The organism is Methylobacterium sp. NMS14P (assembly GCF_028583545.1).
Lineage (GTDB): Bacteria > Pseudomonadota > Alphaproteobacteria > Rhizobiales > Beijerinckiaceae > Methylobacterium.
This window is the reverse complement of record NZ_CP087106.1, coordinates 3,152,738-3,266,413: the sequence shown is the minus strand read 5'-3', so window position 1 is coordinate 3,266,413 and position 113,676 is coordinate 3,152,738. Positions and strand designations below refer to the sequence as shown.

The 113,676-nt window shown below is 71.3% G+C and carries 101 protein-coding genes and 1 tRNA gene (2 of these 102 only partly in view); 55 read left to right on the top strand and 47 right to left on the bottom strand.

Annotated elements, in window-relative coordinates; genetic code table 11:
- The 5 genes from LOK46_RS15710 to LOK46_RS15690 all read right to left on the bottom strand — a co-directional run.
- Positions 1–2: a 2-nt sliver of a GntR family transcriptional regulator gene (locus LOK46_RS15710; protein WP_273558588.1), read on the bottom strand. It extends 679 nt beyond the left edge of the window; just 2 of its 681 coding nucleotides fall inside the window; only part of the start codon is in view: it crosses the left edge, with 2 bases visible at positions 1–2; its stop codon lies beyond the left edge, outside the window.
- Positions 3–23: 21 nt separating this feature from the next.
- Positions 24–3,011, bottom strand: a complete 2,988-nt coding sequence (locus LOK46_RS15705; protein ID WP_273558587.1) for an FAD-binding and (Fe-S)-binding domain-containing protein — start codon at positions 3,009–3,011, stop codon at positions 24–26.
- A gap of 233 nt (positions 3,012–3,244) precedes the next feature.
- On the bottom strand, positions 3,245–5,050 hold the full coding sequence (locus LOK46_RS15700) for an IlvD/Edd family dehydratase (RefSeq protein ID WP_273558585.1): 1,806 nt from the start codon (positions 5,048–5,050) through the stop codon (positions 3,245–3,247).
- A 156-nt stretch (positions 5,051–5,206) separates the two neighbouring features.
- The gene (locus tag LOK46_RS15695; protein ID WP_273558583.1) at positions 5,207–5,974 is read right to left on the bottom strand and encodes an SDR family oxidoreductase; all 768 of its coding nucleotides are present in this window, start codon (positions 5,972–5,974) and stop codon (positions 5,207–5,209) included.
- A gap of 2 nt (positions 5,975–5,976) precedes the next feature.
- A complete protein-coding gene (locus LOK46_RS15690; protein WP_273558581.1) occupies positions 5,977–6,690 on the bottom strand; it encodes a GntR family transcriptional regulator in 714 nt (237 codons plus the stop codon).
- Positions 6,691–6,809: 119 nt separating this feature from the next.
- Here LOK46_RS15690 and LOK46_RS15685 point away from each other — a divergent pair, with 119 nt between their 5' ends.
- From LOK46_RS15685 to LOK46_RS15665, 5 genes are all read left to right on the top strand, one after another.
- Positions 6,810–8,069 (top strand): ABC transporter substrate-binding protein, encoded by a 1,260-nt coding sequence (locus LOK46_RS15685; protein ID WP_273558580.1) that lies wholly within the window; start codon positions 6,810–6,812, stop codon positions 8,067–8,069.
- 7 nt (positions 8,070–8,076) lie between these two features.
- Positions 8,077–8,952, top strand: coding sequence for a branched-chain amino acid ABC transporter permease (locus LOK46_RS15680; RefSeq protein WP_238195021.1), 876 nt, complete (start codon positions 8,077–8,079; stop codon positions 8,950–8,952).
- 14 nt (positions 8,953–8,966) lie between these two features.
- Positions 8,967–11,525 (top strand): branched-chain amino acid ABC transporter ATP-binding protein/permease, encoded by a 2,559-nt coding sequence (locus LOK46_RS15675; protein ID WP_273558578.1) that lies wholly within the window; start codon positions 8,967–8,969, stop codon positions 11,523–11,525.
- Between the two features lie 94 nt (positions 11,526–11,619).
- The gene (locus LOK46_RS15670) at positions 11,620–12,543 is read left to right on the top strand and encodes a 3-hydroxyacyl-CoA dehydrogenase (protein ID WP_273558577.1); all 924 of its coding nucleotides are present in this window, start codon (positions 11,620–11,622) and stop codon (positions 12,541–12,543) included.
- 2 nt (positions 12,544–12,545) lie between these two features.
- A complete protein-coding gene (locus tag LOK46_RS15665; RefSeq protein ID WP_273558576.1) occupies positions 12,546–13,475 on the top strand; it encodes a 3-keto-5-aminohexanoate cleavage protein in 930 nt (309 codons plus the stop codon).
- A 121-nt stretch (positions 13,476–13,596) separates the two neighbouring features.
- Here LOK46_RS15665 and LOK46_RS15660 read toward each other — a convergent pair whose 3' ends face one another.
- From LOK46_RS15660 to LOK46_RS15650, 3 genes are read right to left on the bottom strand one after another with little or no spacing between them, the layout of a single operon-like run.
- Positions 13,597–13,878, bottom strand: coding sequence for a DUF167 family protein (locus LOK46_RS15660; protein ID WP_273558575.1), 282 nt, complete (start codon positions 13,876–13,878; stop codon positions 13,597–13,599).
- A gap of 10 nt (positions 13,879–13,888) precedes the next feature.
- Entirely contained in the window at positions 13,889–15,298 is a 1,410-nt protein-coding gene (locus LOK46_RS15655) for an FAD-binding oxidoreductase (RefSeq protein ID WP_273558574.1), read from the bottom strand.
- A 16-nt stretch (positions 15,299–15,314) separates the two neighbouring features.
- Positions 15,315–16,508, bottom strand: coding sequence for a fumarylacetoacetate hydrolase family protein (locus tag LOK46_RS15650; protein WP_273558573.1), 1,194 nt, complete (start codon positions 16,506–16,508; stop codon positions 15,315–15,317).
- 278 nt (positions 16,509–16,786) lie between these two features.
- Here LOK46_RS15650 and LOK46_RS15645 point away from each other — a divergent pair, with 278 nt between their 5' ends.
- From LOK46_RS15645 to LOK46_RS15620, 6 genes are all read left to right on the top strand, one after another.
- Positions 16,787–17,848 carry an ABC transporter ATP-binding protein gene (locus LOK46_RS15645; protein ID WP_273558572.1) on the top strand — a complete coding sequence of 354 codons (1,062 nt, stop codon included), beginning with the start codon at positions 16,787–16,789 and terminating at the stop codon, positions 17,846–17,848.
- Between the two features lie 72 nt (positions 17,849–17,920).
- A complete protein-coding gene (locus LOK46_RS15640) occupies positions 17,921–19,231 on the top strand; it encodes an ABC transporter substrate-binding protein (protein WP_273558571.1) in 1,311 nt (436 codons plus the stop codon).
- Between the two features lie 23 nt (positions 19,232–19,254).
- On the top strand, positions 19,255–20,211 hold the full coding sequence (locus LOK46_RS15635) for a carbohydrate ABC transporter permease (protein ID WP_273558569.1): 957 nt from the start codon (positions 19,255–19,257) through the stop codon (positions 20,209–20,211).
- Entirely contained in the window at positions 20,208–21,146 is a 939-nt protein-coding gene (locus LOK46_RS15630) for a carbohydrate ABC transporter permease (RefSeq protein ID WP_441010550.1), read from the top strand. Before LOK46_RS15635 ends, LOK46_RS15630 begins: the two co-directional genes overlap by 4 nt.
- A gap of 133 nt (positions 21,147–21,279) precedes the next feature.
- Positions 21,280–22,908 carry a dihydroxyacetone kinase subunit DhaK gene (locus LOK46_RS15625; protein ID WP_273558567.1) on the top strand — a complete coding sequence of 543 codons (1,629 nt, stop codon included), beginning with the start codon at positions 21,280–21,282 and terminating at the stop codon, positions 22,906–22,908.
- Positions 22,909–22,977: 69 nt separating this feature from the next.
- On the top strand, positions 22,978–23,934 hold the full coding sequence (locus tag LOK46_RS15620) for a D-2-hydroxyacid dehydrogenase family protein (protein WP_273558565.1): 957 nt from the start codon (positions 22,978–22,980) through the stop codon (positions 23,932–23,934).
- A 25-nt stretch (positions 23,935–23,959) separates the two neighbouring features.
- Here LOK46_RS15620 and LOK46_RS15615 read toward each other — a convergent pair whose 3' ends face one another.
- Genes LOK46_RS15615 through LOK46_RS15600 form a run of 4 tightly spaced genes read right to left on the bottom strand, consistent with a single transcriptional unit; the run spans position 23,960 to position 28,006 of the window.
- Complete coding sequence (locus LOK46_RS15615; RefSeq protein ID WP_273558563.1) at positions 23,960–25,063, bottom strand: ABC transporter permease; 1,104 nt, start codon at positions 25,061–25,063, stop codon at positions 23,960–23,962.
- A complete protein-coding gene (locus LOK46_RS15610) occupies positions 25,060–25,983 on the bottom strand; it encodes an ABC transporter permease (protein ID WP_273558561.1) in 924 nt (307 codons plus the stop codon). Before LOK46_RS15610 ends, LOK46_RS15615 begins: the two co-directional genes overlap by 4 nt.
- On the bottom strand, positions 25,980–27,566 hold the full coding sequence (locus tag LOK46_RS15605; RefSeq protein WP_273558559.1) for a peptide ABC transporter substrate-binding protein: 1,587 nt from the start codon (positions 27,564–27,566) through the stop codon (positions 25,980–25,982). Before LOK46_RS15605 ends, LOK46_RS15610 begins: the two co-directional genes overlap by 4 nt.
- Before the next feature lie 2 nt (positions 27,567–27,568).
- Entirely contained in the window at positions 27,569–28,006 is a 438-nt protein-coding gene (locus LOK46_RS15600) for a GlcG/HbpS family heme-binding protein (RefSeq protein WP_273558557.1), read from the bottom strand.
- A gap of 175 nt (positions 28,007–28,181) precedes the next feature.
- Here LOK46_RS15600 and LOK46_RS15595 point away from each other — a divergent pair, with 175 nt between their 5' ends.
- Positions 28,182–28,916: a RibD family protein gene (locus LOK46_RS15595; protein WP_273558555.1), complete on the top strand. Its 735-nt coding sequence runs from the start codon at positions 28,182–28,184 to the stop codon at positions 28,914–28,916.
- Here the strand turns inward: LOK46_RS15595 and LOK46_RS15590 are convergent.
- Positions 28,885–29,913, bottom strand: coding sequence for an alpha/beta fold hydrolase (locus tag LOK46_RS15590; RefSeq protein ID WP_273558553.1), 1,029 nt, complete (start codon positions 29,911–29,913; stop codon positions 28,885–28,887). The two genes, LOK46_RS15595 and LOK46_RS15590, sit on opposite strands and share 32 nt — an antisense overlap.
- Positions 29,914–29,993: 80 nt before the next feature.
- Positions 29,994–31,058, bottom strand: coding sequence for a WcbI family polysaccharide biosynthesis putative acetyltransferase (locus LOK46_RS15585; RefSeq protein WP_273558551.1), 1,065 nt, complete (start codon positions 31,056–31,058; stop codon positions 29,994–29,996).
- 718 nt (positions 31,059–31,776) lie between these two features.
- Between LOK46_RS15585 and LOK46_RS15580 the strand changes: the two genes are divergently transcribed.
- Positions 31,777–32,442: a hypothetical protein gene (locus LOK46_RS15580; RefSeq protein ID WP_273558549.1), complete on the top strand. Its 666-nt coding sequence runs from the start codon at positions 31,777–31,779 to the stop codon at positions 32,440–32,442.
- Positions 32,443–32,509: 67 nt separating this feature from the next.
- Here the strand turns inward: LOK46_RS15580 and LOK46_RS15575 are convergent, their stop codons facing one another.
- Positions 32,510–33,364, bottom strand: a complete 855-nt coding sequence (locus LOK46_RS15575; protein WP_273558547.1) for a LysR substrate-binding domain-containing protein — start codon at positions 33,362–33,364, stop codon at positions 32,510–32,512.
- Between the two features lie 92 nt (positions 33,365–33,456).
- Here LOK46_RS15575 and LOK46_RS15570 point away from each other — a divergent pair, with 92 nt between their 5' ends.
- Entirely contained in the window at positions 33,457–34,761 is a 1,305-nt protein-coding gene (locus tag LOK46_RS15570) for an aspartate aminotransferase family protein (protein WP_273558545.1), read from the top strand.
- A 75-nt stretch (positions 34,762–34,836) separates the two neighbouring features.
- Here the strand turns inward: LOK46_RS15570 and LOK46_RS15565 are convergent, their stop codons facing one another.
- The gene (locus LOK46_RS15565; protein WP_273558543.1) at positions 34,837–36,702 is read right to left on the bottom strand and encodes an ABC-F family ATP-binding cassette domain-containing protein; all 1,866 of its coding nucleotides are present in this window, start codon (positions 36,700–36,702) and stop codon (positions 34,837–34,839) included.
- 262 nt (positions 36,703–36,964) lie between these two features.
- Here LOK46_RS15565 and LOK46_RS15560 point away from each other — a divergent pair, with 262 nt between their 5' ends.
- A complete protein-coding gene (locus tag LOK46_RS15560; RefSeq protein ID WP_273558541.1) occupies positions 36,965–38,029 on the top strand; it encodes an HD-GYP domain-containing protein in 1,065 nt (354 codons plus the stop codon).
- A gap of 21 nt (positions 38,030–38,050) precedes the next feature.
- On the opposite strand, the gene LOK46_RS15555 is transcribed toward LOK46_RS15560, so the two are convergent.
- The gene (locus tag LOK46_RS15555; RefSeq protein WP_273558539.1) at positions 38,051–38,953 is read right to left on the bottom strand and encodes a UDP-3-O-acyl N-acetylglycosamine deacetylase; all 903 of its coding nucleotides are present in this window, start codon (positions 38,951–38,953) and stop codon (positions 38,051–38,053) included.
- A 245-nt stretch (positions 38,954–39,198) separates the two neighbouring features.
- Between LOK46_RS15555 and LOK46_RS15550 the strand changes: the two genes are divergently transcribed.
- The 4 genes from LOK46_RS15550 to LOK46_RS15535 are packed head-to-tail and all read left to right on the top strand — an operon-like array spanning position 39,199 to position 42,686.
- Positions 39,199–39,885 (top strand): Crp/Fnr family transcriptional regulator, encoded by a 687-nt coding sequence (locus tag LOK46_RS15550; RefSeq protein WP_012319827.1) that lies wholly within the window; start codon positions 39,199–39,201, stop codon positions 39,883–39,885.
- Between the two features lie 4 nt (positions 39,886–39,889).
- Positions 39,890–40,948 (top strand): ABC transporter ATP-binding protein, encoded by a 1,059-nt coding sequence (locus tag LOK46_RS15545; RefSeq protein WP_273558535.1) that lies wholly within the window; start codon positions 39,890–39,892, stop codon positions 40,946–40,948.
- Positions 40,945–41,916 carry an ABC transporter permease gene (locus tag LOK46_RS15540; protein WP_273558533.1) on the top strand — a complete coding sequence of 324 codons (972 nt, stop codon included), beginning with the start codon at positions 40,945–40,947 and terminating at the stop codon, positions 41,914–41,916. The genes LOK46_RS15545 and LOK46_RS15540 overlap by 4 nt, the downstream gene beginning before the upstream one ends.
- Complete coding sequence (locus LOK46_RS15535) at positions 41,913–42,686, top strand: ABC transporter permease (protein WP_273558531.1); 774 nt, start codon at positions 41,913–41,915, stop codon at positions 42,684–42,686. The genes LOK46_RS15540 and LOK46_RS15535 overlap by 4 nt, the downstream gene beginning before the upstream one ends.
- A gap of 6 nt (positions 42,687–42,692) precedes the next feature.
- Here LOK46_RS15535 and LOK46_RS15530 read toward each other — a convergent pair whose 3' ends face one another.
- Complete coding sequence (locus LOK46_RS15530) at positions 42,693–44,153, bottom strand: sodium:solute symporter family protein (RefSeq protein WP_273558529.1); 1,461 nt, start codon at positions 44,151–44,153, stop codon at positions 42,693–42,695.
- Positions 44,150–44,353 carry a DUF3311 domain-containing protein gene (locus tag LOK46_RS15525; RefSeq protein ID WP_273558527.1) on the bottom strand — a complete coding sequence of 68 codons (204 nt, stop codon included), beginning with the start codon at positions 44,351–44,353 and terminating at the stop codon, positions 44,150–44,152. The genes LOK46_RS15530 and LOK46_RS15525 overlap by 4 nt, the downstream gene beginning before the upstream one ends.
- Before the next feature lie 197 nt (positions 44,354–44,550).
- On the opposite strand from LOK46_RS15525, the gene LOK46_RS15520 reads away from it, so the two are divergent.
- Positions 44,551–44,781 (top strand): hypothetical protein, encoded by a 231-nt coding sequence (locus LOK46_RS15520; RefSeq protein ID WP_273558525.1) that lies wholly within the window; start codon positions 44,551–44,553, stop codon positions 44,779–44,781.
- Between the two features lie 39 nt (positions 44,782–44,820).
- Here the strand turns inward: LOK46_RS15520 and ureG are convergent, their stop codons facing one another.
- From ureG to LOK46_RS15490, 6 genes are all read right to left on the bottom strand, one after another.
- Complete coding sequence (ureG, locus tag LOK46_RS15515) at positions 44,821–45,438, bottom strand: urease accessory protein UreG (protein ID WP_273558523.1); 618 nt, start codon at positions 45,436–45,438, stop codon at positions 44,821–44,823.
- A 9-nt stretch (positions 45,439–45,447) separates the two neighbouring features.
- Entirely contained in the window at positions 45,448–46,158 is a 711-nt protein-coding gene (locus tag LOK46_RS15510; protein ID WP_273558521.1) for an urease accessory protein UreF, read from the bottom strand.
- Positions 46,124–46,624, bottom strand: coding sequence for an urease accessory protein UreE (locus LOK46_RS15505; RefSeq protein ID WP_273558518.1), 501 nt, complete (start codon positions 46,622–46,624; stop codon positions 46,124–46,126). The genes LOK46_RS15510 and LOK46_RS15505 overlap by 35 nt, the downstream gene beginning before the upstream one ends.
- A gap of 12 nt (positions 46,625–46,636) precedes the next feature.
- Complete coding sequence (gene ureC, locus LOK46_RS15500; protein ID WP_273558516.1) at positions 46,637–48,364, bottom strand: urease subunit alpha; 1,728 nt, start codon at positions 48,362–48,364, stop codon at positions 46,637–46,639.
- Between the two features lie 2 nt (positions 48,365–48,366).
- Positions 48,367–48,987, bottom strand: a complete 621-nt coding sequence (locus LOK46_RS15495) for an urease subunit gamma (protein ID WP_273558514.1) — start codon at positions 48,985–48,987, stop codon at positions 48,367–48,369.
- 138 nt (positions 48,988–49,125) lie between these two features.
- Positions 49,126–50,139 carry a LysR family transcriptional regulator gene (locus LOK46_RS15490; RefSeq protein ID WP_273558512.1) on the bottom strand — a complete coding sequence of 338 codons (1,014 nt, stop codon included), beginning with the start codon at positions 50,137–50,139 and terminating at the stop codon, positions 49,126–49,128.
- A gap of 97 nt (positions 50,140–50,236) precedes the next feature.
- On the opposite strand from LOK46_RS15490, the gene LOK46_RS32860 reads away from it, so the two are divergent.
- Genes LOK46_RS32860 through LOK46_RS15475 form a run of 3 tightly spaced genes read left to right on the top strand, consistent with a single transcriptional unit; the run spans position 50,237 to position 52,309 of the window.
- Positions 50,237–51,490: a GNAT family N-acetyltransferase gene (locus LOK46_RS32860; RefSeq protein ID WP_337251944.1), complete on the top strand. Its 1,254-nt coding sequence runs from the start codon at positions 50,237–50,239 to the stop codon at positions 51,488–51,490.
- Positions 51,487–52,101, top strand: a complete 615-nt coding sequence (locus LOK46_RS15480) for a cysteine hydrolase family protein (protein WP_273558510.1) — start codon at positions 51,487–51,489, stop codon at positions 52,099–52,101. The genes LOK46_RS32860 and LOK46_RS15480 overlap by 4 nt, the downstream gene beginning before the upstream one ends.
- A gap of 52 nt (positions 52,102–52,153) precedes the next feature.
- A complete protein-coding gene (locus LOK46_RS15475; protein WP_273558508.1) occupies positions 52,154–52,309 on the top strand; it encodes a hypothetical protein in 156 nt (51 codons plus the stop codon).
- On the opposite strand, the gene LOK46_RS15470 is transcribed toward LOK46_RS15475, so the two are convergent.
- Positions 52,310–52,489 carry a hypothetical protein gene (locus LOK46_RS15470; RefSeq protein ID WP_273558506.1) on the bottom strand — a complete coding sequence of 60 codons (180 nt, stop codon included), beginning with the start codon at positions 52,487–52,489 and terminating at the stop codon, positions 52,310–52,312. It abuts the gene before it with no gap.
- 451 nt (positions 52,490–52,940) lie between these two features.
- A complete protein-coding gene (locus LOK46_RS15465) occupies positions 52,941–53,168 on the bottom strand; it encodes an HOOK family protein (RefSeq protein WP_273558504.1) in 228 nt (75 codons plus the stop codon).
- Positions 53,169–53,423: 255 nt separating this feature from the next.
- On the opposite strand from LOK46_RS15465, the gene LOK46_RS15460 reads away from it, so the two are divergent.
- From LOK46_RS15460 to LOK46_RS15435, 6 genes are all read left to right on the top strand, one after another.
- On the top strand, positions 53,424–54,680 hold the full coding sequence (locus LOK46_RS15460) for an efflux RND transporter periplasmic adaptor subunit (protein WP_273558502.1): 1,257 nt from the start codon (positions 53,424–53,426) through the stop codon (positions 54,678–54,680).
- A 49-nt stretch (positions 54,681–54,729) separates the two neighbouring features.
- The gene (locus LOK46_RS15455; RefSeq protein WP_273558500.1) at positions 54,730–57,894 is read left to right on the top strand and encodes an efflux RND transporter permease subunit; all 3,165 of its coding nucleotides are present in this window, start codon (positions 54,730–54,732) and stop codon (positions 57,892–57,894) included.
- 236 nt (positions 57,895–58,130) lie between these two features.
- A complete protein-coding gene (locus tag LOK46_RS15450; protein WP_273558498.1) occupies positions 58,131–59,276 on the top strand; it encodes a CaiB/BaiF CoA transferase family protein in 1,146 nt (381 codons plus the stop codon).
- Positions 59,277–59,310: 34 nt separating this feature from the next.
- Positions 59,311–60,060 carry an SDR family oxidoreductase gene (locus LOK46_RS15445; RefSeq protein WP_273558496.1) on the top strand — a complete coding sequence of 250 codons (750 nt, stop codon included), beginning with the start codon at positions 59,311–59,313 and terminating at the stop codon, positions 60,058–60,060.
- A gap of 10 nt (positions 60,061–60,070) precedes the next feature.
- On the top strand, positions 60,071–61,219 hold the full coding sequence (locus LOK46_RS15440) for an acyl-CoA dehydrogenase family protein (protein ID WP_273558494.1): 1,149 nt from the start codon (positions 60,071–60,073) through the stop codon (positions 61,217–61,219).
- Position 61,220: 1 nt separating this feature from the next.
- The gene (locus LOK46_RS15435) at positions 61,221–62,054 is read left to right on the top strand and encodes an FAS1-like dehydratase domain-containing protein (protein ID WP_273558492.1); all 834 of its coding nucleotides are present in this window, start codon (positions 61,221–61,223) and stop codon (positions 62,052–62,054) included.
- Between the two features lie 140 nt (positions 62,055–62,194).
- Here LOK46_RS15435 and LOK46_RS15430 read toward each other — a convergent pair whose 3' ends face one another.
- Positions 62,195–62,620: an organic hydroperoxide resistance protein gene (locus LOK46_RS15430; protein WP_273558490.1), complete on the bottom strand. Its 426-nt coding sequence runs from the start codon at positions 62,618–62,620 to the stop codon at positions 62,195–62,197.
- An 86-nt stretch (positions 62,621–62,706) separates the two neighbouring features.
- On the bottom strand, positions 62,707–64,428 hold the full coding sequence (gene ade / locus LOK46_RS15425) for an adenine deaminase (protein WP_273558488.1): 1,722 nt from the start codon (positions 64,426–64,428) through the stop codon (positions 62,707–62,709).
- 127 nt (positions 64,429–64,555) lie between these two features.
- Here ade and ilvD point away from each other — a divergent pair, with 127 nt between their 5' ends.
- Positions 64,556–66,385: a dihydroxy-acid dehydratase gene (gene ilvD / locus LOK46_RS15420; RefSeq protein WP_273558486.1), complete on the top strand. Its 1,830-nt coding sequence runs from the start codon at positions 64,556–64,558 to the stop codon at positions 66,383–66,385.
- Here the strand turns inward: ilvD and LOK46_RS15415 are convergent, their stop codons facing one another.
- The 3 genes from LOK46_RS15415 to fcl all read right to left on the bottom strand — a co-directional run bounded on the left by LOK46_RS15415 (position 66,386) and on the right by fcl (position 69,142).
- Complete coding sequence (locus tag LOK46_RS15415) at positions 66,386–67,069, bottom strand: GDSL-type esterase/lipase family protein (RefSeq protein WP_273558484.1); 684 nt, start codon at positions 67,067–67,069, stop codon at positions 66,386–66,388. It abuts the gene before it with no gap.
- Between the two features lie 3 nt (positions 67,070–67,072).
- On the bottom strand, positions 67,073–68,095 hold the full coding sequence (locus LOK46_RS15410; RefSeq protein WP_273558482.1) for an SGNH/GDSL hydrolase family protein: 1,023 nt from the start codon (positions 68,093–68,095) through the stop codon (positions 67,073–67,075).
- Positions 68,096–68,170: 75 nt separating this feature from the next.
- Positions 68,171–69,142 carry a GDP-L-fucose synthase gene (gene fcl, locus LOK46_RS15405; protein WP_273564601.1) on the bottom strand — a complete coding sequence of 324 codons (972 nt, stop codon included), beginning with the start codon at positions 69,140–69,142 and terminating at the stop codon, positions 68,171–68,173.
- A 320-nt stretch (positions 69,143–69,462) separates the two neighbouring features.
- Here fcl and LOK46_RS15400 point away from each other — a divergent pair, with 320 nt between their 5' ends.
- From LOK46_RS15400 to LOK46_RS15385, 4 genes are all read left to right on the top strand, one after another.
- Positions 69,463–70,926 carry a hypothetical protein gene (locus tag LOK46_RS15400; RefSeq protein ID WP_273558480.1) on the top strand — a complete coding sequence of 488 codons (1,464 nt, stop codon included), beginning with the start codon at positions 69,463–69,465 and terminating at the stop codon, positions 70,924–70,926.
- Between the two features lie 75 nt (positions 70,927–71,001).
- Positions 71,002–72,525 (top strand): phytoene desaturase, encoded by a 1,524-nt coding sequence (locus LOK46_RS15395; RefSeq protein WP_273558478.1) that lies wholly within the window; start codon positions 71,002–71,004, stop codon positions 72,523–72,525.
- The gene (locus tag LOK46_RS15390) at positions 72,506–73,576 is read left to right on the top strand and encodes a phytoene/squalene synthase family protein (RefSeq protein ID WP_273558476.1); all 1,071 of its coding nucleotides are present in this window, start codon (positions 72,506–72,508) and stop codon (positions 73,574–73,576) included. The genes LOK46_RS15395 and LOK46_RS15390 overlap by 20 nt, the downstream gene beginning before the upstream one ends.
- 22 nt (positions 73,577–73,598) lie before the next feature.
- Entirely contained in the window at positions 73,599–73,727 is a 129-nt protein-coding gene (locus LOK46_RS15385) for a hypothetical protein (RefSeq protein ID WP_273558474.1), read from the top strand.
- A 280-nt stretch (positions 73,728–74,007) separates the two neighbouring features.
- Here LOK46_RS15385 and LOK46_RS15380 read toward each other — a convergent pair whose 3' ends face one another.
- Positions 74,008–74,880, bottom strand: a complete 873-nt coding sequence (locus LOK46_RS15380) for a PhzF family phenazine biosynthesis protein (protein WP_273558472.1) — start codon at positions 74,878–74,880, stop codon at positions 74,008–74,010.
- 10 nt (positions 74,881–74,890) lie between these two features.
- Entirely contained in the window at positions 74,891–75,814 is a 924-nt protein-coding gene (gene hemC, locus LOK46_RS15375) for a hydroxymethylbilane synthase (RefSeq protein ID WP_273558470.1), read from the bottom strand.
- A gap of 185 nt (positions 75,815–75,999) precedes the next feature.
- On the opposite strand from hemC, the gene LOK46_RS15370 reads away from it, so the two are divergent.
- From LOK46_RS15370 to LOK46_RS15360, 3 genes are all read left to right on the top strand, one after another.
- Entirely contained in the window at positions 76,000–76,920 is a 921-nt protein-coding gene (locus tag LOK46_RS15370; protein ID WP_273558468.1) for a metallophosphoesterase, read from the top strand.
- Between the two features lie 189 nt (positions 76,921–77,109).
- Complete coding sequence (locus LOK46_RS15365; RefSeq protein ID WP_273564600.1) at positions 77,110–77,655, top strand: tellurite resistance TerB family protein; 546 nt, start codon at positions 77,110–77,112, stop codon at positions 77,653–77,655.
- A gap of 86 nt (positions 77,656–77,741) precedes the next feature.
- On the top strand, positions 77,742–78,203 hold the full coding sequence (locus LOK46_RS15360; RefSeq protein ID WP_273558466.1) for an ABC transporter ATPase: 462 nt from the start codon (positions 77,742–77,744) through the stop codon (positions 78,201–78,203).
- Positions 78,204–78,241: 38 nt separating this feature from the next.
- Here the strand turns inward: LOK46_RS15360 and LOK46_RS15355 are convergent, their stop codons facing one another.
- Both LOK46_RS15355 and LOK46_RS15350 read right to left on the bottom strand, forming a co-directional pair.
- Positions 78,242–79,774 (bottom strand): acyl-CoA carboxylase subunit beta, encoded by a 1,533-nt coding sequence (locus tag LOK46_RS15355; protein WP_273558464.1) that lies wholly within the window; start codon positions 79,772–79,774, stop codon positions 78,242–78,244.
- Between the two features lie 171 nt (positions 79,775–79,945).
- A tRNA-Val gene (locus LOK46_RS15350) sits at positions 79,946–80,020 on the bottom strand.
- 258 nt (positions 80,021–80,278) lie between these two features.
- On the opposite strand from LOK46_RS15350, the gene LOK46_RS15345 reads away from it, so the two are divergent.
- Together LOK46_RS15345 and LOK46_RS15340 are read left to right on the top strand one after the other, a co-directional pair.
- Positions 80,279–80,620 (top strand): SelT/SelW/SelH family protein, encoded by a 342-nt coding sequence (locus LOK46_RS15345; RefSeq protein ID WP_273558462.1) that lies wholly within the window; start codon positions 80,279–80,281, stop codon positions 80,618–80,620.
- A gap of 55 nt (positions 80,621–80,675) precedes the next feature.
- The gene (locus tag LOK46_RS15340; RefSeq protein ID WP_273558460.1) at positions 80,676–82,892 is read left to right on the top strand and encodes a sensor histidine kinase; all 2,217 of its coding nucleotides are present in this window, start codon (positions 80,676–80,678) and stop codon (positions 82,890–82,892) included.
- A gap of 24 nt (positions 82,893–82,916) precedes the next feature.
- Here the strand turns inward: LOK46_RS15340 and LOK46_RS15335 are convergent, their stop codons facing one another.
- The 8 genes from LOK46_RS15335 to LOK46_RS15300 are packed head-to-tail and all read right to left on the bottom strand — an operon-like array spanning position 82,917 to position 94,225.
- Complete coding sequence (locus LOK46_RS15335) at positions 82,917–84,065, bottom strand: ABC transporter permease (RefSeq protein WP_273558458.1); 1,149 nt, start codon at positions 84,063–84,065, stop codon at positions 82,917–82,919.
- Between the two features lie 11 nt (positions 84,066–84,076).
- On the bottom strand, positions 84,077–85,093 hold the full coding sequence (locus LOK46_RS15330; protein WP_273558456.1) for an ABC transporter permease: 1,017 nt from the start codon (positions 85,091–85,093) through the stop codon (positions 84,077–84,079).
- Complete coding sequence (locus LOK46_RS15325; protein WP_273558454.1) at positions 85,090–87,057, bottom strand: ABC transporter substrate-binding protein; 1,968 nt, start codon at positions 87,055–87,057, stop codon at positions 85,090–85,092. The genes LOK46_RS15330 and LOK46_RS15325 overlap by 4 nt, the downstream gene beginning before the upstream one ends.
- Positions 87,054–87,920, bottom strand: a complete 867-nt coding sequence (locus LOK46_RS15320; RefSeq protein WP_273558452.1) for a hypothetical protein — start codon at positions 87,918–87,920, stop codon at positions 87,054–87,056. The genes LOK46_RS15325 and LOK46_RS15320 overlap by 4 nt, the downstream gene beginning before the upstream one ends.
- Complete coding sequence (locus LOK46_RS15315) at positions 87,920–89,761, bottom strand: ABC transporter ATP-binding protein (protein WP_273558450.1); 1,842 nt, start codon at positions 89,759–89,761, stop codon at positions 87,920–87,922. Before LOK46_RS15315 ends, LOK46_RS15320 begins: the two co-directional genes overlap by 1 nt.
- Positions 89,758–91,710, bottom strand: a complete 1,953-nt coding sequence (locus LOK46_RS15310) for a glycosyltransferase (RefSeq protein WP_273558448.1) — start codon at positions 91,708–91,710, stop codon at positions 89,758–89,760. Before LOK46_RS15310 ends, LOK46_RS15315 begins: the two co-directional genes overlap by 4 nt.
- Positions 91,698–92,978 (bottom strand): glycosyltransferase family 4 protein, encoded by a 1,281-nt coding sequence (locus LOK46_RS15305; protein WP_273558446.1) that lies wholly within the window; start codon positions 92,976–92,978, stop codon positions 91,698–91,700. The genes LOK46_RS15310 and LOK46_RS15305 overlap by 13 nt, the downstream gene beginning before the upstream one ends.
- Positions 92,975–94,225, bottom strand: a complete 1,251-nt coding sequence (locus LOK46_RS15300; protein ID WP_273558444.1) for a glycosyltransferase family protein — start codon at positions 94,223–94,225, stop codon at positions 92,975–92,977. The genes LOK46_RS15305 and LOK46_RS15300 overlap by 4 nt, the downstream gene beginning before the upstream one ends.
- A 148-nt stretch (positions 94,226–94,373) precedes the next feature.
- Between LOK46_RS15300 and LOK46_RS15295 the strand changes: the two genes are divergently transcribed.
- Positions 94,374–95,708: a glycosyltransferase family 87 protein gene (locus LOK46_RS15295; RefSeq protein WP_273558442.1), complete on the top strand. Its 1,335-nt coding sequence runs from the start codon at positions 94,374–94,376 to the stop codon at positions 95,706–95,708.
- On the opposite strand, the gene LOK46_RS15290 is transcribed toward LOK46_RS15295, so the two are convergent.
- Together LOK46_RS15290 and crtD are read right to left on the bottom strand one after the other, a co-directional pair.
- Positions 95,668–96,528: a carotenoid 1,2-hydratase gene (locus LOK46_RS15290; protein WP_273558440.1), complete on the bottom strand. Its 861-nt coding sequence runs from the start codon at positions 96,526–96,528 to the stop codon at positions 95,668–95,670. The genes LOK46_RS15295 and LOK46_RS15290 overlap by 41 nt on opposite strands.
- Entirely contained in the window at positions 96,525–98,084 is a 1,560-nt protein-coding gene (gene crtD, locus LOK46_RS15285; RefSeq protein WP_443192818.1) for a 1-hydroxycarotenoid 3,4-desaturase CrtD, read from the bottom strand. Before crtD ends, LOK46_RS15290 begins: the two co-directional genes overlap by 4 nt.
- 82 nt (positions 98,085–98,166) lie before the next feature.
- Between crtD and LOK46_RS15280 the strand changes: the two genes are divergently transcribed.
- From LOK46_RS15280 to LOK46_RS15210, 15 genes are all read left to right on the top strand, one after another.
- On the top strand, positions 98,167–99,036 hold the full coding sequence (locus tag LOK46_RS15280) for a polyprenyl synthetase family protein (protein WP_273558438.1): 870 nt from the start codon (positions 98,167–98,169) through the stop codon (positions 99,034–99,036).
- Positions 99,037–99,065: 29 nt separating this feature from the next.
- On the top strand, positions 99,066–100,193 hold the full coding sequence (locus LOK46_RS15275) for a methyltransferase (RefSeq protein ID WP_273558436.1): 1,128 nt from the start codon (positions 99,066–99,068) through the stop codon (positions 100,191–100,193).
- A gap of 94 nt (positions 100,194–100,287) precedes the next feature.
- Entirely contained in the window at positions 100,288–101,226 is a 939-nt protein-coding gene (gene bchC / locus LOK46_RS15270; protein ID WP_273558434.1) for a chlorophyll synthesis pathway protein BchC, read from the top strand.
- Positions 101,223–102,227 carry a chlorophyllide a reductase iron protein subunit X gene (locus LOK46_RS15265; protein ID WP_273558432.1) on the top strand — a complete coding sequence of 335 codons (1,005 nt, stop codon included), beginning with the start codon at positions 101,223–101,225 and terminating at the stop codon, positions 102,225–102,227. The genes bchC and LOK46_RS15265 overlap by 4 nt, the downstream gene beginning before the upstream one ends.
- Positions 102,228–102,232: 5 nt before the next feature.
- Positions 102,233–103,762 (top strand): chlorophyllide a reductase subunit Y, encoded by a 1,530-nt coding sequence (gene bchY, locus LOK46_RS15260; RefSeq protein ID WP_273558430.1) that lies wholly within the window; start codon positions 102,233–102,235, stop codon positions 103,760–103,762.
- Complete coding sequence (bchZ, locus tag LOK46_RS15255; RefSeq protein WP_273558428.1) at positions 103,762–105,228, top strand: chlorophyllide a reductase subunit Z; 1,467 nt, start codon at positions 103,762–103,764, stop codon at positions 105,226–105,228. Before bchY ends, bchZ begins: the two co-directional genes overlap by 1 nt.
- A gap of 35 nt (positions 105,229–105,263) precedes the next feature.
- Positions 105,264–105,485, top strand: coding sequence for a hypothetical protein (locus tag LOK46_RS15250; protein WP_273558426.1), 222 nt, complete (start codon positions 105,264–105,266; stop codon positions 105,483–105,485).
- A gap of 127 nt (positions 105,486–105,612) precedes the next feature.
- On the top strand, positions 105,613–105,849 hold the full coding sequence (gene pufB / locus LOK46_RS15245) for a light-harvesting antenna LH1, beta subunit (RefSeq protein WP_012319767.1): 237 nt from the start codon (positions 105,613–105,615) through the stop codon (positions 105,847–105,849).
- A gap of 10 nt (positions 105,850–105,859) precedes the next feature.
- Entirely contained in the window at positions 105,860–106,051 is a 192-nt protein-coding gene (gene pufA / locus LOK46_RS15240) for a light-harvesting antenna LH1, alpha subunit (RefSeq protein ID WP_012319766.1), read from the top strand.
- 80 nt (positions 106,052–106,131) lie between these two features.
- Positions 106,132–106,956 (top strand): photosynthetic reaction center subunit L, encoded by an 825-nt coding sequence (gene pufL, locus LOK46_RS15235; protein ID WP_273558420.1) that lies wholly within the window; start codon positions 106,132–106,134, stop codon positions 106,954–106,956.
- A 78-nt stretch (positions 106,957–107,034) separates the two neighbouring features.
- Entirely contained in the window at positions 107,035–108,015 is a 981-nt protein-coding gene (gene pufM, locus LOK46_RS15230; protein WP_273558418.1) for a photosynthetic reaction center subunit M, read from the top strand.
- Positions 108,016–108,025: 10 nt separating this feature from the next.
- Positions 108,026–109,129 (top strand): photosynthetic reaction center cytochrome PufC, encoded by a 1,104-nt coding sequence (gene pufC / locus LOK46_RS15225; RefSeq protein WP_273558416.1) that lies wholly within the window; start codon positions 108,026–108,028, stop codon positions 109,127–109,129.
- A gap of 111 nt (positions 109,130–109,240) precedes the next feature.
- Positions 109,241–109,384 (top strand): DUF3096 domain-containing protein, encoded by a 144-nt coding sequence (locus tag LOK46_RS15220; protein ID WP_012319762.1) that lies wholly within the window; start codon positions 109,241–109,243, stop codon positions 109,382–109,384.
- 165 nt (positions 109,385–109,549) lie between these two features.
- A complete protein-coding gene (gene ppdK / locus LOK46_RS15215) occupies positions 109,550–112,240 on the top strand; it encodes a pyruvate, phosphate dikinase (RefSeq protein ID WP_273558411.1) in 2,691 nt (896 codons plus the stop codon).
- A gap of 194 nt (positions 112,241–112,434) precedes the next feature.
- Entirely contained in the window at positions 112,435–112,686 is a 252-nt protein-coding gene (locus tag LOK46_RS15210) for a hypothetical protein (protein ID WP_273558409.1), read from the top strand.
- Between the two features lie 81 nt (positions 112,687–112,767).
- Here LOK46_RS15210 and LOK46_RS15205 read toward each other — a convergent pair whose 3' ends face one another.
- On the bottom strand, positions 112,768–113,676 hold the 3' portion of the coding sequence (locus LOK46_RS15205; protein WP_273558407.1) for a DUF882 domain-containing protein. The gene runs 591 nt beyond the window's last position; only the last 909 of its 1,500 coding nucleotides appear in the window; the start codon falls outside the window, past its right edge — the gene reads right to left on this strand; the stop codon is at positions 112,768–112,770.

Sequence of the window (113,676 nt, the reverse complement as noted above, 5' to 3'; positions counted from 1 at the left end):
ATGGTCCCCCGACACACGCCAGGTCAGTGCGACCTGTGGTCTATGTGTAGGTGCCCGGCAATGGAGTGTCGAGGTACGAGGGCCCGATCCAGCACGCGAGCCACATGTTCCGCCCGGAGGCCCAGCCCGTCGTGGATCTGGTGGCGGCAACTTGTGCCGTCGGCCACCACGAGATCGTCGGGTCCGGCGGCGCGAAGCGCCGGGAACAGCGACAGCTCCGCCATGGCGAAGGACGTCTCGATGGTGTCCGGCCGGTAGCCGAAGGCGCCCGCCATCCCGCAGCAACTCGACTCGATGACCCGCAGGTCGAGCCCCGGTACCGACCGGAGCACCGTCTCGACCGAGCCCATGACGCCGAAGGATTTCTGGTGGCAGTGGCCGTGCAGGTGCGCGACCCGGCCGCCCTGGTCGGCGAAGGGCAGCGCGATCCGGCCGGCCGTCAGGTCGGAGGCCAGCAACTCCTCGAACAGGAACGACTGCTTGGCCAGCAGCGCGGACTCTTCGCCGGGCAGGAGGGCCGCGAACTCATCCCGGAAGGTGAGCAGGCAGGACGGCTCCAGGCCGACCACCCGGGCGCCCGCGCGCAGGAACGGCAGCAGCGCGTCGAGGGTGCGGCGCGCCTCCTGACGCGCACGGTCGGTCTGGCCGGCGGAGAGCCAGGTCCGGCCGCAGCAGAGCGGGCGCCGGCCGCGGGACGGGTAGACCCGGTGCAGCCGGTACCCGGCGGCCTGCAGGACGCGCTCGGCCGCCTCCAGATTCTCCCGCTCGAACGCCCGGTTGAAGGTATCGCCGAAGAGAATCACGTCGCGGAAGTCGCCCGCCACGTCCTGCGCGTGGGCGGGCTCGCCCTGCTCGCTCCAGGGCCGGCGCCAGCGCGGCAGCGAGCGCTTGGCCGAGAGCCCGGCGAGGCGCTCCGAGAGGGCTGCGAGCGCGGGATACCGATCCCGCAGGTTGAGGAGCGGCGCCAGTCTCGCCGCGGTCCCGGCATAGAGCGGCATCGTCGCGATGAGGCGCTCCCGCAGGGGCAGCCCGTGGCGGGCGTGATAGTGATGCAGGAACTCGATCTTCATCTTGGCCATGTCGACGCCGGTCGGGCACTCGCGGCGGCAGGCCTTGCAGGAGACGCAGAGATCGAGGGTGCGCTTCATCTCCGGGCTGGTGAAGGCGTCCTTGCCGAGCTGGCCGGAGATGGCGAGCCGCAGGGAATTCGCCCGACCCCGGGTCAGGTGCTGCTCCTCCTTGGTCGCCCGGTAGGAGGGGCACATGGCGCCGCCGACGAGCTTCCGGCAGGTGCCGTTGTTGTTGCACATCTCGACGGCGGAGCCGAAGCCGCCCCAGTCCGACCAGTCGAGGGCAGTCTTCATCGGGGCCGTGACCGCGTAGTCCGGCTTAAACCGGAACAGGCTGCGATCGTCGAATTTCGGGGCCCGCACGATCTTGCCGGGGTTGAGGCGGTCGTCCGGATCGAACGCGTCCTTCACGGTCTCGAAGGCGCGGGTGAGGGTCGCTCCGAAGAGCGGCTCCACGAATTCCGAGCGGGAGATGCCGTCCCCGTGCTCGCCGGAATACGAGCCCTTGTAGCGGCGCACCAGCTCGGAGGTCTCCTCCGCGATCGCCCGCATCCGGCGGACATCGCCGGCCTCCTTCATGTCGAGGATCGGGCGGACATGCAGGCAGCCGACGGAGGCGTGGGCGTACCACGTGCCGCGTGTGCCGTTCCTGGTGAAGACCTCGGTGACCGCGTCCGTGTAGTCGGCGAGGTGCTCCAGCGGGACGGCGCAGTCCTCGATGAAGGAGACCGGCTTGGCGTCGCCCTTCATCGACATCATGATGTTGAGGCAGGCCTCGCGAACCTCCCAGACCGACTTCTGGCGGGCGGGCTCGACCACCTCCACGACGGCGTCCGGGAAACCGTGATCGGCCATGCAGGCGTCGAGGCGCTTCAGGTCGCGCCTGAGCGACGCGAGGTCGTCGCCGGCGAACTCGGTGAGCAGCAGGCAGTTCGGCTTGCCCTTCGTGATGTCGGCGAGCGTCGTGCGGAAGAGCGGGATGTCGGCGCCGAGCACGAGGACGTTGTTGTCGACGAGTTCGACCGCCACCGGATCCAGGCCGACGATGTGCCGCGTCGTCTCCATGGCGGCCCGGAAGGACGGGAAGTGGCACACGCCCATCACCCGGTGCGCCGGCAGCCGCGAGAGCTTCAGCGTCACCGCGGTGGTCGCGGCCAGCGTGCCCTCGGACCCGACGAGCAGGTGCGCGAGGTTCGGCTGCGCCTCGATCAGCGCGTCGAGGTTGTAGCCGCCGACGCGACGCTGAACCTTCGGGTAGCGCGCCTCGATCTCGGCGCGGTGGTTCTCGGCGAGGCCGCGCATCCGGGCGGCCAGCGCCGCGGCCCGATCAGACCCGTGCACGCCCGAATGCGCGTTCCCGGTCAGGCCGAAGCCGAAGGCCTCGCCGTCGTGGAGCAGCGCCTCGATCGACAGGACGTTGTCGCTCATCTTGCCGTAGCGCAGGGAGCGGGCCCCGCAGGAATTGTTGCCCGCCATGCCGCCGATGGTGCAGCGGGTCGCCGTCGAGGGCTCGACCGGGAAGAACCAGCCGTCGGCCTTCACCCGGGTGTTCAGGCGCTCCAGAACCATGCCGGGCTCGACCGTGATCGTGCCGGCCTCCGCGTCGTAGGCCAAGACGCCGTTGAAGTACCGGGAGCAGTCGACCACGAGGCCCGACCCGATCGGCTGGCCGTTCTGCGAAGTGCCGCCACCGCGCAGGATCACCGGCGCGCCGTGCTCGGCGGCGATGCGCAGGGTCGCGGCGATGTCGGAGGCGGAGCGCGGCAGCACCACGCCGGCCGGCATGATCTGGTAGATCGACGCGTCCGTGCTGTAGCGTCCGCGCGTGAACGCGTCGAAACGCGCCTCGCCCTGGAGCTGCTCCGCCAGCCTGCGCGGCAATCCGGCGTCCAGGCGCGCCGCGGCACGCGGCGCCGGGGCATCCGCCCTCGCTTCCGTCACGATCGATCCCTCCCGGGGTGGGACGCGCCCACCCGCCGGGAAATGTATTCAAAATTCACGGCGGAGCAAACTGGCCGCGGCGTCACGCCGGGGACGGGATGTCGGCGCCGCGTGCATCGGCATGCCTCGAAGACCGCCCCGATCCTTGCCCCGCGCGGCGCGTTTCAACCCTGCGGCGACGCGGCGCATACTGGCGCCGCGTCCGCCCATCCACTCGGGACCCGGTAATGGCCTCAGTGGTTGTCCCGCGGCACTCCGGAGGTCTGCGCGACCTTCTGGAACTTCACCGCGCCCTTCAGCACCATACCCTGGTCGAGTTGCTCGACCTGATCGCGGTAGATCTCCTGCCAGGGCGTCTGCGTCGCCGGGTAGGGATAACCGCCGCGCGCCGCCAGATCCGCGCGCCGGCGGGCGAGTTCCTCGGCCGGGAGCAGGATGTCGGCGCTCCGGCGGTTGAGGTCGACGCGGATGCGGTCACCGGACTGCAGCAGGGCCAGTCCGCCGCCCGCCGCCGCCTCGGGTGAGGCGTTCAAGATCGCGGGCGTGCCGGAGGTGCCGGATTGCCGGCCGTCTCCGATGCAGGGCAGGGAGGTCACGCCGCGCCGGATCAGGGCGCCGGGCGGCTGCATGTTCACCACCTCGGCGGCGCCAGGATAGCCGATCGGACCGGCCCCACGCATGATCAGGATGGTGTTCTCGTCGATGTCGAGCGTCGGGTCGTCGATCCGCACGTGGTAGTCCTCCGGCCCGTCGAACACGATCACGCGGCCCTCGAACGCCATCGGGTCGTTCGGATTGCGCAGGTAGCGCGCGGCGAACTCCTCGGAGATCACGCAGGTCTTCATGATCGCCGAGTCGAACAGGCTTCCCTTGAGGTTCAGGAAGCCCGCGCGCTCCATCAGCGGCTCGCCGTAGGCGCGGATCACGTCGCGGTTCCAGCTGTGCCGCCCGCGGTAGTTCTCGCCCACGGTGCGGCCGTTGCAGGTCAGCGCGCCCTCGTGGACCTTCCCGGCCTCGATGAGCTCGGCGAAGACCGCCGGGAGGCCCCCCGCGCGAAAATACTCCTCGCCGAGCCAGCGGCCGGCGGGCTGCATGTCCACCAACAGAGGGATCTCGAACCCGACCCGCTCCCAGTCATCGCAGCTCAGCGGCACGCCGATATGCTTGGCGATGGCGTTGATGTGGATCGGCGCGTTGGTCGACCCGCCGATGGCGGCATTGGCCACGATGGCGTTCTCGAAGGCCTCGCGGGTGAGGATGTCGGAAGGCTTCAGGTCTTCCCAGACCATCTCGACGATCCGCTGCCCGGTGGCGTAGGCGGCCTGGCCGCGCTCGCGGTAGGGCGCCGGGATCGCGGCCGAGCCGGGGAGGGCGAATCCCAGCGCCTCGGCGAGGGCGTTCATCGTCGAGGCCGTGCCCATCGTGTTGCAATGGCCCGTCGACGGCGCCGACGACCCGACGATGTCCATGAATTGCTGGAAATCGATGTCGCCCGCCGCGTGCCGCTCGCGCGCCTTCCAGACGATCGTGCCCGAGCCGGTCAGCTCCTTGTGGAAGTAACCGTTGAGCATCGGCCCGACGTTCAGCGAGATCGCCGGGATGTTGACCGTGGCCGCCGCCATCAGGCAGGCCGGCATGGTCTTGTCGCAACCGGTCAGCAGCACGACGCCGTCGAGCGGGTAGCCGTACAGCACCTCCACCAGGGACAGGTAGGCGAGGTTCCGGTCGAGCGACGCGGTCGGCCGCTTCCCCGTCTCCTGGATCGGGTGGCACGGGAACTCGAAGGCGACGCCGCCGGCCGCCGTGATCCCCTCCCGCACCCGCTTGGCGAGCTCGACGTGGTGGCGGTTACAGGGCGACAGGTCGGACCCTGTCTGGGCGATGCCGATCAGGGGCTTGCCCGAGCGCAGCTCCTCCGGCGTCAGCCCGTAATTGAGGTAGCGCTCCAGGTAGAGGGCGGTCATGCCCGGGTTGTGCGGGTTGTCGAACCAGGCCTTCGAGCGCAGGTCGGCGGGCGTGATCCGGCGTTTGTCGCTCATGGTCGCTTCCTCGCATCCTGTGGCCGGCGCTGGCGGTCCGGCTCCTGTCTTCCGCTGCCGCCGCGGGCACCGCGACCTCGGTCGCGGCGCCATGGGCTCGATCTTGCAATACTCCGGCGGGTAATCAGCCGCAGCATCTCCGGCTCTGGATTGATTTCAGGACAGCATCCGCGTGTCACCGTCGATGGAAATGGCCTGACCCGAGATCGTCCGGCCGCGCGGCGAGCAGAGCAGCAGGATCTGGTCGGCGAGCTGCCGCGCCGTGACGTATTCCTTCACCGACACGAACGAGAACGCCCGCGCCTCCATGTCGGCGAAGCTCGTGCCCTGCTGCTGGGCCTTCGATTCGAGAACCCGGCGCTGGCGATCCCCGGCGACCAGACCCGGCAGGATCGCGTTCACCCGGATCCCCGCGCCGCCGAGCTCGATCGCCAGCGACTTGGTGAAGCCGATCACGCCCCACTTGGCGGCGGCGTAGGGACTGCGCAGGGCGAAGCCGAACTTGCCGGCGGCCGAGGAGAGGTTGACGATCGAGGCATTGGCGCTCTGGCGCAGGTGCGGCACCGCCAGCCGCGCGCAGTTGAACTGGCTGGTCAGGCAGACCGTCAGGCAGCGGTCCCACTCCTCGGGGGCGATCTCCTCGACACGGCCGGTCGGGCCGGCGATCCCGGCATTGTTGACCAGAACGTCGAGGCCGCCGAGGAACTCGACCGCCTGGTCCATCATCGCGGCGACCGCGGCGCGGTCGGCGACGTCGGTGCGGCTGCGCCCGACTGTGTCCGGCAGCGCGGCCAGGGCCTCCGTGTCGATATCGCAGGCGAAGACGCGCGCGCCTTCGTCCAAGAAGGCGTCGACGATCTCACGACCGATTCCGGCACCGCCCGCCGTCACCAGGACGCGCAAGCCGGCAATCCCCAGATCCATGATCAGTCCTCTCTCTGAACGTCCCGCAATCCGCCGCGGGTCAAGATGAACTCCGCGGCTTCCCGGATGTCGGCCGCGATCGCGGTCGCGGCCGCCGCACCGTCCCGATTCTCGACGGCCGCCACGGCCTCGGCGTGGCGCCGGAGCGCGAAGCCTTGGAGCAGGCGCTCCGGATGGGCGCGCAGATCCAGGTTGATCACCGGACCCGCCTTCAGCCAGAGCCGGGCGATGATCTCCTGAAGCGGCCCGAGCCCGCAGGCGCCGTAGATCGCGAAATGCAGGTCGCGGTTGAGCTGAACGGCGCGCGCCCTGTCGGGCTCCACCGCCTCGGCCTCCGCCCGGAAGGCCGCCTCGGCGCGCCGGATCACAGCGAGCTCGCCGGCCGTCCGCCGCTCGGCGGCCCGAGCCACCGCGATGCCCTCGACCGCGATGCGGGTCTCGACCAGGGCCCGGAAGGCGGCCGCGCCCATGACCGGCACGCGGATCACCCGATTCGGCGCCACTTCCAGCACGCCGTCCGCCGCGAGGCGGCTCACCGCCTCGCGCACCGGCATCACCGAGACGCCGAGGGCCGCCGCGCTCTGGCGCAGGGACAGCCGGTCGCCCGGCGCCAGCCGCCCCGAGGCGAGGAGGTCCGACAGGGCCTCGTAGACGGTGTCGGACAGCGTCCGACGCTCGAGTTGGGGCAGTTCGGCCAGGGCCAGGGTGGAATTCATGTGCCGACACTAGACGGATCCGGCACTATCGCGCTAGTGATCTGTGATCACAGTTCGGGTGAGGGCCGCCAGAGCCCGCCGCAAAAACCCGGCTGGAGGACACGCACGGGAGCGGAACGATGACGGACCGGTACGGGGATTCCCTTTCTCGCCGCAGCCTTCTGCGCGCCGGCGGCGCGGCGCTCCTCGCGCCGGCCCTCGCGAGCCCGGCGCTGTCTCAGGGCCAATCCGACGTCATCCGCATCGGCCACCTGACGCCGCGCACCGGCTTCCTGGGACCGCTCGGTGAGTTCGCCGTGCAGGCGGCCCAGCTCGCGGTGGAGGAGATCAACGCCGCCGGCGGCATCGCGGGCCGGAAGGTCGAACTGCTCTCGGAGGACAGCGTCAATCCGCAGACCGCCTCGGCCAAGGCCGAGCGCATGGTCCAGCGTGACCGCGTCGCCTGCCTCGTCGGCGAGATCAACTCCGCTTCGGCGCTGGCGATCAGCCAGGTGGCCCAGCGCGAGAAGATCCTGTTCATCAACACCGGCGCCAACTCGGACGCGCTGCGCGGCTCCGACTGCAAGCGCTTCATGTTCCACGTGGAATCGCAGAACACCATGATGGTGCGCGCCTGCGGCCGCGCGCTCCTCGACCGGGGGCTGATCAAGGGCCGGAAGGTCTACGCGCTCACCGCTGACTACGCCTTCGGCCACGACCTCCTGAAGCAGGCGAAGAAGTACTTCGCGGCCCACGACGCCACCCTCGTCGGCGAGGATCTGATCCCCACCGAACTCACCGACTTCTCGCCGTTCCTGCTGAAGCTCCGTCAGGCCAAACCGGACCTCGTGATCTGCAACCTCGCGGGCGCGCAGATCACCAACTTCCTCAAGCAGTTCAGCGAGTTCGGCCTGCCGTTCCCGGTCGCGGGCTTCGGCTTCGACACCGCGCTCGCCTGGGGCGCCGGGCCCGGAAACTTCCTCGGCACGTGGCCGGTGATCTGGCATCACCAGATCGACTCGCCCTCGGCCAAGAAATTCGTGGCCGCCTTCAAGGCCAAGTACAAGAAGCCGCCGGAGAACCAGGGCTGGGGCGACTACACGGCGATGAAGATCGTCGCCCAGTCGATGAACGAGCTGAAATCGACCGAGTCGATCAAGGTCGTGGAGCATCTCGAATCGGGCGCGAAGTTCGACATCGCCAAGGTCCGCGAGGGCTATTTCCGCCCCTGGGACCACGAGCTGATGCAGGAGATGTTCGCGATCACGGCCCTGCCGGCCGATCAGGTCAAGAACCCCTACGACATCTTCACCTCCACCGGTCCGCTGCCGGGACCGGGCGAGAGCCTGGAAGTGCTCGCCACGACCCGCGACGAGAACGCCTGCACCTTCCCGGCGTGAGGCGTCCATGCAGCTCGTCTTCATCCTGGAGCAGGTGCTCAACGGCCTGCTGATCGGCGTGCAGTACCTGCTGATCGCGCTCGGCCTGTCGCTGATCTTCAGCCTCGGCGGGATCGTGAACCTCGCCCACGGCGCGTTCTACGCCATCGGCGCCTACCTGACCGTGCTGCTGACGCCGACGATCGGCTTCGGCGGCGCCCTGGTCGCGTCGCCGTTGGTCGTCGGCGTGCTCGGCCTGCTGATCGAGCGCTTCCTGCTGCGGCGCTTCTACCGCGGCGACCCGACGCTCGGCCTGCTCCTCACCTTCGGGCTCGCCATGGTGGCCGAGCAGGCCCTGCGGATGGCGTTCGGGGCGGCACCGGTGCCGTTCGGGATCCCGCTGTGGCTGCGCGGGCAGGTCTTCATCGGCGACCTGATCTACTCGCGCTACCGGCTCTCGATCCTCGTCGTGGCGCTCGCCTGCGTCGCCGGCCTGTGGCTGCTCCTGACCCGCACCAGCTTCGGGCGCGTGGTCCGGGCGGGCGTGCAGAACCCCGACATGGTCGCGGCGCTGGGCATCTCGCTCCGTCCGTACATGACCGCGGTCGTGACCATCGCGGTCGGGCTCGCGGCGCTCGCCGGGACCATGATGGCCCCGGTCACCGGCGTCCATCCCGCCATGGGCGCCGAGATCCTGACCTTCGCCTTCGTGGTGGTGGTGATCGGCGGCCTCGGCTCGTTCTGGGGGGTGGTGCTCGCCGCCCTGATCGTCGGCGTGGTCCGGGGCCTCACCGCCTACGCCTACCCGCCGGCCACCGAGGCCGCCGTCTACGGCCTCATGGTGCTGGTCCTGCTGCTGCGCCCGCGCGGCCTGTTCGGCGAGCACATCGCCCGGTTCGAGTGAGCGGAGAGCGTCCCATGTCCGGAACCGCCGAGCCGCTGCCGCTCGCCCTGCCGCAGCGCGGCCTGATCCTGCGCGAGAGCCGCCAGCTCTGGGCGGCACTCGCCGCCTTGATCGTCCTGCCCTTCGCCCTCGACGCGATCGGCCTGACCCTGATCACCGCCACCGACGTGGTGATCTTCGCCCTCGCGGTGCTGGGCCTCAACATCCTGGTCGGCTGGACCGGGCTGACCTCGTTCGGGCACGGGGCCTGGTTCGGGATCGGCGCCTACGCGGTGGCGATCCTCCAGACCCGGCTGTTCCCCGGCGACATGGCGCTGCCGCTGCTGGGGGCGCTGGCGATCACCGGGCTGGCCGCCCTCGTGGCCGGCGGCCTGATCCTGCGGCGGCGCGGGGTCTACTTCTCGCTCCTGACGCTCGCCTTCACGGCGATGCTCTACGCCATCGCGTTCCGCTGGACGGACCTCACCGGCGGCGAGAACGGCATCGGCAACCTGCACCGCTGGGCGGCGCTGCAGGAGCCCGGCGCCTACTACGCTGCCGTCTCTGGCATCGCCTTCGTGGTGCTGTTCGGGCTCTGGCGCTTCCGCCGCTCGCCGATGGGGTCCGTCCTGGTGGCGATCCGCGAGAACGAGCAGCGCGCCGGCTTTCTCGGCTACGCCACCAACCGCTACAAGCTCGCGGCCTTCGTGATCTCGGCAACGATCACCGGCCTCGCCGGGGCGCTCTCGGCCTACAGCCACCGCTTCACCTCGGCCGACCCGATCTCCATCGCCTTCTCGGGCGAGCTGCTCGCCATGGTGGTGATCGGCGGGATGCGCTCGTTCCTCGGGCCGGCGCTCGGCGCCCTGTTCTACATCCTGTTCCGCGAGTTCCTGTCGATCTACACGGCCGACTGGCTGCTGTATTTCGGCCTGCTGTTCGTCGCCTTCATCGTGTTCTCGCCGGACGGGCTCGTCGGCATCGCGGCGCGGCTCCTGAAGCCGTTCCGGCGCGTGCCTGCCGAGGGCGCGGCCATGTCGGCCCGCCGCGCCGGCGCCTCGGGCCGCGTCCCGGCCCGGTTCATCGCGGAGGGCCGCACCGACGGGCCGGTGCTGGTCGCCGACGACATCAAGAAGCACTTCGGCCCCGTCGCGGCGGTGCGCGGCGTGTCGTTCGCGGTGGCCGACCGGACGCTCCACGCCCTGATCGGCCCGAACGGCGCCGGCAAGACCACGGCCTTCAACCTGCTCTCCGGCATGTTCAGGCCGAGCGCGGGCAGCATCCGCCTCGACGGCCACGAGATCGCCGGGCTGGAGCCGCACGCGATCACCCGGGCCGGTCTCGGCCGCTCGTTCCAGATCACCAACCTGTTCCCCGGCCTTTCGGTAGAGGAGAACGTCCGCCTCGCCGTCCAGGCGCGGCACAAGGCGCATTTCAGCCCCTGGCGGGACGCGCTGGCGATCCGCGAGATCGCCGACGACACGGCCGAGCTGCTGCGCTGGACCGGCCTGTCCGGCATCGAGCGGGCGGAGGCCGGCAGCCTGTCCTACGGCGGCCAGCGCCTGCTCGACATGGGTCTGGCACTGGCCACGCGGCCCCGAGTCCTGCTCCTCGACGAGCCGCTCGCCGGGCTCGCGGCGGCCGAGCGCGAGCGGGTCGGCGACCTGATCAAGGCGCTCTCGGCCGACATCCCGGTGCTGCTGGTCGAGCACGACATCGACCGCGTGTTCCGCCTCGCCGACCGCGTCACCGTGATGGCCGACGGCGCCGTGCTGGTCGACGGCTCGGTGGCGGATGCGCGCGACGACGCGCGCGTGCAGGCCGTCTATCTCGGCTCGGGCACGGCCGCGATCGCCGCGAAGCCGCGCGCCAGCGCGGCCGAGGCCGAGACGCTGCTGGCCATGGAGGGCGTCGACACCTTCTATGGCAAGTCGCACATCCTCAACGGCGTGAACCTCGCGGTGCGCCGGGGCGAGGTCGTGGCCCTGCTCGGCCGAAACGGCGCCGGCAAGTCGACGCTGCTCAAGACGCTGATCGGCACCGCGCCGCCGGCCGCCGGCCGCATCGTGCTCGGCGGCAAGGACATCGCCGGCCTGTCGCCGGACCGGATCGCCCGGCTCGGCATCGGCTACGTGCCGCAGGGCCGGGCGCTGTTCGCCGGGATGAGCGTCGCCGAGAATCTCGGCCTCGGTCGGCTTCGGCGGCTCACCGGCGCCGGGATCCACTGGGACGAGGACAGGGTGCTGGAGTTCTTCCCCCGGCTGAAGGAGCGCTGGACCGTGGACGCCGCGCGCCTGTCCGGGGGCGAGCAGCAGATGGTGGCTGTGGCCCGCGCGCTCTCGGGGGACACGCGGCTCCTCCTCCTCGACGAGCCCTTCGAGGGCCTGTCGCCGGCCGTGACCGAGGAGCTGTTCGAGGCCTTCGACCGCCTGCGCCGCGAGATCGCGATCATCCTGGTGGACCATCACCTCGACCTCGCCCTCGCGCTCTCAGACCGCACCGTCGCGCTTGAGCGCGGCAGCGTGCAGTGGACCGGTGAATCGCGCCTGCTGCGCGAGGATCAGGAGTTGCGGCGGAAGGTGCTGTGGCTGTGACCGGGTATCCCCGTCGCACCCGGCGCGTTCGACCGGCCCACCTCAGGAAGAGGACGAAAATCGGATCGTCCGGTCAGCACATGAGGATCCAGCCATGACCGAGTCCGTCGCGATCGTCGGCGCCGGCCTGATCGGCCGGGCCTGGGCGATGATCTTCGCCCGCGCCGGGTGGGGCGTGCGCCTGTTCGATGCCGCCGCAGGCGTCGCCGAGGCCGCGGTGCCGCTCTGCGCCGAGGGCCTGCGGACCCTCGCGGCCAACGGCCTCTGCCCCGACCCGGAAGGTGCCGCGCGCCGCATCCGCGCCGCCGGGAACCTCGCCGACGCCCTCGACGGGGTCGCGTTCGTGCAGGAGAACGGCCCGGAGCGACTCGACGTGAAGCAGAGCCTGTTCGCCGAGCTCGACGCTCTGGCGCCGCCGGACGCGGTGATCGCCTCCTCGTCGTCGGCGATCCGCTGCTCGCTGTTCACCGAGGGCCTGCCCGGCCGTTCGCGCTGCCTGATCGGCCATCCGGTCAACCCGCCGCACCTGATCCCGCTGGTCGAGATTTCCGGTGCGCCGTGGACGGACGCCGCGGTGCTGGACCGCGCCCGGATCACGTACGAAGCGATCGGCCAGGTGCCGATCACCGTGCTGAAGGAGATCGAGGGCTTCATCCTCAATCGACTCCAGGGCGCTCTCCTGGCGGAAGCGTTCCGCCTCGCCTCGGAGGGCTACGTGACCCCGCAGGATCTCGATAAGACCGTCTCGGACGGGTTGGGCCTGCGCTGGAGCTTCATGGGACCGTTCGAGACCATCGAGCTGAACGCACCCGGCGGTATCGCCGATTACTGCGCGCGCTATACCGGCTTCTACAAGAACCTCGCCGCCGATCCGGCACCGCCGAGCGTTTACGAGGCGCCGGCCACCGAGGCGATCCTGGCGAACTGGCAGGCGCCCGCCGACCTCCCCGCCCGCATGAACCGCCGCGACGCGCGGCTCGCGGCCCTCCGGGCCCACAAGGCTTCACAGAAGGACTGAGCATGGCCTCACAGCGGAAAGTCATCATTACCTGCGCGGTGACGGGCGCGATCCATACGCCCAGCATGTCGCCGCACCTGCCGGTGACGCCCGAGGAGATCGCCGACGCCGCCATCGGCGCCGCCGAGGCGGGCGCGGCCATCGTGCACCTGCACGCCCGCAACCCGGAGAACGGCCAGCCCGACCAGACGCCCGAGGCTTTCGCCAAGTTCCTGCCGGTGATCAAGCAGCGCTCGAACTGCGTGGTGAACATCACCACCGGCGGCGCGCCGACCATGTCGATCGAGGAGCGCGTCCGTCCGGCCGCGACCTTCCAGCCTGAAGTCGCCTCGCTGAATCTCGGCTCGATGAATTTCGGCCTGTTCGGCATGCTCGACCGCTTCAAGGACCTGAAGCATCAGTGGGAGCGGGACTATCTCGGCAACAAGGACATCATCTTTCGCAACACGTTCGGTCAGATCGAGCATATCCTGACGACCTGCGGACCGAACGGGACGAAGTTCGAGTTCGAGTGCTACGACACCGCGCATCTCTACAATCTCAAATACTTCTTCGACCGCGGCCTCGTGCAGGCGCCGCTGTTCATCCAGACGGTGTTCGGTCTCCAGGGCGGCATCGGCGCGCATCCGGACGACGTGATGCACATGAAGCGCACCGCGGACCGGCTGTTCGGTGATCAGTACCGCTGGTCGGTGCTGGGGGCGGGCCGCAACCAGATGAACATCGCCGCCATGGCGGCCGCGATGGGCGGCAACGTCCGGGTCGGTCTGGAGGACAGCCTCTGGGACGGGCCGGGCAAGCTCGCCGAGACCAACGCCGCGCAGGTCCGCCGCGTCCGCTCGATCATCGAGGGACTGGGCCTTGCCGTCGCTTCACCCGATGAGGCGCGCGAGATCCTGGCGCTGAAGGGCGGCGACAAGGTCGCGTTCTGAGGGCGTCCGCGTGACCGTTCCGTCTCTGCGAGCGGAGCGAAGCAATCCAGGGCAGCGGGACGATGGTGAGCGTGGCGCGGCTGGATTGCTTCGCTGCGCTCGCGAAGACGTCGGGAATTGATCAGGGCGGTCCGAACACCCGGTCCAGATCCGCCTGCGCGACGCCGTCGATCTCCAGGATCTTCAGACGGCTCTGGTCGCCGGTGACGATGCGGACCGATCCGCGGCTGACCTTCAGCGCCTTGGCGATCACGACCACGAGCGCCGCGTTCGCGGCCCCGTCCACCGGCGGGGCCGTGACCCGGGCCTTCAGGTAGGATTGGCCCTTCGCGTCGCGGGCCCAACCCTCCGCGGCGTCGCGGCCGCCGCGCGGCGTGAGGCGCACCGCCAGCCGGATCGCCACCGCAGGAATCTCAGAAGATCTTGCCGGGGTTCAGGCGGTTATCCGGGTCGAGCGCCCGCTTGACCAGCCGCATGACCGCGATCTCCTCGGGAGAGCGCGACAGCTTCAGCTTGGCCCGCTTCTCGAGGCCGATCCCGTGTTCCGCCGAGACGGATCCGTTCAGCGCCGCCAGGGGCTCGTAGATCGCCGCATCGATGGCCGCGTTGCCAGCGGCGTCGAGGCGGGTCGTGTTCCAGTGCAGGTTGTTGTCGCCGATATGCCCGTAGACCACGGCCCGGCAGCCCGGGATCGCGGCCAGCCGGTCGAGCGCCCCGCGGACGTAGCCGTCCATCTTAGCCAGGGGCACACTGACATCGAAGGCGCGCTCGATCCCGTCGGCGTTGAGGTGCTCCACGCGGTCGCGGATGCGCCACATGCCCCGGCGCTGCTCCTCCGAGGAGGCGATCGCCGCGTCGAGGATCGTGCCCTCGCCCATCAGGCCTTCGAGCAGGCCGAGGAAGCGGTCGGACTCCTCGGAGACGCACTCGACCTCGATGATCGCGTAGAACGGGTAATCGTGGCCAAGCGGCGGCGTCGCGCGCCCCGGCGCCGTCATCAGCCGGTAGAAGTCGGGCCACAGCCCCTCGAAGGAGGAGACGCGCCCCTGAAAGGCGCTCTGGGCCGCCCGCAGTACCCGAGCCCCGTCGTCCACGCCCGGACAGGCGATCAGCGCGGTCGCGTAGCCCGCCGGTTCCGGGCGCAGCCGCAGCACCGCCCGCGTGACGATGCCCATCGTGCCCTCGGTGCCGACGAAGAGCTGCTTCAGGTCGAGGCCAGTGTTGTTCTTGATCAGCGGGCGCATGGACGACACCACCGTGCCGTCGGCGAGCACCGCTTCCAGGCCCAGCACCATCTCGCGCATCATGCCGTAGCGCAGCACCCGCAGGCCGCCGGCATTGGTGGAGATCGCGCCGCCGATCGTCGCCGAGCCGCGGGCGCCGAGGTCGAGGGGGAAGAACAGGCCGCTCGACGCGGCGGCATCCTGCACGCTCTCGATGGTGGCGCCGGTGCCGACCACCACCGTCATGCCCAATGGGTCAACCGGCTCGATCCCGGTCATGCGCTCGGTCGAGAGCGTGATCTCGTCGGGGGCGCAGAGCGTGCCGTCGACGAGTCCGGTGGCGCCGCCCCGCGGCACCACGGAAACGCCCGCCGCGTGGCAGACCGCCAGGACCGCGCTGGTCTCGGCGGTGTCGCGCGGACGGACCAGCGCGAGGGCCGCGCAGGGCTCGGCCGGCCGCGTCCAGTTGGCCGAGCGTCCGCGCAGCTCGTCGCCGGTGACGAGGCCGGACGATCCGACGATCGCGGCGAGGCGGTCGAGGAGGCGGGCGTCGGTCATCGGCATCATCTCGGCGGGCTCGGGCTTGGTCTGGGGCGGCACGGCGGCCGACGCTCTGTCACAGAAGCCCGCGGGCGGCGAGATTGCGCATCAGCGCGCGGGCGCCGAACGTCCAGGGCTCGCAGGCGTCGCAGGGGCGCATGCGGTTGACCAGGCTGCCGAGTTCCGGGCTCGCCACCGCGACCCGGTCGCCCTCGGCGTGGGTGAAGCCGAGGCCCGGCCCGTGCCGGTCCTGGATCGGCGCGAACATCGTGCCGAGGAGGAGGAGGGCGCCGTCCGGGTAATTGTGCGTCCGCCCCATCAGCGCCTCGGCCAGCTCCTCCGGGTCGCGACTGATCTCGGACAGCGGCGAGGTTCCCTCCAGCCGGAACCCGTCCGTGCCGACGACCTCCAGGGTGACGGTGGTGCGGCGCACGTCGTCGAGCCCGAACGAGTCGTCGAACAGCCGCAGGAACGGCCCGAGGGCGCAGGAGGCGTTGTTGTCCTTGGCCTTCCCGAGGAGCAGCGCCGACCGGCCCTCGAAGTCGCGCAGGTTCACGTCGTTGGCGAGCGTCGCGCCGACGATCCGTTGATCGGAGGTGACCGCCAGCGCCACCTCGGGCTCCGGGTTGTTCCAGTGCGAGTCCGGGTGCAGGCCCGCATCCGCGCCGCAGCCCACGGCCGAGAGCGGCTGCGCCTTGGTGAAGATCTCGGCGTCCGGGCCGATTCCGACCTCCAGGTACTGGCTCCAGGCGCCCTGCGCGACCAGCACCTCCTTGAGGGCCATGGCCTCGGGCGAGCCGGGCTTGAGCCGGCGCAGGTCGCGGCCAACCAAGCGCTCGACCTCGGCGCGGATCGCCGCCGCGGCGGCGAGATCGCCCCGGGCGCGCTCCTCGATCACCCGCTCCAGCATGGACGTGGCGAAGGTCACGCCCGCGGCCTTCAGGGCCTGCAGGTCGACCGGCGCCAGGAGCCACGGCCGGTTGACGTCGCGCCCGTCGGGCGCGGTGTTGGCCAGGATCGCGTCGAGGCTGCCGAGGTCCTCGCCCTCGGCACCGCGCAGGGCGGCAGCGGGATCCCGGGCCTCGCACAGGTCGCTCACCGTGGGGAAGGCGGCGGTGACGTCGACGATTCGGGCCGCGCCGCCCGCGTCGGCGCGGATCGCCACGACGCTGGGACCAGCCACGTCCGGCCGCCACACCCGGCCCGCGAGGGTGCCCCGGCATCCGTCGGCGGGCAGGATCTCCCGCGCGGTCAGGCCCGATAACGACATGTGCTCACGTCCCCTGGATGTCGGCCCCTGAGATGTCCGCGCGCGACGGGCCCGGTTCCGGCACCGCGGCCGGCGCGCGATCCCATAGCATCCCGGGAGGTCCGTCATCCCGCCGAAAGTTTCACAGGGCCCCGCTCGTCACGGGCGCCGGGCGGGTCCGCCTGACAGATCCAAGTTTATCTGTAGCTTTGCCGGGACCCCCGCTTGCTTTCCCCCGGCCTCTCCTTTGTACTGCTGACTTAGAGCCGCCGATAGAGCGGCCTTGATCGGGAGGAAGCATGGCCTCGGTGGGAATCCGCGAGGTTCGCAAGGCTTTCGGATCGACGAATGTCCTGCACGGCGTGTCGGTGGATATCCGGGACGGTGAATTCGTGATCCTGGTCGGCCCGTCGGGCTGCGGGAAATCAACGCTCCTGCGGATGATCGCCGGGCTCGAAAACATCTCCGGCGGCGAGATCCGCATCGGCGAGCGCGTGGTGAACGATGTGCCGCCTAAGGAGCGGGACATCGCCATGGTGTTCCAGAACTACGCCCTCTATCCACATCTCACGGTCCGCGAGAACATGGCGTTCTCGATGCGGATCCGGAAGGCGCCCGCCTCGGAGATCGATCTCCGGGTCAACAAGGCCGCGCAGATCCTCGGACTGAGCCAGTTGCTGGACCGCTACCCGCGCCAGCTCTCGGGCGGCCAGCGCCAGCGCGTCGCCATGGGCCGGGCGATCGTGCGGGACCCGCAGGTGTTCCTGTTCGACGAGCCGCTCTCCAACCTCGACGCCAAGCTGCGCGTGGCGATGCGCACCGAGATCAAGGAGCTGCACCAGCGCCTGAAGACGACGACCATCTACGTTACCCACGACCAGATCGAGGCCATGACCATGGCCGACCGGATCGTGGTGATGCACGACGGGGTCGTGGAGCAGATCGGGCCGCCCCTCGAACTCTACGACCGGCCCGACAACCTGTTCGTCGCGGGCTTCATCGGCTCGCCGGCCATGAACTTCGTGCCCGGCCAGGTCCGGGCGAACGGGCGGCTCAGCTTCGTCACCGAGACCGGCATGACGATCCCGCTGGCCGACGCGCCCTCCGGCGTCGAGGGGCGCCCGCTCATTCTGGGCGTCCGGCCCGAGCATTTCGACCTCGCGCCCGACGGGATCACCGCGGAGGTCGTCGTCGTGGAGCCGACCGGCTCCGAGACGATGCTGGCGGTCCGGGCCGGCGGCCAGGATCTCACCTGCGTGCTGCGCGAGCGCGTGCGCGAGCGGCCCGGCGAGACCGTCGCCCTGCGGCCGAACCGCGTGCACTTCTTCGACGCCGGGACCGGCCGTCGCCTGCCGAACTGACCCGCGTCGGATCCGGCGCGGGGTGGGGCGCGCGGCGCCCTCAGAATCAGGATCACCGAGGGAGAAGAAACGATGTCCGTTCTCGATCGCCGGTCCCTCCTCGCGGGCGCCGCCGCGACCGGCCTCGCCGCCGGCAGCGACCTCCTCGGCTTCGCCAAGGCCTGGGCGCAGAGCGCGGAGTGGAAGCCCGAGCCGGGGGCGAGCCTGTCGCTCCTGCGCTGGAAGCGCTTCGTGCCGGCCGAGGACGAGGCCTTCATGAGGCTGGTCGACGCCTTCACCAAGGCGACGGGCGTCAAGGTCACGGTGACCAACGAGTCCTTCGACGACATCCAGCCCAAGGCGTCCGTCGCCGCCAATACGGGCCAAGGGCCCGACATGGTATGGGGCCTGTTCTCGTTCCCGGCGCTCTTCCCCGACAAGTGCCTGCCGCTCGAGGACGTGGCGGACTCCCTCGGCAAGAAGTACGGCCCCTGGTTCCCGTCAGCCGAGGCCTACGGCAAGGTCAAGGGCAAGTGGATCGCGATCCCCGTGGCGTTCAACGGCGGCTATCCGAACTACCGCATCTCGGCGATGAAGAAGGCCGGGTTCGACAAGTTCCCGACCGACACCGCGGGTTTCCTCGAACTCTGCCGCGGCCTGAAGAAGAACAACACGCCCGCAGGTTTCGCCCTCGGCCACGCCACCGGCGACGGCAACACGTGGTGCCACTGGGCGCTCTGGTCCCACGGCGGCAACCTCGTGGACGCCAACGAGAAGATCGTCATCAACTCGCCCGAGACCGCCAAGGCGCTCGAGTACGTCAAGTCTCTGTACGAGACCTTCGTGCCCGGCACGGTGTCGTGGAACGACTCGTCGAACAACAAGGCGTTCCTGGCCGGCGACCTGTACCTGACCAACAACGGCATCTCGATCTACGCAGCGGCCAAGAAGGACAACCCGAAGCTCGCCGAGGACATGGACCACGCGGTCTGGCCGATCGGCCCGGTCGGCAAGCCCACCGAGTTCCAGCTCGCCTTCCCGATCCTGGCCTTCAAGTACTCGAAGGCGCCGAACGCCTGTAAAGCCTTCATCGCCTTCATGATGGAGGCGGCGAACTACAATCCCTGGCTGGAGGCGGCGCAGGGCTACCTCTGCGAGCCCCTGTCGAACTATCCGAAGAACCCGATCTGGACGAGCGACCCGAAGAACGCGGTCTTCGCCGAGGCGGGACGGCGCTCCCTGGCGGCGGGCGGCCTCGCGCCGGTGAGCGAGCGGATCGCCGCCGTGCTGGCCGACTTCGTGATCGTCGACATGTTCGCCAGCCACTGCACCGGCCGCGAGGACGTGAAGGGCGCCATCAAGAACGCCGAGCGCGCCGCGACCCGCATCTTCCGGAACACCTGACCGCACCCGCCGGAGGCGAGACCATGGCGCACACGGCCCTGACGCAGCCCGCCCCGGCCGCAATCCCGACCCGCTCGGCCTGGCAGCGCGTGCGCGCGAGCCGGGGCTGGGCGGGGTTCTGGTTCATGCTGCCGACGGCGCTGATCCTCGGCCTGTTCCTGGCCTACCCGCTCCTGAAGGGCATCTGGCTGTCCTTCACCAACGCGCGGATCGGCCGCGAGGGCGTCTTCGTCGGTCTCGAGAACTACGAGTGGCTCTGGGACGACGACGTCTTCTGGCTCTCGGTGTTCAACACCTGCCTCTACACGGCGGTGGCGTCCGTGGTGAAGTTCGGGGTCGGTCTCTACCTCGCGTTGCTGCTCAACAAGAACATGCCGTTCAAGTCGATCATCCGGTCGATCGTGCTGATCCCGTTCGTGGTCCCGACCGTGCTGTCGGCCATCGCCTTCTGGTGGATCTTCGACAGCCAGTTCTCGATCATCTCCTGGTCGCTGCGCCATCTCGGGGTGATCAACGGCAACATCGACTTCCTCGGCGAGCCGGCCATGGCCCGGGCCTGCGTGATCTTCGCCAACATCTGGCGGGGCGTGCCGTTCATCGCGATCACGCTGCTCGCCGGGCTCCAGACGGTCTCGCCCTCGCTGTACGAGGCCGCGACGCTGGACGGCGCCTCGAACTGGCAGATCTTCTCGCGGATCACCCTGCCGCTTCTGACCCCGATCATCGCGGTGGTGATGACGTTCTCCGTGCTGTTCACCTTCACCGACTTCCAGCTGATCTGGGCCATGACGCGCGGCGGCCCGGTGAACGCCACGCACCTGATGGCCACCCTGTCGTACCAGCGGGGCATCCTCTCGGGGACGCTCGGCGAGGGCGCGGCCATCGCCACCGCCATGGTGCCGTTCCTGCTCGCGGCCATCGGCATCTCGTGGTTCGGCCTGCAGCGCAGGGCCTGGCAATCCGGGGGGAACGACCGATGAGCGCGCCCGCACCGCCGGCACACGCCGACCCGCGCCTTGCCCCGGTGATCGCGGCCCAGCCGGCCGGGCTCACCGACAACTCGGAGGGGATGGCCTATCTCGAGCGCCTGCCCCGGCGGCTCGTGACGACCTACCTGCCGCTCCTCCTCATCCTCGCCGTGCTGCTGTTCCCGTTCTACTGGATGGCGCTCACGGCCATCAAACCGGACGAGCAGTTGATCGACATGGAGCGGTTCAACCCGTTCTGGGTCGTGGATCCGACACTCAAGCACATCAACAAACTGCTCTTCGAGACGCAGTACCCGCGCTGGCTCTGGAACACGATGTACGTGTCGGTGGCGGCGACGGTGCTGTCGCTGTTCGCGAGCGTGCTCGCCGCCTATGCCTGCGTCCGCGTGCGCTACCGCGGCGCCGGCTGGGTCGGGGCGGCGATCTTCCTCGCCTACCTCGTGCCGCCCTCGATCCTGTTCATCCCGCTCGCCACGATCATCCAGGCCTACGGCCTGTTCGACTCGCCGATCGCCCTCATCCTCGCCTATCCGACGATCCTGATCCCGTTCTCGACGTGGCTCCTGATGGGCTACTTCAAGACCATCCCCTACGAGCTGGAGGAATGCGCGCTGATGGACGGCGCCAGCCGGTGGCAGATCCTCACCAAGATCATCCTGCCGCTCGCCTTCCCGGGGCTGATCTCCGCGGGGATCTTCTCGCTGACGCTGTGCTGGAACGAGTTCATCTACGCGCTGACCTTCCTGTCGTCGACGCAGAACAAGACGGTGCCCATCGCCGTGGTGAGCGAGTTCGTGGACGGCGACGTCTACAAGTGGGGCTCGCTGATGGCCGGCGCGCTGCTGGGCTCGCTGCCGCTGGTGATCCTGTACTCGTTCTTCGTCGAGTACTACGTCTCCGCGCTCACCGGCGCCGTCAAGGAGTGACGGCGGCCGGTCCGCTCAGGCCGTCAACGCGGGCGCCGCGGCGGAGCCGTTGCGTGTGCGGCCGGATTGCGCGGAGAATGCGCGCGGATCCGCCGGCGCGGAATCGCGGACTGGCCCCATCGAAGGTCACGCCATGGCCCACTTCATCGACGCCCGCTCCACCCTGGTCAACGACGCCGTCGACGGCCTCGTCGCCGCGAGCGGCGGGCGTCTGGCGCGGCTCGACGGCGACCCGGACATCCGCGTCGTCCTCCGCGCGACTCCGGATCCCGCGAAGGTCGCGGTCGTCTCCGGCGGCGGCTCCGGGCACGAGCCGGCCCATGCCGGCTTCGTCGGGTCGGGCCTGCTGAGCGCCGCTGTCTGCGGCGACGTCTTCGCCTCGCCGAGCGTCGACGCGGTGCTGGCCGGGATCCTGGCGGTGACGGGGCCGGCGGGGTGCCTGCTCGTCATCAAGAACTACGCGGGCGACCGGTTGAATTTCGGTCTCGCCGCCGAGCGCGCCCGGGCACTGGGCCACAGGGTCGAGACCGTGATCGTCTCGGACGACATCGCCCTTCCGGACGCCAAGCAGCCCCGCGGCGTCGCCGGAACGCTGTTCGTCCACAAGGTGGCGGGCCACGCCGCGGAGGCCGGGGAACCGCTGGAGACCGTGGCGGCGCTCGCCCGCCGGGCGGCCGAGGCGGCGAAGTCGCTCGGCATCGCGGTCTCGACCTGCACGATCCCCGGCTCGCCGCGCAGCGAGCGGCTGGCGGAGGGACAGGCCGAGCTCGGACTCGGCATCCACGGCGAGCCCGGCGCGGAGCGCATCACCCTGCCGACGGCCAGCGACCTCGCCCGCATGATGGCCGAGCGTCTCGCGCGGGCCGTCCCGGGCGAGACCGGGCTGGCGCTGCTCGTGAACAATCTCGGCTCCGCCTCCGCCCTGGAGATGCAGGTCCTCACCAGGGCCGTGCTCGCCACCGACCTGGGGCGGCGCGTGCGCCTGCTGCTCGGTCCCGCGCCGCTGATGACGGCGCTCGACATGCACGGCGCCTCGCTGTCGGTCCTGCCGCTCGACGACGCGCTGGAGCGCGCCCTGTCGGAGCCCGTGTCGGTCCCGGCCTGGCCCGCGGCCGTCCGGGTCGCGCCGCCGATCCTGCGGCCGATGCCCGATGGGCTCGCGGGCGAGGCTTTCACCCCGTCGCACGACGCCGTCACCGCCGCCCGGATCCGGGCCGTCGCCGAGGCCCTCATCGGGGCCGAGGATGCCCTGAACGGCCTCGATGCCAAGGTCGGGGACGGCGATGCCGGCACGACCTTCGCGGGCGCCGCGCGCGCTGTCCAGGCCGATCTCGACCGGCTGCCGCAGGCGGAACCCGCGGCCCTGTGCCGGGCCCTGGCCGAGCGGATCGGGCGCGCGGTGGGCGGGTCGAGCGGCGTGCTCGGCTCGATCTTCTTCGCCGCGACGGCCTCGGCCCTCGCCGACGGCGCCGCCTGGCCCGAGGCCCTCGGGGAGGGCGTGGCGCGCGTGCAGGGCTACGGCGGCGCCCGGGCCGGCGACCGCACCCTGCTCGACGCCCTGATCCCCGCCGTCGCCGCCTTGAAGGGCGGCGACCTCGCCGCCGCCGCGGTCGCCGCCCGGACCGGTGCCGAGGCCACGGCCGGCATGGATCGCGCCGGCGCGGGCCGCTCCAGCTACCTGGCGGCCGGTGACCTCGCCGGCGTCCAGGATCCCGGCGCCGCCGGCGTCGCTGCGGCCTTCACGGCTCTGGCCGGGGCGTAGGAGCCGGACGCCGCGCGTCGTCCCGCGGCGTCCGTTGACGCTCCGCTCAGCGAGGCCTACCCCATCCCCATGCGCACCTGCCTGATCCTCGACGATTACCAGCAGGCGGCCCTCGCGCTCGCGGACTGGGCGCGCCTCTCCGACCACGTCGCCGTCTCCGCGATCGCGAAGCACATCCCGAACCCCGACGACCTCGTGGCGCGGATCGCGCAGGCCGAGATCCTCGTGATCATGCGGGAGCGGACGCCGTTCCCGGCAACGCTGCTCGACCGCTTGCCCAGGCTCGAGCTGCTCGTCACAAGCGGCATGCGCAACCTCGCCATCGACCTCGCGGCGGCCCGGGCGCGCGACGTCGTCGTCTGCGGCACCGATTCGAGCCCGACGCCGCCGACGGAGCTGACCTGGGCGTTGATCCTAGGGCTGGCCCGTCACGTCGCCCCGGAGAGCCTGACCCTGCGCGCGGGCGGCCCTTGGCAGAGCACGATCGGCACCGACCTCGCGGGCGCGACGCTCGGCGTTCTCGGCCTCGGGAAGATCGGGACGCGGGTGGCCGAGATCGGTCGCGCCTTCGGCATGCGGGTGATCGCCTGGAGCCCGAACCTCGACGACGCCCGCGCCGCCGCCGCCGGGGTGGAGCGGGCGGCCTCGAAGGAGGCCCTACTGGAGGCGAGCGACGTCGTCACGATCCACCTCGTGCTGGGCGACCGGACCCGCGGTCTCCTCGGCGCGGCCGAGTTGCGCCGCATGCGCCGCGACGCCTTTCTGGTGAACACGTCGCGCGCGCCGATCGTCGACCAGTCCGCGCTGGTCCAGGCGCTGGAGGAGGGCTGGATCGCCGGCGCGGGTCTCGACGTGTTCGAGACCGAGCCGCTGCCGGCCGACAGCCCGTTCCGCCGCCTGCCGAACGTGCTGGCGCTGCCGCATCTCGGCTACGTGTCGCGCAGCAACTACCGGACGTTCTTCACCCAGGCGGTGGAGGACATCGAGGCCTGGCTCGCCGGCGCGCCGATCCGGCAGCTCGGCTGAGATCGCGGACCTCGCGGACGCGGCGTCAGTCCCCGCGGGGATCCAGCGCGTCCGCGAGGCCGTCGCCGATGAGGTTGAGCGCCACCAGGGTCGCGATCAGGAAGGCGGCCGGGGCCGCGAGCAGGTGGGGCGCCGCCTCGATGGAGCGGGCACCCTCGGCGATCAGGACACCCCAGCTGGTCTGCGGCTCCTGGACGCCGAGCCCGAGGAACGACAGGAAGCTCTCCAGCAGGATCACCTGCGGCACCAGCAGCGTGGCGGTCACCGCCACCGGGCCGAGGGTGTTCGGCACGATGTGCCGGAGGATGATGCGGGGTGTCCCGAGACCGAGCGCCCGCGCGGCGCGGACGAAGTCGCGCTCGCGCAGCGAGAGGGTCACGGCGCGCACGACCCGCGCCATGTCGAGCCATTCCACCGCGGCGATCGCCACCAGCATGAGCACAAGGCTCGGGCGAAAGAACACCAGCAAAAGGATCACGAAGAATACGAAGGGCAGGGCGTAGAGCACGTCGACGCCGCGCATCATGACGGCGTCGACGGCGCCCCCGACGAAGCCCGCCGTCGCCCCGTAGGCGACGCCGATCAGCAGGGCGACCAGGCTGGCCGCGAGCCCGATCGCCAGTGAGATCCGGCCGGCGACAAGGCAGCGGGTCAGCAGGTCGCGACCCTGGATGTCAGTACCGAGGGGGAAGTGGAGGTGCCGGACCGGCACCGCCACGACGAGGCCGCGACCGCCGTCACGCTCGTCCAGGACGACAGGCGTTCCGAACAGGGCCGAGCGCGGCAGGTAGACGAGGCTGCGTCGGTCAACGCCCGCGTCGGACCCGAGGGTGAGCCGCAACGTGTCGCCGTCGCGCTCGACGGCGTCGAGCCGCGCGCGCATGCGGAAGGCCAGACGCTCGAGCGCCGGCTGGAGACGCGCGGCGTCGGGCTGCGCGGTGAGGCCGGCCGGGAGCTGGCGCAGGTCCGGATAGGCGCGCTCGGGGTCGTGGCCGGTGAGGCCCGGGCCGATCAGGCAGGCGAGGGCGACCAGGATCAGCACGGCGAGTGCCACCACGGCGGTGCGCTCCCGCGCGAACCGGCGGACAGCGCGCCGGGCCGGTCCAGGCGCCGCCGCGGTCGCGGTCACGCCGCCACCCGGAGGCGCGGGTCCAGCCACGCGCAGGCGAGGTCGGCGGCGAGGTTGAGCAGGATCACCAGCCCGGCGACGAGCAGGACCGTGCCCATCACCAGCGTGTAGTCGCGGTTGAGGGCACCCTCCACGAAGTACCGGCCGATCCCCGGCAGCCCGAAGATCGTCTCGACCACCACCGAGCCGGTGAGCAGGGCCGCCGCGAGCGGTCCGAGATAGGCGACCACCGGCAGCAGCGCCCCCCGCAGGGCGTGCCGGGTGACGCGGGCCGGCGGCAGGCCGAGGCTGCGCATGGTGCGGATCGGCTGCGTCCGCAGGGACTCGGCGAGCGAGGTCCGGGTCAGCCGGGCCAGGGCGCCGACCTGCGGCAGGGCCAGCGTCACCACCGGCAGGACCAGATGGCTCGGGGCGCCGTCGTTCCAGCCGCCGAGCGGCAGCCAGCGCAGGGTCAGGCCGAAGGCGATCTGGAGCAGGGGCGCGACGACGAAGCTCGGCAGCGAGAGCGTGAGGGCGGCCCCGACGCCGAGGAGCCGGTCGACGAACCCGCCGCGCCGGAGCGCCGCCGCGATCCCGAGGCCGACGCCGAGCGCGGTGGCCAGCGCGAGAGCGAGGGCGCCGAGCGTCGCTGAGATTGGCAGGCCCCGGGCGATCAGGCCGAGGACGCTCTGGTCGCGGAACGAGAAGGACGGACCGAGGTCGCCCCGTGCCAGCGCCGCGAGGTAGCTGCCGAACTGCGCGATCAGCGGCCGGTCGAGGCCGTAGACCCGGCGCAGGTTCTCCATGGCGGCGGGCGCCAGCGGCCGCTCCAGGTCGAACGGGCCGCCCGGGGCGAGCCGCATCAGGAAGAAGCTGACGGTCACCACGGCGAGCAGCGTCGGCACCGCCTGGAGGAGGCGGCGCAGGATGAAGCGGATCACGCGTCGAGCCTCATGAAGCGGGTCGGCGCGGCGTTGCGCAGGTTCGGGTGGTAGCCGTGCAGCCGCGGCGCGATCAGCGCCTTGGAGCGGTAGTGCATCAGCGGGATCCAGGGCAGCTCGCGCAGGGCGATCGCCTCCGCGTCGTAGAGCAGGCCGGCCCGGCGGGTCAGGTCGCGCTCGGTGGCGGCCCGCGCCATCAGGGCGTCGTAGGCGGCGTCCGACCAGTGGCCGGCGTTCATGCCGTCGTTCCCGCTCTGGAGCAGGAACAGGAAGTTCTGCGGATCGGAATAGTCGGCGATCCAGCTGTAGCGGGCGACGTCGAAGTCGCCGCCGTCGCGCAGGTAGGCGAAATGCGTCTTCGCGTCCGTGTAGACGAAGCGCGTCACGATCCCGAGGTCGCGCCACATCTCGCCGGTCGCCACCGCGACGGTGCGGTTGTTGTCGCTGATGTTGAACCGGTACTCCACCGTGAGCGGCCGGTCCGGGCCGAACCCCGCCTCCGCGAGCAGCCGGCGCGCCTCCGCCTCGTGGTCGATCGGCAGGCCGAGGCGCCCCTCGGTCTCGGGGGGCGTCCGGTAATGGTCGAGGCCGGGCGGGCACAGGGAGTAGGCCGGGCTCATGGTGCCGCCGTTGAGGCCGTCGGCGAGGTACTCGCGGTCGATGACGAGCGACAGCGCCTGGCGGACGCGCCGGTCCGAGAACGGCGCCTTACGGGTGTTCACCACCAGCGCCGCGAGCCCCAGCGACGGGCCGAGCACCACCTGCGGCCCGAAGCGGCGGCGCAGGTCGGCGATCTGGTCGACGGGCAAATCGGAGAGCGAGTCGATCTCGCCGGCGGCGTAGCGGCGCACCGACGCGGCGATGTCGGGCGTCGGCAGGAAGGCGACGCGCCGGATCGCGAGGCTCGCCGCGTCCGGATGGTGGGGGTTGGCCTCCAGCGTGATGGCGCCGCCCGGCACCCGGTCGGCGAGCCGGTAGGGCCCGTTGGTCACGAGGTTGCCCGGCCGCGTGAAGCTGTCGCCGTAGCGCTCGACCGAGGCCCGGTGGACCGGCAGGGCGGTCTGGTGGGTCAGGAGTTCCAGGATGTAGGGCGTGGGCTGTTCCAGGGTGATCGCGAGCCGGAGCGGCGCCTCGGCGGCGACGCCGAGGGCGTCGGCCGGCCGCTCGCCGCGGTTCACGGCGGCGGCGCTCCGGATCGGGAACAGGATCTCGGCGTACTTCGCCGCCGTGGCCGGGTCGAGCATCCGGCGGAACGCGTAGACGAAGTCTTCCGCGGTGACCGGCTCGCCGTTCGACCAGCGGCCGTCGGGGCGCAGGTCGAAATGCAGGCTCACACCGTCCTCGGAGACCGACCAGGCGCGCGCCGCGCCCGGGATGATCGCGCCCCGGTTGTCGTAGGTGAGCAGCCCGTCGCAGAGGTCGCGCAGGATGTGCGCCTCCGCGACCGTGGACGAGCGGTGCGGGTCCAGGGTCTCGGGATCTGCGTCGTTGCCGCGCCGGTAGAGCGCGTCGGCCGCGCGGGCGGGCCGCACGGCCGCGAGGGCGATCGCGCCGGCCAGCCAGTCGCGCCGCCGCGGGCGCACGGTCAGGCGCCGGTGTCCGGCTTCAGGCCGGCAGCCTCGATCCCGGCCACCGCGCAGATCTCGTCGTTGTCGGAGGTGTCGCCGGAGATGCCGACCGCGCCGAGGAGGCGCCCCTCGCCGGAGCGGATCAGCACGCCGCCCGGCACCGGCACGAGGGCGTCCGGGCCGGCGAGGTGGGTGACGGCGGCGACGAAGTAGGGCTGCTGCTCCGCCCGCGCGTGGATCGCCCGGGAGCCGAGGCCCAGCGCCAGGGCGCCGTTGGCCTTGCCGCTCGCGATCTCGGCCCGGCGCAGGGACGTGCCGTCCTCGACCGCGACCGCCTTGAGGGCGCCGCGGGCATCGTAGACGACGACGGCCAGGGGCTTGAGGGTGCGCGCCCGCGCCTCCCGCAGGGCGGTGTCGACGACGGTGCGGGCGGCCTCGAGGGTCAGGTCGATCATCGGATTCCAACACGGACGCCGCTCCGGGCGGCCGCGTAAGTCTTACGGACCGGCGCGCACCGGGTCCACCGAGGCGCGTCGCTGCGGCGTTCGATCCGGTGGGTCCCGCCACCGCGCTTCCTAGTTTCGCGGTGGACCGCGCGCCAGGCCCCGGCCCGCCGAACGAGGATCGTCCATGGCATCGGCCGAACGCCCCTACGTGATCTGTCACATGACCTCGTCGGTCGACGGCCGGATCAAGGTCCGGCGCTGGAAGACGCTGGACGCCGACAGCCACTACGAGCGCGTCCACGGGGCGCTGAGCGGCGATGCCTGGATGTGCGGGCGCGTCACCATGCAGGGCTACGCCGACAGCGCCGATCCGCTGCCGGAGCCGATCGCGGACGACGGCGTGCCGGTGCCGCGGGAGGACCACGTCGCCCGCCGCGACGCGCCCGGCTACGCCGTGGCCCTCGACGCGCGGGGACGCCTGGATTGGGGCGCGCGCGACGCGATCGAGGGCGACCACGTCGTGGTGGTGCTCACCGAATCCGTGCCGGATTCGCACCTGCGCGCTCTGCGGGCCGGCGGCCAATCCTACCTGTTCGCGGGCGACCGAGCGGTCGACTTCCCCCTGGCGGCAGCGAAGCTGCGCGCCCTGTTTGGGATCGAGCGGCTTCTCGTCGAGGGCGGCGGCCACATCAACGGCTCGATGCTGAAGGCCGGCCTCATCGACGAGCTGAGCCTGCTCCTCGTGCCGGCGGTCGATGGCCTCAGCGGAACGCCGGCGGTGTTCGACTTCGCCGGCGAGGAGGCGGACACCATGGGCAGCCGCCGCAAGCTCGACCTGATGACCCTCGAGCGCCTGTCCGACGGTGTCGTGTGGCTGCGCTACCGGATCACGCCGGTCGAGCCGCCGGCAGGCGGATGATGCCTGCCAGGAACGCGTCGTAGCCGGCCGCGACCGCCTCCGGCTGCTCGAAATGGGGGAACGCGCCGGTCGGCAAGGTGTCGACGCGCCAGTTGGCTCGGTCGGCGACCCGCGGCACCAGCCGGTAGTCGACGAAGTCGCCGCGCACGCCGTGCACCATCCAGACCGGGAGGCGCAGGCGTTCGTACAGGCGCGTCGCGTCGGTGGGGAACAGGTGGCCGGCGATGAAGCAGAAGGGGGCGTGCTCGGCGCCGGCCTGGTGGGCCGATGCGTAATCGTAGGCGAGCAGCCCCTCGTCGATGTCGGACGTGCCGAAGGTCTTCTCCAGGAAGAACCGCATGCTCGGCCGCGTCACCAGGGCGTCGAAGAGCGGCCGCCCCAGAGGGGGGCGGTCGAGGACCCGGCGCAACCAGTCGCGGCCGCGGTGACCGTCCGGCGGGCCTTCCCCGGAGAGCCGGGCGTCAAACCCGGTCGGGCTGATCAGCGCGAGGCTGCGATAGGCGTCGGACCGCTCCAGGCTCGCCCGCGCCAGAAACGAGCACGAGAGCGACAGGGCGAGGGCGTCGATCGCCCAGCCGCCGTGTCGGCTCCGGATTTCGTCGACCGCCGCGTGGATCGCCTCCACCATCAGGCGCGGCGTGTAGCGGCGGCGCGAGCGCTCCGAGAAGCCGAAGCCCGGCAAGTCCAGGGCGTAGACCGGCCGCGTGCCGCGGTATCGCAGGTACAGCGGCCGGACCTCGTAGGCATTGGCCGCGGCGTTGATCGAGTGGATCAGCAGGAGCGGGACGCCCTCGGCCTCGGTCGACCCGTAGAGCGAGAGCGCGCCGGCGCGGCGGGTCCGGAGCCGCTCGTGCCGGCCCGGCAGGGCGGGCGGAAGGGTCATGCGCCGGTTCACCGCGAGCGCGCTCCAGCCGACCAGGGCCGCCGCCGAGCCGACGAGCGTCAGGGCCGCCGCGGTCGCGGTGCGACCGGCGCGATGGCGGGACACGGAACTCATCGGAACACCTCGACGTCCATCCCGCGGCGGCGGGCCGTGCGCGACAACGCCGGGACCGTGGGGAAGTGCCCGGACGGTCGCTACGAGGCGTGGCCGGCGAGACTGCCGGCATTCACCGCCGGGGCCCGGCTCGCCGGCCGCGCCGGCGCGTCGCCTCGGCCCGCGGACTCGCGCAGGAAGTCCACCGTGGGCGGATCGTTGAGCCAGCCCTGAACGCGCTGCGAGATCAGGAGCTTCCGCTCGCGCCGGTCGTAGTTCGCGTAGGAGGCGGCAACGAACTCTGGCCGGCTCATCGTCCGCGCGGGGCCGGACCGGCGCGTCTCCGCCTTGAAGAAGAGCGCGCTGCCGGGCACGCCGTAGTGCTGGGCGATCTCCGGATAGACCGGCCAGCTGCCCTGGCCGCCGAGATCGTCCGGGAGGAACGCGTCGAGGTCGCATTCCTCGAAGGGCACGCCGGCCCGGGTCAGCAGGCCGCGGGCGAGGTCGGCCACGACGTAGAGCTTGGTGTGGTTGATCGAGTGCATGAAGCAGCCCCGACGCGCCCAGCGCGTGAGGTGCGTGTCGAGATCGTACCCGGCCTGTACCCCGAGCCCGCGCAGGTACGCGACCGACTCGTCCCAGAGGTTGAAGTATCCGAGGCGCTCGAAGGCCGGCTCGGAGAACAGCCGCAGCGCCTGCGCCTGCGAGAAGCCCGACAGGTAGGCGAACAGCGTGATCGCGGAGTGCGAGTGCCCCATCGGCCCCGAGATCAGGCCGTTGAGCGTGACGTGATCCTGAACGCCCACGTGGATCAGGTCGGGATGGTAGGCGCTGAACACGATGGTGGGGATCAGGCGGACCTTCGGATGCGTCCGCAGCGTGTCGATCGTGCCGCCGCCCTTGAACTTGGGCAGGTAGATGCTGGTGAAGACGTGGTCGTACCCGTCCGCGTGCGCCATCAGGTCGGCGAGCCGCGGGAACCGGCGCGACGCCGTGAACGCCGAGACGAAATCCACCTGCGCGTGCGGCAGCAGGTAGCGCATCGTCTTGGCGATGGATCCGGCCTGACAGACGCCGATCACGAGGATTCGCGGCGAGCCTGTCCGCTTCTTCCCGAACTGCGCGAGCCGGTGCCGCGCGCGCCAGAGGCTATCGACGGTCAACATCGCGTCTCTCTCGCATGTCCGCGGGCCGCGGGCAAACACCGCACCCATGCGGATCTCGCAGGGCCGGACCGCCGATCCGGCCCCCGCGACAGGCTTGCTCGAGGAGCCGGCCGCGGGACGGGCTGCGAGATCCGCGGGGCGCAACGAACGTGACGGCAGCCCCCGCCACCTGTGGATCGCTGAGGCTCACAATGGCACATCTGACGATTTCGAATACTCGAGACGCGTCCCTGTCATTCTGCGATGAAGCCAAGCAAAACATCCATCGAGCCAGTATCAGTCTTGCATTAGACCCCGCGCCGGGCAAGCAGAGAACGCAACGACACAGTGATTCAACTTGTGTAATATTGACAGAGTCAAGTCCTTGGCTACAAATCCGATTCAACGAGGCATGAAGCTCGCGGATGGGGCGCTCGCGGTCATGAGGACCGGCGGGCCCTCGATGACCGAGGTGGTCCCTCTCTCGCCGTCACCCCGCCTAAACGGCCGCTCCGGCAGGCGCGGTGGGCTCCGGACCGACCAGCCTGGACGGCTGGTCTCGGGCCGAGCCGTCCGTGCAGCGCGGCCGCCGCACGCCCGGGGTCGCGACGCTCCGCATCGCCTTGACGGTCGTCAATGCCCACGCCGCGTGGCCGTAGGCAGCCGGTAGATGCTGGTGCGACGGTGCTGCGCGGGTTGGAGGCCGGGTTCCGCGTCGGAGGAAAAGCTGGAGACTGCGATGGATTACGTACCTCCGATGGCCGCGATCACGGCGAGTGCCCAGAAGGCGCTCCCCGCCGAGGCGGTCGCGCTCGCGCCGGCGCACGACGTGAAGCCCGTCGCGGCGCCGGATCCGCGGTCGATCTACACGCTCACGCCGGAGGCGGCCGAAGCCGTCTTCGCCCTGGTCGAGAACCGGATCCAGGTGATCGACGCCGCGCTCGACGTGACCGACCGGCGCGGCACGCAGGTCGCCGCCGCGGCGATCGCGACGGCCACGGCGACGACGCCGGTCGTGTCGCCGGAGACGACGAAGACGATCGGCGCCGCCTATCGCAACTGGAGCGAGGATGTCCGGCTGGATCACAGCCCGTCCCGGCTCGTCGGCACCGACACGGTCGTGGTGTACGACAATCCGCGGGTGACGGCGGCCTGGAGCGCGGCCTTTCCGGAATCGGCCGGCCGGAAGCTCCGGGCCGTGCAAGTGCCAGGTCCGAGCCTCCGCTCGGTCCTGCACGACGCCGAGGCGGGCTTGGACGACACCGGGAGCGACATCTACCTCCTCTGCAACAGCGCGCATTTCGAGACGATCCGCCAAGCCCATCCGCGGACGCACATCAACTGGATCAACGTCGACAACGACGAGATCGTCGTCGTCTGGCGGAAACCGGACGGGGAAGGCTAGGGCCGCGCTCGGGACCGGCCGCGGCCTGCCAGGCTCGGACAAAGGCGCTCGGGGCGCACCTCCACGATCAGAGCGTCGGCAGGATCGCGCGCATGTGGGCGGCGAAGGCGCGGGTCAGCGGCGCGGCGTGCGCCGCGTCCAGGCGGATCGTCAGGCCGATGCGCGGCAGCGCGGGCAGGCCGCTGCTCCGGGTCAGGATGCGCAGGTCGGGCGGGACCGCGGCGCGGGTGAGCACCGCGACCGCCTGGGCGGAGCGCGCCACCGCCAACAGTCCGGACAGGCTGCCGCTCGCGTAAGCGATCCGGTACGCGCGCCCGGCCTCGTCGAGGGCGGCCCGCGCCGACCGGTGGTCGAGGGTGTCGGGGTCGCCGAGGGCGAGCGGCAGTGGGTCGGGCCACAGCGCCGCGGCGCCGCGCGGCGCGACCCAGACGAGGTCCTCGCGCCGCAGGATCTCCCGCCCGGCCGCCAGCGGGACGGAGACGAGGGCCAGATCGAGCCCGCCGCGGCCCAGGCGATCCTCCAGGCGCGGCGTCGCGGCGCAGACCACCTCGATCGCCGCGTCGGGATGCAGGTGCGCGAAGCCGCGCAGCAGGGTGGGGAGGAAGGCCTGCGCGTAATCGTCCGGGCAGCCGAACCTAAGCGTGCCGTTGAGGCGGCCGCCGGACAGTTCCGCCACCGCGTCGTCGTGCGAGGCCAGGATCCGGCGCGCGTGGACGAGGAGGCGCTCGCCCTGGACCGTGAGCACCACGCCGCGGCCGGTCCGGCGCAGCAGGGGCTGCGCGACCAGATCCTCCAGCCGCTTCATCTGCATGCTGAGGGCGGCCTGGCTGCGCCCGACCCGCTCGGCGGCCCGGCTCAGCGCACCCGTCTCCGCCACCGTGGCGAAGCTGCGCAGCAGATCGATGTCGAGGCTCTGGGCCATCAGGATCCCTGAACCCTCGGTTCAGAACTATAAGCTTCTCTGGGGTCACGGGCCGTCCTAGCATGGCGGGGCCTGCCACGGGACCCGGATCGATGACGACGCGGAACGACGACCCCGATTTCTGGACGCGTGCCCGCCGGCACCTGGTGCGCTACGGCGGCGCCTTCGCGCCAGTCATCATCGAGCGGGCCGAGGGCAGCTTCGTCTACGACGCGGACGGCCGGAAGATCCTGGACTTCACCTCCGGCCAGATGAGCGCGATCCTGGGTCACGGGCATCCCGAGATCGCCGCCGTCGTCTCGGACCACGTCGGGCGCCTGGATCACCTGTTCAGCGGCATGCTCAGCCGGCCGGTGGTCGACCTGGCGACGGAGCTGGCCGACCTCGCCCCCGGCGGGCTGGAGCGCGTGCTTCTCCTGACCACCGGCGCCGAGGCCAACGAGGCCGCCCTGCGCATGGCCAAGCTCGCCACCGGCGGCTGGGAGATCGTGAGCTTCGCGCAGTCGTGGCACGGCATGACGGCGGGCGCCGCCTCGGCCACCTACAGCGCCGGCCGCAAGGGCTACGGCCCGGCTCCCGTCGGGTCCTTCGCGATCCCGGCCCCCAACGCCTACCGCCCGACCTTCGCGCGGGACGGGGACGCCGACTGGCAGACCGAGCTCGACTACGCCTTCGCGATGGTGGACCGGCAGTCGACCGGCAACCTCGCGGCGTTCCTGGCCGAGCCGATCCTGAGCTCCGGCGGCATCCTGGAACTCCCGCCCGGCTACCTGGCGGCGCTCAAGCGCAAGTGCACCGAGCGGAGCATGCTGCTGATCCTCGACGAGGCCCAGACAGGCATCGGCCGCACCGGCCTGATGTTCGCCTGCGAGCGCGACGGGGTGGTGCCCGACATCCTCACCCTGTCGAAGACCCTGGGCGCCGGCCTGCCCCTCGCGGCGGTCCTGACCACCCCGGAGATCGAGGATCTCTGCCACGCCCGCGGCTTCCTGTTCTACACGACGCACGTCTCCGACCCGCTTCCCGCCGCGGTCGGGCTCAAGGTGCTGGAGATCGTCCGGCGCGACGACTTGGTCGGCCGGGCCGAGGCGGCCGGCGCGCGGCTGGCGGCGCGGCTGCGGGCGCTGCAGCAGCGCTTCGCCTGCATCGGCGACGTGCGCGGGCGCGGGCTCCTGCAGGGGATGGAGATCGTGGCCGACCGGGACACGAAGGTGCCGGCGCCGGAGCTCGGCGACGCGATCACGCGGCGCTGCCTCGAGCTCGGGCTGAGCATGAACATCGTGCAGCTGCCCGGCATGGGCGGCGTGTTCCGCATCGCCCCGCCGCTGACCGCGACGGACGCGGAGATCGACCTCGGTGTCGACATCCTGGAACGGGCGATCGAAGGTTCGGTGTAAGGTTGCCGACGCGCCGGTCGTCCGCGCCGACCGGCTGGCCGGCCCGCGCCCGACCGAGCCTCGCGGGCGAGCGCGTCAGGCCGCCTCGATCTCGGTGCTGACCGTCAGCCACTCCTCCTCGGCCGCGGCCAGCGCGGTCGCGGCGTCCGACCGCATCTTGGCGATCTCGCCGGCCTTGGCGGCGTTCTCCCGGAACGCGGACCCGTCCTCCAGGGCCGCGTCGATCTTCTGGATCGCCGCGGTCAGCTTGGCCATGCGGGCCTCGATCGCCTCCAGCCGCTTGCGCAGGGGGGCGAGGGCCGCGCGGCGCTCGACGCCGGCGCGGCGCGCCTCGGCCTTCTGCCCGCCGGACGGCTCGGCCTCGCGCTCGGCCTCGCGCTCGGGCCCCGACAGGACGAAGCGCCGGTAATCGTCCATGTCGCCGTCGAAGGTCTTCACCGTGCCGTCCGCGACCAGCCAGAGCCGGTCGGCGCAGGCCTCGACCAGGAAGCGGTCGTGCGAGACGAGGATGACGGCGCCCTCGTAGTCGTTGATCGCCTCCACGAGGGCCTGCCGGCTCTCGATGTCGAGGTGGTTGGTCGGCTCGTCGAGGATCAGGAGGTGCGGGCCGTGGAAGGCCGCGAGCCCCATCAGCAGCCGCGCCTTCTCGCCGCCCGACAGCTTCTCGACCGGCGTGTCGGCCTTGTTGGCACCGAAGCCGAGCCGCGCCGTGGCGCTGCGCACCTTCGCCTCCGGCACGTCCGGCATCAGGGTCCGGACATGCGCGTAGGCGCTCTCGGCGGGGCGCAGCTCGTCGAGCTGGTGCTGGGCGAAGTAGGCGACCTCCATCTTGGAGGACCGCTTCACCTCGCCGGCGACGGGGCCGAGCCGGCCGCCGATCAGCTTGCAGAAGGTCGACTTGCCGTTGCCGTTGGCGCCCAGCAGCGCGACCCGGTCGTCCGGCGCGAGGCTGAGGTCGAGGCCGGTCAGGACGATCCGGTCCCCGTAGCCGGCCTTGACCCGCTCCATCGCGACGATCGGCGGCGACAGCGGCTTCTCGGGGCTCGGCAGGTGGATCACTGGCACGTCGTCCTCGAGCAGCGCCGCGATCGGCTCCATCTTGGCGAGCCGCTTCATCCGCGACTGGGCCTGCCGCGCCTTGGTGGCCTTGGCCTTGAACCGGTCGATGAAGCTCTGCAGGTGCGCGCGTTCCACATCCTGCTTGGCCTTCGCCTTGGCCTGGAGAACGCGCTTCTCCGAGAGCTGCCTGGCGAAGCTGGTGTAGCCGCCGCGGTAGATCGTCAGCTTGCCGCGATCGAGGTGGAGGATATGGTCGACGCTCGTGTCGAGCAGGTCGCGGTCGTGGCTGATGATGATCGCGGTGCGCGGGTAGCGCTCCAGGTAATCGTACAGCCAGAGCGTGCCCTCGATGTCGAGGTAGTTGGTCGGCTCGTCGAGGAGCAGCAGGTCCGGCTCCGAGAACAGCACGGCTGCGAGCGCCACGCGCATCCGCCAGCCGCCGGAGAAATCCGAGCAGGGCCGCGCCTGGGCCGCCGCGTCGAAGCCCAGGCCGTGCAGGATCGCGGCGGCCCGGGCCGGCGCCGAGTGGGCGCCGATATCCACGAGCCGCGTCTCGATCTCGGCCCGGCGCAGCCCGTCCGCGTGCTCGGCCTCCGCCATCAGGCGGGCGCGCTCCGTGTCGGCCGCCAGCACGACGGCGTGCAGCGTCTCCGGTCCGGCCGGCGCCTCCTGGGCCACGGCGCCGATCCGCATGCCCTTGGGCAGCGCCACCGACTTCGCGTCGACCGGTAGGTCGCCGAGAATGGCCTTGAACAGGGTGGTCTTGCCGGCCCCGTTGCGCCCGACCAGCCCGACGCGGGCGCCCTCCGGGATCGTGAAGCTCGCGGAATCGAGGATCAGACGGTCGCCGATGCGATAGGTGAGGTCGTTGACGCGCAGCATGCCGGCGTTCTGGCGATCCGGACGCCGCGAGGCAAGCGCCCCCTCCGCGCGGACCACCCTCTCGCGGCGATTCGGCTCCCGAGCACAACGTCTAATAGGAGACGCGAACACCGATTTCGGAAGTCGGAATTTTAACGGAATGCCGTCAAATCTGCCGCGCGTGCTGCGCATATAGCCGACGATAGCTTGTTCACGGGTCTTATAGCTTCGGCACACTGGTGGATGAAGCGCCCGGGCGGTGGGCCAGCCACAGGGGGAGATCTTGGGCCAGACCCTGATCCTGACCGATGATGTCGAGCGCGGCGAGCGGCTCGCGCGCAATCTCGGCGGCGGCACGTCCGTGGTGCTGCACGACCTCTACGGCGACGCCACCCCGCCGCAGGGTGCCGCGCTGATCATCAGCGATGTCAGCGCGCTGACCTCCGAATCGGTGCGGCGCCTGCGCCAGGCGCTGTCCACCGCGCGCGGGCCCGGCATCCCGTTCCTGGCCCTGATCCACGGCAACCTCGGTCGCGGCGAGATACAGGCCACCGCCCTCGGCGCGACCCGCGCGATGCCGGCCTCCGCGGCCAGCGCCATGCTGCTGAACGCGGTCGCGACTCTGATCGGCACCGCCAAGGCCCCGCCACAGACCGGCAGCTGGCGGGAGCAAGTGAACGAGGCCCGCTCGGCCTTCGTCAGCCTGTTCCGCGCCGATCAGGCCCCCCCGGCCGCGCTGGTCGAGAACGGAGCCGACTTGGTCAACCAGGCGATCCGCGAAGCCAAGGTGCGCGAATGGCTCAGGGTCGTGGCGAACTTCGACGACGTCACGCACCGCCACTGCCTGAGCGTGGCCGGAATCGCGGCCGAGTTCGCGCGCGTCCTGGGGCTCAACGAGGCGGATTCGCGGTACCTCGTCAAAGGCGCGCTGCTCCACGACATCGGAAAGGCCAAGATCCCCCTCGCGATCCTGAACAAGCCCGCGCCGCTGACACCGACGGAGCGCGCCGAGATGGCTCGCCACCCGGCGCTCGGACACGAGATGCTGCTGACAGGCGACTACGACGCGCTGACCCTGTCGGTGGTCCGCTCGCACCACGAGTATCTCGACGGGTCGGGCTATCCGGACGGGCTGCGTGGGCAGCAGATTCCAGACCTCGTCCGCCTGATCACCATCGCCGACATCTTCGCCGCGCTGATCGAGGCGCGCCCCTACAAGGCGCCGAAGGCCCCGCGCGAGGCCTACGCCATCCTCGAGTCGATGCGGGCGAAGCTCGATGCGGACCTCGTCCGCGCCTTCGGTGCGGTCGCGGTCGCCTGCGAGACGCCCCATCGCGCCTCCGCCTGAGACCGAGCCCCGACCGGCCCCTCAGACGAGTTCCCAGGCCTTGCCGTCCCGCATCAGGGCGGCGACGAGGGCGTGGTTCAACTCGTGCCCCGTGTGGAACGCCGAGAGCCGACCTTCGACCGGGTGGCCCGCCAGCGCGAGGTCGCCGACGAGGTCGAGGATGCGGTGGCGGACCGGCTCGCCGGGGACGCGCATCCCGCCCAGCACGTGCCCGCGCACCAGCAGTGCTGCCGAGCGGGGCGAGACGCCCTGCAGGAAGTCGTTCCGCATCATGTAGCCGTAGGCGCGACCCGCCATGGCGCGCACGTAGCGCCCGAAGCTGCGCGCCGGCGCGATCTCCCGCTCGAAGCTGTCCGCCGTGATCGTGCCCGACCAGTCGATCGATCCGAAATGCGCCAGCGCGACGTGGCCGGTGATGTGCAGGCCGGCGCCCGGCTCGATCTGCAGGCGCCGCCGCCCGTTCTCGACCGCCACCGTGCGCAGCAGGCGGATCACCCGGCAGGGCAGGCCCTGCTCGCGCCGGCCCGCGGCCCGGATCGCCTCGCACCAGGGCGTCGCGCTCCCGTCGAAGATCGGCAGCTCGTCCGCGTCGATCTCGGCCAGCACGTTGTCGATCCGCAGCGCGCTGAGCGAGGCCATCAGGTGCTCGATCGTGCGCACCAGGACGCCGTCGCGCCGCAGCGCCGAGGAGAGCGGCTGCGATTCCCGGTAGTGCCAGTGGGCAGGAACGTCGACGGCCCGACCGTCCCTCAGGTGGCGGCGGAAGACGATGCCGTGGCCGGCCGGGGCGGGGCTGACGCGGACCGTGGCGTGACGCCCGGAATGGAGGCTGCGCCCCGACCGCTCGAAGGGGAGCGCGAGGGTCGCCTGCTGGCGGGGACCGGTGGAGGATGTCGCGCGCGGGAAGGGAACGTCTTGGTGCATCGATACTGCCCGCCTCGGCGGGCCAGGAATTTAGCCCTCATACCTGATCCACGCTAATAAACTCCTGTTCATCGGCACGCGGCTTGACCGCCCAGCCCGCGACCGTCACGATTGGCGCCGCCCGATCGATCCAGCACCGCCCCGGCGGGGCGCGGCTTCACTGTGCGGGCTGCTCCCGTCCCCAGATCTGCTGGCCGGCCCCCGTCAGGGCAGGGACGGGTGCCGGAGTTGAGGGAACACGATCGATGGCGCGGTTGGGGACAATACCTTTCTTCAAGGATCCCGGCATCGAGCTCAGCCCCTACGAGCCCCGCTGCCACTGGCGCCGCTTCGACGAGAACGAGGTCCTCGTCGACTTCGACGACATCTCAACCGACGTGTACTTCATCGCCTCGGGCGAGGTCCGCATCCTGAACCGGACCCAGTCCGGCAAGGAAGTCATCCTGGGCGAGATGCGGGGCGGGGCGTTCTTCGGCGAGCTCGCCGCCATCGACGGGATCGGCCGCTCGGCCAACGTCACGGCACTGACGCGCGGCGAGGTCTGCGTGGTGCCGGCGCCGGTCTTCCGGCAGATCGTGTTCGCCTCGGAGGCGATCGCCGACAGGCTGTTCCGGCTCCTGGCCAAGCGCGTGCGCGAGCTGAACACGCGGCTGATGGAGCACGCCCTGCTCGACCTCAAGCACCGGCTCTACGCCGAGCTGCTGCGCCTCTCCGTGCCCCGCACCGGTACGGCGGGCGAGCGGGTGGTCTCGCCCCCTCCCTATCACCACGTCCTCGCCGCGCGGATCGGCTGCCGCCGCGAGCAGGTGACCCGGGAATTCACCGCGATGGCGGCGGAGGGACTGGTCGACCGCACCCGCGGGGCCCTGGTCCTGCGCCGACCGGACCTCCTGGAAGCGCGCGTGGCCGAGGCGCTGCGCGAGGATTCCTGATCCGTTGTCCGAGAGGCCGGCGCCGCGCCTGCGGCTCGAGGAGCTGACCAAGCGCTTCGGCACGCATCGGGCCGTGGACACCGTCTCCCTCGACCTCGAGGCGGGGGAGTTCTTCTGCCTGCTCGGCCCGTCCGGCTGCGGCAAGAGCACCCTCCTGCGCATGATCGCGGGCTTCGAGAGTCCGACCTCGGGACGGATCCTGCTGGGCGAGCAGGACCTGACCGCGCTGCCGCCCCATCGGCGGCCGGTCAACATGATGTTCCAGTCCTACGCCCTGTTCCCGCACATGAGCGTGGCGGGCAATATCGGCTACGGGCTGAAGGGCCTCGGCCGCCCGGCCTCGGCGCAGCGGGTGTCGGAGCTGCTCAAGCTCGTGCGCCTGGACGGGTTCGGCGACCGTCGCCCGGAGACGCTCTCGGGCGGTCAGCGGCAGCGGGTCGCCCTGGCCCGGGCGCTCGCCCGGCAGCCGAAGCTGCTGCTGCTCGACGAGCCGCTCGGCGCGCTCGACCGCGGCCTGCGCGAGGAAACGCAGGGCGAGCTGCGCGCGGTGCAGCGCCGCCTCGGCACCGCCTTCGTCGTCGTCACGCACGATCCCGAGGAGGCGATGATGCTCGCCGACCGGATCGGCGTCATGGAGGCGGGCCGCCTCATCCAGGTCAGACCGCCGGCCGACCTCTACCGCCGCCCGGCGAGCCGCTTCGTGGCCGGCCTGCTCGGCGACGTGAACCTCATCCCCGGCCGCATCGGCGCCGGAGGCGCCGACACGGTCCGCACGGTCGAGACCGCGCACGGCCCCGTGCGGGGCGTCGCGGAGGCCGCGCTCGCGGAGGGGGCCGCAGTCGTGATCGCGGTGCGGCCCGAGGACGTGGTGCTGGGCGCCGAGGGGCTGCCGGTGGTCGTCGCCGACGCCGTGTTCCTGGGCGACCGGGTGCGCCGGACGCTGCGCCTGCCCGACGGCGCGACCCTGCGGGCGAGCGGTCGGCCCGCGGAGGCCGGCGCGGCGCCGGGCTCCGACGCGCGGGCCAGCTTCCCGGCCGACGCCGCCGTGATCCTGCCGGCATGACGGCCGGCGCGTCGGAGGCCGACCGCGCGGCCGGCAAGCCGGGGACCGGGCCCGCGCGCGATCGGAAGCGCTCCCGGCTGTTCGACCGGCTGGTGCGCCTGCCGCCCTTCCTGTGGCTGGCGGCGTTCTTCCTGCTGCCTTTCGCCATCACCCTCAAGATCAGCCTGTCGGAGCCGGCGACGGCGATCCCGCCCTACCTGCCGCTCCTCGACTGGCGCGGCGGGCTCGACGGCTGGTCGGCCTTCCTCGAAGCCCTCAACTTCGACAATTACCTGACGCTCGCCGCCGACCCCCTCTACCGCGACGCCGCCCTCGGCTCCCTCACCTACGCGGGCGTCGCCAGCCTGATCCTCGTCGCCCTCGGGACGCCGCTCGCCTACGCCCTGGCGCGGGCGCCGGCGCGCTGGCAGCCGCTCCTCGTGGCGCTGGTGATCGTGCCGTTCTGGACGAGCTTCCTGATCCGGATCTACGCCTGGATCGCGATCCTGAAGCCCGAGGGGCTGCTCAATCTCGCCCTGCGCCGGCTCGGCCTGATCGACGCGCCGCTGACGATCCTCAACACCGACGTGGCGGTGATCGTCGGGCTCGTCTACGCCTACCTGCCCTTCATGGTGCTGCCGCTCTACGCGGTGATGAACCGCCTGGATCCGGCCCTGCGCGAGGCCGCGGCGGATCTCGGCGCCTCGCCGAGCCGGGTGTTCTGGACCGTGACCGTGCCGCTCAGCCTGCCGGGGATCGCGGCCGGCGCGGGGCTGTGCTTCATCCCGATGGTCGGCGAGTTCGTGATCCCGGACCTGCTCGGCGGGTCTGAGACGCTGATGCTCGGCCGGGTGCTCTGGACCGAGTTCTTCTCGAACCGCGACTGGCCGCTGGCCTCGGCGGTCGCCGTGCTGATCCTCGCCATCGTCATCGGACCGGTGGTGCTGTTCCGGGACAGCCTGCGCGCGGGCGAGGGCGAGGCGCCGTGACCTGGGTGACCCGCACCGCCCTGGTGGCCGGCCTCGGCTTCCTCTACGGGCCGATCGTGGTGCTGATCGTGTACTCGTTCAACGCCTCGCCGATGGTGACGGTCTGGGGCGGGTTCTCGACCCGCTGGTACGGCGCCCTGCTCGCCGACGCGCCGCTCCTTTCAGCCGCCTGGGTCTCCCTCAAGGTCGCTTTCCTCGCGAGCCTGCTCGCCACGATCCTCGGCACGCTGGCGGCCCTCGCCCTGGAGCGGCGGGGTCGCTTCCGCGGGCGCGCCCTGTTCACGGGGCTCGTGTTCGGGCCGATCGTGATGCCGGAGGTGATGATCGGGCTGTCGCTCCTGCTGATGTTCATCGGGATCGGGCTGGACCGCGGCCTCGTGACGATCGTCATCGCGCACACGACCTTCTGCACCGGGTTCGTGGCGGTGGTCGTCGGCGCGCGCCTGCGCGGCCTCGACCGGTCCCTCGAGGAGGCCGCGGCCGACCTCGGCGCGGCGCCGGGGCGCGTGCTGATGACCGTGACGCTGCCGCTGCTGGCGCCCGCGCTGGCGGCCGGCGCGCTCCTCGCCTTCACCCTGTCGCTGGACGACTTGGTGATCGCGAGCTTCGTCTCCGGCCCGGGCTCCACCACCCTGCCGATGCGGCTCTACAGCCAGGTCCGGCTCGGCGTGAATCCGGAGATCAACGCGGCCTCGACGCTCCTCGTCGGGCTGGTGAGCGTCGCGGTGCTGCTGGCGTCCTGGCTCACCGCCCGCCGCGGACAGAACTGAGCGGCGTCACTCCGCGGCCTGCGCGGCGGTCGCGCCCGCGCGCACGGTCTGCGCCACGACGAGCGTCACGACGACGTTCACCACCAGCGCCACGATGCCGACGTTCACGTCCTGAAGTGGTCCCAAGACCGGCAGCTTCGCCAGGCTGAACCCGGAGAGAACCGTCACCGCCACGGTGGCGACACCCGCGACGATTCCGGCGATCGCGGCGCGACGGTCGAGGGGATTGCGGCGCATCAGGCTGGTGATGAAGCAGGGGAAGAGCTGCGTCACGAAGTTGTAGCCCATGAGCAGGAGCTGCACGATCGTGTCGCCGCCCGACAGGGTGAAGCCGACGCAGACCAGCGCCAGCACCGGCACGAGTATCTTGCACAGCCGCGCGGTCGCTGCGTCGTCCATGCCGGGGCGCAGCGGCCGGACGAGGTTGTTCGCCACCAGGGTGACGCCGGCGATCAGGATCATGGAGCCCGGGACGAGGGCCGTCAGCACCCCCGTGGCGCCGATCAGCCCGATGACCCAAGGCGGGAAGGTCGCGAGGGAGAGCTTGAACAGCGACAGGTCGACGTCGGGCCCCGTCAGGCCCGGCACCTGCATCACGGCGGTGAAGCCGATCACGAACACGAACAGGTTGATCAGCTGGTAGATCGGCAGGATCACCGCGTTGCGCCGGAAGGCGCCCGGCTCCCGCGCCGTGTAGAGCGACGCGAACGTGTGGGGCCACATGTAGCCGCCGAGCGCGGTGAGCAGGACCGTGGTGGTGAACCACACCGGGCTCTGGCCGCGGTCGGGCAGGGCCAGGAACCCGGGCTTGGCGGCCTCGATCGCCGTGAACAGACCCTGGTAGCCGCCGTAGTAGTGGATCGGCAGGTAGATCCCGAGGAAGACCACCACGAACAGGATGCTGGTGTCCTTGATCACCGCCGTCCAGGCGGAGCCGTGCACGCCCGACACCACCACGTAGGCGGTGAGCGCGGCCGCGCCGATCCAGACCGCTGCGGTCGACGAGATCGCGCCGTAGGACGCCGTCGAGACGATGATCCCGAGGCCCTTGAACTGCAGCACGAGGTAGGGGACGAGGGCGACGATCCCCACGAGCGCCACCAGCATGCCGAGCGCCCGGCTGCCGTACTTGCGCGCGAAGAAGTCGGGCTGCGTGTAGAGGTTGTTCTGCTTGGCGTAGCGCCAGACCGGCGGCAGCAGCCAGTACGAGGTGACGTAGGCGAGCGTCAGGTAGCAGAGGATGTAGTAGGCGGGGCCGCCCTTGCCGTAGGCGATGCCGGAGCCGCCGAGGAACGTGAAGGTCGTGTAGATCTCCCCGGCCATCAGGAGGAAGACCAGGGCGGTGCCGAAGCCGCGGCCGCCGACGGTCCACTGCTCCAGCCCCATCTCGCGGCCGACCCGCGCGTAGAGGCCGAGCCCGATCGCCAGCGCGAAGCCGGCGGCCACGATGACCAGCGCGACGCTCATCGGGGATCCTCCGGCGCGCGGTTCTGCGGGTCGGTCAGGTAGATCACCGCCATCACGGCGGAGGTTCCGATCACGCAGAACACCAGCCAGGCCAGGAGCAGCGGCAAGCCGAACACGAAGGGCTCGACCCGGTTCAGGAAGAACGGGCCGACCAGGATGCCGAGAAAGGGCAGGGCGGCCAGCCACCGCAGATTTCGCATGCGCGATACCGTTCAGAAGGCCCCGATATCGCGGGTTGAATCAGTCACGAACCGCTGTCAACGCCGCGATTGCTCGTCGGCGCCGATCGCGATCACGTCTGCGTGCTGTGCGCTCGCGCACGCGGCCGCGCTTCGGGCGTGCATATCCTCGTGCAGCGTCGCGCCGTCCGACATGGCGGGCGCCGAAGGATTTCACGATGACCCGCACTCTGACCATCGCGGCGCTGGCCGCGCTCCTCGCCGTTCCGGCGGTCCAGGCGGAGGCCCGCCCGCGGCACACCCCCGCCAAGGCGCAGCCCAGCGCCGCGATCAAGGCGCGCCAGACCGTCTTGAACGACTTCAACGCGCGGATGAGCCGCCTGGACGCGCTCATGGGCGCCCCGAGCACGTCGTCGGTCCGCGCGCGCTCGGCCGAGGCCGGCCGCTAGGGAACGTGACGCGCCGGTCGCCCGGACCGGCGCGTCGGCTCAGCGGCCCAGGCCGCCCGCCTCCTCGACGAAACGCGCCACCGCGTCCGCGCCCGCACCCTCGCGCAGGGAGGCGAACACGTACGGCCGGGTGCCGCGCATCCGCTGCGTGTCGGATTCCATCACCGACAGGTCGGCGCCGACGAGCGGCGCGAGGTCGGTCTTGTTGACGATCAGCAGGTCGGACCGGGTGATGCCCGGACCGCCCTTGCGGGGGATCTTCTCGCCGCCGGCGACGTCGATCACGTAGAGCGTGATGTCGGCGAGTTCCGGCGAGAACGTCGCCGCGAGGTTGTCGCCGCCGGACTCGATCAGCACGAGGTCGAGCTTCGGGAAGCGCCGGTTCATCTCGGCGACCGCGGCGAGATTGATCGAGGCATCCTCCCGGATCGCGGTGTGCGGGCACCCCCCGGTCTCGACGCCGAGGATGCGCTCCTCCGGCAGGGCGCCCGCGACCGTGAGGATCCGCGCGTCCTCCTTCGTGTAGATGTCGTTGGTGATGGCGCAGATCTCGTAGCGGTCGCGGAAGCGCTTGCAGAGCTGCTCCATCAGGGCGGTCTTGCCGGAACCGACAGGTCCGCCGATGCCGACGCGGAGGGGGCCGTTCGTGGAGGTCATGCTGCGGGCTCAGGATCGGAAGATGCGGGAATACTGGGTCTCGTGGCGGAAGGAGCCGAGATCCAGGCGGAACGTGGCGGCACCGAGGGCGTCGAGATCCGCCGCGGCGGCCGCCTCGGCGAGCCCGGCGAGGCTCGGCGCGAGGGCGGCGACGACCCGCGTGCCGGCGGCCTGCCCCACCGGCGCCGCCCGCAGGGCCGCGGAGACGAGGTTCTGGAGGAAGGCGAGGCCGTAGGCGGCGAGCACGGGCCCCGGATCCATGCCGTGCGCGCCGGCCGCGAGGCCGACCGCGACCGGGTAGGCGACCGGCCCCGGCAGATGCCCGGCCAGGGCGACGAGGGCGTCGCAGGGCCACGCGCCGCGCGTCGCGTCGAGGAAGCTGCGGCCCTGCTGGCTCGTCTCCAGGTGCAGCTCGCGCGACGGCGCCAGGGCCAGGGCGAGGTCGTTGACGGCGACGAGCGCGGCGCCGTCCGCGGACAGCGCCGCCGCGTGGGCGTGGGCGGCCAGGATCAGGTCGTTGCGCAGGGCGCCGCGCTCGCAGACGTCCCGGAGCCACGCGGTCAGGCTCGCCTCGTCGCCGACGTCGCCCGCCTCGACCGCCCATTCGAGCCCGTGCGAGTAGGCGTAGGCCCCGACCGGGTAGCCGGGCGACAGCCACGCCATCAGGCGCAGCGCCTCCAGGGGCTCAGCCCGCGGCATGGTGGTGCTGGTGGCCGCCATGCGGGTGGTCGTGCCCGTGGCCGTGGCCGTGATCCCCGGAATAGGCGCCGCCCTCCGGCCGGAACGGGCGCTCCACCGGCTCGGCGGTGCCGCCGAGGCCGCGGACCATCTCGGCGAGGACGTGGTCGTGCGCGATCCAGACCACGTCCGGGCCGATCTCGGCGGCGATGTGCCGGTTGCCGATGTGCCAGATCAGGCGCTTGAGGGCGTGATCGCTGGGAGCCCGGATCTCGAGCAGGCGCTCCGGCGCGGCCTCGACCCAGACGAGGCGCCCGTCCTGGAGGACGAGCGCGTCGCCGTCCTCCAGGACCGCGGGCTCCGGAAGGTCCAGCAGGAAGCCCAGGCCCCCGGCGCCGCGCATGGCGACGCGGCGGCGGTAGCGGTCGCCGTGATCGAGGACGACGCGGTCGACGATCTCGCCGCCCGACAGGGCGTCGCGGCGGAGGATGCGGGTGGCGCGGATCATGGATGGCCGCGCTCAGAACAGGAAGTAGCGCTGCGCCATCGGCAGCACCTCGGCCGGCTCGCAGACCAGCAGCTCGCCGTCGGCGCGCACGTCGTAGGTCTCCGGATCGACCTCGATGACCGGCGTGGCGTCGTTCAGCACCATGCTCTTCTTCGAGATGCCGCCGCGGACGTTCTCCACGGCGACCAGCTCCTTCTGCACGCCCAGCCGCTCTCGCAGGCCGTCCTCCACCGCCGCCCGGGAGACGAAGGTGAGGGCGGTGGCGAAGGGCGCCCGGCCGTAGGCGCCGAACATCGGCCGGTAATGGACCGGCTGCGGCGTCGGGATCGAGGCATTCGGGTCGCCCATGGGCGCGGCCGCGATGCTGCCGCCCTTCAGCACGAGGTCGGGCTTCACGCCGAAGAAGGCCGGATTCCACAGAACGAGATCGGCGAGCTTGCCGGGCTCCACCGAGCCGATGTGCCGGGAGATGCCGTGCGCGATGGCCGGGTTGATCGTGTACTTGGCGACGTAGCGGCGCGCCCGAAGGTTGTCGGTTCCGGACGCGTCGCCCGGCAGGGCACCCCGCTGGCGCTTCATCTTGTCGGCGGTCTGCCACGTGCGGATGATGACCTCGCCGACCCGGCCCATCGCCTGGCTGTCGGAGGACATCATCGAGAGCGCGCCGATGTCGTGCAGGATGTCCTCGGCCGCGATGGTCTCGCGCCGGATCCGGCTCTCCGCGAAGGCGAGATCCTCGGGGATCGACGGGTCGAGGTGGTGGCAGACCATGAGCATGTCGAGATGCTCGTCGATCGTGTTTGACGTGTAGGGCCGCGTCGGGTTGGTGGACGACGGCAGCACGTTCGGCAGCCCGGCCACCTTGATGATGTCCGGCGCGTGGCCGCCGCCCGCGCCCTCGGTGTGGAAGGCGTGGATGGTCCGGCCCTTGAACGCCGCGATCGTGTCCTCGACGAAGCCCGATTCGTTGAGCGTGTCGGTGTGGATCATGACCTGGATGTCGTGGGCGTCCGCCACCGACAGGCAGGTGTCGATCGCCGCGGGCGTGGTGCCCCAGTCCTCGTGCAGCTTCAGCGCGCAGGCGCCGGCCCGCACCATCTCGACGAGGCTCTCCGGCCGGGACGCGTTGCCCTTGCCGGCGAAGGCGAGGTTCATCGGGAACGCGTCCGCGGCCTCGATCATCCGGGCGATGTGCCAGGGGCCCGGCGTGCAGGTGGTGGCGAAGGTGCCGTGCGCCGGCCCGGTGCCGCCGCCGAGCATCGTGGTAATGCCCGAGCAGAGCGCCTCCTCGATCTGCTGCGGGCAGATGAAGTGGATGTGGCTGTCGAAGCCGCCCGCCGTCAGGATCTTGCCCTCGCCGGCGATGACCTCGGTGCCCGGCCCGACCACGATGTCGACCCCGGGCTGCACGTCCGGGTTGCCGGCCTTGCCGAGCCGGAAGATCCGGCCGCGCACGATGCCGACATCGCACTTCACGATGCCCCAGTGGTCGAGGACCACCGCGTTGGTGATCACCGTGTCGACGGCGCCGTCGGCGTTCGTGGCCTGGCTCTGGCCCATGCCGTCGCGGATGACCTTGCCGCCGCCGAACTTCACCTCCTCGCCGTAGGTGGTGAAGTCGCGCTCGACCGTGATCTCCAGGCTCGTGTCCGCGAGCCGGATGCGGTCTCCGACCGTGGGGCCGAACATGTCGGCGTAGGCCGAACGGGGCAGGCTGGCGGGCTTGGGCGTGTTGGCCATGGTCAGAGCTTGCCCATCACGTCGCCGCGGAACCCGTAGACGGTGCGCCCGCCGGAGAGCGGCACCAGCGCGACTTCCCGCGTCGATCCCGGCTCGAACCGAACGGCGGTGCCCGGCGCGATGTCGAGGCGCTTGCCGCGGGCCTGCTCGCGCGGGAACACGAGGCCCGGATTGACCTCGAAGAAGTGATAGTGCGATCCGACCTGGATCGGCCGGTCGCCGACATTGGCCACCTCGATCACGGTCCGCTCGGCGCCGGGATTGAACACGATCTCGCCCGGCAGGGTCGTCACCGTGCCGGGGATTTCGGAGGAGGCCGCGCCCCGGATCGGGTGGTGCACGGTGACGAGCTTCGTGCCGTCCGGGAAGGTCGCCTCGACTTGGATGTCGTGGATCATCTCGGGCACGCCCTCCATGACCTGATCGGCGGTCAGCACGGTGGCGCCGGCCTGCATCAGGTCGGCCACGGTGCGGCCGTCCCGGGCGCCCTCGACCACGAAGTCGGTGATCAGCGCCACCGATTCCGGATGGTTGAGCTTCACGCCGCGGGCGAGGCGATTGCGCGCCACCTGCGCCGCCATGGCGATGAGCAACTTGTCCTTCTCACGGGGCGTCAGCAGCACGGGCAACCTCGTCGTCGCGGCGGCCGGAGCAAGGATCATGCGCGCGGCGCGGTCAAGGGCGGGCGGCGGCCGTTGCAGGACCCGGACCAGCGGCCGTCGCGGCCCCGCGCGCGGAGGCGCGCCGGGATCGCGGAGGGGTCAGGGCGTCATGGCGATGAAGCCGGCGAACAGGTCGGGCAGGGGGGCACCCTTCACGGCACCCGGCAGGTCGCGGGGGTGGATGAACTCGTCCCGGAACCAGGGATAGCGCTTCGGGTCGAAGGAGCCCCGCAGCCAGTCGATCGTCCGCCGCACGCGGGTGATCCGCTCGGCGTCCGGGTGATAGGTCAGCCAGATGTCGACGCTGAAGCGGCCGAGATTGTCCACCGGAACGACCTGCGCGCCGATCGCGCTGGCATAGGTCGGCAGCAGGCCGATCCCGGCCCCCTTGGCGATGGCCCAGTAATACGCGCTGCTGACGTTGACCTTCAGGGTGATCGGGACCTTCGCGGGGAAGCCCGGGACCGACCGCACGTAGTCCTCGAGGGCTACGGTCTGGCCGCCGTCCTGCACCACGATCCGGTGGCGCTCGAGGTCTTCCGGGCGCGCCGGGAGCCCGTAGGTCTCCTCGTAGCTCCGCGCGGCGTACGGCACCATGTGGATCCGGCCGAGCTTGACGATGCGCAGGTCCGGGCTGGTCGGCCGCGTCAGCTGGATCGCCACGTCGGCCTCGAGCCGCAGGACGTCGGCGGATTCCATCGCGCAGCGGAGGTCGACGGTCAGGCGCGGGTTGGCGCGCTGGAACTCGACGAGGCGCGGCGCGAGCCAGAAGGCCCCCAGCCCCTCCGTCACGGCGATCCGCACCTCGCCGGTCTCGGCGAAGGGCGCGCCCTCGCCGGTGCGCACGAGGCTGAAGGCGGCCGCCTCCATGCGGCCGGCGGCCTCGAGGATCGCGTGGCCCTCGGCGGTGAGGCGGATCCCGTCCACGTGTCGGGTCAGCAGCGGCGCGCCGATCAGCGCCTCGAGATCGTCGATCCGGCGCCGCACCGAGTTCACCGACAGGCCGAGCTTCGTCGCCGCCGAGCGGAAGCTGCCGGACCGCTGGAGCGCCAGGAAGACCCGGATGCTCTGCCAGTCGGGCATCGGGTCCCGGCTCGCCTCCGCCTGTTCCATCGACGGAACACCCCTGTTTCAAATTTTGCACATACAGCCAGAGCGCTAGATGCGAAGTGCTGGACCGTCAATCCGTACCCGAATGACAGGTCATCCGATGACGGTGCACATTGCTCGCGCGCAGTTCGTCGCGAAGGACGCCGATCAACTCGGTACAGCGCTAGTCTCTCCCGAGCCGCGGCACGCGCTGAATGCGCTCGAGGTCGGCCGAATTGCCCGTCACCTCGTGGTCTTCACGCCCACACCCGACGATCTGGCGCGGCTGATCGCGGCGGCGCGCGCGGACCTGCCCGATCTCGCGCCCCTGCGCACCGTCCAGCGGGTGATGTCGATCAATCCCGACAGCGTCATGGCGATCGCCCAGCGGCACAAATTCAATGCTGCGGATCCGCGCGGCGAAGGGTTCGTGGCCTGCCTGATGCTGAACGCCGACGGCATGGCCGCGCTCGAGAACGGAACGCTCGACGCGGCCGATCCGCCCGCCGCGATGCTGGCCGGCCAGCACGAACGTCCGGCCGGTATCTACGTCTGGGCCGTCTACGCGCGGCGGCGCCTCTCCGGAGGAGTCGGCCTCGTCTTCGATCGTCTGTCGAGCCCGACCTATCGGGGCGTGGACTTCTACGCCCGCGCGGCGACGCCCGAGGGCGCCGACCTCCTGACGGCCCTCGGCTTCGCGGCACAGACCTCCGCCCGCGGGATCCTGTACCATTTCGCCCGCTCACCGAAGGCGGAGCGGGCGCCCCCCTACGACAGCCACCGGCCGGGCGGGACCGGCATCAGCGTCGCGGTCGCGCGGAACATGGAGGACCTGTCCCGCGTGATCGCCCTGCGCGCCGCCGTGTACATGGCGGAGCAGGCCTGCCCGTACGAGGAGGAGTTCGACGGCAACGACCTCTCGGCGACGCACCTGATCGGCTATGTCGGCGACGAGCCGGCGGGCTGCCTGCGCATCCGGTTCTTCGCGGATTTCGCCAAGATCGAGCGCCTCGCGGTCCGGGCCGAGTTCCGCAACACGCGCCTGTCCTTCGCGCTGGTCCGCGCCGGGATCGAGCTGGCCCGGGTCAAGGGCTACCGGCGGCTCTACGGCCACGCCCAGAAGCGCCTCGTCGGCTTCTGGAGCCGCTTCGGCTTCCGCATCTTCGAGGGCGCGCAGGAGCTGGTCTTCTCGGATTTCGACTACGTCGAGATGCTGATGGAGGCGGAGCCGCACCCGCAGGCGATCGGCCTCGGCGCCGACCCCTACGTCATCATCCGGCCGGAGGGCCGCTGGCACCGGGCGGGCGCCCTCGACCATTCGCGCGGCCGCGCCGTGACCCGCCCGTCCGTCGACCGGACGGTCGCCGCGCGATGAACCGGCCGATCAACCCGGCGCTGTATCGCCGGCCGCGCAGCGTCCCGGCCCTGGTGCTGGTGGACATGCAGCAGGAATACGAGGTCGCGGGCCGCCCGCTCGCCCTGGCGGGGATCGAGCCGGCGCTCTCGAACTGCCGCCGCGCGCTCGCGCACGCCCGCGCGAGCGGCATGCAGGTGGTCTATGTCCGCTGGATCGGCGCGCCCCTGTTCCAGGCGGGCAGCCGCTTCGTCCGCTGGATCGAGGGCTTCGAGCCGCACGGCTGCGACATGATCTTCGACCGGGATCGCCCCTCCTGCTACGCGAGCCCCGCCTTCGCGGACGCGATGGAGCGCGGCTCGCCGCCGCTCGTCATCGCGGGCTTCGCCGGCGAATCGTCCTGCCTCGCGACGGCGGTCGACGGCTTCCACCGCGGCCAGGACGTGACCTTCCTGTCCGATGCCTCCGCGAGCCACGACCTGGACGGCATCTCCGCCGATGAGATCCACCGGTCGGTGAGCGCGGTGATGCGGGTGTTCGGCGACGTCACCGACACGCGATCCTGGATCGCGGCCTCCGCGCCGTTCAAGGCCATGCCCACAGCTTCGAGACCCACGCACGCCAATGACTGACCGAAGCCAGAATCACGGGATTCCGGACAGGGTCCCAGCCGGCGACGCGGATGTGGACCTGCGACTCGGCCGGCACGCGATCGAGCTGCTGCAGGCGGCGCGGGACGCCGGAGAACCGACGCTGATCGCGCAGGCCGAAGCCATGGCCATGGCGGTCGGCTTCGTGCTGGCGAGCCGGTTGCCGGACGGTGAGCCGGAGACCGCGTGATCAGTCGGCAGCGTCCTCGCCGGCGATGAGGCGCATGGCGCGCAGGCGCGCGGTCCGCTCGTCGCGCGCGCCCCGGTCGGCGTCGAGGGCACGCCAGAGGGCGAGGCGGTCGCTCTCGTGGGGCGTGTCGATGGTCTCGTCGGCGTCGCGCGCCATCTCGGCGTGATCGAAGGCGTCCATGTTCAAAGTCCCGCGCCTTGAGTTGCGGTGCGCTAACAGGACATCCGCGCGATCGTCCAGCCCGAAAGATGGGCAGATCTTGTACAAGCCGGCGAGATCGTCACGCCGGGCGCAATGCAATGCCGGCAAACTGATCCCAGGACCGGGGCAAGGCGCAGCGCGTCCCGGTGACCGTGCCCACGTCGCAGCGGCGGCACATCAAATACCCGGGACCGCATGTCCGAGCAGATCCTTATTCGATCGATAGCGCTTGAGAACACTAAACTTGGGCCAACCGGGCAGTAGAAACGCGTTCTGGCTCGGCATCCAGCCGTCTGGAAAGTGTCCTTCCCGTCGCCAGCTCGGCGAAAGCCTCAGAAACATCCCGGACACCGAACTGTGCCAATCCCGATCGGGAGCGGCCCGCGCGCGGGTGCCGGGTCGGCTCTTCCGAGATCCGACAGCGGATGCGTCAGGCCCGGGATTGCGTCAGCGCGGCGATGATGGATTCGACCACCTCGATCTGCTCCTGCACGGCGACCAGCCGCGGCCCGGCTTCCGCGCCGTCGCCGAGCACGAAGGTGCCTTTCTGCCGCCGCGTGTCGCGCAGCTTGCGCACCGACGCGACGATGATCTGCCGCTCCTCTACCAGCGCGTCGCGCAGTTCGGTCAGGCCATCCAGTTCCAGAGTCGAGGCCATGCGGCGTCCCGGTCTCACATCCTCGGCGCGGCCTCGGCGGACATCCCGCGCGCGCGAACGGGGCCCGGGCCGTCCGGACAGGGCGTCCAACGGAGCGACGCCGCCCTTCATCCGCGGCGGTAGCACGCTTTCCGCTCACGGAACATTGCCGCACTCCGCGGAGCGCCGCGATGTCCGGCGCCAGCATTGTATGCTATTGAATGCAAAATTATCCCCGTGCACGAAGCGGTCGGATCAACGGGCGGAAAGCGGCGCATGCTGAGTGAGGACGTGCACGATCGCGGCGGGTCTCGCGCGGACGAGACGGTCGCGGACCGGAGCCACGGCGAGGCGCGTCGCGCCGCGACCGGTCCGGCCAAGAAGCGCTCCGGCGCGGCCGGCCTGATCCTGCTGCTGCTCGCCGTCGCGGGCGGTGGCGCCTACGGCTACACGCGCCTGAACGAGCCCACGGCGAAGGCCAGGACGGCCGCCCCGCTGCCGGTACCCGTCACGCTCGGCACGGTCGAGCAGGGACCGTTCGCCCTCGTCTCGAACGGCCTCGGCACTGTCCAGGCGTACAACACCGTCCAGGTGCGCACGCGCGTCGACGGCGAGATCCACCAGGTCGCGTTCCGCGAGGGTCAGACCGTCCACAAGGGCGACGTGCTGGTGCAGATCGACCCGCGGCCCTACCAGGCGGCGCTGGATCAGGCGAAGGCCAAGAAGGAGCAGGACACGGCCAATCTCGGCAACGCGAAGGCGGACCTCGTCCGCTACACCGGGCTCGGCGCCTACGCGTCCCGGCAGCAGACCGAGACGCAGACGGCCCTGGTCGCCCAGCTCACCGCGCAGGTGGCGTCCGACCAGGCCGCCATCGACAACGCCACCACGCAGCTCGGCTACGCCACGATCCGCGCGCCCATCGACGGCGTCACGGGGTTCCGGCAGGTCGATATCGGCAACATCGTCAACGCGGCCGGCCAGACCCCGATCGTGACGATCACCCAGGTCGAGCCGATCTTCGTGGTGTTCACGGCTCCGGAGGATCAGCTGCCCGCGATCACCGCGGCCCTGAAGGCCGGAGATGTGCCGGTCGAGGCCTGGACGTCGGACGGGCTGACCAAGCTCGCGGACGGCAAGCTCGCCCTGTTCAACAACCAGGTCGACACCGCGACGGGCACGATCCGCCTCAAGGCCGTCTTCGAGAACAAGAACCACGCCCTGTGGCCGGGCCTGTCGGTCTCAACCAAGATGCGGGTCGGCACGGTCGCGGTCGCCACGACGGTGCCGGACGACGCGATCCAGCACGGGCCCGACGGCCTGTTCGCCTTCGTGGTCGACGATGCCAACCGGGCGCATCAGCGCGCGCTGAAGGCGGGCCGCTCGGATTCGGGGCGGACGCGGATCCTCAGCGGCGACCTCCGGCCCGGCGAGCGGGTGATCGTCGCCGGGCAGTACAAGGTGCAGGACGGCAGCCACGTGGCCGACCCGCACGCCGCCGCCCACACCGCGCAGGCGGAGGCGGTTCAGTGATGCGCGCGGGACGCCTCACGGCGGGCGCGTCGCCGCGCGGGGGCCGGCCATGAAGGGCGGCATCTCGGCGCCGTTCATCCGGTTCCCGGTGGCGACCACGCTGATCATGGTCGGCATCCTGTTCCTCGGGGTGGTGGCCTACCCGCTGCTCGGCGTCGCGCCGCTGCCGCAGGTGGATTTCCCGACGATCCAGGTGACCGCGCAGCTGCCCGGGGCCAGCCCGGAGACGATGGCCTCGTCGGTGGCGCAGCCCCTGGAGCGGCAGTTCTCGCAGATCCCGGGCGTGTCGCAGATGACCTCGACGAGCTCCCTCGGGATCTCGACGGTCACGGTCCAGTTCGACCTCAACCGCAACATCGACGGCGCCGCGAGCGACATCCAGGCGGCGATCAACGCCGCCAGCGGCCAGCTCCCGAAGAACCTTCCGACCCCGCCGACCTACCGCAAGGTCAACCCGGCCGATTCACCGATCCTGCTGCTCTCGGCCACCTCGGACAGCATGCCGCTGATCGATGTCGACGACGCGGTCGACGTGCAGCTCGCCCAGCGGATCAGCCAGATCTCGGGCGTCGCCCAGGTCTTCATCGGCGGCCAGCAGAAGCCCGCCGTGCGGATCCAGATCGACCCGGCCAAGCTCGTGGCCAAAGGGCTGTCTCTGGAGGACGTGCGCGCGCAGCTGACCCTCACCACCGTCAACAACCCGAAGGGCAGCATCGACGGCGGCAGCCACAGCTACACCATCTACGCCAACGACCAGCTCACCGCGGCGCAGAACTGGAACGACGTCATCGTCGCCTACCGCGACGGCGCGCCGCTGCGCGTCCGCGACATCGGCCAGGCCGTCGCCGGGCCCGAGGACACCAAGCAGGCGGGCTGGACCAACGGCAAGCGCGGCATCTTCCTGGTCGTGTTCAAGCAGCCCGGCGCCAACGTGATCGACACGGTCGACAGCATCAAGGCCCAGCTGCCGCGCCTGACCGCCACCCTGCCGGCCGCCATCAAGGTCGGCATCCTGAGCGACCGCACGCAGACGATCCGCGCCTCGGTCGAGGACGTGCAGTTCACCCTGCTGCTGACGATCGTGCTGGTCGTCGGGGTGATCTTCGTCTTCCTGCGGAGCTTCTGGGCGACCGTGATCCCGAGCGTGACCGTGCCGCTCGCGCTGCTCGGCGCCTGCGCGCTGATGTGGATGGCGGGCTACACCCTCGACAACCTCTCGCTGATGGCCCTCACCATCTCGGTGGGCTTCGTGGTCGACGACGCCATCGTCGTGCTGGAGAACATCAGCCGCTACGTCGAGGAGGGGATGCGGCCCATGGAGGCCGCGTTCAAGGGCGCCGGCGAGATCGGCTTCACCATCGTGTCGATCTCGGTGTCGCTCATCGCCGTGCTGATCCCGCTCCTGCTGATGGGCGGCATCATCGGCCGGCTGTTCCGCGAGTTCGCCGTGGTTCTGTCGATGACCATCGCGGTCTCGGCCTTCGTCTCCCTGACGCTGACCCCGATGATGGCCTCGCGGCTGCTCAAGCCGCACAATGCCGAGCGCCACGGCCGCCTCTACCGGATGAGCGAGGCCGCCTTCGACTGGCTGCTCGCGGTCTACGCCGACGCCCTCGACGTCGCCCTGCGCTTCCGCCGCGTGACGCTCCTCGTCTTCTTCGCCACCCTGGCGCTGACCGGCTACCTGTTCGTGGCGATCCCGAAGGGCTTCTTCCCGCAGCAGGACACCGGCTTCATGATCGGCGTCACCGAGGCGGGCCAGGACATCTCCTTCTCGGCGATGAAGGCGCTGCAGGAGAAGGTCGGCGCGATCGTCCAGGCCGATCCGGCGGTGGCCACGGTCGGCATGTCGCTCGGCGGCAACGGCCAGGCTCTCAATTCCGGGCGCATGTACATCACGCTCAAGCCCCGCGACGAGCGCGACGTCAACGCGTTCCAGGTGATCGGCCGGCTGCGCCCGAAGCTCGATCGCGTGGCGGGCATCCGGACCTTCATCCAGGCGACCCAGGACGTGCGCACCGGTGGCCGCACCTCGCGGACGCAGTTCGAGTACACCCTGCAGGACCCGGACCTCGCCGAGCTGAACACCTGGGCGCCGCGCATCCTCGACAAGATGAAGACGCTGCCGGAGCTGCGCGACGTCGCCACCGACCAGCAGACCCGGGGCACGACGCTGACGCTGTCGATCGACCGCGACGCCGCCTCGCGCTACGGCATCACGCCGCAGCTCATCGACGACACGCTCTACGACGCGTTCGGCCAGCGCCAGATCGCGCAGTACTTCACGCAGCTGAACAGCTACCACGTGGTGCTGGAGGTGCTGCCGGCGCTGCAGGGCAGCGTCGAGAGCCTCGACAAGATCTACATCAAGGCGCCGATCGGCGGCGGGCAGGTGCCGCTCGCGGCCTTCGCCCACTGGACGACGGACCCGGTGGCGCCGCTGGCCGTGAACCACCAGGGCCAGTTCCCGGCGGTGACGATCAGCTTCAACCTCGCCCCCGACGTCGCCCTCGGCCAGGCCACGGAGGCGATCGGCCGGGCGATGCGGGAGCTGCAGGTGCCGCCGACCGTGGTGAGCGGCTTCCAGGGCACCGCCCAGGCCTTCCAGCAATCGCTCTCGACGGTGCCGCTGCTGATCCTGGCGGCCCTGTTCGTGGTCTACCTGATCCTCGGCATCCTCTACGAGAGCTTCATCCACCCGCTCACGATCCTGTCGACGCTGCCCTCGGCCGGCGTCGGCGCCCTGGCGGTGCTGATGTGGGCGGGGTTCGACTTCAGCCTGATCGCGCTGATCGGCATCATCCTCCTCATCGGCATCGTGAAGAAGAACGGCATCATGCTGGTCGACTTCGCCATCGTGGCCGAGCGCGAGGAGGGTCTCTCGCCCGAGGTCGCGATCCGGAAAGCCGCGCTGCTGCGCTTCCGGCCGATCCTCATGACCACGATGGCGGCCCTGCTCGGCGGCATCCCGCTGATGATCGCCACCGGAACCGGCTCGGAGATCCGGCAGCCGCTGGGCTACGCCATGGTGGGCGGCCTCGCGGTGAGCCAGGTGCTGACGCTGTTCACCACGCCGGTGATCTACATCTACCTCGACCGGCTGGCGCACCGCTTCTCGTTCCGGGACAAGCCGCAGGCGGTGGACGCGGCGCTCGATGGTCCGGAGCCGGTGGAGGAGGTTCGCGGGCCGCCGGCGTTGCGCGCAGCGGAGTGAGGCCGCCCGCCGTCCTTGCGAGCGGAGCGAAGCGATCCAGGGCAGCGCGACGTCGGCGAGCGTGGCGCATCTGGATCGCTTCACCCCGCTCGCAGAGACGCTGAGCGTCGCGGAAGAGACGTCCCGAAGCCCATGGCCGGGCAGCCCTGTCACTGCGGCCCGCTTGGCGGGGCTTCTCGCCGTTCCAGTTCATGCGGCGCCGGCCCTCTGAGACCGCGGGAAGCCGAAGGATGCGGATGAGCCAGAACCTGCCGCTGCGAGGGCTGACCGTGCTCGCCCTGGAGCAGGCCGTCGCCGCGCCCTACTGCACCTCGCGGCTCGCCGATGCCGGGGCCCGGGTCATCAAGATCGAGCGGCCGGAGGGGGATTTCGCCCGCGGCTACGACGCGGCGGTCAACGGGCTCGCGAGCTACTTCGTGTGGCTCAACCGCGGCAAGGAGAGCCTCGTCGCCGACATCAAGGATGCGGCCGATGCCCGCCTGCTGCACGCGATCCTCGCGGAGGCCGACGTGTTCGTGCAGAACCTCGCCCCCGGCGCGGCCGCCCGGGCCGGGTTCGGGTCGGCGGAGCTGCGCGCGCGCTATCCCCGGCTGATCACCGTCGACATCTCCGGCTACGGCGCCGGCAACGCCTACAGCGACATGAAGGCCTACGACCTGCTGGTCCAGGCCGAGAGCGGGCTCGCCGGGATCACCGGCCACCCGGCGGGACCCGGTCGCGTCGGCGTCTCCGTCTGCGACGTCGCCTGCGGGATGGACGCCCACGCCGCGGTCCTCGAGGCGCTGATCGCCCGCGGGATCACCGGGCAGGGCTGCGCCCTGGAGGTCAGCCTGTTCAGCGGCGCCGCCGACTGGATGAACGTGCCGCTGCTCTACTTCGAGGGGACGGGTCAGGCCCCGCGGCGGGTCGGCCTCGCGCACCCGTCGATCTGCCCCTACGGCGCCTTCCCCACGGCCGACGGCAGCCTCGTGCTGATCTCGATCCAGAACGAGCGCGAGTGGGGGAATTTCTGCGCCGGCGTGCTCGGCGAGCCGGAGCTCGCCCGGGCCGAGGGCTTCGCGTCCAACAACGCCCGTGTGGCCAACCGCGCCGCGGTCGACCTGCGCATCGGCGCCGAGCTGGTGCGGCTGGGCCGCGACGCGGCCGCCGCCCGGCTGAAGGCGGCGGGCACCGCCTACGGTTTCGTCAACACGCTGGCGGACCTCGCCGCGCACCCCGCGCTGATCCGCGCGGAGGTCCGGACGCCTTCGGGTCCGGCCCGGATCGTCGCGCCGCCGGTACTGATCGACGGCGCGGTCCGCGCCCTCGGCCCGGTCCCCGCGATCGACGAGCACGGGGCGCGGATCCGCGAGGAATTCGCGCGCCGGGCTCGAGGACAGTGATCTGACAGCACATCGGAATGGGCGGGAGGAGACGATGAGACTGGACGGCAAGATCGCGCTCGTGACGGGGGCCGGCAGCGGCTTCGGGGCCGGGATCGCCCAGCGCTTCGCCGCGGAGGGCGCCAAGGTCGCCTGCGTCGACATCGACGGCGCGGCGGCCGGGCGCGTCGCAGCGGCGCTCGGCGACAACGCCGTCGCGATCGCCGCCGATGTCCGGTTGGCGGCCGACGTCGCCGCCAGCGTCGCCGAGACGCGGCAGCGCTTCGGCGTGCCGAACATTCTCGTCAACAATGCCGGCACCACCCACCGCAACAAGCCGCTGATGGAGGTGACCGAGGAGGATTTCGACCGGGTCTTCCGGGTCAACGTGAAGTCGATCTTTCACTACGTCCGGGAAGTCGCCCCGCTGATGCGCGACGCGGGCGGCGGCGCGATCCTGAACGTCAGCTCGACGGCGGCGCTGCGCCCGCGCCCGGGGCTGACGTGGTACAACGCCTCTAAGGGGGCGGCGAGCCTCGCCTCGAAGTCCCTCGCCCTGGAGCTGGCGCCCTGGAAGATCCGGGTGAACGCGCTCTGCCCGGTCATGGGGGCCACGGGTCTCCTCGAGCACTTCATGGGCGTCCTCGACACGCCCGAGAACCGCGACCGCTTCATCGCCACGATCCCGCTCGGGCGCCTGTCGGAGGCCAGCGACATCGCCGCCGCCGCCCTGTTCCTCGCCTCCGACGAGGCGGCGTTCATCACCGGCGTCGACCTGCCCGTCGACGGCGGCCGCACGGCCTGAGGTGCCTCCGATGGAAGCGTACACCGAGATCCGCGAGGCGGTCGCGAAGCTCTGCGCCGGCTTCCCGGGGCCGTACTGGCGGGCCCTCGACCGGGAGATGGCCTACCCGACCGCGTTCGTGAACGCGCTGACCGAGAGCGGCTACCTGTCGGTGCTGATCCCCGAGGAGTACGGCGGCTCCGGCCTGCCGCTCTCCGCCGCGGCCGCGATCCTCGAGGAGGTGCAGCGGGCGGGCTGCAACGGCGGCGCCTGCCACGCCCAGATGTACACGATGGGCACGCTGCTCCGGCACGGCTCCGCGGCGCAGAAGGCCGAGTATCTGCCGGCCATCGCGGAGGGCCGCCTGCGGCTCCAGGCCTTCGGCGTGACCGAGCCGACCTCCGGCACTGACACGGGCAGCCTGAAGACGACGGCGCGCCTCGAGGGCGACCACTACGTCGTCAACGGCCAGAAGATCTGGACCAGCCGCGCCGAGCATTCGGACCTGATGCTGCTCCTCGCCCGCACGACACCGAGATCCGAGGGCATGAAGCGCACGGACGGGCTGTCGGTCCTCCTCGTCGACATGCGCGCGGCGAAGGACAGCGGCCTGACGATCCGGCCGATCCGGACAATGATGAACCACGCCACCACGGAGGTGTTCTTCGACAATCTCCGCGTGCCGGCGCAGAATCTCATCGGCGAGGAGGGCAGGGGCTTCCGCTACATCCTGTCCGGCATGAACGCCGAGCGGATCCTGATCGCCGCCGAGTGCGTCGGCGACGCCAAGTGGTTCATCGACAGGGCCCGGGCCTATGCCGGCGAGCGGTCCGTCTTCGGGCGACCGATCGGCGCCAACCAGGGCGTGCAGTTCCCCATCGCCAAGGCCTACGCCAACATGCGCGCGGCCGAGCTGATGGTCCGCGAGGCGCTGACTCTCTACGAGGGCGGCGCCAATCCCGGGGCCGAGGCCAACATGGCCAAGATGCTCGCCGCCGACGCCTCGTTCGAGGCGGCCAACGCCTGCATCCAGACCCATGGCGGCTTCGGATTCGCCGAGGAGTACGACGTGGAGCGCAAGTTCCGCGAGACGCGCCTCTATCAGGTCGCGCCGATCTCCACGAACCTGATCCTCGCCTACCTGTCCGAGCACGTTCTCGGCCTGCCGCGCTCGTACTGACATGACCGATCTCAGCGCCTGGATCGGCCGGACGCGGGAGGCGTCCGACCTCGTCACCCCGCGTCTCCTCGCCGAGTTCCGCGCGACCTTCGCGCCGCACCTGGCGCCGGTCGCGGACGGGATCGCGCCGCCGGCGCTGCACTGGTGCCTCGCGCCCGAGACGCCGCCGGCCGACGCCCTCGGCCCGGACGGTCACGCTGCCAAGGGCGGTTTCCTTCCGCCCGCGCCACTGCCCCGACGGATGTGGGCCGGGGGCGAGATCGAGACGGTCTCGGACCTGCGCGCGGGGGACGCGGTCACGCGCGCCGAGACCGTGCGCGACGTCGCCTTCAAGAGCGGGCGGAGCGGGAGCCTGTGCTTCGTCACCATCGACCACGCGGTCTCGACGGGACGGGGCGTCGCGATTCGCGAGCGGCAGGACATCGTCTATCGCGAGGCCGCCGGCGCGCAGACGGGGACACTGGCCGCGCCCGAGCGCGACGATCCCGACGCCTACGCGGCGATCTGGGACGTACCGGCGACGCCGACGCTGCTGTTCCGCTACTCGGCGATGACCTTCAACGGCCACCGCTTCCACTACGATCAGCCCTACGCGACGCAGGTGGAGGGCTACGCCGACCTCGTGGTCCACGGCCCGATGCAGGCGACGCTGCTGCTGAACCTCGCCGCCACGCTCCTGGGACACGTGCCGCGGACATTCGCGTATCGCGGGATCTCGCCGATGACGGCGAACCAGACCTTCCGGGTCTGCGGGCGGGTCAACGGGGGTGGGTTCGCGGGTGTGACGCTCGACGCGGCGGGCCGTGTCTGCATGCGGGCTCGCGGCGACGCGTGAGGGGCGGCGGGCGCACGGTCCTCATCCGAGAGAGACGGGATCGGAGCCGCGCCACTCTGGTCCGAGGGGCCTCGCAACGATCCGCACAAGCGTCCGAGCGGTGGCGGGCCGCGCGGACGCGCGACCCGCGAGAAGTGGGCTCAGGCCAGCTTCAGACCGACGTTGACGTTGCCGCGCGTCGCGTTGGAGTACGGGCAGACCTGGTGGGCGGCATCGACGAGCTTCTGCGCGTCGGCGCGGTCGAGGCCCGGTAGGCTGATCGTCAGGTCGGCTGTGATGCCGAAGCCGCCCTCGGAGCGCGGGCCGATGCCGACGTCGGCAGTCACGCTGGTGTCGGCCGGAACCTTCAGCTGCAGCGACGGCGCGACGGCCTTCATGGCGCCCAGGAAGCAGGCCGAGTAGCCGGACGCGAAGAGCTGCTCCGGATTGGCGCCAGGACCACCCGCGCCGCCGAGCTCCTTCGGCGTCGCGAGCTTGACCTCGAAGCTGCCGTCCGCGGTCCGAGCGGCGCCGTCGCGGCCCCCGGTGGCGGTCGCGGTGGTGCGGTACTTCACGTCTACGGGCATGGGAATCTCCGGTTCGAGGATCGCCGCCGGCATGTAGGTGCCGACTCGCGTCCGCACAGCCCAGTTAGATTGCGCGCAATCTAATTTCAAGGGTCGATCAGCGCGAAGCGGTCGACATCCACGAGACCCCGATCGGTGATCTTCAGGTGGGGAATGACCGGCAGCGGCAGGAAGGCCACCTGAAGGAAGGGTTCGGGGAGGACGACGTCCAGGCTTCGCGCCGCTTCGCGCAGGGTTACGAGGGATTGCCGGATCGCGTCGAACGGCATCAGGCTCATCAGGCCGGCGACCGGCAGCGCGATCTCGGCCAGCACGCGGCCGCCCTCGACCACCACGAAGCCGCCCTCGATCGCGCCGAGCCGGTTCACCGCCACGGCCATATCGGCATCGTCCGCCCCGACGACCGTGATGTTGTGGCTGTCATGCCCGACCGACGAGGCGATGGCCCCGCGCCTCAGGCCGAATCCCTTCACGAACGCGACGCCGACGCCGCGCGCCCCTGGCGCCGTGCGGCCGTGGCGCTCGACCACGGCGACCTTGATGACGTCCTGGTCGAGGTCGATCCGGCGCTCACCGCCGGAATAGGGCAGGGTGAGGTCGTGCCGCAGGGTGATGATCTTGCCGGGCACGACCCCGATCACCGGCGTCGACGGCCCGGAGCCCGGCGCGGCGAAGTCCGCGGCCGTCACGCGCCGCGCCCGCACGCTCCGGCGACCGATCGGCTCGATCGGCGCGCGCGCGTCGAAGAGCGCCGTGTCCACAGGCCGACCCGCGCTGAGCACCCGCGACACCGAGCAGGCGGCGAGATCGTCGAGCACCACGAGATCGGCGCGCTGGCCGGGCGCGACGAGGCCCCGGTCGTGCAGCCCGAAGGCTCGGGCCGCCGACCAGGACGCCGCGCGGTAGGCGGCCAGGGGCGGCACGCCGAGGGCGATGGCGGTGCGGACGACGAAGTCGAGGTGGCCCTCCTCGGCGATGTCGAGGGGATTTCGGTCGTCGGTGCAGAAGGCCAGGAACGGCGCCGTCCGCTCGGTCAGGATCGGCGCGAGGGCGTGCAGGTCCTTGCAGACCGAGCCCTCGCGGATCAGCACGGTCATGCCCTTGGAGAGCTTCTCGAGGGCCTCCTCGGGCGAGGTCGCCTCGTGCTCGGTGCGGATGCCGGCCGCGATGTAGCCGTTGAGCCCGAGGCCGCGCAGGAGCGGCGCGTGGCCGTCGATGTGCCGCCCCTGGAAGGCCGCGAGCTTGTCCAGCACGCCCGGATCCGCCGCCAGCACGCCCGGGAAGTTCATGAATTCGGCGAGGCCGATCACCTTCTGGTGCGCCGCGAAGGGGGCGAGATCCTGCGCCTCGATCCGGGCGCCCGAGGTCTCCAGGTGATCGGTCGCCGGGACGCAGGAGGAGAGCTGCACCCGCAGGTCCATCGCCAGGGTCTCGGAGGATCTCAGGAACCACGTGAAGGCGTCGGTGCCGAGCACGTTGGCCATCTCGTGCGGGTCGCAGATCCCGGTCGTGACGCCGTGCGGCAGGACGCAGCGCTCGTATTCCTGCGGCGGCATCAACGACGATTCGATGTGGAAATGCGTGTCGATGAAGCCCGGGACCACGACTTTGCCGGACACGTCGATCTCGCGAGCGCCGCGGTACTGGCCGAAGGTCCCGACGATCCGGTCGCCGCAGATCGCGATGTCGGAGGCGACGAGGTCGCCGGTGACGAGGTCGAGGAAGCGGCCGCCCTTCAGGACGAGGTCTGCCTCGGCCCGGCCCTGACCCTGCACGATGGCCCGCCGGAGGAAATCCACCTGTGTCATCGCGAGTCGCCCCTCCGTCCTGCCATCCGCCAGAAGCATGCCACGGGTGCCACGCCCTCGGCGACGCTTGCGGATGCGCGGGCGCGGGCGCAGAAACCGCTCACCTTTGAATTGGTCGAAGCTCTCGATGCCTGCCTATCGCTCACGCACCACCACCCACGGCCGCAACATGGCCGGCGCCCGCGGCCTCTGGCGCGCCACCGGCATGAAGGACTCGGATTTCGGCAAGCCGATCATCGCGGTGGTGAACTCCTTCACGCAGTTCGTGCCGGGTCACGTCCACCTCAAGGATCTCGGCCAGCTCGTCGCCCGAGAGATCGAGGCGGCCGGCGGCGTCGCCAAGGAGTTCAACACCATCGCGGTCGATGACGGCATCGCGATGGGCCACGACGGGATGCTGTACTCGCTGCCGTCCCGGGAGCTAATCGCCGATTCCGTCGAGTACATGGTCAACGCGCACTGCGCCGACGCGATGGTGTGCATCTCGAACTGTGACAAGATCACTCCCGGCATGCTGATGGCGACGCTGCGCCTCAACATCCCGACCGTGTTCGTCTCGGGCGGCCCGATGGAGGCCGGAAAGGTCCAGCTGCCGGGCATCGCCAGGAAGGTCGACCTGGTCGACGCGATGATCGCGGCCGCCGACGACCGGATCTCGGACGAGGACGTGGCCGTCATCGAGCGCTCGGCCTGCCCGACATGCGGTTCGTGCTCGGGCATGTTCACGGCGAACTCGATGAACTGCCTCACCGAGGCCCTCGGCCTCGCCCTTCCGGGCAACGGCTCGGTGCTGGCCACCCACGCCGACCGCAAGCGCCTGTTCGTCGAGGCCGGCCACCTGATCGTCGATCTGGCCCGCCGCCACTACGAGCAGGACGACGCCAGCGTGCTGCCGCGCGCCGTCGCCAGCTTCCAGGCGTTCGAGAACGCCATGACCCTCGACATCGCCATGGGCGGCTCGACCAACACGGTGCTGCACCTGCTGGCCGCCGCCCACGAGGGCGAGGTGCCCTTCACCATGGCCGACATCGACCGGCTGTCCCGGCGGGTGCCGGTGCTGTGCAAGGTCGCTCCGGCGGTGGCCAACGTCCACATGGAGGACGTGCATCGCGCCGGCGGGATCATGGGCATCCTGGGCGAACTCGACCGGGCCCGCCTGATCGACACCGGCGTCGGCAACGTCTCGGCCGGGACGCTGGGCGCCGCACTCGCCCGCTGGGACGTGCGCGGCGCGCCGGCCGCCTCGGTCCAGACCTTCTACCGCGCGGCCCCGGGCGGCGTGCCGACCCAGGTGGCCTTCAGCCAGGAATCGCGCTTCGACGAGCTTGATGTCGACCGGGAGGGCGGCGTGATCCGCGACGCCGCGCACGCCTACTCGCAGGACGGCGGCCTCGCCGTGCTGTACGGCAACCTCGCTGAGCAAGGCTGCATCGTGAAGACCGCGGGCGTCGACGCCTCGATCCTGACATTCACGGGCACTGCCCGCGTGTTCGAGAGTCAGGACGCGGCCGTCGACGGCATCCTCAACGGCAAGGTCACGGCCGGCGAGGTCGTGCTGATCCGCTACGAGGGTCCGCGCGGCGGTCCCGGCATGCAGGAGATGCTCTACCCGACGAGCTACCTGAAATCGAAGGGGCTCGGGAAGGCCTGCGCCCTCGTCACGGACGGGCGGTTCTCCGGCGGGTCGTCGGGCCTGTCCATCGGGCACGTCTCGCCCGAGGCGGCCGAGGGCGGCCTCATCGGCCTCGTGCGCGACGGCGACCGGATCGCCATCGACATCCCGAACCGCCGCATCCACCTCGACGTGGACCCGGCGGAACTCGACCAGCGGCGGATCGCCCAGGAGGCCGCGGGCTGGCAGCCCGCGAAGCCGCGCAAGCGGAAGGTGAGCGCGGCCCTGCGCGCCTACGCGATGCTCACGACGAGCGCGGCGCACGGCGCGGTGCGGCGGGTCTGATCAGCGGAGCTCGAGGACCAGGGCGGCGATGGCGGCCAACAGAGCCGCCGCCGCCACCGCGGCGCCGATGAGGCGCGCGCGAACGGATTGGGTCGCCTTCGCGGGCAGGACGGGCCGCGGGACGGCCTCCGGGACGCGCCCGAGGGACCTGAGCATCAGCGGCTCGATCGCCGCGTAGCCCGCCGGGCTCAGGTGGAGGCCGTCCGTTCCGTAGTCGGGCCGGAGCCCGCCGGTCTCCGTCGCCAGCACGGCGTAATAGTCGATGAACGTCGCGCCGTGCTCGTGGGCGTGGTCCCGGAGCCACGCGTTGACCGCCGCGACCATGGCGGGGGCGTCCCGAACCTCCGGGTTCCACGGGATCCCGTCCACCGGCGTTAGCGAGCCGATCCAGGCCTTCACGCCCATGGCACGGGCCTCGTCGAGCATGCCGGTGAGGGTCCGGCAGATCTCCTCGACCGGGACGAAGAAGCCCTCGTTGCGGCCGATATCGTTGACGCCGCACAGGAGATGCACGCCGCCGGCGCCGGTCTCCGCGAGGTCGCGGGCGAACCGCATGGTGATCCAGCGCGCCGTCTGGCCGGAGCCGCCGCGGGGGATGAGGTCGTAGGCCTCGAAGGTGCCGGCCCGGTGGAAGCCCCAGAGCTCCGTGATCGAGTCCCCGATGAAGACGATCGGTCCGGCCATGGCTCAGGCAGGCGTCGCCGTTCCCATCGTCTCGATCACCTCCGCCCGGAGACGGTCCGCCATCTCCTGGCGCCCCTCCGAGGTCACGTGGACGATGTCGGTGAACAGGGCGCGGGTGTCGGCCTCGAACAGGCGGCTCAGATCCCGCGCCGCGAAGGCCCGGTCGGTCGTGTCCAGCCGCCCGAGGACGTTCTCGAAGCGCTCGTACTGGCGGTCCAGATAGGCGAGGAACGCGCCCGACGCGACGGACGCCTCAGCGCCCGCGTGCGTCGCTTTGCGGACGACCGTCGGCTGCAGGACAAACCGCACCGGCGCGCCGATCCCGGGCGCGAGACGCGCGAGGCGCTTCAGCGCCAGCTCGAACTGCCGCACCACCTCCCATTCCCAGATGTCGGACTGCCAGTTCGTCAGCGCGCGCAGGTTCTCGAGGCGGTTGAAGATCATCGCCTGGAGGCCGTCGTACGACAGGGCCTCCGCGTCCTCGGCGGACTTCCTCGGATCGAAGAAGTAGTCGTACAGGCTCTCGTTCGCGAAGTGATTGTAGGGGACGCCCGCCCGCGGATCGAAGCTCCAGGGCTGGAAGATGTCGGTCGCGCCGCCCACGATCAGGATGACGTCGGGCTGCAGGTCCATCAGCCGCGTCGTGACCAAGGCTATCATCTGGTTCAGGCAGGCCGAGACCGCGCCGAAATTGTAGACGCGGCAGCCGGGCCCGTGCGCCTGCTTCAGCCCGGTCTCCAAGCGTCCGGGCACGGTGTCGGCGAAGACCTGACCGTCGATCAGGGTGCTGTCGCCGACGACGAAGACCCTCAGCGTCTCGGACGGCGGCCGCGCGTCCGCGTGCGCGTCGTTGCGGTAGCCGAGGGCGTCGTAGCGCCAGCCCTGCCCGGACGCCTCCGTCAGCGGCTTGCCGGCGAAATGCGCGTAGGGCGCGGGAAAGCGGCTATTCGCGTCGAAGTTCTGGAAGCTCTGCAGGAATTTCCGCCGTCGCGCGTCCGCGCTGTCGTCGGGCGGCCGGTGGGCCATGGTCGTCTCCTCCCCGGGCGGATGGCGGCGGCTGTGCGGTGGTCGGTGAACCGAGCGGCGGGACGAAGGGTCCGCTCAGCGCCGGAGCGTCGCGTGGTTCTCCAGGAACCAGCCGTAGGTCTGGCGCAGACCGTCCTCGAGGTCGATCTCCGGCCGCCAGCCCATCGCCCGCAGCCGCGACACGTCCATCAGCTTGCGCGGCGTGCCGTCGGGCTTGGTCGCGTCGAACGCGAGCTCGCCCGCGTAGCCGATCACCCGCGCGAGCGCCTCGGCCAGCTGTCGGATGGTGCAATCCTCGCCGGTCCCGACGTTGATGTGCGACAGGTCGGGGCGGGTGTTCGCGGCGTAGACCGCGTCGTCCATCTCCATCACGTAGACGCTGGCCCGCGCCATGTCGTCGACGTGCAGGAACTCGCGCATCGCCCGGCCGGTGCCCCAGACCGTGACCTTGGCGCGACCCTCCTGCTTCGCCTCGTGGAAGCGGCGCATGAGCGCCGGCAGGACGTGGGCGTTCTCGGGATGGAAGTTGTCGTTCGGCCCGTAGAGGTTGGTCGGCATCACGCTGCGGTAGCGGCGCCCGTACTGGCGGTTGTAGCTCTCGCACATCTTGATCCCCGCGATCTTGGCGATCGCGTAGGGCTCGTTGGTCGGCTCGAGCAGCCCGGTCAGCAGGGCGTCCTCGCGCATCGGCTGCGGGGCGAGCTTCGGATAGATGCAGGACGAGCCGAGGAACAGCAGCCGGTCGACGTCGTGCGTATGGGCGGCGTCGATCAGGTTGGACTGGATCAGCAGGTTCTCGTGGATGAACTCGGCCGGGTAGGTGTTGTTGGCGTGGATGCCGCCGACGCGCGCGGCGGCGAGGTAGACCTGATCGATGCGGTTCTCGGCGAAGAAGCGCCGGACCGCGGCCTGATCCAGCAGGTCGAGGGTCCGGCGGTCGGCCGTGAGGATGCGCTCGTGACCGAGTTCACGCAGGCGACGCACGATCGCCGAGCCCACCATGCCCCGATGGCCCGCCACGAAAATGGTCTGACCTCGACCGTCCATCACGCGTCCGTTCCCTGCCGAAAGCTCGGATTTCCAAGCTCCTATAGCCCCTCTGCGGCGCGATATCGCCGCGCAAACACGCGTTTTCTGAGGCGCGCCGCGGCGCCCGCGCGAGCGCTCGCAAACTGCGTCACTGTACGGGAAACGACGTATCCAAATACAACCGAAAGTTAGCGTTAATCATTCTACCAGAAGCTGCATCTCGTTCCTGCTCACCGAACAGCGGATCGCAGGGCCGGTTCGGAAGCGCCCCCGGCCGCGCAGCAATGGAGTTCCAGATGCGTCCCTTGACCGTCGTCCCGGCTGTGCCGCGGACTGCGATGCTCGCTGTCACCCGCCCGAGCGCCGGCCGCGCGATCCCGATCGCGGCCGGGCTCCTGCTCTGCACGGCCCTTGCGACGCCTGCCCAGGCACAGCTCCTCCGCGGCGCGCTCGATACAACCACGAATGGCATCCTCGGCACCGGGGTGACCATCGGCACGAGCAGCCCCGGAAGCGGGGTCCTCGGAACGGGCCTCAATGTCGGGACGACCGGTGGCGGGCTCCTCGGCACCGGCGTCACAGTCGGCACCACCAATCCCGGGACCGGCGTCCTCGGGACGGGGCTCAACGTCGGGACCAACGGCGGGGGCGTGCTCGGGACCGGCGTCCTCGTCGGCACGACCGGTCCGGGAGACGGGCTGCTCGGCACCGGTCTCACACTGGGAACCGCGGGCGGATCGGGAACCGGCGGCTGCGGCACCTGCGGCGGCACGGGCGGGGGTGGGACTGGCGGAGGCGGGACCGGTGGTGGGGCCGGAGGCGGCTCCAATCAGGGCATCTACATCATCACCGGCAACGTGACGCAGTCCCAGGGGCAGACGGTCATCAACGAGCTGAGGCTCTCGCAGCTCACCAGCGTCACCGGTGTCGCCGCCAACAACACCAGCAACCAGGCCGCGCCGATCGCCGTCGGCAGCGACGCTCTAGCCGTTGGCTACGGTTCGAGCGCGGCCGGAACCGCCTCGACCGCGGTCGGCACGGGCGCGAGCGCGGCCAATACCGGCAGCGTCGCCCTCGGCTACGCGGCGAATGCCCAGGGTCTCGGCGGAACGGCGATCGGCACGGCCTCCGCGGCGTCCGGAGCCGGCAGCACCGCCCTGGGCTTCGTCGCCGGCGCGACCGGGACCGGCTCGACCGCCATCGGTGCGGCCGCCTCGGCGGCCGGCAACAACAGCGTCGCGCTCGGCAACGGGGCGGCCGCCAACCAGGCCAACACGATCGCGATCGGCGCGAACGTGAAGACGACCCAGGCCAACCAGGTCGCGATCGGCAATTCCGCGAACACGTACACGCTGGCCGGTATCGCTTCGCAGGCGAGCGCCGCCGCGCAGAGCGGAGCGACGGCCTTCGTGACCACGGATGCGAACGGCAACCTCGCGGCCTCGGCCTACGGACCGTCGACGATCGCCGGCCTCGGCAACCGGATCGATTCGGTTCAGGCGCAGGTCAACAACCTGGAAGCCAAGACCGACTCGGTCCAGCGCTACGCGATCCAGACCCGCAAGGAGGCCCGGCAGGGCGTCGCCATGGCCATCGCAATGGCGACCGCGCCGATGCCGTCGGCGCCTGGCAAGACGACCTGGGCCACCAACGGGGCGACCTACCGGGGTGAGTGGGCCGGCGGCCTCGCCGTGGCGCACCGGTTGCCGACCTGCTGCGTCCCGATCGCCGTGACCGCCGGCGTGGCCTACGGCGGCGACAACGCCGTCGGCGTCCGCGCCGGCCTCGCGGGGGAGTTCTGAACGGTCCGCAAGCCATCGGAGCCGTGCCTGATTTCGCCCTTGCGTGCGGGGAAAGGACCGCGATAGTGTCAAGCAATGCTGACACTCGCGGTCGACCATCGGGTTGCGCAAGAGACCGATCGGCGCTCGCACGCCGTCGTGGTCGGCTCGGGCTTCGGCGGTCTCGCCGCGGCGGTCCGGCTGGGCGCCCGCGGCTACCGCGTGACCGTGCTCGAGCGCCTCGCGCAGCCCGGTGGTCGGGCCCGCGTCCACCGGCAGGACGGCTTCACCTTCGACGCCGGTCCGACCATCGTCACCGCGCCCCAGCTCTTCGAGGAACTCTGGCAGCTGGCCGGCCGCAGGCTCGCCGACGACGTGACGCTGGTGCCGATGGACCCGTTCTACCGGATCCGCTTCGCGGACGGGACGTCCTTCGCCTACAGCGGCGACGTGGACCGTATGCGAGACGAGGTGGCGCGCTTCGCGCCCGGCGATGTCGCGGGCTACGAGCGCTTCATGGCGCACAGCCGCGCCGTGTGCCGGATCGGGTTCGAGCAGCTCGGTCACGTGCCCTTCGGCAGCGTCGGCGCGATGCTGAAGATCGCGCCCGACCTGCTGCGCCTCTCGGGACACCGCTCGGTGCACGACGTGGTGGCGCGCTTCATCCGCGACGAGCGGCTGCGGACGGTGTTCAGCTTCCATCCGCTGCTGATCGGGGGCAACCCGTTCCGGGCCAGCGCCATCTACTGCCTGATCGCCGACCTCGAGCGGCGCTGGGGCGTCCACTTCGCGATGGGCGGAACCGGTCAGCTGGTCGACGGGCTGGTGCGGCTGATCCGGTCGCAGGGCGGCCGCCTGCGCCTCGGCGTCGAGGTCGCGCGCATCAGGGTGGAGGAGGGGGCAGCCACCGGCGTCAACCTGACGAGCGGCGAGCCGATCGCGGCCGACGTCGTGGTGTCCAACGCCGATTCGGCCGTGACGCACGCGCGCCTGCTGCCGGAGGCGCAGCGCTGGAGCCCGGGACGGTTCCAGCGGGCCCGCTCGTCGATGGGGCTGTTCGTCTGGTACTTCGGCACCAAGCGGCGCTACCCGGCGGTGGATCACCACACGATTCTGCTCGGGCCGCGGTATCGCGGCCTGCTCGCCGACATCTTCGATCGCAAGGTGCTGGCCGAGGATGCGAGCCTGTACCTGCACCGGCCGACCGCGACCGATCCGAGCCTCGCCCCGCCGGGATGCGACGCCTTCTACGTGCTGGCTCCGGTTCCCAACCTCGCCGGCGGTCAGGACTGGCAGACCCTCGCCGAACCGTATCGGCGCCGGATCGCCGCCATGCTCGAGGCGAGCGTGATGCCGGGCCTGTCCGAGACCATCGTGACCTCGAAGGTGACGACGCCCCTGGATTTCCAGGACGATTTCTTGAGCTACCGGGGATCGGGCTTCGGCCTGGAGCCGGTGCTGACGCAATCGGCCTGGTTCCGTCCGCACAACCGGTCGAGCGCGGTCCGCAATCTCTATCTCGTCGGGGCCGGCACGCATCCGGGCGCGGGCCTCCCCGGGGTGCTCTCCTCCGCCCGCATCCTCGACAGCGTGGTCCCCGATGCCCGCGTTACCGCCTGAATTCGCCGCCGCGGCCGACCGAACCGCCTGCCGGGTGGCGATCCGGGCCGGCTCGAAGAGCTTCTTCGCGGCCGGCCAATTGCTGCCGGCCGACATGCGCGAGGCGGCCTACGGCCTCTACGCCTTCTGCCGGCTGTCGGACGACCTCGTCGACGATGCCGCGAGCCCGGCCGACCGACGCAGCGCCGTGGCGCGTCTCGAGGGCCGAATCGGCCAGGCCTATGCCGGCCGCCCCGCCGACGCCCCGGCGGACCGCGCCTTCGCGGAGATCGTCGCGGCCCACGCGATCCCGGAGGCGCTGCCGCGCGCGCTGATCGAGGGCTTCGCGTGGGACGCCGAGGGCCGGCGCTACGCCGATCTCGGCGCGCTCCACGCTTACGCCGCCCGGGTGGCGGGCTCGGTCGGGGCGATGATGGCCCTGATCATGGGCACCCGCGATCGCGACGCGCTGGCCCGCGCCTGCGATCTCGGCGCCGCGATGCAGCTCACCAACATCGCGCGCGACGTCGGCGAGGACGCGCGGATGGGCCGCCTCTACCTGCCGCTAAACTGGATGCGGGAGGCCGGGATCGACCCGGACGCGTTCCTCGCCGATCCGCGGCCGAGTCCGGCGCTGGCCGGCGTCGTGGCCCGTGTCCTCGGCGAGGCGGACAGCCTCTACGCCCGCGCGCAGGCCGGGATCGCGGTGCTGCCCCGGGGCTGCCGGCCCTCGATCCGGGCGGCGGCCCTGATCTATGCCGAGATCGGCCGGGTCGTGGCGGCGCAGGGTTACGATTCGGTCCGCCACCGCGCCCGCGTCACGACGGGGCGGAAGCTCGCGCTGATTGCGCGCGCTCTCGGCACGCCTTCGGGCGCGGCCGGCCTCGGCGCGGCGCCGCTCCCCGAGACGGCGTTCCTGATCGAGGCGGTGGCGGCCGAGCCGGTCCTGCCGATGCGCGAGCGACCGGCTCTGCGGCCCTGGTGGGACGTCAGCGGCCGGGTCGTGCACGTCCTCGACCTGATCGAGCGGATGCGCGAGCGCGAGGCGTTCGGCCGCTCCGCGCCGTCCTGATCGGCGCGGCGGAGGCTCCTCGGTGAGCGACAGGCTGTTCGTCGCTTTCGATATCGGCCTCGTCTTCGCCCTGGCGCTGGGTATCGGGGTCTGGCAGCTCACCGCGGTCCGCCGCAGCATCCGCCGCGACCGGGATGGTAGGGCGGATTGAAGCGGCGGCGACGGACCGCAGCCCCCTCCAAGCCGCGACGGCTCGGCGAACCACTCCCCCGCGATCCGGCCGCCCTCGTCCTCCGCGATCGCGCGGTCGGCGGCCGGATACCGCGCCGTGGATAGGCCGGGGAGGTTTTCCACGAGATCCTAGGGCGCCTGGATGTTGATGGTGTCGTGTCGGCTCAGGTCCGGCGGCGCCGAGGCCGCGCGGCAGACGATGATCGAGTTTGTCGTCGGCACGTCCGACCTTCCCAGGAGCGGCGCAAGCAGTCCTCCTCCTAGTCGGCGGACCTGTCGAGAGCGACGTCGCCCTCCAGCAGGCACCCGACCGGGCGACCGCCCACGAAGCCGAGCTGCACCCGGATCTCGGACAGGCGGCCCATGGCCCGCCCCTGCAGAATCCGGATCGGACGATCGTCCGGCTCGATGAGCCCGTCCCGCAGCAGCCCGAAGGCCAGGGCCGCGGCGGCGATGCCCGTTGCGGCATCCTCGGGATAGCCGGAGGCGCGGGGGAACTGGCGCGCCTCGAACAGCCTGGCCGGGCCGTCGAGCACGGCGTAGGGGTAGAGCCCGGTCGAGCCGATCCGCGTGCAGGCAGCCTCGACGGCGTCGCTCGCGGGCGCGAGGGCGTTGAGCGCGGCCGCATCGCGCATCGGCACGAGCGTCTTGACCCGCGACGTCACGGCGTTGTGGACAGGGCGCGCGGCGAGCGCGTCGTGCCCGACTCCGAGCGCCGCGCGGACATCGGCGCTGTGCTGTTCCGCCAGGGGCCGCACACGGCCGACTGGCTGCGTAATCGCGACGCTCCAGGCATCCGCGCCGCGCGGGCTCACGAACCCCGTCACGGAGCCGCTGCCAGTCGCGATCCGGACCGACGCATTCGGAAGCCGTCCCTCGCGGGCCAGCACCCACAGGACGCCGATGGTGGCGTGGGCGCACATCTCCATCTCGTGGTTCGGCACGAAGAAGCGCAGGCGCAGGTCGTGGGCCGGGTCCTCGGCCGGCAGAGCGAAGCCCGATTCGTGCCCGTAGCGCCGCGCGACGTCCCGCATGGCCTCCGCGTCGAGGGCCCGCGCGTCGGGGACGACGGGGCAGGGGTTGCCGCCCGTGCCCGCGTGGGTGAAGACGTCGACCAGGGTCACGGACGGCATCGGCCGGGCCTCACTGCAAGTGATGAGTATAGGTATCGCCGGCCGCCGCCTTCAGCGCCGCGCCCGCCTCGCGGCCGATCCGCTCCGCCTCCGCGACGGGCCCCTGCCGGGACGCCGCCCAGTGGCGACTGCCGTCGGGCAGGAACAGCAGCCCGTCGATCCGCAGGCTGTCCCCGTCGATCTGCGAGAGGGCGGCGATCGGGGTCCGGCAGGACCCGTCGAGTTCCGCGAGCAGCGCCCGCTCGGCCGACACCGCGGTGGTGGTCCGCTGGCAGGCGATGGGCGCCAGGAGGTCGCGGATCACCGCGTCGTCCGTGCGGCACTCGATGCCGAGGGCGCCCTGCGCCACGGCGGGAAGCATCTCGTCCACCGACAGGACGCTGCGCGCCATGCTCTCCAGGCCGAGGCGCTGCAGGCCCGCCAGGGCGAGGAGAGTCGCGTCGCACTCGCCGGCCTCGAGCTTGCGCATCCGCGTATTGGCGTTGCCTCGCAGCGGCACCACCCGGAGATCGGGCCGCCGCATCAGCACCTGCGCGCCGCGGCGGAGCGACGAGGTCCCGACCCGCGCGCCCGACGGCAGCCCCGCCAGACCGTCGGCGTGCGGCGACAGGAACGCGTCCCGCGGGTCGTCGCGCTCGAGGATGCAGGCGATGGTGAGGCCGTCGGGGAGCCAGGTCTCCACGTCCTTCATGGAATGCACGGCGACGTCGACCTCGCCGGCGAACAGGGCCTGCTCCAGTTCCTTGGTGAACAGGCCCTTGCCGCCGATCTCGGACAGGGGTCGGTCGAGGATCTTGTCGGCCACGGTGGTCACGACCACCAACTCGGTCTCCAGGCCCGGATTGGCCGCCACGATCCGGTCGCGCACCATCCCGGTCTGCGCGAGCGCCATCGGAGAGCCGCGGGTGCCGATGCGCAGGGGGCGGTTCAACATCTGGTTCCGGATCACTTCGCTGGACGAGACACTGTCTTATAGACCGAGCGCGGCGGCAGGCCACGGTCCGTCAACCGGTTTCGGACCAGTGTCCCGCGGCCGTGAAGCCGGTTCCGCCCCGCTTTCGCCGGACTGCGCACTTAGCGGGACACCGGCGAGTTCCAGAGCCAACAGGTCTTATCGCGATGCTGATCATGCCGAGCCGCCGGCAGTTCCTGACCGGGCTCGGCGTGGGCGCCGGCCTCACCGCCGCGACGGGCGTCTACGCCTTCGACGTCGAGCCGCTGCACCGGCTGGTGGTCACGTCCTACGCGCCGACCCTGCCGCGCTGGGATCCGGCGCTGCGCCTGCGGGTGGCGGTGCTCGCGGATTTCCACATCTGCGAGCCGTACATGCCGTTCGACCGGGTGGCGGAAATCATGGCGGCTACCAACGCTCTCGAGCCCGATCTTGTCCTGCTGCTCGGCGACTACCCGGCCGGGCGCATCGCGTGGCGCAAGCTGCCGCTCGACCGGTTCGCCCGGATGATGACGGAGCTGAAGGCGCCCCTCGGCACGCACGCGATCCTCGGCAACCACGATTGGTGGGACGACCACGCCGTCCAGCGGGCCGGCCGCGGCGTTCCGGCGGTCCGGCGCCTGCTGGAGGCGCAGGGCATCCCGGTTCTGGAGAACCAGGCCGTGCGCCTCGTGAAGGACGGGCGGCCGTTCTGGCTGGCCGGACTCGGCGACCAGCAGCCGTTCCTCAACGCGTGGAGCACGTTCAGCCTCGCCGACCTGCCGCGCACCTTGCAGGCGATCACGGATACGGCGCCCGTGATCCTCATGGCCCACGAACCCGACATCTTCGCCAGCGTGCCCGACCGCGTCTCGCTGACCCTAGCCGGGCACACTCACGGCGGGCAGGTCCGCCTGTTCGGCCACGCGCCAGCCATCCGAAAGGTGCGCGGACACGACTATTCCTACGGCCACGTCGTCCAGGACGGTCGCCACATGATCGTCTCGGGCGGCTTCGGGATGAGCCGGATCCCCGTGCGGATGGGCGTCCCCCCGGAGATCGTCCTCCTCGAACTCGGAAAGACGGACACGCCCACGGCCGCCAGCTGAGCGGCGGGTTCGCGGAGATTTGCCGCTGATCCTTGCATCGGCGAAGTACATCCCGGTCGCGCGCAATGGATTCCTTCCCTGGGCCGGAGACCCTGCATGTCGCGTCGGTAATCGACAGGCATTGATGACAGTTTGACACACTGAGAGGTGCGTGGGACCGTCCCGCGTCGATTCGATGTGGGGATGCTCATGCCGATCCTGCTCGGCCTCATCGGGATCATCGTTGCGGGACTGTTCTGGATCTTGCGGACGCACGGAACCGTCAAGGGCCTGCAGGAGGTCGACCGGGACACGAAGGGGCTCCAGCGCCGCGCCGTCTCGACCTTCCAGAACCTCGTGGGGACGCCGTTGCAGCGCGTCCGCGACCCGCGCCTGGCGGCGGTGATCCTGATGATCCAGCTGGTCCGGACGGGCAGCCCCCTGACCGCCAGCGAGAAGACGCGGATTCTCGAATACATGGAGACGCCGCTGGAGGTGGATCGGATCTCGGCCACCTTCGAGCGGGCCTGGGGCTACACGCGGGCGCGGCTTCCGTTCTCGCAGGTCGCCGACGCCCTGGCGCCGCTGCTGCGCGACGCGCTGACGCCGGCGGAGCGGGGCGAGCTGATCGCTATGCTGACGCAGGTGGCCAGCGCGCATTCCCCGCCGAGCGAGTTGCAGCGCGAGGGCATCGCCCGCCTCAAGCGGCGCCTCCTCGTCGGCGAGAAACCCGTCTTGGTCCAGGGGCAGGGTTAATCCGCCTGATCCGGATCGGGCCGGGGCCGGGCGCGCCGGAACGCCGCGCCGCTCGCCATTCCGGGACACCGCGCTACCTCGCCGGTATGCGCGCGTTCCTGCCCCTCCTCGTCCTCACCGCCCTCTCGGCCGGCTTCGGAACCGCCCGGGCCCAATCCTGCGACGCGCTCGTCGACAAGGTGAGGGCCGAGACGGCGGCGAAGACGGCCGAGCGCCGGAGCGATTACGCCAGCTTCACGGCCGGTCCGGACATGACCCTGACGCTGGCCTGCGGCGCGCCGGACCTGTCGTCGGTGGGCGCGCAGTTTCGCGGTGCCAACCCGCCGGACAGTTACTACGACCTGTTCGGCCAGGCTGGGCACGCGGTGACCGGCATCGATGCCGCCGTGATCACCGAGGCCGCGCACCGCGCCCAGGCGACGGCCACGAAGCTCCGGCACAGCAACATCGACCTCGGCGGTGCCCGGGTCACCTGTTCGGCGATGGTGTCGCCCGACAAGGGCCCCCTGACGCTGTGCGCGGTGATCGAGAACAGCAACCGCAGCTGAGACCGGCGGCGACACGGCCGCCGGCCCCTGCGCCCGCCTCAGAGCGGGATGTTGTCGTGCTTCTTCCAGGGCTGCTCCATCTTCTTGGTGCGGAGCATGCCGAGGGCCTTGGCGATCCGGCGGCGGGTCGAGTGCGGCATGATCACCTCGTCGATGTAGCCGCGCTCGGCCGCCACGAAGGGCGAGAGGAACCGGTCCTCGTACTCGCCGGTGCGCGCCGCGATCTTCTCCGGATCCCCGATCTCGCTCCGGAAGATGATCTCGACCGCGCCCTTCGCGCCCATTACGGCGATCTGCGCCGTCGGCCACGCGTAGTTCACGTCCGCGCCGACGTGCTTCGACGCCATGACGTCGTAGGCGCCGCCGAAGGCCTTGCGGGTGATGATCGTGACCAGCGGCACCGTCGCCTGCGAGTAGGCGAAGAGCAGCTTGGCACCGTGCTTGATCAGGCCGCCGTATTCCTGCGCCGTGCCCGGCAGGAAGCCCGGCACGTCCACGAAGGTGACGATCGGGATGCCGAAGGCGTCGCAGTAGCGCACGAAGCGCGCGGCCTTCCGCGAGGCGTCCGAATCGAGCACGCCCGCGAGCACCAGCGGCTGGTTGGCCACGAAGCCGACCGTGCGGCCCTCGATCCGGCCGAAGCCGGTGATGATGTTGCGCGCGTAGGCGGACTGGATCTCGAAGAAGTCGCCCTCGTCCACCACGCGGCGGATCAGCTCGCCCATGTCGTAGGGCTTGTTCGGGTTGTCCGGGATCAACGTGTCGAGGGACGCGTCGATCCGGTCGACGTCGTCGAAGCTCTCGAGCTCCGGCACGCCGTCGATGTTGTTGGCCGGGAGGAAGTCGAGGAGGCGGCGGATCTGGAGGATCGCCTCGACGTCGTTCTCGAAGGAACCGTCCGCGATCGACGACTTGGTCGTGTGGACCTTGGCGCCGCCGAGCTCCTCGGCGGTCACGACCTCGTTGGTGACGGTCTTCACCACGTCAGGGCCGGTCACGAACATGTAGCTCGTGTCGCGGACCATGAAGATGAAGTCGGTCATGGCCGGCGAGTAGACGTCGCCGCCCGCGCACGGACCCATGATCACCGAGATCTGGGGGATGACGCCCGAGGCCATGACGTTGCGGCGGAACACCTCGCCGTAGCCGCCGAGCGCCGCGACGCCCTCCTGGATGCGCGCGCCGCCGGCATCGAAGATGCCGATGATCGGCGCGCGCATCTTCAGCGCCATGTCCTGGACCTTCACGATCTTCTGGGCGTGCGCCTCCGAGAGGGAGCCGCCGAACACCGTGAAGTCTTTCGAGAAGAGGAAGACCGTGCGGCCGTTGATCGTGCCCCAGCCGGTGACGACGCCGTCACCGGGGATCTTCTGCTTCTCCATGCCGAAATCGGTGGAGCGATGCTGCACGAACATGTCGAACTCTTCGAACGACCCGTGGTCGAGGAGGAGCTCGATCCGCTCGCGCGCCGTCAGCTTGCCACGCTTGTGCTGCGCCTCGACGCGCTTCTCACCGCCGCCGAGCCGGGCCTGCGCCCGCCGCTCTTCGAGCTTGTCGAGGATATCCTTCATGGCTGTTCCCGCCCTTCCCCTGCCCGTGACCTGCGACCCGGATCGGGCCGGGTCCAAGCTTATGCGTTCACCGATCGAGCGCCCTTAGCACGGGCTTTTCGGGTGGCAAACCGACGCGGGGAGCGCCGGGATCAGACCTTCGGGGGAGGAGTTCGGGGGAGGAGAAGGGAATGGTGGACGGTGCAGGGATCGAACCTGCGACCTTTCCCGTGTGAAGGGAACGCACTACCGCTGTGCTAACCGTCCGTACCGGCGAGTCGCCTGAGCGCACGCCATCGTCGCTCGCCCTCGAGGGCGCCGCGACCCGGTGGCCGGCCTTCTAGAGCGCGGCAGGCCGCGACGTCAAGCGCGGCCGGCGATGTTTGGCGGCAACCGGACGAGCGCTCGAAAGAGCTCTCGAATCCCGGTGCGCCGGGGCCGGGCGCAGCCGACGCCGGCCCGGGGCCCGCCAGCGTGTGCGCGCGTGAGGTTGACAAGGCCGTCGGCCCGGTGCGCTGTGCAGGGATGCACGAGGGGCCAGCGGGCGCGAAGCCCGGCAGCGACGTGACGGCGGAGGGCGCGGCGGGGCCAGGGCGGCCGCGCGTCGCGATCACCTACTGCACGCAGTGCAACTGGCTGCTGCGCGCGGCCTGGATGGCGCAGGAACTCCTCTCGACGTTCCGGGACGATCTCGGCGAGGTCGCCCTCGTGCCGGCCACCGGAGGCACCTTCCGCATCGAACTGGGCGCGGCGCTCCTCTGGGAACGGGTGCGCGACGGCGGGTTTCCGGACGTGAAGGCGCTGAAGCAGCGGGTGCGCGACCACCTCGACCCGGCGCGCGATCTCGGTCATATCGACCGGTCATGAGGCGAGGGAACGGCGACGAGCCCGCGGGGCGCCGCGGGCCGGGGACGGACCCCGCTTGAGTCCGGACCATCATGCAGAGGGCGCGGGCGTCCCCGCGGTGATCCCCGCGCGCCGTTCGTGGCTGTCGCGGCGGCTGCACCGCTTCGGGCGGAACGGCTTCTCGACCCAGGTCTACCTGATCGCGCTGGTGATCGCGCTGATCGGCCCCGGCCTGCTGTTCACCAGCATCCTGCTGATGCGCTACGCCTCCGCCGAGCGGGCGCGGTTCGAGCAGGACGCCCGCGAGAACGTGCGCGGCATCGGCCTGTCCCTGGACCGCGACACCGCCGGGCTCGTGTCGGTGCTGCAGACGCTGGCGACCTCGCCGCGGATTCGGCAGGGCGACTTCGAGGCGTTCGACGCCCAGGCGCGCCTCGTCCGCGAATCGATCGATCTCGACGTGCTCCTGCGCCGGCCCAACGGTCAGGAGGTGGTGAATACCGGCGTGCCGCGCGGCGCGCCGATGCCGATCGTCGCGCTTCCCTTCGATCAGGATCTTACGCGGGGCACGCAGCGCGCCATGGTGAGCGGCTACGTGCCCGGACCGATGCCGGGCGATGCCACCTACGCGGTCGGCGTGCCGGTGATGGTCGACGGCGAGGTCGGCTACATTCTGAGCTTCACCGTTCCCCTGTCCCGCCTGCAGGGAATCCTGTCGCGCGAGGTCGTCCCGGGCTGGACGACGGGGATCAGTGACCGGGCCGGCGTCGTCCTGGCGCGCCTGCCCGATCCCGAGGCGGTGGTCGGCAAGCAGCGCCTCGCCAGCCTCCGCCAGGTGCAGTCGTCGACCCCCGGCGTGTGGGAGGGCCAGGACCGCCAGCACAAGCCGGTGGTGGTGATCGAGGCGCGCTCGCGGCTCACCGGCTGGATGGTCGCGACCAGCATCCCGCAGGCCCTCGTCGACGCGCGGGTGCGGCGCTGGATCTGGGCATTCGCGGGATTCGGCCTGCTGGTGCTCGCCACCTCGTCGCTCCTGGCGGTCAACCTCTGGTCGCGGGTCTCACGACCCCTCCGGTTGCTGGCCGCATCCGGGCCTGCCCTGGCCCGGGGCGAGGCGATCCCGCGCGTGTCGTCGCCGGTGCACGAGATCCAGCGGCTCGGCGTCGTGCTGTCGGAGGCGTCGCTGCGGCTGCGCACCCGAGAGGAGGAGCGCGACCGGGCGCTGGCCGAGACCAAGCGCGGCCTGAGCGCGCTGAGCGAGAGCGAGGCGCGCTTCCGGCACATGGCCGATTCGGCCCCGGCCCTGATCTGGATGACCGACGAGATCGGCGCGGTCAGCTTCGCCAACCTCCACTTCGAGCACCTGTTCGGGCTGCCGGCCGCGCGGTTCAACGACGACGGCTGGCATCAGATCGTGCATCCCGACGATCTGGAGAATTTCCGCAGCGCCTTCACGGAGGCGTTCGAGGCCCGGGTCCCGTTCCGCACCGAGGCGCGGGTAATCGACCGGACGGGCGCGGTGCGCTGGCTCCAGTGCGAGGGCGTGCCGCGGCTCGACGACGCCCAGAACTTCCTGGGCTACACCGGCTGCAACATCGACATCACCGACACGAAGAACGCCGAGGAGCACCTCCTGCTCCTGATCCACGAGTTGAACCACCGGGTGAAGAACACCCTGGCGACGGTGCAGTCGATCGCGGCCCAGTCCCTGCGCGGGCTGGAGGGCGCGGAGGCGGACGCGGCGCGCGCCGCCTTCGAGGCACGCCTCCTCGCCCTGGCGCGGGTGCACGACGTCCTGACCCGGGAGAGCTGGGAGGGCGCGGAACTCTCCGCCGTCGTGGCGGACGCGATCCGGCCGCTTGAGGCCGGCGAGGGCCGGGCCTCGCGGTTCCAGGTTCAGGGACCGGCCCTGCGGCTCCCGCCGCGGCTCGCTCTGTCCATCGCCATGGCCCTGCACGAGCTCGGCACGAACGCCGTGAAGTACGGCGCGCTCTCGACGGAGGGCGGCACGGTCGAGATCTCCTGGACGGTGCGGCGTCTGGACGAGATGCAGCTCTCGCTCCGCTGGTCCGAGCGGGGCGGCCCGCCGGTCAAGAAGCCGACGCGGACCGGGTTCGGCTCGCGCCTGATCGAGCGCAGCCTGGCGCGCGAGCTCGCCGGCGAGGTCGTGCTGAGCTACGAGCCGACCGGCGTGGTCTGCACCATCGACGCCCCGGTGCCGCCGCCGGGCCTCTTGGAGCGCAAGGGTGTCGCCGCCCCGACGCGGATCGCACCGCTGCCGCTCGCCGGGTAGGCCGGCACGGTGCGGCGACCCACGTCAGTGATACGGATCGGCCGCGTCGCGCAGGCCGTCGCCCATGAAGTTGAAGGCGAGCACGGTCACAAGCACCGGCAGGACCGGCAGGAGCAGCCAGGGGTAGAGCTGCACAGCCGCGAGATTCTGCGCCTCGTTGAGCAGCACGCCCCAGCTGGTCACCGGCGGTCTCAGGCCCAGGCCCAGGAACGACAGGGCCGTCTCGCCGAGGATCATGGTCGGGATCGACAGAGTCGCCGACGCGATCAGGTGACTCATGAAGTTCGGGATCAGGTGGCGACCGATCACCCGGGTCGGCGAGGCGCCCATCAACTCGGCGGCCTGGACGAAGTCCTCCTCCCGCAGCGCCAGGAGCTTGCCGCGCACTGCCCGCGCGAGCCCCGGCCAGTCGAGCAGGCCGAGGATCACCGTGATGCCGAAGAAGATCAGCAGCGGGCTCCAGTTCGGCGGCAGCGCCGCCGACAGGGCGAGCCAGAGCGGCAGCTCCGGCAGGGAGCGGACCACCTCGATCAGCCGCTGGACCCCGGCATCGACGATCCCGCCGAAATAGCCCGCGATGCCGCCGAAGAAGAGCCCGAGCGCGAACGAGATGGCGACGCCCACGAGGCCGATGGTGAGGGAGATCCGCGCCCCGTAGATCATGCGCGAGAACAGGTCGCGCCCGAGCTTGTCGGTGCCGAGGAGGAACAGCGTGCCGTTCTCCGGCGGGCAGACGAGGTGCAGGTCGGTGTGGACGAGCCCGAGCCAGTCGTAGCCGTCGCCCCGGCACAGGAACCGCAGCGGCTGCGGGGCGACCGCGTCCACCTTGTAGTCCCGGCGGAACGTGTCGAGATCGAGATGGGCCCGGTAGGGGTAGACGAACGGCCCCACGAATCGGCCCTCGTGGAACAGGTGGACGCCCTGCGGCGGCGCGTAGAGGAAATCGCCGTTCCTGCGGGCCTGACCGTAGGGCGCGAGTTGCTCGACGAACGGCACGGTCGCGTAGAGCGCGAGCAGGATCAGGGCCGAGGCGACGGCCAGGCGGTGACGCAGGAACTTTCGGAGGATCAGCCGCCACGCGGAAGCCGTGGCGACGGGGCTCTCGGCCCGGGCCTCCGGCTCGAAGGGCGCCGGATCGACGAAGTGTCCGGATGCGGGGAGCGCGTCGGTCATCGCGGGGCGGGTCATCGCAGGCCCATGCGGATGCGCGGGTCGAGCCAGACCAGGATCAGGTCCGAGATCAGCATGCCGACCAGGGTCAGGGCCGCGACGAACATCAGGATGAAGCCGGCCATGAACTGGTCCTGGCTGCGCAGGGCTTCGAGGAGCAGCGGCCCGACGGTCGGAAGGCTGAGCACCAGGGAGACCAGCACCGACCCCGAGACGAGGTGCGGCAGCAGGTTGCCGATATCCGCCACGAACGGGTTCAGCGACATCCTGAACGGGTATTTCAGCAGTGCCTGCAGGGGCGGCAGGCCCTTGGCGCGGGCGGTGACCGTGTAGGGCTTGGCCAGCTCGTCCAGCAGGTTGGCGCGCATCCGGCGGATCATGGCCGCGGTCCCGCCGAGGCCGATGACCAGCGTCGGCACGATCAGGTGCGCCATGAGCGAGCGGACCTTCTCCCAGGTCCAGGGCTGGTTGGTGAGGGCCGAGTCGTAGAGGCCGCCGATCGACAGCCCGAACCAGCGGTTGGCGTAGAACAGCAGGATCAGGGCGAGCAGGAAGCCCGGCACCGCGAGGCCGACATAGCCCAGCAGGGTGACGACGGCGTCGCCGAACGTGTTGCGGTGCGTGGCGGAGTAGATCGCCGCCGGGATCGCCACGAGGTGGACGAACACCACCGCCGTCAGGTTGATCAGGAGGGTGAGCCACAGGGCGTCGCCGACCACGTCCGCCACCGGCTTGTCGTACTCGAACGACCAACCCCAGTCGCCCTGCAGCAGCCCCGAGAACCCGATCGATCCGGGCAGCACGCCGATCCACATCAGGTATTGCTGCCAGACCGGCCGGTCGAGCCCGTACTGCTTGATGAGCAACTCGGCCTTCGCCACGGAACTCGCGTCGCCGGTGGCCCGCAGCTCCATGATCCGGTTGGTCAGGTAGTCGCCTGGCGGCAGCTTGATGATCACGAAGACGAGGGCCGAGATGACCAGAAGCGTCACCGCCATGGTGACGACGCGGCGAAGGATCTGGGCGATCACCGGACCTCCGCGCGCTTGTCGGCGCCGGTCTCGGCGCCCCTGTCCCAGAACAGCTCGTCGATGCGCTGCACGCCGATCATCGCGGTGGGTTCCCAGGAATAGAGGGCGCGCTTCGGCAGGTTGATCAGGCGATCGGCGCCGACCACCGGCTGGAGCGCGCCCGCCACCGTGCCGATCACCCAGGTGTTGCGCGCGTGGTTCATCAGCATCTCGCGCCAGATCGCGGCCTGCCGGCCGGCATCGTCGGTGTGGCGCCACTCCCGGTCCAGCGCGATGAGACGCTGAACCTCCGGGACGTCGCAGGGCTCGCCGCTCTTGCCCCGGCTCTCGACGTTCATGCTCCACAAGGGCCAGGAATAGTGCTCCGGCTGGGCCGGGCTCAGCTCCGTCGGCGGCATGATCGCGGTCGGGACGGCGAGGTCGAGGCCCTGGGCAGCGACCATGACGGTCACGCCCGCGATCGAGCGCCGGTGCAGGTTCGTGCGCTCCTGCGGCTTGGTGATCAGGCGGATCCCGACCTCGCGCCAGAACTCCGTGATGAGCAGAAGCGCGTCGAGGACCATCTCGGCCTCGCCGTCGCTCTCCACCACCAGCTCCAGCGCCCGCCCGCCCGGCAGCAGCCGGGTGCCGGACCCGTCGCGGGCCGTGAGCCCGATCTCGTCCAGCAGCTTGGCGGCCTGGGCCGGGTCGTAGGCGGCGTTGAGGGTCCGCATCGCGGGCTCGAACAGTGCGCTCTCCGGCACGATCGTGTCGTTGCCCTCGGTGCCCAGGCCGAACAGGAGCGTGTTGTTCAGGGTCCGCCGATCGATGGCGAGCGACAGGGCGTGCCGGTAACGCGCGTCGCGGTTGAGCTGCCGCCACGCCGGATCGGTCGTGGTCAGGTTCGGGTAGAGCGCGATCTCCGAGCCGCGGGCCACGGGCCACAGGTTGGTGCGGTAGCGGTGCGCCGCCTCACCCTCCTTGAGGCTCGGGATGTCGGGCATCATCAGGCCGCGGAACATCAGGTCCGCCTCGCCGGCATTGGTCTTGGCGACGAGGAGCCCCTGCGAGGCCACGTCCATCACGATAGTGTCGACGTAGGGCAGCTGCGTGCCGGCCGTGTCGACCCGGTGATAGCTGCGGTTGCGCTCGAACCGGAACCGGGTGGCCGGCGAGCGGGTCCGCGGCACCCAGCCCTGGAGGGTCGGGCAGTCCGGGTTATTGAGCTCGTAATTGTCGTCGAGGCGATTGTGCAGGGCGGCCCAGCTGCGGAGCTTCAGCGCCTTGGCCTTCGCGTCGGCCGCATCCTTCCCGATGTAGCGAGCGTGGTACGGCTTGAGATAGTGCGACGGCCGGTAGATCAGCGGGTCGCGCGGCGCCGCCAGGGCCGGCAGGAACATCGGGTTCGGCCGGTCCCAGGTGTAGCGGACGGTGACCGCATCGAGGAACTCGACGGTCGGCAGCTTGTCGTCCACGCGGAAGAAGGCCGGCGGCCCGTCGGGGCTCAGCGCCTTCTCGTTGGCGACGTCCTCCCAGTAGTAGCGGAAATCCTCCGCGGTGAACGGGTGCCCGTCCGACCATCGATGGCCCTGGCGGAGCGTGAAGGTGAAGCGGCCGCCCTCGACGTCGACGCGCTCCAGCACGTCGGGCCGCAGGTTGAGGTCGGCATCGTAGCCGACGAGGCGGGTGTAGCCGTAGACCGACAGGTAGCGGACGTCCCGCGCCTTGGCGATCAGAGTCCGGATCGTGCCGCCCGCGCTGCCGAGGCGGCGTCCGTGGGCCGCGAGGTCGGCCACGTAGGGCGCGGTCGGCGGCCCGGGCGCCTCGGTCGGCGGGGTGTCGGCGAAGGCCCGCGACGGCGCGCGCGACCAGACCGCCGCGGCGCCGAGCCCGGCGAGGAGCGCGCGGCGGGACACGGCGCCGTCCCCTGCGTCGCTGCGCGGGAACGCGGACGGGGCGGCGCTCCCGAGATCCCAGGCCTTCATGGGCTGCCCCGCAGCGTCACGGAGGTGAGCCGCGCGGGCGAGTAGCCGGTCGCCCTGTGCAGGTCGTCGAAGGCGTGGGACCGGGCGATCAGCCCGGCGGCCTGCTGCACCAGGGCGTCGTCGCCCGGCTGCTCGAAGTGGCGGCCGTTCCGCGTCCAGCGGATCGGCTCCGGGCTGCGCTCGGGCCCGGTGATCATCGCGATGGTCGGATGCGCGGGGCCGCCATGGGCGTGGATCCGGTGCCCGGCCGCGTCGTCGTCGAACAGCAGCCGGGTCAGCCCGCGGGCCCGCGCCTCCACGACCCGCCGGCCCTGGGCGACGTGGTCGTCGAAGAACGCGACCGTCCGCGCCGGGTCGAGCACGGACCAGTCGGCGGTCGACCAATCCGCGGTGCTGTAGCGCGCCTGCCGGTCGCGGTACTGCAGGCCCGACAGGTCCGGATCGTGGCAGAAGACCTGCGCCTGCGGGCGGGCCTGCCGGATCACCCAGGTCGTGAGCCCGCGGAAGACGCCCGATTCGATCACGAAGTCGGGCTTCAGCGCCCGCATGGCGACGTAGAGCTGCAGCGCGCCGTTGAAGCCGCTGCCGCCGCGCCGCTGCCGCACGGGGGCGGTGGGTATCAGCGCCCAGAACGCCCGGACCTGCTCGAGCACGTCGCCGTCGGGGACGAGGCCCGCGGCGGCGAGATCGCGGTCCAGGATCGCGGCGGCCGATTCGAGCAGGGTGGCGACTTCGCGCGGCGAGGTCGGCCGGTGACTCCAGTCGGGAGCGGCCGGGACGAGGTCGTAGCCGAGGCGGTCGAAGAGCGGCGACAGCACCTTGCGGCGCAGGCGCTCCAGCATCACGGGCGGCCGGGCCTGCATCACGCGGCCTCCGCCCTGTGGGCGGCGCCGAAGCGCACTCGGTGTCCGGCCTCGACCGGGCGCATCGCGCCGGCCTCGTCCGGGGCCAGGCGGAAGGGCTCCTCCCAGCGGGTCGGGTCGTTGCGGTCGGCGGCGACGGCCGCGAAATCGAGGGGATGGTCCAGGCTCGGATCGGGCACGGCGGCGAGCAGCGCCCGCGTGTAGGGATGGACGGGCCGGCGGAACAGGGCCGCGCGAGGCGCCTCCTCGACGATGCGGCCCCGGCACATCACGCTGATGGTGTCCGCCATGTAGTCGATCACTGCCAGATTGTGGGAAACGATGAGGTAGGAGAGGCCCAGGGCGGCCTGAAGATCCTTGAGCAGATTCAAGATCTGCGCCTGGACCGACACGTCGAGGGCCGAGACCGGCTCGTCGAGCACCAGCAGCCGCGGCTTCGCGGCGAGGGCCCGGGCGATGCCGATGCGCTGCCGCTGCCCGCCGGAGAAGGCGTGCGGGTAGCGGCCGAGAACGCCGGGCTCCAGGCCGACCATGGCCATCAGGGCGCGGCAGCGCTCCCGGCGCTCCGCCGCCGGGACGCCGTGGATCTCCATCGGCTCCGACAGGATCTGCCGGACGGTCATGCGCGGATCGAGGGACGCGTAGGGATCCTGGAACACGAACTGAACCGTGCGGCGGTAGGCGAAGAGGGCGTCGCCGCTCAGGGCGTGGACGTCGCGCGGGCCGCTGCCGTCGTCGAACAGGATCCGCCCGGAATCCGGCCGGAGCGCCCGCATGATCATCTTCGAGACCGTGGTCTTGCCCGACCCGGACTCGCCCACGAGCCCCAGCGTCTGGCCCGCCGCGAGGCTCAAGGAGACGTCGGACACGGCGTGGACGATCCGCGGCTTCTGCCACAGCCGACCGGCGCGCAGCGTGAAGCTCTTGCTCACACCCTCCACCTGGAGGATCGGGCCGGCCAGCGGCGCGGGAGTCTGGCCGGGCGGGATCTCGGCCTTGGCCGGGCGGATCGGCGTCAACCGCTCGCCGGGCGCCATGTCGAAGCGCGGCACCGCGTGGAGAAGCGCGCGGAGATAGGCGTGGCCCGGCGCGCGCATCACCGTATCGCGCGGGCCCGCCTCCACGAGGCGGCCGCGGTAGAGGACGGCCACGTCGTGGGCGATGTTGGCGACCACGCCGAGATCGTGGGTGATTAGCAGGATCGCCATGCCGGTCTCCTCCTGGAGCCGGGCCAGCAGGGCGAGGATCTGAGCCTGGGTGGTGACGTCGAGGGCGGTGGTCGGCTCGTCCGCGACCAAGAGCGCGGGTTTCAGGATCAGCGCCATGGCGATCATGGCGCGCTGGCGAAGGCCGCCGGACAGCTCGAACGGGTAGGTCCGCAAGGCGCGGTGCGGGTCGGGGAAGCCGACCCGGGCCAGAGCCTCCTCGGTCCGGGCATCGGCCTCCTTGCGGTCCGCCCCGGTATGGATCCGCAGCGCCTCGCCGATCTGGTCGCCCACCGTGTGGAGCGGTGACAGGCAGGTCATCGGCTCCTGGAAGATCATGGAGATGCGCTGGCCGCGGATCGCCCGCATCGCCTCTCCCTCGGACGCGAGACGCGCGATGTCGGTCTCGGTCTCGCCGTCCCGGAACAGGATCTGGCCGCGGGTGATGGCCGCGGCGGGCGGCAGGATCCGCAGGATCGCCTGGGCGGTCACCGACTTGCCCGAGCCGGACTCGCCGACGAGGGCGAGGGTGCGGCCGCGGTGCACGTCGAGGGACAGGCCGTGCAGCGCCTCGAACGGACCGCTCTCCGTGCGGAACGCGACCGCGAGGTCGCGGATGGACAATAGCGGGCTCAACCCGTCCTCGCGATCTGTGAGACCTGAGACTTAGATGCCGTCGCCGACATGTCCATCGCGGGCGCGGCGAAGTGTTCCCGAAGATCCACGACCTGTATCGCGGGATGCCCCAGGAGGTTCGCCACCAGCGCGCGGACGAAGCCCCAGACGGCCTCGTCGTGGACGCGGTGATGGGTGAGGAGGCCCAGCGGCCGCTCCGGCGCGCGGGTGATGTCGGCGACGAGGTCGCGCAGCAGAGCTTCCGGATCGCTCAGGGACCGGGAGCCCCGCCAGTCGATCGGGTCGAGGGTGGCGTCGAGGCGGCGCAGACCCGGGATCGACGGACCCGGCACGGCCGAGAGGCCGCGATAGCCGAGATCCGGCAGGGCGGCGGTGAGATCCGGCGCGACGCGGTTCCACGGCGGCACGAAGACCGGCAGCAGCGACGCCGCCGGCAGCCGCTGCCGGGCGATTTGCAGGCCGGCAGCGGCGTCGGCGATCAGGCTGTCGAGGGGTCGGTGCGCGCCGAACTCCGCCCGCTTCTCGCCCGACGGGGCGTGGTTGTGATGGGCGAGGCCGTGGACGGCGACGGATACGCCGACAGCCGCTTCGAGCCGCCGCGGCAGCGAGGCCTCGATGCCGGCCGGAATGGCGGCGAGGAGCAGCGGGACGCCATGGTGCTCGGCGAGACCGATGAGGCGGTCGAGGTCCGGACCGCCCGCGACCGCGTCGTCGTCGCGCCAGAACAGCCGAACGCGCCGGCCCCGCGCCGCCACCGCGTCGAGCGCGCGGTGTACAGAATCGAAGGCCGGATCCGCCGACAGGCTTCGACCGCGGCGCCTTCGCTCACCCTCGTGCAGGGTCTCGACCAGCGCGACCGAGCGCGCGGCACCGCCCAGATCGATCCGGTGGGCCCCGGGCGCGGGGAGGGCGCCCTGCGCCGCGATGGCCTGCACCAGGGTCCCGGGCGTCAGCTCTGACTCCGGCAGCACCCGGGCGAGGCCCCGGGCGGCGAGGCGCTCGGCACGCAGGCGCTGCTCGGTCTCGCCGCCGGCCTCGAAGGGCACGAGGACGGCGGGTGTGCCGGTGGCGAGGAGATCCACGGCCGTGTTGTAGCCGCACTGGCTGACCGAGAGGGCGGAGCCGGCCAGGAGGGCGCGGTAATCGGGCCGGGCGCGGCCGAGGATGCCGGGCGCGAGGCCGCGGCCGATCTCGGACAGCGCTGCCTCGGGCACGCCGTGGCCGGCCAGGATCCGCCAGCCGAGATCCGGCCACTGCCGTGCCGCATCGGCGGCCGCGCGCAGCAGGACCACTCCCGCCGGCCCGGATCCGGCGGCGACCAGCACGCTGCAGCGGTGCGAGGCCGGCGCGGGCGCGGTCCCGTCGTCCACGTAGCCGGTGTAGCGGACCTTCGCGGCGGTCGGCGCGTCGAGGGGCCACGAGGCCTCGAGGGGGATGAGGGCCGGATCGCCGTGCACCAGCACGGCGTCGTAGAGGTGCGCCACCCGCGCGTGCGATTCGGCGACGCGCTGCGGCTTCGTCGAGGCCACGAGGACGTCGCGCACGGAGGCGAGGACGAGCGGGCGCGGCCGGCGGGCGCGAGCCGCCTCCACCAACGCCATGAACTCGGGTGCCAGCGCGCGCCGGCCGAACGGGAACAGCTCGGTGACGACCGCGTCCGGCTCGAAGTCTGCCAGAGCCTCGACCATGAGGGCGCGGCGGCGCTCGAGCAGCGCCGGTCCGGCCGCGTGTCCGTCGGCGTCCAGCAGGGTGGAGAAGTCCGTGCCGGCGATGCGGAGCGGCGGCAGCTGCACGAGGCGCAGGCCGTCCGGGCGGACCATCGGCGCCGGGACGCCGCCCGAGACCAGCACCGTCTCGTGGCCGGCCGCCGCGAAGGCGCGGGCGAGGGCGGCCGCGCGGGTGAGGTGCCCCGCGCCGAGCAGATGCGTGACCGCGATCAGGACGCGCACGCGGACAGCTCCGGTTCGTGGGCAGCGTCGCCCTGCGGCAGACCCGCGGAGGCGCGCAGCCGGCCGGCGATCAGCGCGATCGCCGTTTCCTCGGAGAAGTCCTGCACGAGCCGGGCCAAGGCCGCCGCGCCGAGCCGCTGACGGTGGCCCGGATCGCCCGCGAGACGGGTGAGGGCCCCGGCGAGCGCCGCCGGCTGGCCGGGCGGGACCAGGACGCCGTGGACACCGTCGGTGATGAATTCCGGCGTGCCGGCGAAGGCGGTCGCCAGGATCGGGAGCGTCTGGCTCGCGGCCTCCATCAGCACGTTCGGCAGGCCGTCGCGGTCGCCGCCGGGGGCGGGCTTCGTCGGCAGGACGAAGAGGTCGGCCACGCGCATGGCGTCGATCACCGCGGGCTGCGCCAGCGCGCCGCGGAAACGGACCCGCTCCGCGAGGCCGCCGGCCGCGACCCGCGCCTCCAGGGCCGCGCGCAGCTCGCCGCCGCCGATCAGGTCGAGCTGCCAGTGCAGGTCCGAGGGCAGGGCGGCGAGGGCGTCGATAAGGTCGTCGTGCCCCTTCTTGGCGACGAGCCGGCCGACGCAGAGGAGCCGGAGGGGGCGGTCCGGGTCCGTCCCGTCGCGCGGCTCGCGCGGCGGCGGTGGAATGGGAAAGCGCGCGCGGTCGAGCCCGTGGTAGGCGAGCTGCGTCCGGCCCGGCGCGAGACCCTGCAGGCGGACGAGCCCGTCGCGGGTGCAGGTCACGCCCCATTCGGCGTCGCGCAGCTTCTCGGTCAGTTCCCAGTCGGGCGTCGTCCAGATGTCCTTGGCGTGCGCCGAGAAGCTCCACCGGCGCCCGGTCAGGAGCGCGGCGTAGCGGGCGACGCTGGCAGGCGTGTGCAGGAAATGCACGTGGATATGGGCGACCTCGTCCGGCACTTCCCGGGCGAGGACCAGCGCCTGCCCGAGGCGCCGCAGCCGCGACGCCGTCGGGTCGCGCCGGAGATCGCGGGCGAACAGCGCCAGCAGCGCGGGCAGGTTCGGCCGCCGGAGCGCCGCGCCCAGGCCGCGGAGCACCCGCAGCGGCGCGTCGCGCAGGTACTCGGGCAGGTAGGCGACGTCCGCGCGGATCTGCGCGTGCATGGGATGGCGCGCCCGGTCGGTCGGGCGCCGGAGCGACCAGATCTCAAGGGCCAGGCCGCAGCGCTCGAGCGCCAGCAACTCCTGCGCGATGAAGGTCTCGGAGAGCCGCGGATAGCCCTTCAGCACCACGGCGACCCGCTTGGCGCTCACGAGTAGGCCTTCAGGTACGGGCGGGCTTCCGCGTCCGCGCCGCCGCGGGCGGTCAGCGCCCGGACGCGGCGCGCGACCGCGTCGAGGCCGTCGAGCAGACCCGGCACCAGCACCCGCGACGGCGGGTCCTGTACCTGCAGGTCGCGGAGCGCCGCCGCCATGCGCGCGGGCGCGCGGCCTTCCGCCTCCATCAGCACCCGCGCGAGGCCGAGCCGCTCGGCCGCGACTGCCCGGATCGCCTGCTCCCGCCGTGGCTCGGTCCGGGGCACGAGGATCGCCCGGCGGTCGAACGACAGGATCTCGCAGAAGGTGTTGTAGCCCCCCATGGCGACGACGCCGGCGGCCTTGCGCATCAGGAACTCGATCTCGCTGTCGAAGGTGATGGCCGCGATCCGGTCGCCGAGGCGGCGGATGCGCGCCGCGAACGCGTCCCGGGTCCCGGCATCGAGGAAGGGACCGAAGGCGATGAGCGCGGGCAGCGGGATCGCGGGATCGGCCTCGTAGGCGGCGATCACCCAGTCGATCAGGGCGGCCCCGTCGCCGCCGCCGCCCGGCGTCACCAGGATGAACGGGGCGTCGGCGATCGGGGGCTCCTCGCGGCCGGCGCGGCGCTCCGGGAGGTCCCGGCGGAGATAGCCTGTGTAGATCAGGCGCCCGTCGATGCGGGCGGCCATCTCGGGCTCCATCGGCAGCGCCGCCAGGGGCTCGTGGATGCGGCTCAGGCCGTAGACCCAGATCTCGTCGTAGAAGCGCGCCATGGTCTCGGCCGCGCCCTTGCGCTCCCATTCGGGGACGAGGCGGTCGGCGTCGTCGAGGACGTCGCGCAGGCCCAGGACGAGGCGGATGTCGCGGGCGGCGGCCTGCTCCAGCACCGGCAGCAGCTCGCCGTGGAAGCCGGCCGGTTCCTTGTCGACGATTATCAGGTCCGGGCGAAAGGCGGCGCTGGCCTGGGCGATGATCGCGGAGCGCTGCTCGACGGTGCGCGCCAGCGGCGTCGCGCCGTCCAGGCTGGCATAGCCGCCGTCGGCGAACTTGGTCACCGGCGGCAGCCGGACCGTCCGGACGCCCGGTGCGAAGGCGAAGCGGTCGACCACCGGCGAGCCCGAGACGATCATCGCCCGGGCGCCGCGATTGCACGCCACGATCGCGTTGGCGATCGCCCGCGAGCGGCGCAGATGCCCGAGCCCGAAAGTATCGTGGCTGTAGATCAGGACGCGCGGGGCCGATGACGCCTCGTCCAGTCGCATCGATGTGATCGCCCCGGTTTGACGGCGCGAGGATCGCAGCCGCCGCCCTCTTGCACAAGCCGGGCCGGGCCGCAAACACTCCTGTTAACGGGCCCGGAACCGCGCGCGCCTAGGCTGTCGCGGAATCCGGACGCGGAAATCCTCCGTCATGCCTGCGCCCATCGAGACCCGCGCGCCGGGCTCACCGCCAGCACGCGCAGCCGCGCTCTGGTCAGATCTCGCGGATCTCCTGAGCAGCGACGCCCGTCTGCTCGCGTTCGCCAGGCGGGCGGCCTGGGTGCTGGTCCCGTTCGGCCTCGCCATGGTCCTTCTGGTCTACGGGACCGGCCCGGAGCCGCGGCGCAACTGGTACGGCGACCCGCTCGGCAACGACTTCGTCCAGGTCTGGGTGGCGGGCCGTTCGGCGCTGGAGGGGCAAGCAGCGGAGCCCTACGACCTGCCGGTGCATCTGGCGAACCTGAAGGCGGCCTGCGGGCAGGAATGCCGTTTCGCTTGGCACTATCCGCCGGTGTTCCTCCTGCCGGCGGCCGCGATGGCGCTGCTGGACCTGCAGCCGGCATACCTGCTCTGGACCGCGCTCTCCCTCGCCCTGTTCGCGCTCGCGATGCGGGTGGCGGCCGGCCGGCGGGACTTGGCCTTGATCGTGCTCGCGCACCCGCTGGTGCTCTGCAACCTCGCCTACGGCCAGAACGGCCTGTTCACCGCGTCGCTGCTGACCCTCGGCGCGGTGCTCGTCGATCGTCGCCCGTGGCTGGCCGGCCTCTGCTTCGGCCTGCTGGCCTACAAGCCGCACTTCGCTGCGCTGGCCCCTCTGCTCCTGCTCGTGACGGGGCGGCGAGACTGTCTGGTCGCCTGCGTGTCGACGGTGCTGGCCCTCTGCCTCGCGTCGCTCGCGCTGTTCGGGACCGCGCCGTGGATCGGCTTCTTCGGCACGCTGGGGGATACGAACCGGATCATCCTGCGGAACGCGGCGGCGGGCCTCGACCTCAACGCCAGCGCGTTCGGCGCGGTGCGCCTGCTCGGCGGCTCGATGATCGCCGCCTGGACGGCGCAGGGAATCGTCGCCGCGCTGGCGCTCGGCCTCGCGTGCCGCGCGTGGTGCCGGCCCTGCGACCCGACGCTGCGGGCGGCAGCGCTCGTCGTCTCTGCGCCGCTGCTGTCACCCTACCTCCCGGTCTACGACCTGGCGCCGCTCGTTCCGGCGGCGCTCCTGCTGGCGCTCGCCGCGCACCGGGCCGGCGGTTTGCGTCCGTACGAGCGGGCCCTGCTCTGCGCGGTACCGCTCTTCGCGGTCGTCCGGGAGGCGGCGGGAATGGCCGGCTTTCCCCTGGGCCTCGTGCTGAGCCTCGCGACGTTCGCCTGCATCGCCGGGCGCACCGGACCGCGGAGCCTGTCCCCGGACCGGCAGCGATCCGGGGCGGGCGGCGTCGAGGCCCGCGCTCTCACGGTGCCAGCGGCCGCGGGATCCGGAACGGCAGCATGAGCCGCACCATCGGGTTGCGGAACCGGTCGAGCGACAGGCTCTCGTGCATGGCCCGCACCGGCTCGCCGCCGAGCGTCGAGGCGAGCAGCGAGCGGGCGTAGAACGGCGTGTCCTCGTAGGTCGCCAGCACCCGCGACCGGCCGCCGTCGCTGCGGGTCTCGCGCGGCATCCGCCAGAAGCGCGTCGCCGGAAGCGCCGCGCCGGGCGGCGGCCGGATCTCGCGGCGGCTGCCGTCGGCGGAGAACCGGAGCGACAGGTTCTGGCCGCCGCCGTCGCGGTGACGGACATCGTACAGGATCGCCGCGCCGTCCGGCAGATCGGCCCGGCACCAGGTCCATCGCGAGAACGCGGCCTCCAGAGGCTCGTCACCGTCGTTGGTGTCGAAGTAGCCGCTGCCGCTCCAGCGGAGGTCCGGCTGGTCGAAGTCCACCTCGACCCGCGAGGACGGCGACATCGGCCACCAGCGGTGGCGGCCGGCCCGGTCGAGATGGAACGGGCCCGCCGTGAACCCGCGCGGCTCGAGGCGCACCGTGCCGCGGATCCTGCGGGGCAGGGGGGCACCGCGCTCGTCGATCCGCACCGTGAGCGCCGTGCCGTCCCAGTGCATGGCGCTCGGGCCCACGGCGATGTGGTCGGCGCTGCGCGACAGGCTGGCGGCGCGGCGCTCGGTCATCGCGAACCTGCCGCGGTCACCGTAGAGCACCACGTTCATGGCGCAGTGGGCGAAGGGGTCCTTCTCGGCGCTCCAGGCGTAGTAGGGCGAGAACACGCTGCCGATGAAGGCGATGATCGTGAGACCCTGGCGGCCGTCGTCGCTCACCGCATCGACGTACCACCACGCGTAGCCGCCCCGCGCGACCGCGCCATCGAATCGCGGTCGTCCAGGATCGCTGCCGCTGCCAGCCGCCCCGACTGCGCCGCCATCGGCACGCCCGGGCCGGGATGGATCGAGCCCCCCGCGAGATAGAGGCCCGGCAGCGCCGTCCGCGCGCCCGCGCGCTTGAAGGTCGTCGCCCAGCCCTGCGCCGCCCGTCCGTAGAGGGCTCCGCCCGTCCCGGGGAAGAGGGCGTCGAAGTCCCGCGGCGTCGTCGTGACCGCCGACGACGTGAAGTCCAGGGTGAGCCCGCAGGCCTCCAGCCGGCGGATCATGTTCCTCTCGCATCTCTCGGTCTCCGGCGGCGTGAGGGGTCTTTCCCGGCCATCCGCCGGAGCGTTGACGAGCAAGAGCAGACGTTCCGGCCCCTGCGGCGCGGCACCCGCCGCGTCCCGGTCCTGGGCACAGACGTAGACGGTGGGGTCGTCGGGCAGGCGGCGGGCGCGCAGCAGCGTGTCGAACTCGGCCCGGTAGTCGCGCGAGAAGAAGACCGTGTGGTGCGCCAGCGGGAAACCCGCCGGCACCGCCTCCGCGCAGATCGTGACGGCGGAGAGCGAGCGCTCTCCGGGAGCCAGCCGCTCGCCGGCGGCGGCGGTCTCGGGCCCGAGCAGGCCCGCGCCCAGGGCGGCGCAGTCCGCGTTGCAGACGACGTAGTCGGCGGGCACCGTCGCGCCGTCGGTCAGGCGCACCCCGGTGACGCGGCCGCTGTCCGTGACGATCCGCGCGACCTCCGCTCCGTAGCGGACGGTCGCGCCCCGCTCGGCGGCCAGATCGGCCACTGCCCGCGCGAGGCCACTGAGCCCTCCCGCGACGGTCCAGACGCCGGCCTGCTCCACATGGGCGACGAGCATCAGCGTCGCCGGTGCCGTGAAGGGCGAGGCGCCGCAATAGGTGGCGTAGCGGCCGAACAGCTGCAGCAGCCGCGGGTCGCGGAAATACGCGCCCAGGGCCGACCAGAGCGTCGTGAAGGGCTGGATCCGCCAGAGATCGCCGAGGCCCGACAGCCCGACCCGCTGCGCGAGGCCGGCGGGACCCGTCCGGCCCTCGCGGATGAAGGGCCCTTCGAGGGTGCGGTAGACCTCGGCCGAGCGGGCGCAGAAGCGCCGGTATCCGTCCGCCTCGCGCGGTCCCGCGAAGGCCGCGATCGCGGCCGCCGACGCGTCGATATCGGCGAAGAGGTCGAGACGCGCGTCGCGGCTCCAGGCGTGGCGGGCGAGGAGCCGGGCCGGTGCCAGGGCGATCCGGTCGCCGAGCTCGGCGCCGCACTCGGCGAACAGCTCCTCGAAGACCCAGCGCATCGTGAAGACGGTCGGGCCGGCCTCGACGGCGCGGCCCCCGACCGGGACGGCGCGCATCTTCCCGCCGGGACCCTGCGCGCGCTCGAGGACGGTCGTGTCGAGACCGGCATGGGCGAGCCGGAGGGCGGCGGCGAGGCCGCCGATCCCGGCACCGATCACGACGACGCGCTCCTGCGCCACGGCCGCTCCGAACTCCCCCGTCACGGGATTGATCTCCCCTCCGCAAAGTGTCAATAAGAAATGACACTTGTTGCTGACAACCGCATACAACACGGGAGGCAACGCGATGGAGTCCGGTCGGCGGATCGAGATGGCGCTGGATCGCGCCGTTGCGCACGCGGAGGCGCCCGGCGCGCCGCCCCTTCTGGCAGAGGCACTCCGGTACGCGGTGTTTCCGGGCGGCCACCGGATCCGGCCGCGCCTGTGCCTCTCGGTGGCCCGCGCCTGCGGGGACGACGACCCGGCGGGGTCCGTCGCGGCCGCCGCCGCCATCGAGTTCCTGCACTGCGCGTCCCTGGTCCACGACGACCTGCCGTGCTTCGACGACGCGCCGATGCGGCGGCAGAAGCCCTCCGTCCACGTCGCCTTCGGCGAGCCGATCGCCGTCCTGACCGGCGACGCCCTCATCGTCCTCGCCTTCGAAACCCTCGCACGATCCGTCGGGCGGCATCCGACGCGCCTCGGTCGGCTCGTCGGGCTCCTCGGCCGCGCCGCCGGGTCGCCGTCCGGCATCGCGGCCGGGCAGGCCTGGGAATCGGAGGCCCATATCAGCCTCAGCGACTACCAGCAGGCGAAGACGGGCGCGCTGTTCGCCGCCGCCACCGTGGCCGGCGCCGCCGCCGCGGGGGCGGAGCCGGAGCCCTGGCGACGCCTCGGCGAGTGCCTGGGCGAGGCCTATCAGGTCGCCGACGACCTGCGCGACGTCGCCTGCCGGCAGGAGGAGATCGGCAAACCCGCCGGGCGCGACGCCACGCTGGGCCGTCCCAACGCCGCCGCCCTCCTGGGCACCGGCGGCGCGATGGAGCGCCTGTCTCGGCTGACCCACGAGGCGGTCGCGGCGATCCCGGCCTGTCCGGGCGCGGCGGCGCTCACCGCCGAGATCGAGACGCAGGCGCGGCTGTTCCTGCCCGCGAGCCTGCGGGCGGTGGCGGTCTGAGCGCCGGATCGCTCCCCGGAACCGGCACGGTGCCGCCCGTCCCGCGCGTCCGGGCGGACAGGTGGCTCGCGTGGCGCAATCGCCTCGTCGCGAGCCCCCGCTTCCAGCGCTGGGCGGCGGGTTTTCCGCTGACCCGCCGCATCGCGCAGCGCAACACGCGCGCGCTGTTCGATCTCTGCGCCGGCTTCGTCTACGCGCAGGTTCTGACCGCCTGCATCCGCCTCGACCTGTTCGCGATCCTCGCCGAGGGCCCCCTGACAGTCGACGCGTTGGCGCGCCGGCTCGACCTCCCGCCGGACGCGGCGCGGCGCCTGCTGCGCGCCGCCGAGTCCCTCGCGCTGCTGCGCGCCCTGTCGGGCGACCGGTTCGGGCTGGCCGACCTGGGCGCCGCGCTCGTCGGCAATCCCGGCATCGCCGCCATGATCGAGCATCACGCGCTGCTCTACGCCGATCTGGCGGACCCGGTCGCGCTGCTGCGCGGACAGGCCCAGCCGACCCGCCTCGCGGGCTACTGGCCCTACGCGGCGGGCGCGGCCGGCGACGCGCAGACGGTGGCCCCCTACAGCGGCCTGATGGGCGCGTCGCAGGCGCTGATCGCCGAGGACGTGCTCGACGCCTGCGATCTGTCGCGCGTCCGGCATCTCATGGATGTCGGCGGCGGCGAGGGCGCCTTCCTGCAGGCCCTGGCGATGCGGCACGCGGCACCCCGCCTGACCCTGTTCGACCTGCCGGCCGTCGCCGACCGCGCCGCCGCGCGTCTCGGGCAATCCGGCCTCGGCGAGAGAATCGCCTGCCGCGGTGGCGACTTCCACGACGGGCTGCCCGCGGGCGCCGACACGATCTCCCTGGTGCGGATCGTCCACGATCACGACGACGTCCCGGCGCAGGCGCTGCTCAGGGCAGCGTACGCCGCGCTGCCGCCGGGCGGCACGCTCCTGATCGCCGAGCCCATGGCCGGGACGCCCGGCGCCGAGCCGGTCGGCGACGCCTATTTCGGCTTCTACCTCCTGGCGATGGGCTCCGGCCGGCCGCGCCGCGCCGAGGAGCTCTGCGCGATGCTCGCGGCCGCAGGTTTCACCGCCACGCGCGAGCATCCGACACGACGCCCCCTGCTCGCGCGGGTGCTCAGAGCCCAAAAAACAGGCTCAGGAAAGTAAGTGTGACTTGACGCTGAACTGTGTCTATCTAGGATGACACATAGCGGCTTCGCACCAGAGAGAGTCGCAACGCAAAGGGTGGACGATTCCAGCCATGGACGCTCTGGCCGTCATTCTGGAAAACCCGGAGCACCTCTCGGTTCAGCGCCTGGCACTGACGCCGCCCGGTGACGCGGACGCGGTCGTTGCCGTGTCCTGGAGCGGGATCAGCACGGGCACCGAGCGCCTACTCTGGTCAGGGCGGATGCCGCCGTTCCCCGGCATGGGGTACCCGCTGGTGCCCGGCTACGAATCCGTCGGGACCGTCGTGGAGGCGGATGCCGGCGCCACGGTCCGGGTCGGCCAGACCGTCTACGTCCCGGGGGCCCGCTGCTTCGGTTCCGTCCGCGGCCTGTTCGGGGGTGCGGCGTCCCATCTGGTCGCCCCGGCCGCGCGCCTCGTGCCGGTGGACGAGGCCCTGGGTGAGCAGGCCTGCCTCCTGGCTCTGGCCGCAACGGCCCATCGCGCCCTCGGACGCCTCGTCCCCGGCGCGACGCCGCTCATCGTCGGACACGGCGTGCTCGGCCGCCTCCTCGCCCGGCTGACCCTGGCGGCGGGCGCCGCACCCACCGTCTGGGAGACGGATCCCGTCCGCGCCGCGGGCGACCACGGCTACACGGTCGTCGCGCCCGACGCGGATCCGCGTCGCGACTACGCGACGATCACGGATGTCAGCGGGAACGCCGCCGGCCTCGACGAGCTGATCGCCCGAATGGCACCGGGGGGCGAGATCGTCCTCGCCGGGTTCTACGAGGCGCCCCTCAGCTTCGCCTTCCCGCCCGCCTTCATGCGTGAGGCCCGGATCCGGATCTCCGCAGAGTTCCGGCCCGAGGACACGGCGGCGGTGACGCGTCTGATCGACAGCGGCCGGCTCTCGCTCGATGGGCTGATTACCCACCGTGCCCCGGCGGCACAGGCCCAGTACGCCTACCGCACCGCGTTCGCGGATCCGGGCTGCCTGAAGATGATCCTCGACTGGAGGGACGCCGCGTGAACGTTCAGCTCAACAAGGCCGCCCTGTCCCAAGCGACCCAGCTCCGCGCCGAGGCCGCGATCGAACCCGATGCGGTCGCCACCGCGCCGGCGAAGAAGGAGACGCAGATCATCGCGATCTACGGCAAGGGCGGCATCGGCAAGTCGTTCACGCTCGCCAATCTCAGCTACATGATGGCCCAGCAGGGCAAGAAGGTCCTGCTGATCGGCTGCGACCCGAAGAGCGACACGACCTCGCTCCTCTTCGGCGGCAAGGCCTGCCCGACGATCATCGAGACCTCGACCAAGAAGAAGCTCGCCGGCGAGGCGGTCGCCATCGGCGACGTCTGCTTCAAGCGCGACGGCGTCTACGCCATGGAGCTCGGCGGGCCGGAGGTCGGGCGCGGCTGCGGCGGACGCGGCATCATCCACGGCTTCGAGCTACTCGAGAAGCTCGGGTTCCACGAGTGGGGCTTCGACTTCGTCCTGCTCGACTTCCTGGGCGACGTGGTCTGCGGCGGCTTCGGCCTGCCGATCGCCCGGGACATGTGCCAGAAGGTCATCGTCGTCGGCTCGAACGACCTGCAGTCGCTCTACGTCGCCAACAACGTCTGCTCCGCGGTGGAGTATTTCCGCAAGCTCGGCGGCAATGTCGGCGTCGGCGGCCTCGTGATCAACAAGGATGACGGCACCGGCGAGGCGCAGGCCTTCGCGGAGGCCGCCGGCATCCCGGTCCTGGCCTCGATCCCGGCCGACGAGGACATCCGCCGCAAGAGCGCCAATTACGAGATCATCGGCAAGCCGGAGGGGCGCTGGGGCACCCTGTTCGCGGAACTCGCCGCGAACGTCGCCGAGGCCGCGCCGCACCGCCCGACGCCGCTCTCGCAGGACGGGCTGCTCGGCCTGTTCTCCAGCGAGACCACGGGCCGCGACGTGGTCCTGGTCCCCGCGACCCACGAGGACATGTGCGGCGTCGCCCACGTGACCAAGCCGTCCCTCGAAGTCATGTACGACGAGGTCTGACGCGCATGGCCGTCTCCCTCGACATCGCCGATCTGCGGGCCCGCAAGGCGCCGGCCAACGTCGACTTCGCCGCCGCGCAGAGCGACGGCCTGGGCTGCCACGCAGGCAAGGACGCGATGGTGGCGGCCGCTGAGGCCGCCGGCATGTCGGAGACCCTGGCGCAGCTCCGCAGCGACTATCCGCAGGGACCGCACGACCAGCCGCAGAGCATGTGCCCGGCCTTCGGCTCGCTGCGCGTCGGCCTGCGCATGCGGCGCACGGCGACGATCCTGTCGGGTTCGGCCTGCTGCGTGTACGGCCTGACCTTCACGTCGCACTTCTACGGGGCGCGGCGCAGCGTCGGCTACGTGCCGTTCAACTCCGAGACTCTCGTCACCGGCAAGCTGTTCGAGGACATCCGCGAGGCGGTCCACGCCACCGCGAAGCCCGACGATTACGACGCCGTCGTGGTCATCAACCTCTGCGTCCCGACCGCCTCCGGCGTGCCGCTCCGGCTGCTGCCGAAGGAGATCGACGGCGTCCGGGTGATCGGCATCGACGTGCCGGGCTTCGGCGTGCCGACCCATGCCGAGGCCAAGGACGTCCTGGCCGGCGCGATGCTGAAGGTCGCGCGCTCGGAAGCCGAGCAGGGCCCGGTTGCGGCGCCGCGCGGTGGACGTTCCGAGCGCCCGAGCGTGGCGCTCCTCGGCGAGGTGTTTCCGGCCGACCCGGTGGTGATCGGCTCGCTCCTGGAGCCGCTGGGGCTGGCCGCCGGCCCGGTGGTGCCGACCCGCGAGTGGCGCGAGCTCTACGCCGCCCTCGACTGCGCCGCGGTGGCGGCGATCCACCCGTTCTACACGGCCTCGATCCGCGAGTTCGAGGCGGCGGGCCGCCCGGTCGTCGGCTCGGCGCCCGTGGGCGTCGACGGCACCGCCGACTGGCTCGACCGGATCGGCGCGGCCTGCGGGGTGGCGCGGGCCACCGTCGAGGCGGCCAAGAACAAGATCCTGCCCGGCATTCGCGGGGCGCTCGGCGCAATGCCGATCAAGGGACGGATCACGCTCTCGGGCTACGAGGGGTCGGAGCTGCTGGTGGCCCGCCTCCTCGTCGAGAGCGGCGCCGAGGTTCCGTACGTCGGCACGGCGTGCCCGCGGACGCCCTGGTCCGAGTCGGACCGCGACTGGCTGGAGGCCCGCGGCACGCAGGTGCATTACCGGGCCTCGCTCGAGGACGATCTCTACGCCCTCGACACGCTGAAGCCCGACCTCGCCATCGGCACGACCCCGGTCGTGCAGCGGGCCAAGGAGCGCGGCACCCCGGCGCTCTACTTCACCAACCTGATCTCGGCCCGGCCGCTGATGGGTGCGGCCGGCGCCGGGTCGCTCGCCACGGTGATCAACGCCGCCCTCGGGAACAGGGCGCGCTTCGACGCCATGCGCGACTTCTTCGAGGGCGTCGGCACCGGCCACGCCGCTGGCGTCTGGCAGGAGGTGCCGCAGAAGCGCCAGGGACCGAAGATCGAGGGTCCGAAGAAGCCGATCGGGGAGATGGCCTGATGCTCATCCTCGATCACGACAGGGCCGGCGGCTACTGGGGCGCGGTCTACGTCTTCACGGCGATCAAGGGCCTGCAAGTCGTCATCGACGGTCCCGTCGGCTGCGAGAACCTGCCGGTCACCTCAGTCCTGCATTACACCGACGCGCTGCCGCCGCACGAATTGCCTATCGTGGTGACCGGGCTCGCCGAGGAGGAACTCGGCCGGCACGGGACCGAGGGCGCGATGAAGCGCGCCCACGCCACCCTCGATCCGGGCCAGCCCAGCGTGGTGGTCACCGGCTCCATCGCCGAGATGATCGGCGGCGGCGTGACCCCCGAGGGCACCGGCCTCCAGCGCTTCCTGCCGCGCACCATCGACGAGGACCAGTGGCAGGCCGCCGACCGGGCGATGCGCTGGCTCTGGCAGGAATACGGGGCGAAGAAGTTCGCCAAGAAGGGCATCCCGGCCCGGCCCGAGAAGAAGCCCGGCGAGAAGCCGCGGGTGAACCTGATCGGCCCGGCCTACGGCACCTTCAACATGCCGTCCGACCTCGCCGAGATCCGCCGGCTGGTCGAGGGCATCGGCGCCGAGGTGAACCTCACCTTCCCGCTCGGCGCGCACCTCGCCGACGTGCCGAAGCTGGTCAACGCCGACGCCAATGTCTGCCTCTACCGGGAGTTCGGCCGCCTGCTCTGCGAGGATCTCGAGCGGCCCTACCTCCAGGCGCCGATCGGCATCCTGTCGACGACCAAGTTCCTGCGCTCGCTCGGCGCGATCCTGGGCCTCGATCCCGAGCCGTTCATCGAGCGGGAGCGGCACACGACCATCAAGCCGGTCTGGGATCTCTGGCGCTCGGTGACCCAGGACTTCTTCGGCACCGCGAGCTTCGGCATCGTCGCCACCGAGACCTACGCGCGCGGCGTGCGCCACTTCCTCGAAGACGAGATGGGCCTGCCCTGCCACTTCGCCTTCGGGCGCTCGGCCGGTCTGAAGCCCGACAATGTGGCCGTCCGCGCCGCCATCGCGGCCAAGCCGCCGCTGGTGCTGTTCGGTTCGTTCAACGAGCGCATGTACCTCGCCGAGACCGGAGCCCGGGCAGCCTACGTCCCGGCCTCGTTCCCCGGCGCCATCATCCGGCGGCACACCGGCACGCCCTTCATGGGCTACGCCGGGGCGACCTACCTGGTCCAGGAGGTCTGCAACGCCCTGTTCGACACCCTCTTCCACATCCTGCCGCTCGCCCGCGACATGGACAAGGTCGAGGCGACACCGGCCCGGCGCCACGCCGAGCTGCCGTGGGACGAGGCCGCCCGGCAGGCGCTCGACGCCCTGGTCGAGGCCCAGCCGGTGCTCGCCCGCATCTCCGCCGCCAAGCGCCTGCGCGACGCCGCCGAGCGGGCTGCCCGGGACACCGAGGCCGCCGCCGTGGCGCCCGCCCACGTGGCGCGGGCCCGGGCCGCCCTCGCGGCGGGTGTCCCGGCATGAGCCGCCTTTCCGTTTCACCCAGAGGAGACCTGACGATGCGAACGATGGTCCCGACCGGCCGCCAGCACCAGGAAGCGTTTCAGTTCCGGCTGATCCTGGCGGCGACCTACCCGTTCTTCCTCGCCGCCGCGGCGCTGAACCGGTTTCGGCCGAGCCGCGAGACGGCCCGCCCGGGCCTGACGCCGGCGCGCCGCTCGGTCTTCGGCGAGGCCCGCGCCATGGCGGTTCAGGCGATCCCCTTCGCCTTCATGGGCTGAAACGCCCCTGAGCGAGATGCTTCCGTCCGGTCACGCGGGGGAAGTTGGGCTGCGACCGCCGCAAGGCATCGTGGCTGTACCCGTCGCGCCTCGTCAGAGGCGCGGCCAACACACGGAGGTCTGAACGATGGCGAGTGGACCCGTCACAACAGAAAGACCGAGCAGCCTGTCCGGGCTGACGGAACCGGAAGCCAAGGAGTTCCACGCGATCTTCCTGACGAGCTTCCTCATCTTCACGGCGATCGCCGTGGTCGCCCACATCCTCGTCTGGCTGTGGCGTCCGTGGCTCCCCGGACCGCAGGGCTACGCCTCTCTCGAGGGCGTTCGCGATGCGGCCCACGCCCTCGTCACGATGATCGGCTGAGGAGGATCGGATGCACAAGGTTTGGTTGCTCTTCGATCCGCGGCGCACGCTGGTGGCTCTGTTCACCTTCCTCTTCATCCTCGCGCTGCTGATCCACTTCATCCTGCTCTCGACCGACCGGTTCAACTGGCTGGACGGCCCGAGAAACAACAAGGCGGCCGAGAATACCATCACGCTCGCGCTGCCGCAGATGCCGGCCTGACCGCCGGTCCGGACCGCGGCGCGCGAGGGCCGCGGTCACCCTTCCTTCCTCTTCTCCGGCCTGACTGAGGAGCAGCCGCCATGGCGATGCTGAGCTTCGAGCGCAAATACAGGGTCCGCGGCGGCACCTTGCTCGGAGGCGACCTGTTCGACTTCTGGGTCGGCCCGTTCTTCGTCGGCTTCTTCGGCGTGGTCGGCATGTTCTTCACGGTCCTGGGCACCGCGCTCGTCATCTACGGCGCGGCGATCGGGCCGACCTGGAACATCTGGCAGATCAACATCGCGCCGCCGGATATCAGCTACGGCCTGAGGCTCGCGCCGCTGAAGGAAGGCGGCCTCTGGCAGATCATCACCATGTGCGCGCTCGGCTCGTTCGTGTCCTGGGCGCTGCGCGAGGTCGAGATCTGTCGCAAGCTCGGCATCGGCTACCACGTGCCCGCGGCTTTCGGGATGGCGATCTTCGCCTACTTCACCCTCGTGGTGATCCGGCCACTGCTGATGGGCGCCTGGGGCTACGGCTTCCCGTACGGCATTCTCAGCCACCTCGATTGGGTGTCCAACACCGGATACCAGTATCTACACTTCCACTATAACCCCGCGCACATGCTGGCCGTGACGTTCTTCTTCACGACGACGCTGGCCCTGGCGATGCACGGCGGCCTGATCCTGTCGGCGACCAACCCGAAGAAGGGCGAGACCGTCAAGACGCCCGAGCACGAGGACACCTTCTTCCGCGACACGATCGGCTACTCGATCGGTACGCTCGGCATCCACCGTCTCGGCCTGTTCCTGGCCCTGTCGGCGGGGTTCTGGAGCGCGGTCTGCATCGTCATCAGCGGGCCGTTCTGGACGCAGGGCTGGCCGCAATGGTGGGGCTGGTGGCTCAACCTGCCGGTCTGGCGATGACGGGTCGGACGCGAACGGAACGAGGGGACTAACGCGGGTCGCCGCCGCCCAGCGCGGCACTCCGGGGGAGGGCAGGCCATGGCCTATTACCAGAACATCTTCACGCAGGTTCAGGTGCGCCCGCTCGTGCCGGATCAGGGCGTCCCGGTGGCGGTCGACGAGCGGGTCGGCAAGCCGTTCAACAGCTACCTGTTCGGGCTGATCGGCAACAGTCAGGTCGGGCCAATCTACATCGGCTACATCGCGGCCCTGTCGATCACCTGCGGTGTCATCGCCTTCGAGATCATCGGGCTCAACATGTGGGCCTCGGTGAACTGGGACCCGGTCCAGTTCGTCCGGCAATTGCCGTGGCTCGCCCTGGAGCCGCCGCTCCCGAAATACGGACTCAAAGTCCTCCCGCCCCTCAATGAGGGCGGCTGGTGGCTGATCGCCGGCTTCTTCCTGACCGCCTCGATCCTGCTCTGGTGGGTCCACCTCTACAGGCGCGCGCGGGCGCTCGGCCTCGGCCTCCACGTGCCGTGGGCCTTCGCGTCGGCGATCTGGCTCTACCTCGTCCTCGGCTTCATCCGTCCGGTGCTGATGGGCTCGTGGTCGGAGGCCGTACCGTTCGGCATCTTCCCGCACCTCGACTGGACCGCGGCCTTCTCGCTCCGCTACGGGAACCTCTTCTACAACCCGTTCCACATGCTCTCGATCACGTTCCTCTACGGATCGACGCTGCTGTTCGCGATGCACGGGGGCACGATCCTGGCCTGCTCGCGCTACGGCGCGGAGCGCGAGATCGACCAGATCGTCGACCGCGGTACGGCCACCGAGCGCGCCGCCCTGTTCTGGCGCTGGACCATGGGCTTTAACGCCACGATGGAGTCGGTGCACCGCTGGGCGTGGTGGTTCGCGGTGCTGACCACGCTCACCGGCGGAATCGGCATCCTGCTCACCGGGACCGTGGTCGACAACTGGTACCTCTGGGCAGTCAAGCACGGCGTCGCGCCCTCGTACCCGCAGGTCTACGGCCCGATCGTGGATCCCGCCCATCTCGCACCCGGCATGAAGCCGTGAGGAGGCCGTCATGAAGACGATTCTGGCGGTAGCCGGCGGGGCGCTGGCCCTCTTCCTCACCATCGCGATGTTCGGCGGCGCCGGCTGGACCCATCCGCCGATGGCGAACAAGCAGACCGGCTTCCGCGGGACGGGCATGGACCTGATCCGCACCAGAGCCGGCAACGAGGCGCTGTCGGACGCCAACAGGGCGCCCGCGCCGGCCGATCCGGCCGATGCGGGCGGCGACAAGGCCTCGGCCGTCTATCAGAATGTCCAAGTCCTGGGCGATCTCTCGGCCGAGCAGTTCAACCGTCTGATGGTGTCGATCACCGAGTGGGTCGCGCCGCAGCAGGGCTGCACGTACTGCCACAGCACCGAGAACATGGCGTCCGACGAGCTCTACCAGAAGCGCGTCGCCCGCCGGATGATCCAGATGACGCAGTACATCAACTCCACGTGGAAGGAGAATCACGTCCATCAGGCGGGCGTGACCTGCTACACCTGCCACCGCGGCAACCCGGTTCCGGCCAATATCTGGTTCGACCATCCGGTTCAGGGGGCGGGGCGCTTCATCCCGCGCAACAACAGCCAGAACTTGGCCTCCGCGGAAGTCGGCAACACGTCGCTGCCGTACGACGTCTATCAGGCCTTCTACCAGCACAAGGAGACGTCGGAGGACGCGGTCCGGGTCAACGCCACCACGGCGCTACCCGAGACGAAGGGCAAGCCGATCCAGGACGCGGAGAAGACCTTCGCGATCATGATCAGCATGTCGCAGTCGCTCGGGGTGAACTGCACCTTCTGCCACAACACCCGCTCGGTGGCGCAGTGGGACACCAGCACGCCCAACCGGGTCCATGCCTGGTACGGCATCCGCATGGTGCGTGACCTCAACCAGGACTACCTAGAACCGCTGACCTCGACGTTCCCGCGCAACCGACTCGGGATCCTGGGCGACGCGCCGAAGATCAACTGCGCCACCTGCCACAACGGCGCCAACAAGCCGCTCAACGGCGCCAACGTGATCGAGCCCTATCCGGAGCTGTCGCACCCGACGATCGCCGTGAGCCTGCCGACCGGCGAGGCCAAGGACCCGATCCCCGGGACCGAGACCCCGACGCCGAAGCCCTGATCGGCGCGCGGAGCGGCCGGACCGACCGGCCGCTCCGCTCAAGCTACAGGGAACCTCCGCTGAGTAGGGACGTCGATCTCGGCGGCCAAGCTCGGCCCACAGGAGGCGCCCGTGACCATCACCATCTCGAACCTCCAGCCGCTGATCGCGATACTGGCCGGGATCCTGATCCTGGTGATGCCGCGGCTGCTAAACTACATCGTCGCGATCTACCTGATCGTCGTCGGCGTGATCGGGCTCGGAATCCTGCATTGAGGCGCTGCGCCCGCACCGCGACGTCGCGGGCCTGACAGACCGCCGAACCCGTCAGCCACGCACGCACAGGGCCATCGCGCGTTCATCTTGCGTTGCGCTGCGGGATGGTCCAACCCCGCCCATCAGCTCGGCCGGCGCCGGGCACCAGATACGGACGGGATCGACATGGCGACCGGCAGCGCGAAGTGGGTCTACGCCTTCGGCGACGGCAAGGCGGAGGGCAAGTCGCAGATGCGCGACCTGCTCGGCGGCAAGGGCGCCAACCTCGCCGAGATGTCCAACCTGGGCCTGCCCGTCCCGCCCGGCTTCACCATCACCACCGAGGTCTGCACTTATTTCTACGAGCACGGCAAGGCCTACCCGCCGGAGCTGAAGGATCAGGTCTCGGCGGCCCTCGCGCAGGTGGGCGCGCTCACCGACCGCAAGTTCGGCGACTCGACCAACCCGCTCCTGGTGTCGGTCCGCTCGGGCGCCCGCGCCTCGATGCCCGGCATGATGGACACGGTGCTCAACCTCGGCCTCAACGACGAGACCGTCCTGGCGCTCGCCAAGGAGGCCGACGACGAGCGCTTCGCCTACGATTCCTACCGCCGCTTCATCACCATGTACTCGAACGTCGTTCTCGGCGTTGAGCACCACGCCTTCGAGGAGGCGCTGGAGCAGTACAAGGAGGGCAAGGGCTTCGACCTGGACACCGAGCTCGGCGCCGGCGACTGGAAGACCCTCATCCAGACCTACAAGAAGATCGTACGCGACGAGCACGGCTCTGACTTCCCGCAGGGCGCGGACGACCAGCTCTGGGGCGCGATCGGCGCCGTGTTCAATTCCTGGATGATTCCCCGCGCGAAGAAGTACCGGGAGCTGAACAACATCCCGGAGAGCTGGGGCACGGCCGTCAACGTGCAGGCCATGGTGTTCGGCAACATGGGCGACACCTCGGCCACCGGCGTCGCCTTCACCCGTAACCCCTCCACCGGCGAGAAGGCGCTCTACGGCGAGTTCCTGATCAACGCGCAGGGCGAGGACGTGGTGGCGGGCATCCGCACACCGCAGAACATCACCGAGAAGGCCCGGATCGAGGCCGAGAGCGACAAGCCTTCGATGGAGAAGGCCATGCCGGAGAGCTTCGCGGAGCTGACCCGGATCTACGGGATCCTGGAGTCGCATTACCGCGACATGCAGGACATGGAATTCACCATCGAGAAGGGCAAGCTCTGGATGCTCCAGACCCGCAACGGCAAGCGCACGGCCAAGGCCGCCCTGCGCATCGCCGTTGATCTGGCGGGCGAGGGGCTGATCTCCCGCGAGGAGGCGATCGGCCGGGTCGAGCCCGGCGCCCTCGACCAGCTCCTGCACCCGACGATCGACCCGAAGGCCGACCGCAAGGTCATCGCCTCCGGCCTCCCGGCCTCGCCCGGCGCGGCGACCGGCGAGATCGTGTTCAACTCCGAGGACGCGGAGGCGCACCGCAAGGCCGAGCGCAAATGCATCCTGGTGCGGATCGAGACCTCGCCCGAGGACATCCACGGCATGCACGCCGCCGAGGGCATCCTCACCACCCGCGGCGGCATGACCAGCCACGCGGCCGTGGTGGCCCGCGGCATGGGCAAGCCCTGCGTCTCCGGCGTCGGCTCCATCCGGATCGATTACAAGGCGCAGACCCTGACGGTCGGCGGTGTGACGCTGAAGGCCGGCGACAAGATCACCATCGACGGTTCCACCGGCCAGGTGATCCAGGGCGAGGTGAAGATGCTGGAGCCCGAGCTCTCGGGGGACTTCGCCACCCTGATGGAGTGGGCCGACGCGATCCGCCGCATGAAGGTCCGCGCCAACGCCGATACGCCGACCGATGCCCGCACCGCGCGCAACTTCGGCGCCGAGGGCATCGGCCTCTGCCGTACCGAGCACATGTTCTTCGAGGGTGATCGCATCATCGCGGTGCGCGAGATGATCCTGGCGGACGACGCCGAGGGCCGTCGCGCGGCGCTGGCGAAGATCCTGCCCTACCAGCGGCAGGACTTCCTAGAGCTGTTCATGATCATGTCCGGCCTGCCGGTGACGATCCGCCTCCTCGACCCGCCGCTGCACGAGTTCCTGCCGCACACCGACGCCGAGGTCGCCGAGGTCGTCAAGGCGACGGGCGTTTCCGAGGAGAAGATCCGGCACCGGACGCGCGAGCTGTCCGAGCACAACCCCATGCTCGGCTTCCGCGGCTGCCGGCTCGCGATCGCCTTCCCGGAGATCGCCGAGATGCAGGCCCGCGCGATCTTCGAGGCCGCCGTCCAGGCGGCCGCGGACACCGGCAAGGCGGTGACCCCCGAGGTGATGGTGCCGCTGGTCTTCACCCGCGCCGAGTTCGACATCGTGAAGGCCCGCATCGACGCCATGGCGAAGGCCGTGGCCGAGGAGAAGGGCGCGCCCCTCGACTACCAGGTCGGCACGATGATCGAGCTGCCGCGCGCCGCCCTCAAGGCCAACGAGATCGCCGAGACCGCGGAGTTCTTCTCCTTCGGCACGAACGACCTGACCCAGACGGCGCTGGGCATCTCCCGCGACGACGCCGCCACCTTCCTGGGTCCCTACACTCAGAAGGGCATCCTGCCGGCCGACCCGTTCATCACGATCGACCAGGAGGGCGTGGGCGAGCTGGTGCGCATCGGCGTCGAGCGCGGCCGCAAGACGCGTCCGGACATCAAGCTCGGCATCTGCGGCGAGCACGGCGGCGACCCCGCCTCGGTGGGCTTCTGCCAGGAAGTCGGGCTCGATTACGTGTCCTGCTCGCCCTACCGGGTGCCGATCGCCCGGCTGGCGGCTGCCCAGGCGGCGCTCGGCAAGGTCGCCGGCAAGGAGGGCTGAGGCCCGAGCGGGGGGCGCCGGGCGGCGTCCCCCTTTCGGATATCAACCATCCGTACGAGGATTGGTGGGAAAAACTCGCCTTTCGGTCGAACTCGACTCTTTGTGAGGCGTTTCTCGATTGAACGGGCCCGCCCGACGTGCGCCTTATCGGCCCGCGTCGGGTTCAGCATCGCCCGTCAGAATCGGCCGCCACCATGTCTCACAGCCCTTCGCCGCTGTGCCTCGCCGAGACCGAAGGGGTCGCGGCTGTCCCGCGGGCCGCGGTTCGCGCCTATCTCGCCCTCGTCGCCGGTCTCGGCGGTCTCGTCACGGCAGTGATGCTGATGATGTCTGTCGCCGCCAACAGCGGCAACGAGGCGGAGCGCATCTCGGCGATGCAGGAGGACAGCTACGCGACCACGCTCGTCGGCGCGCTGGCGGTCAATCTCTCCAAGCCCCTGCGCTGAGCCGGATCGCGACGTCCACCACCTCGCGGGGCTCGGTCGCTTCGCAGCATCGACGATGGCGCCCTCGCCGCGGCGTGCGGATCAGCGCGCACCTGACACGGCGCGCGCGGCCGAGCCGGTGAAGCGGGTCGGCAGGTCGTCGCCCGGGCTGCGGGGACTGAACCGCGTGGTGACCCGGTCGGGCGCGGCGCCCACGACCGCGTCGGGCGCGGCACCGCGCAGGCGCGTGGCGGCGACGTGCACGGGAACGGCCCGGCTCGCCGGGGCCGCACCCGGGCCGGCCGACACCGAATCGAACAGGGCGCGCAACTGCGCCTTCGCATCCGCGTCCGGGGCCACGAGGGAGCGCGCGCGAGCCGGGGTCGGCGCCGCGGGTTTGTCGAGGGCGCGGATCTCGCTCGCGGACGCGAAGTTGGCCATCCCGCGCTCCAGCGCCGCGAACTGCACCGGGCGCGGCGGCGGCAGCGGCATGTTCAGGCTCGCCACGACGGCCGCCATGTCCGAGGGCCGCCGCGGCGGGAGCGGCGCCGTGACGGCGGTCACCGCGTCGTCGGCGGCGGTCGGCTGACTCGCGGTCAGGAGCGACCTGGCGTCGGCGGGCTTGGCCTCGGCACCCTTCGCCTGCGCCCGCTCCACGAGCGAGCCGCGCAGGGCGTCGTCGGCCGCGGGCGCCGCGTAGGCGAGGGCGGCGCGCGCGCCCACCGGATCCTGCGGATCGGCGCTCGCCACGGCGACGACGGGCGTGCGCCGCGATTTCTTCGCTGTCTCCACGGGGGGTTGCACCGGCGCGGGCTCGGGTGTCGACCGGCCGCCGCCGAACAGGCTCGCCAGGAAGCCGAACAGGCCTGGTCCGTCCTCCTCCTCGCCGCTGGCCATCTGCGTCGTGAGGCCCGCCACGGTCCCGCCGCGGGCCAGGATCTCGGCCTTGGCTTCCTCGTAGCGGGGGAAGGGACGGTTGTCGCTCGGGAGCAGCACGGTCTTGCCGTCCGG

Bases quoted from the DNA above. Each gene is read 5' to 3' on its own strand.
- LOK46_RS15700 (WP_273558585.1), bottom strand. From the start codon at position 5,050: ATGAGCGACAAACGCCGGATCACGCCCGCCGACCTGCGCTCGAAGGCC.
- LOK46_RS15695 (WP_273558583.1), bottom strand. From the start codon at position 5,974: ATGGATCTGGGGATTGCCGGCTTGCGCGTCCTGGTGACGGCGGGCGGT.
- LOK46_RS15690 (WP_273558581.1), bottom strand. From the start codon at position 6,690: ATGAATTCCACCCTGGCCCTGGCCGAACTGCCCCAACTCGAGCGTCGG.
- LOK46_RS15685 (WP_273558580.1), top strand. From the start codon at position 6,810: ATGACGGACCGGTACGGGGATTCCCTTTCTCGCCGCAGCCTTCTGCGC.
- LOK46_RS15680 (WP_238195021.1), top strand. From the start codon at position 8,077: ATGCAGCTCGTCTTCATCCTGGAGCAGGTGCTCAACGGCCTGCTGATC.
- LOK46_RS15675 (WP_273558578.1), top strand. From the start codon at position 8,967: ATGTCCGGAACCGCCGAGCCGCTGCCGCTCGCCCTGCCGCAGCGCGGC.
- LOK46_RS15670 (WP_273558577.1), top strand. From the start codon at position 11,620: ATGACCGAGTCCGTCGCGATCGTCGGCGCCGGCCTGATCGGCCGGGCC.
- LOK46_RS15665 (WP_273558576.1), top strand. From the start codon at position 12,546: ATGGCCTCACAGCGGAAAGTCATCATTACCTGCGCGGTGACGGGCGCG.
- LOK46_RS15650 (WP_273558573.1), bottom strand. From the start codon at position 16,508: ATGTCGTTATCGGGCCTGACCGCGCGGGAGATCCTGCCCGCCGACGGA.
- LOK46_RS15645 (WP_273558572.1), top strand. From the start codon at position 16,787: ATGGCCTCGGTGGGAATCCGCGAGGTTCGCAAGGCTTTCGGATCGACG.
- LOK46_RS15640 (WP_273558571.1), top strand. From the start codon at position 17,921: ATGTCCGTTCTCGATCGCCGGTCCCTCCTCGCGGGCGCCGCCGCGACC.
- LOK46_RS15635 (WP_273558569.1), top strand. From the start codon at position 19,255: ATGGCGCACACGGCCCTGACGCAGCCCGCCCCGGCCGCAATCCCGACC.
- LOK46_RS15630 (WP_441010550.1), top strand. From the start codon at position 20,208: ATGAGCGCGCCCGCACCGCCGGCACACGCCGACCCGCGCCTTGCCCCG.
- LOK46_RS15625 (WP_273558567.1), top strand. From the start codon at position 21,280: ATGGCCCACTTCATCGACGCCCGCTCCACCCTGGTCAACGACGCCGTC.
- LOK46_RS15620 (WP_273558565.1), top strand. From the start codon at position 22,978: ATGCGCACCTGCCTGATCCTCGACGATTACCAGCAGGCGGCCCTCGCG.
- LOK46_RS15600 (WP_273558557.1), bottom strand. From the start codon at position 28,006: ATGATCGACCTGACCCTCGAGGCCGCCCGCACCGTCGTCGACACCGCC.
- LOK46_RS15595 (WP_273558555.1), top strand. From the start codon at position 28,182: ATGGCATCGGCCGAACGCCCCTACGTGATCTGTCACATGACCTCGTCG.
- LOK46_RS15590 (WP_273558553.1), bottom strand. From the start codon at position 29,913: ATGAGTTCCGTGTCCCGCCATCGCGCCGGTCGCACCGCGACCGCGGCG.
- LOK46_RS15585 (WP_273558551.1), bottom strand. From the start codon at position 31,058: ATGTTGACCGTCGATAGCCTCTGGCGCGCGCGGCACCGGCTCGCGCAG.
- LOK46_RS15580 (WP_273558549.1), top strand. From the start codon at position 31,777: ATGGATTACGTACCTCCGATGGCCGCGATCACGGCGAGTGCCCAGAAG.
- LOK46_RS15575 (WP_273558547.1), bottom strand. From the start codon at position 33,364: ATGGCCCAGAGCCTCGACATCGATCTGCTGCGCAGCTTCGCCACGGTG.
- LOK46_RS15570 (WP_273558545.1), top strand. From the start codon at position 33,457: ATGACGACGCGGAACGACGACCCCGATTTCTGGACGCGTGCCCGCCGG.
- LOK46_RS15565 (WP_273558543.1), bottom strand. From the start codon at position 36,702: ATGCTGCGCGTCAACGACCTCACCTATCGCATCGGCGACCGTCTGATC.
- LOK46_RS15555 (WP_273558539.1), bottom strand. From the start codon at position 38,953: ATGCACCAAGACGTTCCCTTCCCGCGCGCGACATCCTCCACCGGTCCC.
- LOK46_RS15550 (WP_012319827.1), top strand. From the start codon at position 39,199: ATGGCGCGGTTGGGGACAATACCTTTCTTCAAGGATCCCGGCATCGAG.
- LOK46_RS15540 (WP_273558533.1), top strand. From the start codon at position 40,945: ATGACGGCCGGCGCGTCGGAGGCCGACCGCGCGGCCGGCAAGCCGGGG.
- LOK46_RS15530 (WP_273558529.1), bottom strand. From the start codon at position 44,153: ATGAGCGTCGCGCTGGTCATCGTGGCCGCCGGCTTCGCGCTGGCGATC.
- LOK46_RS15525 (WP_273558527.1), bottom strand. From the start codon at position 44,353: ATGCGAAATCTGCGGTGGCTGGCCGCCCTGCCCTTTCTCGGCATCCTG.
- LOK46_RS15520 (WP_273558525.1), top strand. From the start codon at position 44,551: ATGACCCGCACTCTGACCATCGCGGCGCTGGCCGCGCTCCTCGCCGTT.
- ureG (WP_273558523.1), bottom strand. From the start codon at position 45,438: ATGACCTCCACGAACGGCCCCCTCCGCGTCGGCATCGGCGGACCTGTC.
- LOK46_RS15510 (WP_273558521.1), bottom strand. From the start codon at position 46,158: ATGGCGGCCACCAGCACCACCATGCCGCGGGCTGAGCCCCTGGAGGCG.
- LOK46_RS15505 (WP_273558518.1), bottom strand. From the start codon at position 46,624: ATGATCCGCGCCACCCGCATCCTCCGCCGCGACGCCCTGTCGGGCGGC.
- ureC (WP_273558516.1), bottom strand. From the start codon at position 48,364: ATGGCCAACACGCCCAAGCCCGCCAGCCTGCCCCGTTCGGCCTACGCC.
- LOK46_RS15490 (WP_273558512.1), bottom strand. From the start codon at position 50,139: ATGGAACAGGCGGAGGCGAGCCGGGACCCGATGCCCGACTGGCAGAGC.
- LOK46_RS32860 (WP_337251944.1), top strand. From the start codon at position 50,237: ATGACGGTGCACATTGCTCGCGCGCAGTTCGTCGCGAAGGACGCCGAT.
- LOK46_RS15480 (WP_273558510.1), top strand. From the start codon at position 51,487: ATGAACCGGCCGATCAACCCGGCGCTGTATCGCCGGCCGCGCAGCGTC.
- LOK46_RS15470 (WP_273558506.1), bottom strand. From the start codon at position 52,489: ATGGACGCCTTCGATCACGCCGAGATGGCGCGCGACGCCGACGAGACC.
- LOK46_RS15465 (WP_273558504.1), bottom strand. From the start codon at position 53,168: ATGGCCTCGACTCTGGAACTGGATGGCCTGACCGAACTGCGCGACGCG.
- LOK46_RS15460 (WP_273558502.1), top strand. From the start codon at position 53,424: ATGCTGAGTGAGGACGTGCACGATCGCGGCGGGTCTCGCGCGGACGAG.
- LOK46_RS15455 (WP_273558500.1), top strand. From the start codon at position 54,730: ATGAAGGGCGGCATCTCGGCGCCGTTCATCCGGTTCCCGGTGGCGACC.
- LOK46_RS15450 (WP_273558498.1), top strand. From the start codon at position 58,131: ATGAGCCAGAACCTGCCGCTGCGAGGGCTGACCGTGCTCGCCCTGGAG.
- LOK46_RS15445 (WP_273558496.1), top strand. From the start codon at position 59,311: ATGAGACTGGACGGCAAGATCGCGCTCGTGACGGGGGCCGGCAGCGGC.
- LOK46_RS15440 (WP_273558494.1), top strand. From the start codon at position 60,071: ATGGAAGCGTACACCGAGATCCGCGAGGCGGTCGCGAAGCTCTGCGCC.
- LOK46_RS15435 (WP_273558492.1), top strand. From the start codon at position 61,221: ATGACCGATCTCAGCGCCTGGATCGGCCGGACGCGGGAGGCGTCCGAC.
- LOK46_RS15430 (WP_273558490.1), bottom strand. From the start codon at position 62,620: ATGCCCGTAGACGTGAAGTACCGCACCACCGCGACCGCCACCGGGGGC.
- ade (WP_273558488.1), bottom strand. From the start codon at position 64,428: ATGACACAGGTGGATTTCCTCCGGCGGGCCATCGTGCAGGGTCAGGGC.
- ilvD (WP_273558486.1), top strand. From the start codon at position 64,556: ATGCCTGCCTATCGCTCACGCACCACCACCCACGGCCGCAACATGGCC.
- LOK46_RS15415 (WP_273558484.1), bottom strand. From the start codon at position 67,069: ATGGCCGGACCGATCGTCTTCATCGGGGACTCGATCACGGAGCTCTGG.
- LOK46_RS15410 (WP_273558482.1), bottom strand. From the start codon at position 68,095: ATGGCCCACCGGCCGCCCGACGACAGCGCGGACGCGCGACGGCGGAAA.
- fcl (WP_273564601.1), bottom strand. From the start codon at position 69,142: ATGGACGGTCGAGGTCAGACCATTTTCGTGGCGGGCCATCGGGGCATG.
- LOK46_RS15400 (WP_273558480.1), top strand. From the start codon at position 69,463: ATGCTCGCTGTCACCCGCCCGAGCGCCGGCCGCGCGATCCCGATCGCG.
- LOK46_RS15395 (WP_273558478.1), top strand. From the start codon at position 71,002: ATGCTGACACTCGCGGTCGACCATCGGGTTGCGCAAGAGACCGATCGG.
- LOK46_RS15390 (WP_273558476.1), top strand. From the start codon at position 72,506: ATGCCCGCGTTACCGCCTGAATTCGCCGCCGCGGCCGACCGAACCGCC.
- LOK46_RS15380 (WP_273558472.1), bottom strand. From the start codon at position 74,880: ATGCCGTCCGTGACCCTGGTCGACGTCTTCACCCACGCGGGCACGGGC.
- hemC (WP_273558470.1), bottom strand. From the start codon at position 75,814: ATGTTGAACCGCCCCCTGCGCATCGGCACCCGCGGCTCTCCGATGGCG.
- LOK46_RS15370 (WP_273558468.1), top strand. From the start codon at position 76,000: ATGCTGATCATGCCGAGCCGCCGGCAGTTCCTGACCGGGCTCGGCGTG.
- LOK46_RS15365 (WP_273564600.1), top strand. From the start codon at position 77,110: ATGCCGATCCTGCTCGGCCTCATCGGGATCATCGTTGCGGGACTGTTC.
- LOK46_RS15360 (WP_273558466.1), top strand. From the start codon at position 77,742: ATGCGCGCGTTCCTGCCCCTCCTCGTCCTCACCGCCCTCTCGGCCGGC.
- LOK46_RS15355 (WP_273558464.1), bottom strand. From the start codon at position 79,774: ATGAAGGATATCCTCGACAAGCTCGAAGAGCGGCGGGCGCAGGCCCGG.
- LOK46_RS15345 (WP_273558462.1), top strand. From the start codon at position 80,279: ATGCACGAGGGGCCAGCGGGCGCGAAGCCCGGCAGCGACGTGACGGCG.
- LOK46_RS15335 (WP_273558458.1), bottom strand. From the start codon at position 84,065: ATGACCGACGCGCTCCCCGCATCCGGACACTTCGTCGATCCGGCGCCC.
- LOK46_RS15325 (WP_273558454.1), bottom strand. From the start codon at position 87,057: ATGAAGGCCTGGGATCTCGGGAGCGCCGCCCCGTCCGCGTTCCCGCGC.
- LOK46_RS15320 (WP_273558452.1), bottom strand. From the start codon at position 87,920: ATGCAGGCCCGGCCGCCCGTGATGCTGGAGCGCCTGCGCCGCAAGGTG.
- LOK46_RS15300 (WP_273558444.1), bottom strand. From the start codon at position 94,225: ATGCGACTGGACGAGGCGTCATCGGCCCCGCGCGTCCTGATCTACAGC.
- LOK46_RS15295 (WP_273558442.1), top strand. From the start codon at position 94,374: ATGCCTGCGCCCATCGAGACCCGCGCGCCGGGCTCACCGCCAGCACGC.
- LOK46_RS15280 (WP_273558438.1), top strand. From the start codon at position 98,167: ATGGAGTCCGGTCGGCGGATCGAGATGGCGCTGGATCGCGCCGTTGCG.
- bchC (WP_273558434.1), top strand. From the start codon at position 100,288: ATGGACGCTCTGGCCGTCATTCTGGAAAACCCGGAGCACCTCTCGGTT.
- bchY (WP_273558430.1), top strand. From the start codon at position 102,233: ATGGCCGTCTCCCTCGACATCGCCGATCTGCGGGCCCGCAAGGCGCCG.
- bchZ (WP_273558428.1), top strand. From the start codon at position 103,762: ATGCTCATCCTCGATCACGACAGGGCCGGCGGCTACTGGGGCGCGGTC.
- LOK46_RS15250 (WP_273558426.1), top strand. From the start codon at position 105,264: ATGCGAACGATGGTCCCGACCGGCCGCCAGCACCAGGAAGCGTTTCAG.
- pufB (WP_012319767.1), top strand. From the start codon at position 105,613: ATGGCGAGTGGACCCGTCACAACAGAAAGACCGAGCAGCCTGTCCGGG.
- pufA (WP_012319766.1), top strand. From the start codon at position 105,860: ATGCACAAGGTTTGGTTGCTCTTCGATCCGCGGCGCACGCTGGTGGCT.
- pufL (WP_273558420.1), top strand. From the start codon at position 106,132: ATGGCGATGCTGAGCTTCGAGCGCAAATACAGGGTCCGCGGCGGCACC.
- pufM (WP_273558418.1), top strand. From the start codon at position 107,035: ATGGCCTATTACCAGAACATCTTCACGCAGGTTCAGGTGCGCCCGCTC.
- pufC (WP_273558416.1), top strand. From the start codon at position 108,026: ATGAAGACGATTCTGGCGGTAGCCGGCGGGGCGCTGGCCCTCTTCCTC.
- ppdK (WP_273558411.1), top strand. From the start codon at position 109,550: ATGGCGACCGGCAGCGCGAAGTGGGTCTACGCCTTCGGCGACGGCAAG.
- LOK46_RS15210 (WP_273558409.1), top strand. From the start codon at position 112,435: ATGTCTCACAGCCCTTCGCCGCTGTGCCTCGCCGAGACCGAAGGGGTC.